Consider the following 114,345-nt stretch of genomic DNA (forward strand, 5'->3'; position numbering starts at 1 on the left):
TCGACCAACTCGCCCTCGAACACCTCTACGGCGTCCGCTAGGACCAGCGAATACAACGACGGTGGCCCCGGAGCAGAGCTCCGGGGCCACCGTCGTGTTGATATCTCGTTCGAATCGTTGGAGATGTCGAGAAAATTTGTTCAAGGATGCGACACGCCATCTAAATAGATTTGACCCGAGGGCTGGATCGGTATGTTCAGGGGGTGAAAAGGATGACCAGAACGGTGATCAATCTCGATGACGACCTCTTGGACCAGGCCAGTGAAATCTTCGGGACGAAGACCAAGGTGGCGACCGTCAATGCCGCGCTCAAAGCCGCGGTCGACCGCCGGAAGCGGATGCAATTCATAGAGTGGCTTGCGGAAGGTGGACTGCCCGACCTCGACATCGAGGAGCTGCGGCGACGGGCGTGGGGCCCGTGACCCGCTACCTGGTTGACAGCAGTGTCGTGGCCCGTCATGCCAGACCGGCCATCGCAGAACGTCTGGCACCGCTCGCCGCGGTGGGGCGAATGCTGATCTGCGACATTACGATGATGGACCAGCAGGTTAGCGCTAGGACCGCGAATGACAGCCAGAAGTTGGAGTACTTCTTCTCCGGCTTCGAGCAGCCGCCCATCACGCCCGAGGTGTTCGGTCGGGCGAAGGAGGTGCAGCGGCGGCTCGTTCAGCGTTCGCTGCACCGAAGCGTCAAGATCCCCGACCTGATCCTGGCGTCCGCCGCCGAGTTGAACGGACTCACCGTCCTCCACTACGACAAGGACTTCGACCGGATCGCCGAGGTCACCGGCCAGCCCGTCGAGTGGGTCGTTCCCCCTGGCGAAGCGGACTTATTCCGTGCACGGAACCGGGCCCGGAGCTGTTGCTCCGGGCCCGGTTCACTACCCCACACCCATCAGTAGGATTCGCGCCTTGCGGCGCTGTCACCCTCAGGAGGATTCGCTTTCCCCTTGCACTTGACATTAGGGGCGGGGGCGTGGCGTTGGCCGCGAGAAGCATCAGAGTTCCATTGGAACCGGGATCAGCGCGCGGGGCGGGTGGGGGCCGGGGGGTCGGCGAGTTTCGCGAGGGGGCGCTGCCAGACGCCGACGTCGTGCCATTCGCCGAACTTGTGGCCCGCGGCGTCGATGGTGCCGACGAGCGTGAAGCCGAAGGCCGCGTGGAGGGCCTCCGAGCCCGGGTTCGGGCTCGTCACCAGGGCCATGACGCTGCGGAAGCCCTGCGACTCCAGGCGTTCGAGCAGCTCGCGGTACAGGGTCGAGCCGACCTTGCGGCCCCGCTGCCCCTCGGCGACGTACACGGTGGCCTCGGCGGTCCAGTCGTAGGCCTGGCGCGGGTTCCACGGCTTCGCGTAGGCCAGGCCGACCACCTCGCCGCCGGGGGTGCCGTCGGGCACGGTGGCGACGATCCACGGGTAGCGCACGCCGTACGCGGCCAGCTCGCGCTCCCATTCAGCGGCCGGCTGCGGCTCGGTGCGGAAGTTCGCGGTGCTGCCCGCGATGTAGTGGTTCACGATCGCGGCGATCGCGGTCGCGTCCGGGGCCTCCGCGAGGCGCACCGTGACGGTCACGGCGTCGGCGGCCGTGTCACTGCTGCTCATGGCCGAAGCCTATCCAGCGGGGGCGCCGGGGCGGCCCGGTCGTCCCGCCAGACGGGCGAACGCCACTCAGGTCACCACACGGTGCTGGGGCGCCAGGCGCACATGGTCGGGCGCAGCCCGCCGGTGGCCCGGAAGTCCTCGACCGCGCGGGCGAGCGTGCTCAAGGCGATGTGCGCGTCCACGGGGAACACGCTCGCGGTGTCCATGTCCCGGTACAGGCGGATGCCCGGCGCCTTCGGCAGCTCGGAGTAGGTGACCCACGCGCCGGGGCCGTAGTCTTCGCCGCCGGGGCCGTAGTACGCGAGGGCGCCGACCTCGGTCTCCCTGTCTGCGACGATCTTGAGCCCGTGGTCGGGGCGGCCGCCGGGCGCGTAGCCGGGCCGGTCGCGCACGAGCGCGGTCGCGACCTGGACGAGGTCGGAGGCGACGATCGTCGCCACCGCCGCCGCGACCCCGTCGGGGTCGTAGGCGAGGAGGATGCGGGTCCCGTTGTCCCTGGTGCTCAAGCTGAACTCGGCGCAGTAGCCGGAGACGTGCGCGCCCGCGGGGCCAGCGCTCATCGGCGGTGCTCCTTCCGCGTCAGGGGAGAAGGACGTGCGGGCTTCGGAATCGTGCTGGAAATCAATGGGGATCGCCATGGCGGACACCGCACTTCGTGTACTGGAATCGAACGCCGACGCCGTTGTCGGAGGCCGCTTCCGGGGTAGGGGCCACGACTCCGCTACCGTGCCGCGGCGGGTTTGTGAACGACAGTACGTGTGCGATCGTGCAGTTTGGCCGATCAGTCGGGAAGTTGACAGAAATGTACTGATGTGTTGTGACATCCTGTCCATGCAACTCGTAGATTCCACTCAGGAGGCGCCGCACACCCGGACCGGACCGCCTCCCGCGGACCCGCCGCCGCGCGGCAAGATAGAACCCATGCGAGTGGAGCTGCTGGGGCCGTTGCGAGTGCGCGACGAGGACGGGAACGACCCCGCCGTCCCCGCCGGCCGCCAGAGGGCGCTGCTGGCCCGCCTCGCCCTCGACGCCGGACGCACGGTCTCCGCCGCCGCCCTCATCGACGCGCTCTGGCCGCACGAGCCCCCCGCCAACGCCGCCGGCGCCCTCCACACCCAACTCTCCCGCCTGCGCCGCGCCCTCGGCGGCGACGCCATCGCCAGCGGCCCCGGCGGCTACCGGCTCACCGCCGACACCGACGCCGACGAGTTCGAACGCCTCGCCGCCCGCGCCGAAGCCGCCTCCCGCGACGGCTCGACCGCCGCCGCCCGCGAGCACGCCGAAGCCGCCCTCGCCCTGTGGCGCGGCACCGACCTCGCCGGACTCGACGGCTACGACTTCGCCGACGCCGCCCTGGTGCGCCTCGCCGCCCGCCGCGACGCCGTCGCCGCCCTCCTCCTCGACGCGCGCCTGCGCCTCGACGGCGCCGACGCCGTGCTGGCCGACCTCGCCGCCCGCCACGCCGCCGACCCCCTCAACGAGTCCGACGCCGCCCGCTACGTCCGCGCCCTCGCCGCCGCCGGACGCCGCGCCCAAGCGCTCGCCGTCTACACCGCCGTACGGGACGCCCTCGCCGACGAACTCGGCGTCGACCCCGCACCCGTCCTCGCCGAAGCCCACCTCGACGTCCTCCGCGGCGTCGCCTCCGACGCACCGGCCGCGTCCGACGGAGGCAGGGCCGAACCGGTTACCCCCGAACCCGCCCCCACCGACCGGCTCCCGCAGCCCCTCGCCGCCTGCATCGGCCGCGAGACCGAACTCGCCGACCTCGAACGCCTCCTCGCGTCCAACCGCCTCGTCACCCTCACCGGCCCCGGCGGCACCGGCAAGACCCGCCTCGCCGTCGAGACCGCCCACCGCCTCGCCGCCGCAGGCACCGCCGTCCACATGGTCGAACTCGCCCCCGTCGCCGACCCCGACCGCCTCCCCGAGATCGTCATCGACGCGCTCGGCCTCGGCGAATCCGTCCTCTCCCGCCGCCGCCGCGACGAACCCGCCGACCGCCTCGTCGAAGCCCTCCGCAACCGCGAACTCGTCCTCGCCGTCGACAACTGCGAACACCTCATCGAAGCCGCCGCCGCGCTCCTGGCCCGCCTCCTCTCCGGCGTCCCCGGCCTGCGCGTCCTCGCCACCAGCCGCGAACCCCTCGGCATCACCGGCGAGACCGTCTTCGACCTCCGGCCCCTTCCGCTGCCCGACCCGGACGACACCCCCGAGGCCCAGCGCTCGCACGCGGCAGTCCGCCTCTTCGAAGAACGCGCCCGCCAGAGCGACCCCGGCTTCACCGTCGACGCCGACAACGCCGGCCTCGTCGTCCAGGTCTGCACCGCCCTCGACGGCCTCCCCCTCGCGATCGAACTCGCCGCCGCCCGCCTGCGCGGCATGAGCCTCGACGACCTCGCCACCCGCCTCGACGACCGCTTCGCCCTCCTCGGACGCGGCCCCCGCACCGCCGCCCCCCGCCAGCGCACCCTCCGCGCCGTCGTGGACTGGAGCTGGGACCTCCTCGACCCCGAGAGCCGCCTCGTCCTCGCCCGCATGTCGGTCTTCAACGGCACCGCCGACCTCGACGCCGCCTGCGAGGTCTGCTCCACCGACGCCGACCGCATCACCGACCTCGTCGACAAGTCCCTCGTCCAGCGCCTCCCCGGCGGCCGCTACCGGCTCCTGGAGACCGTCCGCGAATACGCCGCCGCCCGCCTCGCCGAAGCCGGCGAGACCGCCGGACGCTACGAGCGACACGCCCTCCACTACGCCGCGCTCGCCGAGGCCGCCGAACCCCACCTCATGCGCGCCGAGCAGATCGCCTGGCTCGACCGGCTCAGCGCCGACCACGGCAACCTCACCGCCGCCGTCTACCGCATGATCGCCGCCGGGAACGCCGTGGTCGCCCACCGCGCCGTCTCGCCCCTCGCCTGGTACTTCTGGATGCGCGGCCACCGCCGCGAAGGCCAGGAGCTCGTGCAGCGCGTCCGCGCGATGCCCGGCGAGGTCTCGCCGCTCATGCGCGCCAAGTCCGCCCTCGCGGGCACCTGGGGGATGTGGTCGGGCTGGCTCGACCCCGCCGAGGTCGACGCGGACTTCGCCGAGGCCCAGGCCCTGGCCGAGCGCCACGGCCTCTTCGAGGCCGAACCGCTCCTGCGGATGCTCCCGCTCATCAGGGCCCTCCTCGCTGAGGACGAGGCCACGCTGCGGTCCATCGCGGCGGTCGCCGAGACCGAGCGAGAGATCTGGGTCCGCGGCATCGGGCTGCTGTTCATCTCCGACTTCTCCCACCGCGCCGGGCGCACCGAGCAGTCCCGCGCCGAGAACGCCGAGGCGCTGGCGATCTTCGAGCGGCTGGGGGAGCGGTTCGGGCTCGTGGTCACGCTCCAGGGCATCGCGGCCGAGCGCATGGCCGACGGCGACTACCCGGGCGCGCGCGGGCTGCTGGAGCGGGCGATGGCGGCCGAGGCCGAGTTCGGCGCCGACGTGGCCGACTCGGTGATCGCCGAGCACCTGTGGCGCCTGGACGCCGAGCACGGCGACGACCCGGCCGCGGTCCTCGACCGGATGCGGGCCGTGCGGGGCCGGGCGGAGCGGATCGGCAACGCGGAGAACGTCATCGCTGCCCGCACCTCGGCGGCGATCTGCCTGCGCCGCCTCGGGCGCCTCGCCGAGGCCCGCGAGGAGCTGCTGGCCGCCGAGACGGGCCTGCCGGAGTTCCTCGACTTCTCCGAGGTCTCGGTGCAGCTGTACCGCCAGCTCGCGGCCGTGGCGCACGAGATCGGCGACCCGGACCTGGAGGTCCGGGCCGCCGGCATGGTCAACGGCAGCAACTGGCCGTTCAGTTCGTGAGCTTGCGCCGGTAGGCCCGCAGGGACAGCGGCACGAACACCGCCAGGATCGCGGCGCACCAGCCGAGCAGGGCCCAGACCTCGCCGCCGGGGGTGCCGCCGTCGAGGAACACGCGCATCGAGTCGGCCAGGGCCGTCAGCGGGTTGAGCTCGGCCCACCACTGGACCGCCCCGGGCAGGGTGTCGATCTCCACGAAGATCGTGGAGGTGTACGCCAGGGGCATGAGCAGGCTGATCATCCACGTCTGGATCTGCTCCTCGCTCTTGGCGGTGAGCCCGACGAGGACCATGCTCCAGGAGGCCGCGAAGAGGAACAGCAGCAGCACGCCCGCGGCCGCGGCGGTGCCGAGGACGCCGCCCTCGGCGCGGTAGCCGATCGCGAAGGCCACGCCGCCGACGACCAGCAGCGCCCACGCGTACTTGACGAGGTCGGCGGCGACCCGCCCGGCCAGCAGCGAGAACCGCGAGACGGGCATGGCGGTGAGGCGGTCGAACACGCCCTCCTTGATGTCCCCGTACAGGCCCAGGCCCGTGGAGGTCACCGCGAAGAACAGGCCCATCGCGATGATGGTCGGCCCGGCGTACTGGAGGAAGTCCTGCCAGGAGCCCATCATCTGCCCGCCCATGAAGAACGTGATGGACAGCAGGATCATGAGCGGGATCATGAAGAAGTCGACCAGTTGGGCCGGGTAGTGCTTGATCGAGGCGAGCGAGCGGGCCGCCATCGAGGCGGACTGCGCGAGCGTCCCCCGCTTGGTGGTCCAGGTCGTCTCGGTCGCGGCGGTGTTCATGGCGCTCATGCCGCCATCTCCTTCTCGGGTTCGGCTTCGGTGTGGGCGCGGTGCCCGGTGAGCTGGAGGAAGACCTCGTCGAGGGTCGGCTCGTGGAGCCCGAACCCGGCGAGGTCGACCCCGGCCTGGTTGACGCGGACCATGACGGCCTGCGCCTCGCCCGCGTGGGCGACCGGCACGATCACCGCGCCGTCCTCGGTGCGGGCCTTGGCCCCGATCGCCCATTCGGCGAGCTGGGCGAGCTGCCCGGCGGCGTCGGGGCGGGCGGGGGACAGGCGCAGGACCTGGCCGCCGACGGTCTGCTTGAGCTGCGCGGGCGTCCCGGAGGCGATGACCCGGCCGGTGTCGATGACCGCGATGGAGTCGGCGAGCTGGTCGGCCTCCTCCAGGTACTGGGTGGTGAGCAGGACGGTGGTGCCCGCGGCGACGAGCTCGCGCACGACCTGCCAGAGCCCGTTGCGGCTCTGCGGGTCGAGTCCCGTCGTCGGCTCGTCGAGGAACAGGACGTCGGGGCGGCGCACGACGGAGGCCGCCAGGTCGAGGCGCCGGCGCATCCCGCCTGAGTACTTCCCGGCGGCCCGGGTCGCGGCGTGCGCCAGGTCGAACCGCTCGATGAGCTCGTTCGCGCGGGCCCTCGCCTGGCGGCGCGAGGCGCCGAGGAGCCGGGCGATGAGGACGAGGTTCTGCTCGCCCGAGAGGTTCGGGTCGAGCCCGGCGTACTGGCCGGTGAGCCCGATGCGCTCGCGCACCTTGCCCGCCTGGGTCGCCACGTCGAGCCCGAGGACGCGGGCGGTGCCCGCGTCGGGCCGCGTGAGGGTGGACAGGACGCGGACGGCCGTGGTCTTGCCCGCGCCGTTGGGGCCCAGGACGCCGAGGACGGTGCCGGGCGCGGCGCCGAGGTCGACGCCGTCGAGGGCGTTGACGTCGCCGAAGGACTTCCTCAGCCCTCGGACTTCGATCGCGTACTTCATGGGGGTGCCTCTCCGTTTCGCTTGCTGTGCCACCAGCGTGCGCGCGGTGCCTTTCACCCGCCTTGCACCGCGCTTTCACCGCCGAGAAACCGGATGAAAGGGCATGACAGGCACGAGAAAGGGCCGCCCCCGCGAAGCGGAGGCGGCCCTGGAGACCTGCGGTCAGCCCTTGATGGCGCCGGTGATGATCGCCTTCGTGAAGTGCTTCTGGATGAACGGGTACATGATCACGATCGGGACGATCGTGCAGACCACGACCGCCATCTTGAGCGCGGCCGTCGGCGCGGCCTCGGCGGCCTGGTACTGGCCGACGTCGGCGCCCGGGATGCCCTGCGTGGACAGGAGCATCCGCTGGAGCACCACCTGGATCGGCTGGGTCTCCAGGCCCGGCGTGTACAGCACCGCCTGGAAGTACATGTTCCAGTAGCCGACCGCGTAGAACAGCGCGATGACGGCGAGGATCGCTTTCGACATCGGCAGGACGACCTTGAAGAGCGTGCGGAACTCGCCTGCGCCGTCCATCTTCGCGGCGTCGATGAGCTCGTTCGGGACGCTGTTCATGAAGAACGACCTGAGCACGATGAGGTTGAACGCGTTGAGCGCCATCGGCAGGATCAGCGACCAGTACGAGTCGAGCAGGCCGAGCTTCTGGACCACCAGGTAGCTCGGGTACATGCCCGGCGCGAACAGGAACGTGAAGAGCACCAGCATGAGCAGCGGCCGGTGGAAGAGCGAGCCGGTGCGCGAGAGCCCGTAGGCCGCCCCGATGGTGAGCACCATCGAGATCGCGGTGCCCAGGGCGGTGAGGCCGATGGTGAGCAGCAGCGAGCGGGTGAGCGCGCCGCCGTCGAAGATCGACTGGTAGGCCTTGACGCTCACTTCGCTCGGGATGAGCAGCAGGTTCCCGCCGGCCTTGGCGAGGGCGTCCTCGCTGGCGAAGCTGGTGGCGACGACCGCCCAGATCGGGATGACGATGGCCGCGGCGTAGCAGACCAGGAAGAGCGCCTTGGCGATCTTGCCGAACCAGGTCGGCTCCTCGTCCCAGGCGGGACGGGTGTTCTTGCGGCGCTTCTTGAGTGGGATGTCGGTGGCGGTCATGACTTCTGGTAGATCCCTTGCTCTCCGAGGCGGTGCGCGACGTTGTTCGCCACCAGCACCAGCACCAGGCCGATGACGCCCTTGAACAGGCCGGCGGCCGTGCCGAAGGACGGGCCCTCGGTGCCGATGACGCTGCGGTAGTACACGAACGTGTCGAGCACTTCGGTCGTCTGGTAGCCGATGGCGTCGCGCTGGAGCTGGTACTGCTCGAAGCCGACGTTGAGGATGCCGCCGATGTGGAGGATGAGCAGCAGCACGATGACGGGGCGGATGCCCGGGAGGGTGATGTGCCACATCCGCCGCCACCGGTTCGCGCCGTCGACGGCCGCGGCCTCGTAGAGGCTCGGGTTGATCGAGGCGAGCGCGGCCAGGAAGATGATCATGCCCCAGCCCGCGTCCTTCCACGCCCACTGGAGCCAGGCCAGGAACGTGAAGGTGCTCGGGTCGGACATGATGTCGAGCCGCTCCCCGCCGAAGCCCAGGAGCCAGTTGCTCACCAGGCCGTCGGAGCCGAGGACCTGCACGAACACCGTGACGACGAGGACCCACGAGAAGAAGTAGGGCAGGTACACGATCGACTGGAAGACGCTGCGCAGCTTCGTGGACACCACGCTGTGCATGAGCAGCGCGAGCACGATCGACAGCGGGAAGAGGAAGAGCAGGTTCGCGAAGGAGTACTTCAGCGTGTTCAGCAGCGCCGGTAGGAAGTACGGGTTGTCGAACAGGCGCAGAAACCAGTCGACGCCGACGAACTGGTTCTCCCAGAACGGCCGGTACGTCTTGTAGTCCATGAACGCGATGATGTTCCACGACGAGGGCCAGTAGAAGAACACCGCGAGCTGCGCGAGGGCCGGGAGGGTCATGAGCAGGAGCGGCCAGTCGTGCCGCAGCCGCTGCCCGATCGAGCGCCTTCGCCGGAGCGAGGTCCGCTTGGCGGGCTTCTCCGCGGCGGGTGGTGCTGAAGTTTGCAGTGCTGCCATCGCTAATGAGATCCAGTCAGTCAATGCCGGTGCAGGGGGACGGGAGAAGGCCGGGCGGTCCTATGGGAGGCGGGACCGCCCGGCCTGGGCCTTACTTGTCGCCGTGCAGCTTGTCGTAGGCGGCGGTGTAGTGCTCGCGGGCGGCCTCGCCGCCGTTCTCCAGGAAGGTCGCGACCATGTCCGGGATCGTGGACAGCTCGGCGCGGCCGAAGGCGATGTCGGCCTGCTGGTCCAGGAGCGTCTGGGCGGCGGACTTGTAGTCGGCCGGGCCCTCGACGCGCATGCCCTCCCAGATGTTCACCTCGGCGAAGTCCTTGACCGAGGCGTTGTACTCGAACTTGCGCTGGACGAAGTCCGGGTCGCCGGTGAGGAAGACCTCGACCTGGCCCGAGAAGGTCTTGAGGTTGACCGGGGCCTGGACGGTGCCGGTGCCGGCCTCGGTGAAGACCGGGATGCCGTCGTCGCCGTACTCGAAGTGCGTGCCCTCGACGCCGTAGTTGAGCAGCTCGTACTCGGTGGTGCCGTAAGGCGCCGAGCAGAAGTTCGCGACGTCGAGGATCTCCTTGACCTGGTCCTCGGTGAGGTCCTTGGACAGGAAGGTCCAGCCGTCGACGCTGAAGTTGACGAACCGGATGGGCTTGCGGCCGTTGAAGCCGATCGCGCCGATGGGCTCGATGGCGCCCTCGGCGGTGCCGGTCTTGACCTGGTTGGAGTAGTCCGACCACCAGGACATGCCGTCCTGGGACATGAGGATGGTGCCGTCCACGTGCAGGACGTGCCCGTCCAGGGTCCCGGTGGGGGTGTCGGGGTGGACCAGCTTCTCGTCCCAGCAGGTGCGGCGGAATTCGAGCCACTCGGTGTACTCGGGACGCTCGCAGTTGTGGACGAGCTTGCCGTCGATGTACGCCCAGCCGTCGCCGGAGGCGAGGCCGAACCACTCGGGGGAGACGTAGTCGAGGTTGAGGAAGGCCCACTTGCCGTTGGCGTCGTCGGACCAGGCGCGGGCGACTTCGAGGACCTCTTCGACGGTGGTCGGCATCGCCAGACCGGCGTCTTCGAGGAGGTCGGTGCGCACGAACACGCCGTTGCCGGGGCCGCCGGAGAAGTTCGACGGGATGCCGAAGACGCGGGCGGTCTCGGGGTCCTCGGGGTCGGTGGACCACACCGACTGGCCCCAGGAGTTCGTGGGCTCGCCGGCGAGGAGCGGCCAGCGCTCGGAGATGTCGCCCTTGATGATGTCGGTGAGGTCGTAGAAGGTGTTGACCACCGTCTCCTGGAAGTTCGGGTGCGCGTAGAGCATCCAGGCGAAGATGTTGATGCCGTCGCCGAACTCGTTGGCGGCCAGCCACTGCACCGAGGTGTCGGCGAAGGTGTTGCCGTCGGCCTGGCGCAGGTTGATCTTGGTGCCGCCCCACGCCTCCTGGAGGGTCGCGAAGTACGGGTCGTCGCCGGCCGGGGGCGAGCCCCACATCGCGACGGTGATCTCGTACTCGCCCTTGCCCTCGGCGGCCGTGGTGATGGCCGGCGCCGGCTCGGGGTAGGTGGTGAAGCCCGAAGGGTGGTTCGGCGGCTCGCCCACGAGGTCGGGCTGGACCGGGAGCTCGTACTCCTTGTAGGTCGGCAGGAAGTCGAAGCCCTCGGTCGCCTGGGCGGCGCCGTCGCCCGACTCGATGTCGCCGCAGGCGGCGAGGATGGGCAGGCCCGCGGCCCCGGCGGCGCCGAGACCGGCCACCTTGAACAGGGAGCGGCGCCGGATGGGCGACCTGTCGGAGGGAGTAGCCACGTTGCTGTCCTTTCGGTCGTACTGGTGAGGGTTGGTACTAGGGGGGTGTAGCCGCAATTAGTTCGGCTATTCGATAAACTAAAGTAGCGCACGGTGACAGCCCGCACAAGCCGGGGGTCAGGCGAAACGGGCGCGGATTGATCACGATTGGGGAACGGCCCTTGCCGGTGAACGCGCGCATGCGACACCGTCGGGGACTGCTCACCTAGCGCTTGTCGCCATCCCCGAGAATGGGTCACGAGTTACATCTGGAGGAGAACATGGCGATGCGCATAGCGGCGAAGTCGGCCGGACCGGACGGCGACGAAGCGCTGCGACGCGCCAAGCGCGCCGACTTCACCGACGTGCGGGCCAACAACCTGGGCTTCGTCCTCCGGCAGGTCCGCGTCGAGGGCCGGTGCTCGCGCGCCGACCTGGCGGCCAAGACCGGCCTGAACAAGGCCACGGTCTCCTCGCTCGTCGCCGAGCTCATCGAGCGCCGCGTCCTGCGCGAGTCCGGCTCGGTCATCGGCAACATCGGGCGCCCCGCGGTGCTCCTGAGCGTCGACAGCGGCTACTACGCCTCGATCGGCGTCGAGGTCAACGTGGACTACATGGCCCTGGTCGCGGTCGACCTGGCGGGCAACCGGCTCCTGAGCTGGCGGCGCGCCCACGACGGCGCGGGCTCCTCGGCGGGCCGGTCGGTCTCGGCCATCGCCGGGCTCGCCAAGCGGGCGGTGGACAAGATGGACGCCGAGGGCCGCCAGATCCTCGGCCTCGCCGTCGCCGTCCCGAGCATGATCGACCACAAGGGCGTCGTGCGCAACGCGCCCCGGCTGGGCTGGACGGACTTCGACCTCGCCTCCCGCCTGCGCAGCGCCATGCGCGACCCGCAGTACGCCGTCTCGGTCGACAACGACGCCAACCTGGGCGCGGTCGCCGAGCAGCGCTTCGGCGCCTGGGCCGACATGTCGAACATGATCTACCTGACCGGCGAGATCGGCCTCGGCGCCGGCCTCATCATCGACGGCGAGCTGCGCCGCGGCGCCGCGGGCTTCGCGGGCGAGTTCGGGAACCTCTTCGTCGAGATCGACGGGAGCATCGGTCGCGTCGAGGACCTCGCGAGCATCCGCACCGCCCTGATCGAGCTCTCCGAGGCCGAGGACATCAACTCCACCGAGGTGGAGGCCGAGGTCGAGGACATCGTCACCCGGGCCCGCGCGGGGGAGGACCGCGTCATCGCGGTCCTGGAGCGCATGGGCCGCGCGCTCGGCGCGGGCATCGCCCTCGCCGTGGACCTGCTCAACCCCGAGGTCGTGGTCCTCGGCGGCCACTACCAGGCCCTGAGCCCGTGGCTCCTGCCCGCGGCCGAGGCCGAGCTGGGCTCGCGCGCGTTCGCGCCCGAGTCCGGGGGCGTCGAGGTCGTCGTCTCCTCCCTCGGCCACGAGGCGCCCGCGCTCGGCGCGGCGACCGGCATCCTCAACGACATCGACGCGGGAAGGATGCCCACCCCGCTCGGGCGTTGACACGCTCCCACGGTTGTTTCGCGATTGTTACCCCGACCGTTTTCGCAGGCCCCCGCCTCGCGGAAGCGGTGAAAACCGTCATTAGCACACGTTGGCGCCCGTACGCGGCCTTGACGCCGGGCCGGGCCCGGGTGTAGAAATCTTGCAATCCCAATCGAAGCGCTTCGAAAGCCGTCACCAGCTGTAACGCCATCGTCATCGAAGCGCTTCGACGGCGGAGATCACACCCGGCACCGTCTCCACCCCAGGCGCCCCGCACAGCCAGCGACAGCGAAGTCCACAAGGAAGTCCCACATGAACGACCCGCGTCCCGCCTTCCGCGACACCAGTCTTTCCCGCGACGACCGCATCGCCGACCTCCTCTCCCGCCTCACGCTCGAAGAGAAGCTCGGACTCCTCCACCAGTACCACCGGCCCGTCGAACGGCTCGGCATGGGCCCGTTCAAGACCGGCACCGAAGCCCTCCACGGCCTCGCCTGGCTCGGCGAGGCCACCGTCTTCCCCCAGGTCGTCGCGCTCGGCGCCACCTGGAACCCCGAGCTCGTCGAACAGGTCGGCGCCGCCGTCGCCGACGAGGTCCTCGCCTTCAACCACGAGGACCCCGTCAAGGTCGGGCGCAACGTCTGGGCCCCCACCGTCAACCCGCTGCGCGACCCCCGCTGGGGCCGCAACGAGGAGGGCTACTCCGAGGACGCGTGGATGACCGGCCTCATGGGCGCCGCCTACGCGCGCGGGCTCAAGGGCGATGGCGAGGTCTGGAAGACCGCCCCCACCGTCAAGCACTTCCTCGCCTACGGCAACGAGGCCGACCGCTGCACCACCTCCTCGAACATGCCGCCGCGGGTGCTGCGCGAGTACGAGTTCGCCGCCCACCGCCCGGCACTGGCGGGCGGCGACGCGGTCGCGGTCATGCTCTCCTACAACCTCGTCAACGGCCGCCCCGCGCACGTGACGCCCCTGGTCAACGACGAGCTGCGCACCTGGACCGACGACGAGGTCTTCATCGTCTCGGACGCCTACGCCCCCAACAACCTCGCCCAGCTCCAGGGCTACTTCGAGGACCTCCCCACCGCGTACGCCGCCGCCGTCAAGGCCGGGCTCGACTCCTTCACCCAGGACGACGACCGCCCCGACGAGGTCCTCGGCCACCTCGCCGCCGCCCTCGAACGCGGCCTCCTCGACGAGGCCGACATCGACACCGCCGTGCGCCGCAACCTCTTCGTGCGCTTCGGCCTCGGCGAGTTCGACCCCGAGGACCCCTACGCGGGCATCGGCCGCGAAGCGGTGAACTCGCCCGAGCACCGCGCCCTCGCCCGCGAGGCCGCCGCCCAGTCGATCACCCTCCTCCAGAACAACGGCATCCTGCCGCTCCAGGGCCCGGGCAAGCAGGCGCCCAAGAAGATCGCCGTCATCGGCCCGCTCGCCGACGTCCAGATGCAGGACTGGTACTCCGGGACGCTCCCGTACGCCGTCACCGCGCGCCAGGCCCTCGCCGAGCGCGCCGAGGTGGTCCACACCGAAGGCGTCGACCGCATCCGCCTGCGCCACAAGACCGGCTACGTGACCGCCGTCGAGGACGGCAAGGCCCTGGAGATCACCGACACCGTCGGCGCCGCCGCCCAGTTCGACCTGTTCGACTGGGGCGGCTGGTCCTACACCGCGCGCAACGTCGCCACCGGCCTCTACCTCGACGGCCGCCGCGACGGGACCGTGGGCGCCGACTCGACCGGCCCCCACGAGTTCGACGTCCACGAGACCTTCACCATCGTCGAGCTCGAAGGCGGCAAGCTCGCCGTCCAGCAGCGCCACGGCCCCGAAGGCGCCCCGGGCCGGTGGCTCGCCCTCCAGGACGGCCGGGTCGGCCTCGCCGAGGACCGGGCCGACGCCGCCGAGTTCGACTTCGACTTCGTGGTCAAGGGCCGCGAGGCCGCCGCCGAACTCGCCCGCGACGCCGACGTCGCCGTCCTCGTCCTCGGCGACCACCCGCTCGTCAACGGCCGCGAGACCGAGGACCGCACCGACCTCGAACTGCCCTCGTCCCAGCGCTGGATCCTCGGGACCGTCCTCGCCGCGAACCCGAACACGATCCTCGTCACCACCTCCTCCTACCCCTACTCCGCGACCTGGGCCGCCAAGCACGTGCCCGCGGTCCTGTGGTCGGGCCACGGCGGACAGGAGTGGGGCAACGCCCTTGCCGACGTCCTCTACGGCGACCGCGACGTCGAGGGCCGCCTGCCGCAGACCTGGTACACCGGCGCCGCCGAGCTGCCCGCGATGCTCGACTACGACATCGTCGCCTCCGACGCGACCTACCTGTACTACCTCGGCCAGCCGCTCTACCCGTTCGGGCACGGCCACTCCTACGCCGAGTTCAAGTACGCGAACCTCACCGTCGACAAGGAGCACGCCGGACCCGGCGACGAGCTCCGCGTCACCGTCGAGGTCGCCAACACCGGCGACCGCGACGGCGTCGAGGTCGTCCAGCTCTACTCCCACCAGTGCGGCTCGCGCGTCAAGCAGCCGCTGCGCCAGCTCCGCGGCTTCGACAAGGTCCGCCTCGCCGCGGGCGAGACGCGCACCGTCGCCTTCACCGTCGCCGTGGACGACCTCGCCCACTGGGACAACGTCACCGGGCGCATGATCGTCGAGAAGAGCCGCCAGCGCCTCATGGTCGGCCGCTCGGCCGCGAACATCGTCCTGTCGGCCTCGGTCCGCGTCGACGGCGAGGTCGTCCCCGCCCGCGACCTCGCGGCCCCCGTCGCCGCCACCGCGAACGACGCCTACTCCGGCGTCCTGTGGCGCGACGAGTCGCGCACCTCGGGCGACGTCATCGCCGCCGAAGAGGCCGGCGGCTGGATCATGCTCGGCGACTGCGACTTCCGCGAGGGCGGCTACACCGCCGTCACCGCCCGCGTCGCCGGACCGGCCTCCCAGCTCACCCTCCGCGCCGACGATCCGCTCGACGGCGACCTCCTCGCCAAGATCGACACGCCCGCCACCGGCGGCGTCTACGACTACGCGGACGTCACCGTCGACCTCGCCCGCACCGAAGGCGTCAAGGACCTCTACGTCTCCTTCGAGGGCCCCGTCCGCCTGTCCACCCTCGCCTTCGCGGAGGCGTCCTAGTGGCCGCACCGGGCCGCGGCGTCACCATCGCCGACGTCGCGGCGCGCGCCGGGGTAGCGGCCAGCACGGTCTCCTACGTGCTCAGCGGCAAGCGGTCCATCTCCCCGGACACGGCGCGGCGCGTCATGGAGGCGGTCGCCGAACTCGGCTACCACCCGCACGCCGGGGCGCGCTCGCTCGCCTCCCGGCGCTCGGGCGTCCTCGCGATGATGCTGCCCCTGCGCGACGGCATGCACCTGCCGGTGCTCATGCAGTTCGCCTCGGGCGCCGTCACCGAGGCCCGCCGCCAGGACCAGGACGTGCTCCTCATGACCGCCGACGAAGGACCCGCCGGACTCGCGCGGGTCGCCGCCTCGGCCATGGTCGACGGGCTCATCCTCATGGACGTGGAGGTCCGCGACCCCCGCGTCGAGGCCCTGCGCCGCCTCGGCCTCCCCAGCGTCCTCATCGGCTTCCCCGCCGACGCCGAGGGCCTCACCTGCGTCGACCTCGACTTCACGGCCGCCGGGCAGGTCTGCGCCGACTACCTCGTCGAACGCGGCTGCCGCGACATCGCCCTCCTGGGCGCCTCCGAGGCGGTCTACGAGCGCCGCACCGGCTTCGCCGAGCGCGTGCGCGAGGGCTTCCTCGGCCGCTCCGGCCCCGGCGCCGCGGTCTGGCCCTGCCCGGACGACCCGATCTCGGTGCAGCGCACCGTCAAGGAACTCCCCGCGGCCAACCCGGACCTGACGGGCCTCGCGGTCCACAACGAACCGGCCGTCGGCCACGTCATGCACGCCCTCGCCGACGCCGGCAAGCGCGTGGGGGAGGACTTCCACGTGGTCGTCATCGGCCCCGACGAGGTCGCCGAACGCGTCCACCCGCAACTGCCGTCGGTCCTCGTGCCCGCCGAGACGCTCGCCGAGATCGCCGTGCGCCACCTCATGCGAAAACTCGACGGCCTCGACGTCCCCGCCGCGACCCTGGTCGAACCGCAGCTGACCGCCCGCTGACGAGACGAACGGCCCGCGCACTCCACGAGTGCGCGGGCCGTTCGCGTACGACGGCGGCCCCGGAACAGGTGGGGTCCCGGGGCCGCCGCCCTCCTTTCGGAGCGAATGCGGTCTGTGTCAGCCGACGTCGACGCCCTGCTCCTGGAGCCAGGCCAGGGAGTCGACCTTCTCGCCGTCGATGAGGACCTCGAAGTGCAGGTGCGGGCCGGTCGAGTTCCCCGTGGTGCCCGCGTAGATCACGGTGTCGCCCTTGGAGAGCTCGTCGCCGACGCTCACCGGGACGTCGGTCGCGTGCGCGTACCGGGTCTCCACGCCGTTCCCGTGGTCGACGTACACGACGTTGCCGTAGCCGCCGGCCTCGAAGCCGACATAGGTCACGGTGCCGTCGCCGACCACGCGGATCGCGTCGCCCTCGTTGTTCGCGAAGTCCGTGCCGCCGTGGAGGCGGCCGTCGCGCTGGCCGTAGAACGAGCTGATGCGCGCGTCTGAAGGGGAGATCCAGGGGGCGGCGGCCTCGGCCGCGGCGGCCTCTTCAGCGGCCTTCTCCTCGGCCGCCTTCTCCTTCGCCTCGGCCTCCTTGGCGGCGGCCTCCTCGGCGGCCTTCGTCTTCTCGGCCTCGGCCTTCTCGGCCGCGACGGTGGCGGCCTGCTCGCGCGAGGCCTGCACGGCGGCCATGTCCGCCAGCACGTCGTCGACCTTCCAGTCGGCCTGCACCAGCGTCACCTCCGCCCGGTCCTCGGCGTCGGCCGCCTGCGCCGCGGCCTGCCCCGACAGGGCCGAGACGACCCATCCGGCGAAGATCGCGGCCACGAGGCCGACGCTCACGAAACGCCAGCTGTGACGTTCGCGACGAATTCGGCGCCGCCGGATCACTGCCCGGAGTCGGCGGCTGGTCATTTCGCGTCCTGCTGATTCGCAGTTCTCGTCATGTGTGCCCATAGCGTCGGGAAACCTACCCGACCCGATCCCGACAATCGGCCCATGACCAGGCGATACAACGCCCCAACTGGTCCCTGCGCGGGCCATGTCGGCACCCGGGGGCGGCCGCGCCTCCTCCGAAAGGACGAGGCGCGTGACGCACAGTGAATGGTCGACTTCGGAAGGCCGCCGGTAATCGGTGGAGCCGTGACCCACGACGCCGCCTAAACTTGGAAGGTCTGCCTGCGGCCGCCTCGGCCCGCCATCGCCTGAAGGAGTGCCCCATGATCACCGCTGCCGGTCTCGAGCTGCGCGCCGGTTCGCGCATCCTCCTGTCCGGGGCCGATCTGCGGATCCAGCCCGGCGACAGGATCGGACTCGTCGGGCGCAACGGCGCCGGCAAGACCACCACCATGAACGTCCTCGCGGGCCTCACCCAGCCCTACAGCGGCCGCATCGAGAGCAACGGCCGCTTCGGCTACCTCCCGCAGGACCCGCGATTCGCCGACCTCACGCAGACCGCCTCCAACCGCGTCCTCTCCGCCCGCGGCCTCGACCAGCTCCTGTCCGACCTCGCCAAGACCGAGGCCGAACTCGCCGAGGTCGCCGACGACGCCAGGCGCGACAAGCTCGTCAACCGCTACTCCCGCCTCGAAGAGCAGTTCTCCGCCCGCGGCGGCTACCAGGCCGAGTCCGAGGCCGCCCGCATCTGCTCCAAGCTCGGCCTCGAAGACCGCATCCTCGCGCAGCCGCTCTCGACCCTCTCCGGCGGCCAGCGCCGCCGCGTCGAACTCGCCCGCATCCTCTTCTCCGACGACGGCGACGGCATCCTCCTCCTCGACGAGCCCACCAACCACCTCGACGCCGACTCCATCAACTGGCTCCGCGGCTTCCTCGCCGGGCACAAGGGCGGCCTCGTCCTCATCACCCACGACGTCGAACTCCTCGACGAGGTCGTCAACACCGTCTGGTTCCTCGACCCCACCCGCTCGGTCATCGACATCTACAACCTCGGCTGGAAGGCCTACCAGCGCCAGCGCGCCGAGGACGCCGAACGCCGCCGCCGCGAGCGCGCCAACGCCGAGAAGAAGGCCGCCACCCTCACCAAGCAGGCCGCTAAGCTCGGCGCCAAGGCCACCAAGGCCAAAGCCGCCAAGGGCATGATCCGCCGCGCCGAGGAGATGCTCGACAACCTCGAAGAGGACCTCATTCAGGAGAAGGTCGCCGACGTGCGCCTCCCCCAGCCCGCCCCCTGCGGCAAGGTCCCGCTCACCGCCTCCGGCCTGTCCAAGTCCTACGGCTCGCTGGAGATCTTCACCGGCGTCGACCTCGCCATCGACCGCGGCTCCCGCGTCGTCATCCTCGGCCTCAACGGCGCGGGCAAGACCACGCTGCTGCGGATGCTCGCCGGCACCCTCGAACCCGACACCGGTCAGGTCGAACCCGGCTACGGCCTGCGCATCGGCTACTTCGCGCAGGAGCACGACACGCTCGACCACACCGGCACCGTCCTGGAGCAGATGCAGTCGGCCGCCTCCGACTCCGGCGCCGACCTGCCCGACTCGGAACTGCGCAAGATCCTCGGCGCGTTCCTGTTCCCCGGCGACGACGTCCACAAGCCCGTGCACGTCCTCTCCGGCGGCGAGAAGACCCGGCTCGCGCTGGCGAGCCTGGTGTCCTCGGGCGCGAACGTGCTGCTGCTGGACGAGCCGACGAACAACCTCGACCCGGCCAGCCGCCAGCAGGTGCTCGACGCCGTGGACGGCTTCACCGGCGCGATCGTCATGGTCACCCACGACCCGGGCGCGGTCGAGGCCCTGCGCCCCGAGCGGGCGATCCTCCTGCCCGACGGCGACGAGGACCTGTGGTCGGACGAGCTGATGGAGCTCGTCGAACTCGCCTGACCGGCGGGGCCGCGCCGGCCCTCGGGCTCAGCCCGAGGCTCAGCCTGAATACATGAGCACGACGGCCGCGCACGCGCCCGCCGCCGCCGTCACCAGCGGCACCTGGACCGAGCGGCGCCGCCGCCTGCCCGGCTTCGGCGCCGACTGCGCTGCGAGGCGCTGCACCGGCGTCGTGGAGGCCACGATCAGCCACGGGCACAGGGCGATCCACCCGTATTCGGGGTGCTCGGGGTTCGAGCCGCTCAGCGGGGCGATCATGAGCGCCAGAAGCGGGCCGATCATGAGCGGCCACGCCGGGCCCGTCCCGAAGCGGCGCAGGCTCTCCACGATCGCCGGACCGCACGCGACGCACACGAGCGCGGGCATGAGCGCCAGCCACCACAGCTGGCCCGGGTGGGCCGCGATCTCGCCGACCGCCGCGTTGTAGGTGTCGATGAGGCCGTACGGCCACGAGGTGCCCAGGGCCGCCGCCAATGCGAGCACGGCCAGGGCCGCGCCCGCCGAGACGAGGATCTGCGCCGGGCGTCGGCGCGCGAAGTACAGGCACAGCAGCGAGACGGCGAACCAGGCCGCCCCGTAGGACAAGAGCGCCGCGATGCCGAGGAGCCCGCCCGCGGCGGCCGCGCCCCAGAACGCGTCCGCGCCGCGCACGCGCCGCTCGGAGACGACCGCGCCGCACGCCAGGACAGCCGCGCAGGCCGCCGCGGCGACGCCGTCCATGCCCAGGGTCGTCCAGGCCGCCCAAGGGCCCAGGATCAGCAGCGGTGCGAGGGCGCGGGCCGCGACGGGCCCGCACACCGACTTCGCCGCGATGAGCGTCAGCGGCACCGTCAGGCACGAGAGCGCGATGACCGTGATCGCAAGGCCCGCTTCGGAACCGCTGTAGGACACCAGGAACGCGATCGCCCGGTGGGCGCCGTCGGTGGCCGTGGAGGTCGTCGTCGGGTCCACATTGGTGTGCAGTGCCGCCGACCAGGTGATGGAGGCGAGATAGGACGCCACCAGCAGCGTGGTCCAGGACATGCGGGCCGCCGCGGGCCGCGAGGCCGCGACGAGCACGGCCGCGGCCGTCAGCGGCGCGACGACCATGCCGACCGTGACGTGCAGGGAGAGGTTCTGCGCGGGCCACCACGGCAGCGTCGCCGGTCCGACCACTTCGGAGGTCGACACCGCGACCGACGCCATCGTCAACGTCGCCACCAGCAGCGACAGCCAGATCGCGATGTCGCGCAGCCGACCGTGGCGGGGCCCGGCCGGAGCGAGGGCCTCGACCCGGTCGGTGAAGGAGGTCTGCGGTGCGGTCACGTTACGAAACTATCGGGTATCCGACACAACCGACCGCCGGGCGAGAAAAGTCCGGCAAACTTCACAACGTTCCCTCATCACCCTCCGTGCGTAGGAAAGAACTCATGACTCCCGAGGTTCCACTTCGAAGCGGCGCCGACCAGCCCGGCACCGTCTCCGACACCCCGAGAACAGATCCGAACCGGCAGGTCCGCGGGGACGAGCGCCGAGCGCTCACCGAGCGCGTGACCAGCGCCTACCGCCAAGGGCAGAGCATCAGGGTCATAGCCTCAACGATAGGCCGCTCCTACGGCTTCGTGCACCGCCTCCTCGCCGAGGCGGGCGTCGACTTCCGCACCAGGGGCGGGGCCCGGAGGGCGCTCAGGAAATAAACCGGGCGCCGCAGGGCGTTGAGGGGTCGGGAAAACAGCGGCGACGTACAGTTGCCGGGCTGCATTCCGGCTCGCGGGCGCCGCCCCGGCGCGCGAGCCCCGCCACGACCGCCCAAGCCCCACCCCGCCGACGAACGCACTTGGGCCAGCACCACAGGAGGCCCGGTGTCATCGATGGGATCTGCCGGCTGGGACGCCATGCGCTCCATGCGGCGCGCTGACGACCTCAAGGGCGTCACCCTCTCCAGCGGCGTCAAGCGCCGCATCTTCCGCTTCGCCCGGCCCTACCGGCGCGACATCGGACTGTTCCTCGCGCTGGTGACCGCCATCGCGGCCATCGGCGTGGCGACCCCGGTCCTCGCCGGCGACATCGTCAACGAGCTGACCGGCGCCGACGGCACCCAGCGGGGCGTCATCACGCTGGCCGCGATCATCGCGGGCCTGGCGGTCGTCGAGGGCGCCATGAACCTCGCCATGCGCTGGTACGGCGCGAAGCTCGGCGAGGGCATCATCTACGACCTGCGGCGCTCGGTCTTCGACCACGTCCAGTCGATGCCGGTCGCGTTCTTCACCCGCTCGCAGACCGGCGCGCTGGTCTCGCGGCTGAACACCGACGTCATGGGCGCGCAGCGGGCCTTCACGAGCACGCTCTCGGGCCTGGTCTCCAACGGCATCGCCGTCGCGCTCATCATCGCCGTCATGTTCTTCCAGTCCTGGCAGATCACGCTGCTGTCGCTGGTGCTCGTCCCGGTGTTCATCGTCCCGGCCAAGTGGGTCGGGCGCAAGCTCGCGGCGCTCACCAAGGAGGGCTTCGACCTCAACGCGGCCATGCACACCCAGATGGCCGAGCGGTTCAACGTGGGCGGCGCGATGCTCGTGAAGCTCTTCGGGCGCCCCGAGAACGAGTCGGCCGAGTTCTCCGGCAAGGCCGACCGCGTGCGCGGCATCGGCATCACCACGGCCATGTACGCGCGCACCTTCATCGTCGCGCTCACCCTCGTCGCGGGCCTGTCGCAGGCCCTCGCGTACGGCCTGGGCGGCGCCCTGGTCTTCTCGGGGCAGCTGAGCGCGGGCACGGTGGTCACGCTGGCGCTGCTGCTGACGCGCCTGTACGGGCCGCTGACGGCGCTGTCGAACGTGCGCGTCGACGTCATGAGCGCCCTCGTGAGCTTCCAGCGGGTCTTCGAGGTCCTCGACCTCAAGCCGCTCATCCGCGAGGCTGAGGACGCGAAGGACCTGCCCGCGGGCGCCGCCTCGATCGTCTTCCGCGACGTCGACTTCCGCTACCCGGGACCCGACGAGGTCTCGCTGGCGAGCCTGGAGGACCTGGCCCGGCCCGACCGCTCCGACAACGGCCGCCAGATCCTCACCGGCGTCTCCTTCTCGGTCGCCCCCGGCGAGCTGGTCGCCCTGGTCGGTCCCTCCGGCGCGGGCAAGACCACCACGGCGGGCCTGGTGCCGCGCCTGTACGACGTCTCGGCCGGCGCGGTCGAGGTCGGCGGCACCGACGTGCGGGAGTTGACCTCGGCCTCGCTGACCGAGCACATCGGCATGGTCACCCAGGACGCGCACCTGTTCCACGACACCGTGCGCGAGAACCTCCTGTACGCGCGGCCGGGCGCGACCGACGAGGAGGTCTGGGAGGCCCTCGACCGGGCCCAGATCGGCGCCACGGTGCGCCGCCTCGAATCCGGTCTCGACACCGTCGTGGGGGAGCGGGGCTACCGCTTCTCCGGCGGCGAGAAGCAGCGTCTGGCGATCGCCCGGGTCCTGCTCAAGGCCCCGCCGATCGTGATCCTGGACGAGGCCACCGCCCACCTCGACTCCGAGTCCGAGGCCGCGGTCCAGCGCGCCCTGGACTCGGCCCTGGAGGGCCGCACCTCCCTGGTCATCGCCCACCGCCTCTCCACTGTCCGCCGCGCCGACCGGATCGTCGTCCTGGAGGACGGCGCCGTGGTCGAGACCGGCACCCACGACGATCTCGTCGACCGCGGCGGCCTGTATTCCGAGCTGTATAAGACGCAGTTCGCGGAGCGCAGCGGAGCGAACAGTGAGTACGGCGCGGGGAGCAGCGGAGCGAACGATGAGTACGGCGCGGAGCGCAGCGGTGTTGATTCCGACGCCGAGTTGCCAACGGGCCGTGGGGAACCGGTCGGCGGCGCTCGCTAGGACGCCTTCTCGGCTTTTTAGGTGACCTGAATCACATATCGCTACGGGCGAACTGCGGTCCGCGCAGGTCAACCCCCCGACGCGAGGATTCGTTATTTTGAGGGATGCCGTGTGAGCAGGGATACTGTAAGGTCCAAAGACCGCTTCGGTTCAATCTTCGCCGAAGGGGTGAAGCGCCGGTGAACGGCGGCACATCTCGGACCGCGACGCCGGTTCCCCGCCCGGGAGGCGACCCCCGGGAGCGGACGGGCGGCGGGTCCGAACATCAACATCGCAAGGAAAAGCAGTAATGGCGCAAGGCACCGTTAAGTGGTTCAACTCAGACAAGGGCTTCGGCTTCATCGCTCCCGATGGCGACGGCCCGGACATCTTCGTCCACTTCACCGCGATCACCGGGAACGGCTACCGCTCCCTGGAGGAGAACCAGCGCGTGGAGTTCGACGTCGAGCAGGGCAAGAAGGGCCCGCAGGCCGCGAACCTGCGCGCGCTCTAAGCAACCTATAAGCCGAAGCCGCTGCCCTTCACCTGAAGGACAGCGGCTTCTGTGGTGCCGGGCCTCAGCCGGTGAGGTAGGAGAGCAGCTCCAGCTCGCCGTCCAGGAGCCCCGTGAGGGTCCGCTCGTCCGCGATCTCCCCGGCCGGGTCCACGAGGTACAGGGTCCGCACCCCGCCGTCGTCCACCAGCTCGATCATCGACCCGTCGGCGAGGAACACGACCTGTTGCGTGTCGCCCTCGACGGGCAGGTCCAGTTCGTCACCGGTCGCGGTGTCGACGTAGAAGTCGCAGGTCCAGGCGTCGATGTCGCCCTCCTCTTCGAAGTAGTCCTGGGCGCAGACCTCCCCGCCGTCGGCCGAGACTCCGGTGGGCCACCACAGGTCGTCACCGCCGATGACGTGGTCGGCGAGGCCCGGCAGCTCGGTCGCGTCGGAGCCGTCGGGCCGCATCACCGTGGACGAACCGTCCCAGAGGAACTCGCCGTCCGGCAGCCAGACCGCCCCGCAGGCCAGCGCCTCGGGCAGTTCGGTCAGCTCGCCGGTGCTCACGTCGAGCATGTAGCCCTTCGCGTTCTCGAAGCCGACCGGCTCGTGGAAGAGGACCTTGTCCGAGTCGGGCGACCAGCTGATCGGGCAGTGGATCGGCTCGACGGAGATCACCTGCTCGGTCGCGAACGCGAACTCGTCGGGGCCCTCGTACCGGTAGTCGTTCAGCTCCACGTACGCCGCACTGCACATGTCGCCCCGGTCGACCGTGAGGGCCCGGGTGCCGTCGGGGGACGGGTGGAACAGGTAGTCGCGCGGGACGTCCAGACCGGTCGTTTCCTCCTCGCCGTCCCCGGTGCGGACTTCGTGGGTATACCGTTCGCCTTGCGCCGCATCGGTCACGTGGAACAGCATCCTCCAGGGCAGGTCTCCCGCGAGCGCCGCCGGCTCCGACTCGCCGCGGCCGGGGAACGCGTACCCGTTGTCCCCCCAGTCGCCCGGGCGGACCCCGCAACCGGTCGTGACCGTCTCGTCCTCGGGACGCTCCGTCTCCACGGTGCTGTCGTCGACAGGGCCGGTCTCGAACGTGGTCGGGTCGTCGGCCGGCGGGACCGCGTCCGCGTTCCGGGTGCCGATGAAGGCCGCCGCACCGGCGCCCGCGAGCGCCAGCGCGCAGACCGCGGCGATCGACCCCGCCGCGAGGCGGCGGCGGCCGATGGTGCGGGCGCGCCCCAGCGCACCCGATGCCAGGTCGCGAGAAGGTCCGGGCTCGTCTCCCGCGATGCCTTGCAGCAGTTCGCGAATCGAGTCAGGCATTGGCCTCTCCCCTCATGGTCACGAATTCGGCCTCCCAGCGGTCCACCCGCTGGCCCGAGTCGCCGAGGACGACCAGTTCGGGGAAGGAGGTGCGCAGCCGGCGCAGGCCGCGCTGGACGCGGGACCGCAGCGCGGTGACCGGGCAGTCGAGGATCGCGGCCGCGCTCGCCTCGGTCTGGTCCTCGAAGTACCGGACCACGATCGCCGCCCGCTGCTTCGCGGGGAGCGACAGGAGCGCGGCGTGCACCGCCAGGCGCAGCGCCGTGTCGGCCTCGCCGTCGACGCCGTCTGGCTCGGGCACGGCGTCGGTCGCGATCTCGGCGACCTTCCTGCGCCGCCAGCGGCTCACATGCAGGTGGTACATGGTGCGCCTGGTGTAGGCCTCGGCGTTCGCCGTGCGGTGCAGGCGCTTCCAGGACCGCCAGGTCCGGGCGAGGGCGTCCTGCACGAGGTCCTCGGCGAGCCCGCGGTCGCCGGTGAGCAGGAAGGCCGCGGCGCACAGGGCGCCCGACCTCGCTCTGACGAAGTCCTCGAACTCGCCCTGCCGCGTCGGCGGTGCCCCTGAAGGGACGGTAGATCCGCTCACGATCGGTTCCATTCCACGAGAAAAGCTTGGGTACCCACCAAGACGAGCAGCGGGGCGGCCGGCCGTATCCTACGAACGGCCCGCCATCGCCGACCGAACGGACGATACGGAAACGCGATTGAAACCGCCCCGCCCACCGGTCACACTGAGGCCGTGCGGATCATCGAATTCGACAAGGCCAGGCCCGATCTGATCGACCGGACCTTCGCCCTCCTGACCGCCGCCCACGAGGCCGACACTCCCGAGAACCCCGAGCCCGTCGAGCGGTTCTACAAGACCATGTTCACCCACCTCTTCCCCGGCCGCCGGAAGCACTGGTTCGCCGCCGTCGAGACCGGCGACGACGGCGAGGAGCACGTGATCGGCCTCGGCCGCGTCAACTTCTTCCTCGACGAGAACCAGGACTTCGCCACCTTCGCCGTCACCGTCCATCCCGGACACCGGCGCCGCGGCCACGGCGCCGCCCTCCTCGCCCACGTCGAGCGCTTCTGCGCCGAACAGGGCCGCACCACCGTCGTCACCGCCGTCCCGATGTACTGGGAGAACGGCCCCGAACGCGACGAGACCGGCGCGCGGGCCCTCGAACGCCGCGGCTACACCCGCGCGCTGACCACCGTCAACCGCCGTAGTCCCGCCGCACCGTTCGGCGCCGACGAGGAGACCCGCCGCTACGACGAGGCCCGCGCTAAGGCCGGCGACGCCTACGAACTGCGCCAATGGGCCGGACCGGTCCCCGACGACCTCCTGATCACCATGTGCCGCATGGAGACCATGATCATGAGCGAGATCCCCCTCGGCGAACTCGACCTCCAGCCCGAACAGGTCGACGCCAAGAAGCTCCGCGGCAGGGAGGCCGTCAACGCCGCCGAAGGCCGCGTCAACGTCCACTCCGTGGCCGTCGACCGATCCACCGGCGAAGTCGTCGCCTGGACCGAGATCGGCGTCGACGAAGGCGACCACGCCGACGGGCACCAGGGCATCACCATCGTCGACCCCGCCCACCGCGGCCACCGCCTCGGCCTCCTCCTCAAACTCGCCAACCTCCGCCAACTGCGCGAGCGCTTCCCGCACGTGGCGTGGATCTGGACCGACAACGCCGACGTCAACGCCCCGATGATCGCCATCAACGAGCTCCTCGGCTACGCCACCGTCGACGCCAACGCCGAATACCAGCGCAAACTCGAAGCGCCGTCCGCATGAGCCCCGGCCGCCTGAGTCCCAGCCGGCTGAGGATCGACCGCGTCGAAGCCGCCGACACGGCCGCGCTGGCGCGCGTGGCCGACCTCTTCGAGCGCCAGCGCGCCGCCGAGACCCCCGAACTCGCCGAGGTCCCCGAACGCACCTACGCCGACGCACTCCGGCACCCGCCGCCCGACTCCGCGTACCGGTGCCACCTCGCGACCGACGGCGGCGACGCTCTCGGCGTCCTGTGGACCTACCTGCCGCAGAAGGAGAACCGCCACTACGTGGAGGCCGACCTCGTGGTCGACCCGGCCCACCGCCGCCGCGGCGTCGGCTCCGCGCTGCTCGACCTCCTCCTGGAGACCGCCCGCGCCGAAGGCCGCACCGAGATCGTCGTCCTCGCCCGCATCGCCTGGCAGGGCGGCCCTGCCCGCCCCGACGACGGCCCCCGGTTCCTCGAACGCCGCGGCTTCACCGCCGCCCTCACCGAGGTCGACCGCAGCCTCGACCTCGCCGCGATCGACCACGCCGAGGAAGCACGCCTGTGGGCTGAGGCCACCGAGGCCTCCGGCGGCTACGAAGTCGTCTCCTGGACCGGGCGCAGCCCCGACCGCTACGTCGACGGTCTCGCCCGGATCGACTCCAGGATCTTCGCCGAGATCCCACTCGGCGACGTCGACCTGCGCCCCCGCGAGGTCGACGCCGACTTCGTGCGCGCCAGGGAGCAGAGCGCCGAGGCCAAGGGCGACCGCCTCATCCGCACCATCGCCGTCCCCGCGGGCACCGACGAGGTCGCCGCCAACACCGTCATCTACGCCCGCGACGACGATCCCGAAGCGCACCAGGCGATCACGATCGTCGACCCGGACCACCGCGGCCACCGCCTCGGCCTGCTCGTCAAACTCGCCAACCTCCGGCTCCTGCGCGAGCGGTTCCCCGAGACCGCCCGCGTCTGGACCGGCAACGCCGACACCAACGCCAACATGGTCGACATCAACGACCGGCTCGGCTTCCGCCCCGTCGACGCCCGCGTCTCCTACCGCCGCGACCTCGCCGCCTGACCGCCGCGGCCCCGCCGACCGGCGGGGCCCGGCCGTCCGCATCGGATTCTAAATTCGGTTGCCGCAGGTCATTCCCGTTGCCCACACTGACGGCATGGAAATCATCGAACTCGACCCCGCTGACGGCGACCTCGTCTCCGGCGCCTTCGAGGTGCAGCGGGCCGCCCACGCGGCCGACGGCCCGGAGAACCCGGCGCCCCACGCGGGCAACTTCGCGAAGGGCCTGGTCAACCCGCCCCCCGACGAGGACGAGGCCTACTTCGTCGCCGTCGAGGACGGCACGGTCGTCGGCTACCTCTACATCGGCCTCCCCAACCGCAGCAACCTGCACTTCGGCTGGGCCTACCTCATCGTCCACCCCGAGCACCGCCGCCGCGGCGTCGGCACCGCGCTCCTGGACCACTTCCTCGCCTACGCCCGCGCCCGCGGCCGCACCGAGGTCACCCTCGACACCCATATGACCTGGGAAGACGGCGTCGAACGCGACAAGGCCGGGCAGCTGTTCCTCGAGAAGCACGGCTTCAAGCTGGCCCTGACCGTGATCAACCGCCGCTGCGCGGTCGACGCCCTCGACCCCGAGACCGAACGCGACCTCCTCGCCAAGGCCAGGGCCGCCGCGGGCGACGAGTACGAGATCATCTCCTGGATCGGGCGCACGCCCGAAGAGCTGGTCGAGACCATGGCCCGCATCGACTCCACGATCCTCGCCGAGGTACCCCTCGGCGACCTCGAACTCGAACCCGAGACCATCGACGCCGAGATCAAGAACGCCCGCGCCGACCGCAACGCGGCCATGGGCGTCACCCCGATCCAGACCGTCGCCCGCCACCGCGCGAGCGGCGAGGTCGTCGCCAACACCGCCGTCTTCACCTACGACGACGACGCCTACACCGACGCGTTCCAGGGCATCACCATCGTGGACCCGGCCCACCGCGGCCACCGCCTCGGCCTGCTGCTCAAACTCGTCAACCTCGCGCTCGTGCGCGAGAACCGCCCCGGGGTCGCCCACATCTGGACCGACAACGCCGACGTCAACGCGCCGATGATCGACATCAACGTCGTCCTCGGCTACGAGATCGTCGACGCCGGAGGGGAATTCCAGATCAAGCTCTGACCCGGACGGCACCCGAAAAGGTGTCTCCAGGCACAAGCCGACCGTGGAGGTGGCAACCCGCCCTCGCGGTCGGCTATTGTCTTTAGCTGGCCCTCAAAGTGGCCCGATCAGGCGCGTCCCGCCCCATCACCGTCGGCTTATGGTGAACCTCAATCTCCGCGGAACGTGCGTCATTTACGAAGTCGTTCTCGCGGAAGGCGAACCATGACTCTTGACCCGACTGTGCCGGATGCTGCCATCAGTGAATCCGACACCGCACTCGAAACCACTGAAACCCCCGAAACCACCGCAGCGCCGGCCCCCGAGGCCGCCCCGGTGACCGAGGCCCCCACCGCCGAAGCCGCCCCGGCCGAAGCCGCGACCGCCCCGGTCCAGACCGAGGCTCCCGAGGTTGCGACGGCTGAGGCCGAGACGGCTGAGGCCCCCGCGGCCGAGACCGCCGCCGAGGAGTTCACCGTCGCCACCGACGAGGTCGACCCCGCCGAGACCGGGCCGACCTTCGAAGAACTCGGCCTGCCCGAGAAGATCAGCGCCGCGCTGGCCGAGCAGGGCATCGTCACGCCCTTCCCGATCCAGGCCGCCACGATCCCCGACGCCCTGGCCGGGCGCGACATCCTCGGCCGCGGCCAGACCGGTTCGGGCAAGACCCTGGCGTTCGGCCTGCCGACGCTGTCGCGGCTCGCCGCCGGCGGCCGCACCAAGGCCAAGCGCCCGCGCGCCATCATCCTCACTCCCACGCGTGAACTCGCGATCCAGGTCGCCGAGTCGCTCCAGACCTTCGGCGACGCCGTGGGCATCGACATGAAGGTCGTCTGCGGCGGCACCGCGTTCTCGCGTCAGATCGACGCGCTGCGCGCGGGCGTCGACATGCTCGTCGCCACGCCGGGCCGCCTGCGCGACCTCATCCGCCGCGGGGAGTGCTCGCTGGAGGACGTCGAGCTGGCGATCCTCGACGAGGCCGACCAGATGGCCGACATGGGCTTCCTGCCCGAGGTCGAGGAGCTGTTCGACATGCTCCCCGTCGGCGGCCAGCGCATGCTCTTCTCCGCGACACTGGAGAAGGAGATCGACGTCCTGGTCAAGAAGTACCTTTCCGACCCGGTCACCCACTCGGTGGACCCGTCGGCCGGTTCGGTCACGACCATGAGCCACCACCTGCTGCTCATCGGCCCGCGCGACAAGGCCACCATGACCGCCGCCGTCGCGGCCCGCCCGGGCCTGACGATGGTGTTCGTGCGCACCCAGCTCGCGGTGGACCGCATCGCCGAGGAGCTGCGCGAGGCCGGCGTCAAGGCCGAGGGCCTGCACGGCGGCATGTCCCAGGTCGACCGCTCGAAGGTCCTGGACCGCTTCAAGAACGGCCGCCTGGACGCCCTGGTGTGCACCGACGTCGCCGCCCGCGGCATCCACGTGGACGGCGTCGACATGGTCCTCCACGTCGACCCGCCCAAGACCCACAAGGACTACCTGCACCGCGCCGGCCGCACCGCGCGCGCCGGGCAGTCCGGCCACGTCGCGACCCTCGTGCTCCCGCACCAGAACCGCGGCATGTTCAGCCTCATCGAGCGGGCCGGCGTCGACGCGCAGCGCCACTACGTGAACGACAACTTCGACGCCGAGCTGACCGCGCTCATGGGCGCCCGGAACTTCACCGACCTGCGCGCCGTGGCCGCCGACCACCAGGCCTCGCAGAACGACGCCGAGGCCGCCCGCCTGGAGTCGCAGATCCAGCGCCTCCGCGAGGACGCCGAAGGCCTGCGGACCGAGGCGACCCGTCTGCGCGAGCAGGCCGAGCGCGAGATCATCGAAGGCCCGACCAAGCGCCGCAACGACCGCGGCGCGCGCAGCGAGGACCGCGGCGGCTACCGGGGGAACCGTGAAGGCGGCGACCGCGGCGGCTATCGCGGGAACCGTGAAGGCGGCGGCTACCGCGGCAACCGCGAGGGCGGCGACCGCGGCGGTTACCGCGGCAACCGTGAAGGCGGCGACCGCGGCGGCTACCGGGGGAACCGTGAAGGCGGCTACCGCGGCGGCAGCGAAGGCGGCGGCTACCGGGGCAACCGTGAAGGCGGCGGCTACGGCAACCGCGACGGCGGCTACCGCGGCAACCGCGAGGGCGGCGGCTACGGCGACCGTCCCTCGCGCGGCGGCTACGGCGACCGGGACAACCGGGGCGGCGGCTACCGCGGCGGCAGCAGCAGCGGCGGGTACGGCGACCGTCCCTCCCGCGGCGGTTACGACAACCGCGGCGGCGACGACCGTGGCGGTCGCGGCGGCTTCCGCGGCGACGACCGCGGCGGCTTCCGAGGCGACCGCGAGCGTCGCGACCGCTGGTAGGCATTGACAGAGCGAGCGGCCCCGGGGTTTCCCCGGGGCCGCTTCGCGTTCCGTTGCGGGCCGGGCCGTCTCGCTGCTCGGTGCGGTGTTCCCGCAGCAGTGCTCTCGATCCGGACCGCCGCGAGAGACTCGCATAGCCTGCGGCGCAAGGCGTCCGACCTGCGGCGAGGCGCCTGAGCCGGTCTGGTGTTGCCGTTCACCGAACCTTCCAGCCGCCGAACGTGAAGGCTCCCCGAGTGTCCGGGCCCGAGTACGCTGTGTCGGTCACCCTCCACGACCACCCGCAGAAGGCCCGGCATGGACCCTGTCTCCCGAACGGCGGCGGCGCTCGGCGTCGACTTCGGCACCCACAACACGGTCGCGACGGTCGTGCGCGGCGACGGCCGCCGCCACCAGCTCCTCTTCGAGGGCAACCCCCTGCTGCCCTCTGGGATATACCTCGGCATCGATGCAAACGTCCTGGTGGGGCGGGACGCCGCCCGCGAAGGCCGCCTGCGTCCCGAGCGCTACGAGCGCAACCCCAAGCTCCGCCTCGGCGAGGGCTCGCTCCTCCTGGCCGACAAGGAGATTCCGGTCCGCGAGGCGGTCGCCGCCGTGCTGCGCCGCGTCATCGCCGAATGCGGGACCACCGCAGGCCTTCCGCGCGCCGTCACCGTGACCGTGCCCGCCGGGTGGGGTCCGGCGAGGCGACACATCGTCGCCGACGCCGCCGCGTCCGCCGGCGCGGGCGCGCCGATCCTCATGCCCGAGCCGGTGGCCGCCGCCCGCTACTTCGCCGAGGTCCTCGGCCACGCGCTCGAACCCGGCCGCGCGGTCGTCGTCTTCGACCTCGGCGCGGGCACCTTCGACGCGAGCGCGGTGGCCCGCACCGGCACCGGCTACGAAGTCCTCGCCGTCGACGGCTCGGACCGCATCGGCGGCCACTACCTGGACCAGGCCCTCGTCGAGTACCTCGGCGGGCGCTACGACGGCTCCGAGGAGCGCGCCGGGCAGTGGCGCGCCCTGCTCGCCCCCGGCGCCCCGAGCGCGACCCTCCGGCGCCGGTTCGCGCTCTACGACGAGGTCCGCGAGGCCAAGGAGCGCCTGTCGCGCAGCACCGCGACCGAGATCGCCGTGCCCGGCTTCGCCAACGACGAGCTGATGACCCGCGCCGAACTCGAACTCCTCGCCCGCCCGCTCCTGACCGAGGCCGTCGCGATCACCAAGGCCGTCATGCGCGAGGCCGGGCTCGGCCCCGACCGGGTGGCTGGCGTCTTCATGGTCGGCGGTGCAAGCCGGATGCCCTTGGCCGCCACCATGATCCACCAGGAACTCGGCATCGCGCCGACGCTCATCGAGCAGCCCGAGCTCGTCGTGAGCGAAGGCGCGGTCGCCGGATCGGCCACCGCGCCGCCGCTCCCGGTCACCCCGGCCGCCGCGCTGCCGCCGGTCACCCCGGCCGCCTCACCGTCCCCGCAGACGCCCGGCACCCTCCCGCCCGCGGGCTACGCGGCCCCCGCGCTCCTGTCCCCGGTGCTTCCCGTCCGTCCGAACCGGACGGTGCCGTGGCTGCTGGCACTCGTCGTCGTGCTCGCCTTGGCGCTCGTGGCGGGCGTGACCTGGTTCCTCACCGACGCCGCCGGCCGCGACGGCGAGCCGTCGGGCGAGAGCGACACCACCGAGGAGACCTCGGCGAGCGCTGTTGAAGAGACCGCCGACGAGACCGCCGACTGGAGCGAGGTGTCGATCGTCGCGATCGACACGACGCCGACCACGATCACGGTCCGCACCAGCGCCGAAGAGGGCATGGAGGGCTGCACCGCCGTCATCGACGCCGGAGCGGGCGCCGAGACCTACCCGGAGCAGCCTTGCGACGAGTTCACGCTTGAGGAGCTGTGGGCGAACACCGGCTACGCGGTCGCCGTCTACGGCCCGGGGGAGGACCCGGCGGACGCCGAGGCGACGCCGCTCGAAGGCGAGGCGACCACGCCGATGCAGCTCGGGACGGTCTACTGGGACTGCCCTTCGACCCGGGAGTACTGCCGCGAGCAGGGCGGCGACCCGGGCGTCCGGGGGACTGCCGACGTCGCCGACACCGTCGCCTATGCCGAAGTGGGGGAGGAGTTCGACCTCGTCTGTTACGAGACCGCCGAGACGATCACGCCGCGCGGCGAGGAGGCCGACGGCTACTGGGACTACCACCCGGGCAAGGACGCCTCCGACGTCATGGTGCGGGTGCGGTTGAGCGAGGGGGAGTTCGGCTACGTGCCGTTCGTGTGGCTCGTCATCGACCCCGAGGACGTGAACTCGCTCGGGGGCGTGCGGCCGTGCTGAAGGTCCGGGCGGCGCCGATCGCTCGGCGCCGCCCGGATGCGGTTCAGACTGCGCTTTCGGCCGGGGCGGGCTCGGCCGCCTCGTCCTTCTTGTTGAGCCAGAGTTTGTCGAGCGCCCAGGCGCCGCCTCCGGAGAATCCGATCGCGACCGAGAGCGCCGCGAGGGTCAGGACGTATTCGAAACCGCCGTTTCTCGAGTAGAAGCCGCCGTCGAGGTGGACGAAGTACATCGCGCCGAGCATGATGCCCGCGAGTACGAGTCCGGTGAGCGGCATGAGCGCGCCGACGATGAGCAGCACGCCGCCCACGAGTTCGGCGGTGGCGGTGAAGTAGGCCGAGAGCGCGGGTGCCGGGATACCCAAGCTCTCGAAGCTCTGCACCGAGTGGTCGATGCCGTCGGCGAACTTCTGCCAGCCGTGTGCGATGAAGACGACGCCGAGCATGACGCGTCCGATGAGCAGTCCGTACGGTTGGAGTCTGGCGAACATATATGCCCTCCCAGGTTGGTGCTGCACTGGTTCGAGCCGACAGGGAGCGCCGGACAGGGGTCGCCGTTGACCGCTGTCTCCGGGTGGGGAGCCCGAGGCAGCATTCGTTGATAGTTCAACTAACCCGGGATCATACCAAGAAATATAGGTACATGTAAATATGCACCGTGTTCACAGTATGTTGCCTGATTTGCTCGATATCTCCAAAGGGACGAAAGAGGCGGCGGGCAACGCCCGCCGCCTCCGCTCCGACCGCGCCCCCTAGCGCTCGGCGAGCTGCTTCATCAGTTGCTCGACCACCTCGAACGGCTTCCCAACGTCGTCACTGGAGAGTTTCTCCACCAACATGTGCGTCGCGCCCGCCTGCGTTGTGATCGTCGCCTTGAAGCTCAAGCCCTTCAGGCGCTCGACGTGCTTGACCTCTTCGAACGGCAGCCACAGCGCCGAGGCCTTGACCAGGCCCTCCATGCCGCCGGACTCCTCCATGACGGCACGCAGCCGCTTCTCGCCCTCGCCGGAGCGCGGCCGGATCGGCACGAACGCCAACCCCGTCGTCGCGGCGAACATGTGGTGCTTGACCCCGTCGAGCTCGACCACGTCGGTGGCCGCGATGATCCGGGCCTTCTCGGCCGCATGGGAGGCCGCGTCGCCGCTGCCGCTCGGAGCGCCCAGTGCCACGTCGACGCCCCGCTCCGCCAGCAGCGCCCGCGCCTTCGCGGCGTCGGCGCCCGGCCCGACCAGCGCCTCCGCGACCCCGGCGAGGTCGAACGGCTCGCCGTCCGAGCCCAGGACCTTCATCGGCCCGTCCCAGCTCAGCTCCACCCGCAGCGCGCCCGAGGCCTCGGCCGCGCTCGCGACCATCGCGTTCACGCCCGAGCGCGGGAAGTTCGCGCCCGCGAGGCTCTTGAGGAACGCCTCGCCGCGACCGGCCTCGATCTCGCCGATGAACGCGTCCAGGTTCGCCTTCTCGGCGCCGAGCACCCGACCGATCGCCCGGTAGGCCGCGTCGGCCTGCTTGCGCTGGGAGACGGCCACGACGCGGTGGCACAGCTCCGACCACGGCACCCGCTCGACCTCCGCGGAGATCCACTCCGCGTCCACGCGCTCGGCGACCGCGTTGAAGTCGGCGAGGAGCCCGGTGGCGGGCGCCTCGTCCCCGGCCTGCGGGCCCCCGGGCACGCCCTCGAGCGCGGCGACGCGGTCGGCGATCGCCGGGTGGGTGTCGCGCCGGTGCGTCTCACTCGGCAGCGGCGCGCTCCGCAGCTCCGCGATCTCCTCGGCGCGGCCCTCACGGAAGGACTTGAACCCGCCGAACACGTCCCGCGGCACCAGGCGCTCGCCCGCGCCAAGAAGCATGTACTGCTCCGTGAAACGCTCCCAGGCGGCGGCCATGACCGGCAGCTCCCGGAACGCCGAGCGGGTGTTCTCCCCGCCGGTCATCCTCGCCGCGACCTGGTCGGCCTCGAACTCCTGGGTCCGGCTCACACTCGCCTGCACGGTGAAGAACAGCTCCGCATACGCCCGGAACAGCCAGTTCACCGGGTTGAACCGGCGCGAGGCGAACGCGTTCAGCATGAGCTGAACCGAGACGTGGCCCCGGTAGGCCAGCGCGCCGAGGCGCGTGTGCGACTCCGAGTAGTGGCCGAACTCGTGGCCGATGACCGAGCGGAACTGCCCGGTGCTGAAGGAGGACAGGAGCGGCAGCCCGACGATGAGGTACCGGCGCCCGCCGATGAGGCCGAGCGCCTTCGTCTGCTCGGTGACGGCGGCGTTGAACTCCGGGTCCACGATGATCTCGTCGGGACCGCGGGTCCCCGCGGCCTCCGCCGAGCGCTCGGCCAACTCCCACAGGCCGGGAGCGTCCTCGCGGGAGAGCCGAACGCCTTGCGGCGCTTCGGACTTGTGCCGCAGTGCCCGGTACAGCGCCACGATCACGGCGAGCGTGATGCCGCCGCCGAAGACGATCACCTCGACGCTGGCGCGACTGCTGCCGAACTTCGAGACCGCATACACGGTCCCGGCCGCGACCGCGGCGGCGATGACCAGGGCGTAAATGTAGAAGCCGCCGAGCAGCACCACGGAGATCGCGGCGCGCAGCGCGGTGGACTTGCGAGGGGAAGGGGCACTATTCGACATGTCTGAGGGACTCATGTGGAGGAATATTAGTGATGTTCGCGCAGCCCTCCTGCAGGGGCTGCGTATCCGGCCCGGCTATTTCTGCGGCAGGCGCGTTCCCCTCAGCTTCCCTCCGGACCCGAGTCGAGTGCGGCCAGCGCGATGTCGACGCCGACTTCCTTGAGCTGCAACCGGAATCGGGCCGGGTCAGGAGGGATCGAGAAGAGAGGTTTCTGCAATACCCGGGTATCGAACGGTCGACCGTCGACGCACTTCGGCGCCATCGTTCCGGCCCAGGGGATCTCGGTTCGCAGCGCCTTTGAGGCGAACGCGGCGCAGACGAGCATCGACTCGAATCCGTTCGCGGGGAACCGCGCTCGATCCAGCGAACGGAACAGGCGGTCACGGCGGCCCGCCTCGATCTCGGCGACGACGGCATCGAGCCCCGCGGGCCTGCTCGGAAGCGCTTTGGCGATCGCTTGGTACGCCGCCGCTGCCACGGGGCGGTGGAAGCCGAGCGAGGCTCGCTCGCCGAGGTCGCCCCAGTCGACGCGTTCGCTTCCAGGTGCCGTGTAACGGTCTTCGAACCGCGCCCGCAGTCGATCGGCATCGGCGAGGAGGTCCAGCGCGGTCGCGCCGTCGTTCTCGTGCGCCGTTCCCTCGATTCCGTCGGTTGCGGCGAACCGTCGGCGGAACGAGGGGTAGCGCGAGCGCGGGTTCCCGTTGTCGAGCGTGAGACTGAGGAGCGCGGCGATCTCGTCTGGATGGTGCTCTCTGTACAGGGCGTATCCACCGAGGACATCACTCGGCACCAGGCGCGCCCGGTCCCAGCGGCGCAGGAACCGATGGTCGAACGAGTGCCAGGCCCATTCGGTCGCCAAGGTCTCGCGCAGCGCGGATTGCAGGTGCGCACCGCCTGCGACCTGCGCCGCCCTCATGTCGGCATCGAAGGTCATCGCCCGGTCGGTCGCGCCGTGCAGTTCGAAGTACAGGTCGGCGTAGCCCCTGAGCGGCCAAGCGAGCGGATTCCTGCGGTGCAGGAGCGGGTGGCGCAGGGCCAGTCGCAGCAGGTCGCGCCCGGTCGTGGTGCGGGCATGGCGCCAGGCCCAACCGGTCGTGGCGGCGAGGAGCCGGGCGATGAGCGCGCGGGCCTGTCCGGTGGTCAGCGACGTCAGCAGCGGCAGTCCGACGGTGACGGTGAACGACGTCCTTGTGCGCTCGGTGAAGGCCCACAGGCGGAATTCGGGATGCGCATCGACGACGATCGAATCGGGCATCGGCGATCCGAGTGCGCTCGCGGTGCGCTCCGCCAGGTCCCATAGTCCGGGGGCGTCCTCCCGGCTGAGCGGTGTGCCCTCCGGACGTCGCCGCAAGACGGCGCGGTGCGCCTTGGCGAGTGGCCAGGTCTGCGCGAGTACTCCCAAGGCTCCCAACGCCGCCAGTACGTAGAGGCCCAGGTCCAGAGGCGCCTCGAAGCTCAGTCGGCGGCCGAACGCCCATGGCAGGAGAGCGACGAAACAGGCCGCGAAGACCGTGTACGCGTAGACGCCCCGCATCAGGACCGATGCAAGGACCACACGCCGTCTGTGGAATCTGCGAGCGCCTGGGGCGGCGGTGGTCGCGAGTGGTCTCGAGGGGTTCATCTGCCGAATGCTAGATGAGAGGTCCTCAGTGGCGGCGGACTGCGTCTTCGACCAGTTGGAGGACTCGGGGGATGTCGAGGTCGTCGCGGCCTGTCGCCAGGTAGCGGACGAGGCCGTCGTACATGAGCTGGAGGAAACCGGCCAGCACCTCGATGTCGAGGTCGGTGCGCAGCACGCCGATCTCGCGCTGGTGCTCCAGACGCTCGCGGCTGGCCTCGGCGATTGCCTCGCGGCGGCGGCCCCAGGCCTCGGCGAACACCGGGTCGGTGCGCAGACGCCGAGCGACCTCCAGTTGCGTGCCGAGCCAACCGGCGATCTCGGGCTTGTCGGCCCCGGCCGTGAGGTCCTGCATCACCCCGACCAGGCCGCGCTCGGCGACCGTGGCCGCCATCTCGGCCGCGTCGACCGACGCCACCGCCAGGAACAGCGCGTCCTTGTCGCGGAAGTGGTGGAAGATCGCCCCTCGTGAGAGCCCCGTGGCCTCTTCGAGCCGCCGTACGGTCGCCCCCTCGTAGCCGAACCGGGCGAAACACGAACGGGCGCCGTCGAGGATCTGCTGACGGCGGGAGTCGAGGTGTTCTTGGCTGACGCGAGGCACCTGGCAATCTTGCCACCTGGGCTTGGCCCCAGGCCATGCAGTCGCCTACCGTAGTGCCCGAGGAGCCGCCACCGCAGCGGCGCGCCGCACGGCGCGGACCGGCGGGGCGGCGCGACGACGAGGGGCGGCGGGCGCGTGAAACTGAGCGACTTCTGGGATCGGATGCACGAGACCTTCGGGCGGACCTACGCCCGCTCCGTGGCGAGCGACCACACTCTCTCCCAGCTCGGCGGACGCACCATCGACCAGGCGCTGGCCGAGGGCGAGAACGCCAAGGCCGTGTGGATGGCGGTGTGCCGCGCCTGGCCGGAGCGCATCCCGTCCCGCCTGGTCCGGTAGGGCGGGTCTGACCGGGGAGGCGTCCGGCGCGCCGCCGGGGGTTGTGCTCGCCGGTGCTCTGATGCGTGCCTCCCTCGTCTCCCTGAACCGTGCTTCCTTCATCTCCGTGAGCTGTGCGTTCCTCATCTCTGCGAGCTGTGCTTCTTTCATCTCTGCGAGATGTGCCCTGTTCGAACAAGCCGTTGTTCTAGGTTGTCGGAGGGGCCGACTACCGTATTCGGTATGGCTAAGCAGACAGGATCCAGGGGAGGCGGAATGAATTCCGCTCAGGACAAGGCCAAGGCGCTCGATCTCGCGCTGGCCCAGATCGACAAGCAGTTCGGCAAGGGCTCGGTCATGCGACTGGGCGAGAAGCCGAAGCAGAACGTCAAGACCATCTCGACCGGTTCGATCGCGCTCGACGTGGCGCTCGGCGTCGGGGGTCTGCCGCAGGGCCGGATCATCGAGATCTACGGTCCCGAGTCCAGCGGTAAGACCACGATCGCCCTGCACGCCATGGCGAATGTGCAGGCCGAGGGCGGTGTGGCGGCGATGATCGACGCCGAGCACGCGCTCGACCCGATCTACGCCGAGAAGCTCGGCGTGAACGTCGACGACCTCCTGGTCAGCCAGCCGGACACCGGTGAGCAGGCGCTGGAGATCGCCGACATGCTGGTCCGATCCGGCGCGGTCGACCTCATCGTCATCGACTCGGTGGCCGCGCTCGTGCCGCGCGCCGAGATCGAGGGCGAGATGGGCGACTCGCACGTGGGCCTCCAGGCCCGGCTCATGAGCCAGGCCCTGCGGAAGATCACCGGCGGCCTGAACACCACGGGCACCACGATGATCTTCATCAACCAGCTGCGCGAGAAGATCGGCGTCATGTTCGGCTCGCCGGAGACCACGGCCGGTGGTAAAGCGCTCAAGTTCTACGCTTCGGTGCGCCTGGACATCCGCCGGATCGAGACGCTCAAGGACGCCGGCGAGGCCGTCGGCAACCGCACCCGCGTCAAGGTCGTCAAGAACAAGGTCGGCTCGCCGTTCCGCCAGGCCGAGTTCGACATCCTCTACGGGCACGGCGTGTCCAAGGAGGGCTCGCTCATCGACATGGGCGTCGACCAGGGCATCGTGAAGAAGTCCGGCGCCTGGTACACCTACGAGGGCGACCAGCTCGGCCAAGGCAAGGAGAAGGCCCGGCTCACCCTCAAGGAGAACCCGGACCTGGCCCTGGAGATCGAGAAGAAGATCAAGGAGAAGCTCGGCGTCGACGCCGCCGTGGACGTGCCGAGCGAGGACGAGATTGAAGAACCCCCGGTCGACTTCTAAGCCCGGAGATCCCGAGGCGGCCCGGCAGTACTGTCTCCAACTGCTGTCGGGCCGGCCGCGGACCCGCTCCGAACTCGGTGACTCGATGCGCCGCAAGGGCTTCGAGGAGACCGTGGTCGCCGACATCCTGGAGCGGTACGCCGAGGTCGGGCTCATTGACGACGCGGTCTTCGCTCGAGCCTGGGTCGAGTCCCGCCACCGCTCGCGCGGCCTGTCCAAGCGCTCCCTGCAAGGGGAGCTGCGCCGCAAGGGCGTCGACCCCGACTTCATCGACGCCGCCGTCGAGCAGGTCAGCGACGAGGACGAACGCGCCGCCGCCCTCGAACTCGCCCGCCGCCGCTACCGCTCGCTCGCGGGCCAGAGCGACGACGCGGTCCTGCGGAAACTCGTCGGCATGCTCGCCCGCAAGGGCTACGGCTCGGGCATCGCCATCCCCGTCGTCAAACAAGTCCTCGCCGAGGCCGAAAGCGACGCCGCCGAACTCCTCGACGAGGACGCCCACTTCGAATGAGTCCCGCGGGCGACCGTCGCGCCCGAGAGCACGAACTCCTCGACGAGGACGCTCGCTTCGAATGAGCCTCGCAGGCGACCGTCGCGGCCGAGGGCCGGGCACGGTTTGCTCGCGCGAACGGCGATGGCGCTGGCCGCCTGGTTCGGCCGGTGTGTTCCGGCCCGCCCGTGTGGCGCTGCCCGCCGGGCGATCCCATTCATCGGGATTTTCGGCGAATGCAGGTGTCGGAGGCGGCGGGCACCATCGAAGCCGGGGGCGGTTGCGAATTGAGTGGGGCTCATGTCCGCATTCGCCCCCGAATCAAAAGTGACGCAAGGGTACGACAGCGACTCCCCGGCGGTATGGCAACGGCTCTGTGAGGACCCTTCGGGGTCCTCTCGTTCCATCATCCGGAATGCGGCAGGTCGGTAAGGAGCCGTTAACGCGATCGACATACCATTGCCCCGACGACGCAGCGCCGCGCCCGGTCCTCCGTCTCTCCTTACCTTTGCGAGGTATCCCATGACCGAACCGAAACCCGTCGTGGTCATCGCCGACCAGCTCGCGCCCGCCGCGATCGAGGTCCTCTCCGGGGACTTCGACGTCCGGGAGATCGACGGTACGAACGTGGCATCCCTCCACGCCGCGCTGACCGACGCCGACGCCGTGATCGTCCGCTCCGCCACCACCATCGACGCCCCCGCGATGGAGGCCGCGCCGAAGCTCAAGGTCATCGCCCGCGCGGGCGTCGGCCTCGACAACGTCGACCTCCCCACCGCCACCGAGCGCGGCGTCATGGTCGTCAACGCGCCGACCTCCAACATCGTGTCCGCCGCCGAGCAGGCCATCACGCTGCTGCTCGCCAGCGCGCGCCACATCGCCCGCGCCGACGCCTCGCTGCGCGCCGGGCGCTGGGACCGCAAGAAGTTCACCGGCGTCGAGATCCAGGGCAAGACCCTCGGCGTGGTCGGCTTCGGCAAGATCGGACAGCTCGTCACCACCCGCATGCAGTCCTTCGACATGGACGTGGTCGCCTACGACCCGTACGCGCAGCCCGCGCTGGCCGCGAAGCTCGGCGTCAAGCTCGTCGACCTCGACACGCTGCTGTCGGTCGCCGACTTCATCACGATCCACCTGCCGAAGACCCCCGAGACCGTCGGGATCATCGGCGAGGACGCCCTGAACAAGGTCAAGCCCGGCGTGCGGATCGTCAACGCCGCCCGCGGCGGCCTCATCGACGAGGACGCGCTCGCCGCGGCCCTCCAGGACGGGCGCGTCGCCGCCGCCGGCCTCGACGTCTTCGTCAAGGAGCCGTGCACCGACTCGCCGCTGTTCGCCCTCGACAACGTGGTCGCCGCCCCGCACCTGGGCGCCTCCACCCGCGAGGCCCAGGACAACGCGGGCCTGGCGGTCGCCAAGAGCGTCAAACTTGCCTTGTCTGGCGAGTTCGTGCCCGATGCGGCCAACGTCCAGGCCGGCGGCATCGTCGCCGAGGCCGTGCGCCCGCTCCTGCCGCTGGCCGAGCGCCTGGGCCGCACCTTCAACGCGCTGGCCGGCTCGGCCGTCCAGTCGGTGACGGTGGAGGTCCGCGGCGAGGTCATCGAGCACGACGTGACGGTGCTCCAGCTCGCGGCGTCCAAGGGCCTGTTCGTGGACGTGGCCGACTCGGTCACCTACGTGAACGCGCCGCTCGTGGCCGAGCAGCGCGGCGTCGAGGTCGGTCTGCTGACGGCGAAGGAGTCGCCGGAGTACCAGACCGAGCTGACCCTGCGCGGGGCGATGGTCGACGGCCGGGGCCTCCAGGTCTCGGGCACGATCAGCCCCGGCCCGCACGGCGGCCCGCGCCTGACCGAGATCGACGGCTTCGAGCTCGACATCGACCTGGACGGCTCGCTGCTGTTCCTGCGCTACGGCGACCGCCCCGGCGTGGTCGGCCTCATCGGCGGGACCCTGGGCGACCTGGGCATCAACATCGCCGCGATGCAGGTGGCCCGCAAGGCCGCCGGCGGGGAGGCCGTCATGGCGATGGCCCTGGACGCGCCGGTGCCCGCCGAGGTGCTCGGCCGCATCAAGGAAGCGGTCGGCGCGACGGGCGTCAAAGCGGTGACGCTCAAGGACTAGCGGCGCGTCGGAACGTCCCCGAAGTGGACGTTCTTCGATGCGTTCCAACTGCTGAGAGTCGTTCGTCGGAATGCGGGACGGGTGCGTTAAGGTGAACGCACCCGCCCGCATTCCGCATTATCGGGAATGAATCGACCGGCAGTGGAGCGACAGGCCTTCCGACGGCCGCGCGACGAGGCGGGGGCATCGAGCATCGGCATCAGAGAGGCAGCATGAGCAGGATCGCGGTCATCCCGGGCGACGGGATCGGGCAAGAGGTCATCGCCGAGGCGCAGAAGGTGCTCGCCGTGGCCCTTCCCGGATACGAGTCGACCGAGTACGACCTGGGTGCGCGCCGCTACAACCGCACCGGCGAGGTCCTGCCCGACTCGGTGCTGTCCGAACTGGACGAGCACGACGCGATCCTCCTGGGCGCCATCGGCGACCCGTCCGTGCCCCCCGGGGTCCTCGAACGCGGCCTGCTGCTCAAGTTGCGCTTCGAGTTCGACCAGTACGTGAACCTGCGCCCGAGCCGCCTGTTCCCGGGCGCGTCCTCGCCGCTCGCCGACGTCAAGCCCGGCGACATCGACTTCGTGGTCGTCCGCGAGGGCACCGAGGGCCTGTACACCGGCGCCGGCGGCAACCTCCACACCGGTTCGGCCGCGGAGATCGCCACCGAGGAGTCCCTGAACACGCGCTACGGCACCGAGCGGGTCGTCCGCGACGCGTTCGAGCGCGCCCGCCGCCGCCGCGGCCACCTGACGCTGGTGCACAAGACGAACGTCCTCGTGCACGCCGGCGGCCTGTGGAAGCGCGCGTTCGACGAGGTCGCCGTCGAGTACCCGGACGTGACCACCGAGTACCAGCACGTCGACGCCGCGGCCATGTTCCTGGTGAACCGCCCGCACACCTTCGACGTGATCGTCACCGACAACCTGTTCGGCGACATCCTCACCGACATCGCCGCGGCGGTGACCGGCGGCATCGGGCTGGCCGCGACCGGCTCGATCAACCCCGACCACACGCACCCCTCGACGTTCGAGCCCGTCCACGGCTCGGCGCCCGACATCGCCGGCCAGGGCGTCGCCGACCCGGTGGCCGCGATCGGCTCCACCGCGCTCCTGCTGGAGCACCTCGGCCGCGCCGACGCCGCCGTCGCGGTGAACGCCGCCGTGGAGCGCGAACTCGCCGGACGCGAGTCCGGCGCCACGATCCGGACCGGCGAGGTGGGCGACCGAGTAGCCGCCGACGTCGCCGGCCAGCTCAGCTGAAAGCAGCTTCGACGCCCGGCGGGCCAGCGTTCGACCAGAACGCCTCGCCGGGCGTTTTCTCGTGCCGGCGACCACCGGGCCACACGCCGCCCGCCCACCTGAACGAGCGGTAAGTTAGGCGTCAGGACCACTGAGCACCGCCAAAACGATCCTTACCGAGCCTTTTTTGAACTGAAGGACGATTCCATGACAAGCGAGGGTCTTCCCGACCTGCGGCGCGAGCCGCACCCGAACCCGCTTCCGGACGAGGAGCGCGAGCGCATCCTCGCCGACCCCGTGTTCGGCACCGTGTTCACCGACCACATGTTCTCCATGACCTGGACCGAGGGCCGCGGCTGGCACAGCGCCACCGTCAAGCCCTACGGGCCGCTCACGCTCTCGCCCGCGGCGGCGGTGCTCCACTACGCCCAGGAGATCTTCGAGGGCCTCAAGGCCTACCGGTACGAGGACGGCGGCATCGGCCTGTTCCGCGCCGAGGCCAACGCGCGCCGCCTCAACATCTCCGCCACCCGCATGGCCATGCCGCACCTCCCAGAGGAGTGGTTCCTGGCCTCGGTCCGCGAGCTCCTCGCGGTGGACGGCGCCTGGGTTCCCGGCCAGGACGAGTCGACGCTCTACCTGCGCCCGTACATGATCGCCTCCGAGGCGTTCCTCGGCGTGCGTCCGGCGAAGGAGTACCAGTACCTCCTCATCGCCTCCCCGGCGGCGGCCTACTTCAAGGGCGGCCCCAAGCCGCTGACGCTGTGGGTCTCCGAGGAGTACAACCGGGCCGGGCCCGGCGGCACCGGCGCGGCCAAGGCCGGCGGGAACTACGCCGCGAGCCTCCTGCCGCAGTCCGAGGCCATCGAGCAGGGCTGTGACCAGGTGATCTTCCTCGACGCCGTCGAGTTCAAGTACGTCGACGAGCTCGGCGGCATGAACCTCTTCTTCGCCTACGAGGACGAGCGGGTGCTCTACACCCCTGAACTGGGCACCATCCTTCCCGGCATCACCCGCGACGCCATCCTCACCCTCGCCGCCGAGGCCGGCTGGGAGGTCCGCGAGACGAAGTACTCGATCGACCGCTGGCGCCGCGACGCCGAGTCCGGCCTCCTCACCGAGGCCTTCGCCTGCGGCACCGCCGCGGTCATCACGCCGGTCGGCACCGTCAAGAGCCGCTCCGGCGAGTTCCAGGTGGGCGGGGGCGAGGCCGGGAAGTTCACCATGCACCTGCGCCAGACCCTCCTCGACCTCCAGTACGGCAGGGCCGAGGACACCCACGGCTGGACCACCCGGGTCGCCTGAGGCCCACGGCGACCGGTCCGCGCCGCCACCGCGGCGCGGATCGGCCGAAACCGGGCGCGAGGCGCCCCGCGCCCCGTACCCTGGACGCACGGTCACGGCGCCCGCTCGCGGGGCCGTAGGTACACAAGGCGCGGAGTGCCGAACGCACTCCGCGTCTTGCGCGCTACAGGGAGCGGGATTTGGGCGAGGTCACCATTCGGCTGAACCGGCTGGGGCTGGAGCGGGGACGCATGTGGCAGGCGGTCCTCGCCGCCCTCGCCATCGCACTCCCCATGGGCGTGTGGCTCGGACTCGAACGGGCCCTTGGCGACTCGGTCCAGAGCATCACCGACGGCGAGACCCTCTACCTCCAGTCCTACCCCGTCGCCGGGGCCGGGCTGAAGTTCGAACTGCCCGGGGACGGCTGGACCAGCCCCGGCGTCCACTTCGCCGACCAGCGCCAGAACTTCACCCGCGACCACCTCACCGCCTCCGTCGAGGTCGACTCCGGCGTCGACAGCCTCGAACGCCTCCTCCAGCGCCGCGCCGAACCCATCGTCGCCCAGAACGGCTACACGTACACCGACCTGCGCGAGTACACCGACACCGGCTCCGGCCTCACCGGGTACCGCGCCGACATCATCGGCATCGACACCGCCGGGTCGATCACCGTGGTCGGCAACGACAAGGGCGCCGCCGCGATCCTCGTCCTCCTCGCCCCCGGCGCCGACCCGCGCGCCGAACAGGTCGACCCCGCCCCCTACCTCGCCTCGTTCCGGCTGGAGGGCGAATGACCGTCCGCACCGAACGCGTCGTCGTGGAGAGCCAGGGCGCCTTCATCCGGCTGCGCCGCCCCGCCTACTGGCTCTTCGTCGCCTGCCTCGTCTACGGCCTGCTCGAACTCGGCCGCGTCCTCTCGCCCTCCTACGGCGACATCGCCACCGCCCTGTGGGCCTCCATCGCCATCAACGCCGTCCTCGCCGTCGTCTTCCTGACGATCCTCTCGCGCCTCGACCTGTTCGAACGCGAACCGCCGACCGTCCGCGCCGCCGCCGTCTGCTGGGGCGGCCTCGCCGCCGTCGCGTTCGCCATGATCGCCAACAACGCCGCGCTCGTCGTCCTCGCCGAACTCACCGACTCCCGGTGGGCGCGCAAATGGGGCCCGGCCATCGCCGGGCCGCTCAACGAGGAATGGCTCAAGGCCCTCGGCGTCGTCCTGCTGGTCCTCATCGTCCGCGAGCACTTCGACCGCTCCATCGACGGCCTCATCTACGGCGCGCTCGTCGGCCTCGGCTTCCAAGTGGTCGAGAACCTCACGTACGCGATCAACTTCGCCGTCCTCAACCCCAACTCGGACCTCTCGGGCGCCCTCAGCGTCACCTTCACCCGCGTCCTCGTCGCCGGCCCCTGGTCGCACCCGCTGTACACCGGTGCCGCCGGGCTCGGCATCGCCTTCTTCGTGACTCAGACGCGCCGGCGCCTCGGTACCCGCGTCGGCGTCGGCGTCGGCCTGTTCGCGCTGGCCCTGGGCATGCACGGCCTGTGGAACCTGCCGGTCCCCGGCGGGCTCACGCCCGCCCTGGCCATACCGCTCACCTACGGGAAGGGCCTGATCATCCTGGGCCTGTTCTTCGTGCTCTACCACTTCGCGGCCCGCGCCGAATGGCACTGGTTCGTCACCACGATGTCCGACGAGGACGAAGCGGTGATCACCACCGAGGACCTGACCGAGATGCGCTCGCTGCGCAGCCGCCGCAAGGCCCGCAAGCGCGCCGCGAAGCGCTGGGGCAAACCCGCCGCCCACCTGCTGCGCAAACTCCAGCGCGAACTGGTGAACCTCGCGACGCTCGTCGCCCGCGACCAGCGCCGCGGCGAACAGGCCCCCGACGGGCCCGACGTCGCCGCCGTCAAACGCAACATCACCGCGATCCGGACCGAACTCGCCGAGGCGAAGCGGACCGGCTCGCCGAAGTGACCGCCCTCAGCCCCCGATCGGGGCCTTCCGCGGCTCGGGCGCGGCCGAGTTCCGCGCCGCCTGCTCCTGCTCGGGGGAGACGGTCACCGTCTCGCTCGGCGCCGGAGCGTCCGTCGTCGGAGGCTCCGAGGTCGGCTCCTGCGTCGGCCCGCCGGTGGGGCCGTCCGTGGTCGGCTCCTCCGTGGGCTCCTCGGTCGGCACCTGCGTCGGCGCCGACGAGCCGCCCTCCTCGCCGCCGGGCGTCGCCGTGTCCTCGCCGCCCACCTGCACCAGCCCCGGGTCGGCGGCGGGCGCGGTGCGCGAGTTCCTGGTGCGGCCCTGCGGCTCCGACTCGGTGGCCGAATCCGACGCGGTCGGCGCCGCGGGCTCGCCCGACGGCGACTGCGACGGCGCCTCGGACGTCTCGGCGTCCTGTCCGGCCGTGTCCGCGCCGAGCCCGAACCAGCCCTCGATGATGTCGGCGCCCTCGCCGCCCTCGCCGAGACCGATCATCTCCGGCACCGGTTCGCGCACCAGCGCGCCCGTCGCGATGACCCCGCCCGCGACCGTGGCCACCGCGATCACCCCGATCCGCCGGAACCGCCGCGACCGTTGCAGGTCGTAGCCGATCGAGCGGAACGCGCCCCTCGTCTCACGCCCGATGACGCCGAAGATTCCCACCTGACTCACACCGTCCAATCCTGATGCTCCACCAGGTTCAACGAGCGAGGGCACGGGTGGTGACCGTCAGGTCACCCGTGCGTGGCGCATCGATCGGGGCGCAACGCTCCGAACAGCAGTATCGTCCCCGGCACCGGCGTCCGAGCGTCGGCGCCTCAGAAGTCGCGCTTGACGGCCTTCACCAGCAGGCCCGCGAAGACCTCCAGCGCCGCCGGGTCCACATCCGGGCGCGAGGCCTCCAGTGCCGCCTCCGCCTCGGCCGCGAGCGTCTCGATGCGCCGCTCCGTGTCCGCCAGCGCGCCCGTGTCCAACAGGACCGCCCGCAGCCGCTCGACGCCGGCCGCGTCCAGCCCGGGGTCGCCCAGGTTCGCGTCCAGGGCCGCACGCTGCGCCCCGTCGGCGCCCGCCCAGGCGCGCGCGATGAGGAACGTGTGCTTGCCCTCGCGCAGGTCGTCACCGGCCGGCTTGCCCGTCTGCGCCGGGTCACCGAACACCCCCAGCACGTCGTCGCGCAGCTGGAACGCCTCGCCCAGCGGCAGGCCGATCGCCGAGTAGTGCGACCGCACCCGCTCGCCGGCGCCCGCCAGCGACGCGCCCACCAGCAGCGGCCGCTCGATCGTGTACTTCGCCGACTTGTAGCGCGCCACCTTCGCGGCCGTCGCCTCCGAGACGTCCCGGCGCACCTCCGAGAGCACGTCCAGGTACTGCCCGGCGCTCACCTCGGTGCGCATGAGGTCGAAGTCGCGACGCGCCGCCGCCACCGCCTCCACCGGCATCCCCGCCGAGCACAGCAGCTCGTCCGACCATGCCAGGCACAGGTCGCCCAGCAGGATCGCCGCCGCCGCACCGAACCCGTCCGCGCGCCCCGACCAGCCCTGCGCCGTGTGCAGCGAGGCGAAGCGCCGGTGGATCGAGGGCGCGCCGCGCCGCGTGTCCGAGCCGTCGATGAGGTCGTCGTGCATGAGCGCCGAGGCCTGGAGCAGCTCCAGCGACGAGACGCACGCGACCAGCTCCGCGGAGTCCGCCAGGCCCGCGCCCCGCGCGCCCCAGTACGCGAACGCCGGACGCAGCCGCTTGCCACCGCCCAGCACGAAGTCGCGGACCGCGTCGGCGTAGTCGCCCAGGCGGTCGTCGATGCCGCAGACGACCGCGGCCTGCCGGTCGAGGAAGGCGGTCAGGGCGGCGTCGATGCGCTCGTTGAGCTCCACGGTTCGAACCCTAGGCGATCGCGGGCGATCCCAAGTATTGGGTGGTGTCCAGTGCAGGTCAGGACACGTGTGTCAGAACCGTTACCGTTGTCTGCATGACTCTCGGAGTGCCCAGCGTGATGCCTACGAAGGCCGCCAAGGTCGGCGACCTCCTCCGCGAGGGCACGCCCAAGTTCTCCTTCGAGCTGTTCCCGCCGCGCGACGAGAAGGCCGAAGGCGTCCTGTGGCGCACCATCCGCAACCTCGAACAGCTCGGCCCCGACTTCGTCTCCGTCACCTACGGCGCGGGCGGGCGCACCCGCGAGAAGACCGTCGAGACCACCGACCTCATCAACTCCGAGACGACCCTGCTCACCATGGCCCACTGCACCGCCGTGGACCACTCGGTCGCCGAGCTGCGCAACCTCATCGGCCACTTCGCGAACGTCGGCGTGCGCAACATCCTCGCCGTGCGCGGCGACCCGCCCGGGGACCCGCAGGCCGACTGGGTCAAGCACCCCCAGGGCATCCTCCACGCCAGCGAACTCGTCGAACTCATCAAGGAGTCCGGCGACTTCAGCGTCGGCGTCGCGGCCTTCCCCGAAGGCCACCCGCGCGACCTCGACTGGGACACCGGCGTCCGCCACTTCGTAGAGAAGTGCCGCTCGGGCGCCGACTTCGCCATCACGCAGATCTTCTTCGACGTCGAGGACTACCTGCGCCTGCGCGACGCCGTCGCCGCCACCGGCTGCGACATCCCGATCCTGCCGGGCATCATGCCCGTCACCAACATCAAGCAGATCGAGCGGTTCGCCGTGCTCACCGGCATGGTCTTCCCCGAAGCGCTGGCCGAACGCCTGCGCGCCGCCGGGGACGACCGCGACGCGATCCGCGACATCGGCGTCGAGGTTGCCACCGACATGGGCACGCGCCTCCTCGCCGAAGGAGCCCCCGGGCTGCACTTCACCACGCTGAACCACTCGCGTTCGACCCGGCGGGTCTGGCAGAACCTGCGCCCCTGAGCGCGCTGTCGGCTACCCGATCGAGGGATTGCGGTCACGTCCCGGACACGTAGAGTCCTCTTCTATGTCCGATGCTGCCAATGCTCGTTTGATGCCATCTGCTACAACAAGACCCATGAGCTCCCGTGTGCCCGCCGACTCCCTCGTCGGCCGGGTCATCCTCTCCACCCGCTTCCAGCCCGGCACCGTCGTCGGCGTCGGACTCGCCGCCGGACTCCTGACGCCCGTCTGCGTCCTCGTCGGCGGGCCCGTCATCCTCGTCGCGCTGCCGCTCATCGCGATCACGGCGCTGGCCGACTCCTCCTACGCGCTCCTGGCGACCCGCTCCACGAGCCTGTCTCGGCGCGTCCTGGTCCTGGAGCCGCTGGCAGCCCGCCTCTCGGAGTCGGCCTGGCTCCTCGCCCTGTGGCTGCTTGGCGCGCCCGGCTGGGCGGTGGCCGTGACCGGCGCGTTGTGCTGGATGTACGTCCTCACCCGCTCGCGCGCCCGCCAGGTCGGCCTGCGCGACCTGGGCATGACGACGCTGGGGGAGCGCTCGGTGCGTGAAGTCGTGGTCGCCCTCGGCTTCGGCGCGGCCGGGGTCATCGCGGTGGCCGGCGGCGGCCAGTACCACGAGTGGATCGGCGGCGCCGTGACCATCACCGTCACCGGCTGGATGCTCTTGGCGGCGCTGGGCCTGCTCCAGCTCGTGATCGTCGTTTCCACGGCGCTTCGCAACGACTGAACCGGCCGGGAATGATCCCCGGCAGGTCCGTGTTGAACGGGCAATGCGCCACGACGACATCACCGACGACCAGCTCGCCGCCTTCATCGACGCCGCCTCCCGGGAACGCCAGGTGCCCGAGGAGACCCAGCGGCTGCGCGACGCCGAGGAGATGCTCGCGCTCAAGGACCCGCACGCGGCCCTGAAGTTCCTGGAGCCGCTCCTGCGCGACCACCCGGACCACCCGGACGTCGTGCTGCTGGCGGCCCGCGCCTACTTCAAGTCGGCGCAGCTGAACAAGGCCCTGGCCCTGTCGGAGCGGATGGTCGAGACCAATCCGGCCGACTTCTACGCCCGCCGCCTCCTCGGCCGCACGCTCCAGCGGCTCGGCCGCGCCGACGAGGCCCGAGGACACCTGCGACTGATCGACGAGATCGCCGAGTAGCGGACGCACTCGGGAGGCGGCGCGCCCACCCGAGTGGACCGCCGACCGCGATTGAAGCCGCCCCGCACCGATGGTGCGGGGCGGCTTTTTTCGAACAGCGGATGTATTTCCGATGGCGGTACGACGCCGGGAAACGAATAGTGCTCGATTCTTTCCGTTGCGGGACAACGACTCTCCTGTCGGATGCACGACAGTGGGTAGTCAATCGCTGCTTTTCGGCGATGTTGGGGGTTGGAAATGTCGGACCCCTGTGGTTCGATATTTCTCGAACGCAAGTTCGAACAGGTTTAGGAGGCCCTGATGGCAGCTTCTCGACTGAACCCGTCACGACCGGGCGCCACCCGATCGACCTCGCCCGTGACGACCCGCGGCGCGAGCTCGCCCCGACTCGTGCAGGCGGGCACCGTATCAAACTCCCGTCTGCGCATCCCCGCCGACCAGCTCCCCAACCGCTCTCCGCTGCAACTGCTCGCCACCGCCCGCGCCGACCTCGACGACGCCGCCGAGCGCACCAGGCCGGGCGAACGCTACGCCGAGGCCCACATGGCGGCCCTGCGCGTGGCCGTGGCGGTGCTCGCCGTCAGAGCCGGAGACGCCACCGGCAGGCGCCGTCCCGGCCGCCCGTCGAGCACCTGGGAGCTGCTCCGCGGCGTCGCCCCCGAACTGGAGGAATGGGCCTCGCACTTCGCCCGCACCGCCAGAAAACGGGTCCTCGCCCAAGCGGGCATCCCCGACATCGTCACGCCCGAGGAGGCCGACGCGATCGTCACCGACGCCCGCCGATTCCTCGACGTGGTGATCAGACTGCTCGGCTTCAGCGCGCTTGCGCGCTGAACAAAGGGCAGAGCAGCGCGCTCGCGCGCTGAAGTGGAGGCGCAGTAGCGCGCTTGCCCGCCGAACAAAAGGGCAGAGCAGTGCGCCCACGCACCGCACATGAAGCGGAGCAGCGCACTCGCGCGATGAGGCCGAGTCGCACCCGCTCCTCCCGCCGCCCGCATTCCGGGTGATGCCGGACGTGCCCGCAGGCACGCCTGCGTTCCAAGATCGATAACGGTTATACGATTGCTGCTGGCCGAGGCGTTCGCGAGAATGGTCCGAAGCCCGCATCGACCGCAAGCCGTATCCTTCGAGGAGTTTTGAGCCCGTGTATCGGACACACCTCGCCGGCACGTTGAGTGCCGCTGACGTCGACCAGCAAGTCACCCTCGCCGGATGGGTGGCGCGTCGCCGCGATCACGGCGGGGTGGAGTTCGTCGACCTGCGCGACGCCTCTGGCGTCGTCCAGGTCGTCTTCCGCGACTCGGAGGCCGCCAAGGTCGCCCACGAGCTGCGCAACGAGTTCTGCGTCACGGTCACCGGCACCGTCCTGCGCCGCCCCGAGGGCAACGAGAACCCCGAACTGCCGACCGGCGAGATCGAGATCAACGCGACCTCCCTCGACGTGCTCTCCGAGTCCGCGCCGCTGCCGTTCCAGATCGACGACCACGTGGACGTCTCCGAGGACATCCGGCTGCGCCACCGCTACCTCGACCTGCGCCGCACCGGCCCCAACCACGCGATCCGGCTGCGCTCCAAGGCCAACCACATCGCGCGCAACCTCCTCGTCGAGGACGGCTACCTCGAGATCGAGACGCCGACCCTGACCCGCTCGACCCCCGAGGGCGCCCGCGACTTCCTCGTGCCCGTGCGCCTCCAGCCCGGCACCTGGTACGCACTCCCGCAGTCCCCGCAGCTGTTCAAGCAGCTGCTCATGGTCGGCGGCTTCGAGAAGTACTTCCAGATCGCCCGGTGCTACCGCGACGAGGACTTCCGCGCCGACCGCCAGCCCGAGTTCACCCAGCTCGACATCGAGGCGTCCTTCATCGACCAGGACGACGTCATCGACCTGGGCGAGCGCATCGTCGCCGCCCTCTGGTCCGAGCTCGCCGGCCACGAGGTCCAGCTGCCGATCCCGCGCCTGAAGTGGCACGACGCCATGAACCGCTACGGCTCCGACAAGCCCGACCTGCGCTTCGGCCAGGAACTGGTCGAACTCACCGACTACCTGCGCGGCACCGAGTTCCGCGTCTTCGCCGGCGCGATCGACGCGGGCGGCTACGTCGGCGCGGTCGTCATGCCCGGCGGCGCCGCCCAGACCCGCAAGGAGCTCGACGGCTGGCAGGACTGGGCCAAGGCGCGCGGCGCCAAGGGCCTCGCCTACATCACCTTCAACGCCGAGACCGGCGAGCCGAAGGGCCCCGTCGCCAAGAACCTCTCCGAGGAACACCTGGCCGGGCTCGCCGACGCCGTCGGCGCCAAGGCCGGCGACGCGGTCTTCTTCGCCGCCTCGACCGACCGCCGCGAGGCCCAGGAGCTGCTCGGCGCCGCCCGCCTCGAAGTCGGCAAGCGCACCGGCCTCATCGACCCCGACGCCTGGGCGTTCTGCTGGGTGATCGACGCCCCGATGTTCGAGCCGACCGACGACGGCGGCTGGACCGCGATCCACCACCCGTTCACCTCGCCGAACCCCGAGTGGATCGACAAGTTCGAGACCGACCCGGGCAACGCGCTCACCTACGCCTACGACATCGTCCTCAACGGCAACGAGCTGGGCGGCGGCTCGATCCGTATCCACGACGCCAAGGTCCAGAGCCGCGTCTTCGACGTGCTCGGCCTGACCCACGAGGACGCCCGGGAGAAGTTCGGCTTCCTCCTCGACGGCCTCAAGTACGGCGCCCCGCCGCACGGCGGCATCGCCCTCGGCTGGGACCGCGTCTGCATGCTGCTGGCCAAGTCCGACTCGATCCGCGACGTCATCGCGTTCCCGAAGGCCGGCGGCGGCGTCGACCCGCTGACCTCGGCCCCGACGCCGATCACGCCCGAGCAGCGCGCCGAGGCGGGCATCGACTTCACACCCGAACCGGAAGCGGGTACCGACGACGTTGATCAATAGCCCTACGATGACGTAGTGGGCGGCCCGAGCCTGCGGCTCGGGCCGTCTGCCGTTCCATCTGCCCGGTTGCCCCTCAACGCAATCCGGACTGGCAGGAGTCCGTGGGCGATGGGCGCGGCCTTTGAGCGGCTGATATACCTTGCATTCGGCAGGAATCAAGAGGAGCGGGTTCGACGTGCAGAGCGGGACCTCGGTGGCGGGTCGCTATCGATTGGACGAACGGCTGGCCGCTGGCGGCATGGGGGAGGTCTGGAAGGGCACCGACACCAGACTCGGCCGCACGGTCGCGATCAAGATCCTCCACGCGGGACTGTCCAACAGCGACAAGTTCCGCACCCGCTTCCAGCTCGAGGCCCGCGCCGTCGCGGCCCTCCAGTCCCCGGGCATCGTCGCGCTCTACGACTACGGCGAGGAGACCACCGACGACGACGGCCTCGTCTCCTACCTCATCATGGAGCTCGTGCGCGGCCGCTCGCTCGCCGAGATCCTCCGCGACCGCGGGACGCTGCCGCCCGCCGAGGTCATGCAGATCGTCTCGACGGCCGCCGACGCGCTGGAGACCGCGCACCGCCACGACATCATCCACCGCGACATCAAGCCCGCCAACCTCCTCGTGGACGAGGAGACCGGCGCGACCAAGATCGTCGACTTCGGCATCTCCGCCGCCCGCGGCGCCTCCGGGCTCACCGAGACCGGCACGGTCATGGGCACCCTCGCCTACGCCTCGCCCGAGCAGCTCAACGGCGCCGAGCTGACCGGCGCCAGCGACCTCTACTCACTCGGCATCGTCGCGTACGAGGCTTTGATGGGTCGGCCCCCGTTCGTCTCCGAGACCCCCGTGGCCGTCATGAACGGTCACATGACGCAGGCACCGCCGCCGCTCTCCCGCGACATCCCGCCCGGCGTCGCCCAAGTCGTCCTCCAAGCGCTCCAGAAGGACCCGGCCGCCCGCTACTCCTCGGCCGCCGACATGGCCCGCTCCGCGCGCGAGGGCCGCGTGGTCACCGGCAGCATCCCGGTCGCGGGCTCGACCCCGCCGGACGGCCAGCGCACCCAGTACTTCGGCTCCGACGCCACGGCCCTCATCGGCGCCGGCGTCGCGGGCAGCACCGCCGAGCAGCCCACCGGCCAGATGCTCCAAGAGGAGGAGCGGAACGGCGCCATGCCGTGGATCATCGTCGCCGCCGTGACCGCCGCAGTGGTCATCATCGGCCTGCTGATCTGGTGGAACTTCCTGAGGGACACCAACGACCCGGGCAAGATCGAGGACAACACGACCACCACGGGCGCGGCCACGACCTCCGAGGAGGCCCCCACCTCCGACGAGGAGGTCACCACCGACGACGACGATGACGACGACTGGCACTCGCCCACCGAGGACGAGACCTCCGAGACACCGAGCGAGACCCCTTCGGAGACGCCGTCAGAAACGCCGTCCGACGACCCGACCTCTGATGAGCCGACTTCTGACGAACCCACTTCCGACGAGCCGACCTCTGACGAGCCCACCTCGGAGGCCGCCACCGACGGGGTCTGACGAACCGACGACGAGGCCCCCGAGCATCCGCTCAGGGGCCTCGCCTCGTACTCGCTCTACTCAGTACCGCCGATGGGCCGGTACCGGATCACCTTGTCCGTCCCGTCGCCGTTCGAGGTCGTCACCCAGAGCCAGCCGTCAGGCCCGAGCTCAACGGTCCGGACGCGGCCGATCGTGCCGTCGAGTACCGCGATCGGATCGCCGGTGACCTCGCCGCCCGCCACGGGCACCGTCCACAGGCGCTGGCCGCGCAGGGCCGCGATGTAGATGGTGTCGCCCACGACCTCGGCCCCCGAAGGGGAGGCCTCGGCGGTCGACCAGGTGAGGAGCGGGTCGGTGAACTCGGGGTCGCCGCCGGTGCCCTCGACCTCGGGCCAGCCGTAGTTCGCGCCGGGCTCGGCGAGGTTCAGTTCGTCCCAGGTGTTCTGGCCGAGCTCGGAGAAGTACATCTCGCCCTCGGGCCCCCAGGTCATGCCCTGCACGTTCCGGTTGCCCCAGGTGTAGACCGGGGAGTCCTCGAACGGGTTGTCCTCGGGGATCGAGCCGTCCGGTTCGAGCCGGAGGATCTTGCCGCCGAGGCTGTCGAGGTCCTGGGAGTTGGCGCTGTCGTTCGCGTCGCCGGTCGAGACGTAGAGCTTGTCGTCGGGGCCGAACGCGAGGCGCCCGCCGTTGTGGTTGAGCGCCGAGGGGATGCCGGTGAGCACCGTCTCGGGTTCGAACCGGTCGAGCGTGAAGCGCACGACCCGGTTGTCCTCCTCCGTCGAGAGGTACGCGTAGATCCAGCCGTCGGTCGAGAAGGTCGGGGACACGGCGAGGCCGAGCAGGCCGCGTTCGTCGAGCGGGCCGGTGCCGCCGACGACGTCGAGGTTGCCGAGCACGACCGGCTCGGCGCCGTAGCCGACGCGCAGGACGTCGCCCGAGTTGCGTTCGGCGACGATGCCGGAGGTCCCGTCCGGCAGGAACGTGAGCCCCCAGGGGATCGTGAGGCCGGTGGCGACGGTGTCGCCGGTCCTGAAGTCGAATTCGGGGGCGGCGGCCGGGTCGGCCGTGTCGTCCTCCTGCGCGGACGCGGTGGCGGTGCCCGCCGCCAGGACTAGTCCGGCGATCGCCGCGCCTATGGCAGGCAGTCTGCGTCGCATGGCTGCTCCTTGTCTCTCATGGTGCCGGGTAATGAAAGCGGAGGAATCATGATATAGATGGATATGAATAAATTGCAACCCTTGCCACCCGCGACCGCGGCCCGGGCCCTCGCCGGACCCGGTCCCTTCCTTTAGACTCGAAGCGAAATCCGGCACCCAGTACCCAGGAGCGATCCACATGTCTTCCCGCACCGCGCGACTCCTCATCGGCGCGCTGGCAGTCCCCGCGCTCGGTCTCGGCCTGACCGCGTGCACCTCCGACGAACCGGCCGAGAAGACCGGCGAGGACGAGGCCGCAGCGCAGCTCAGCCCGCAGGACATGGTCCGGGCCTCCTTCGACGGCCTGCACGGCGACTCCTACCAGATGGACTCGCTGATGACCGTCAACGGCCTCGACTTCATGGTCATGACCAGCGCCGTGGAGGGCGATTCCACGAAGGCCAGTGTGGACATGTTCATGAGCGCCATCCTGGAGGCATCCGGCGAAGACCTCAGCGGCGACCCCGAGACCGCCGAGATGATGGAGGCGCTCTTCGCCGACATGCACACCGAGACGATCGTCGCCGAGGGCACGGCCTACGTCCAGATCACCGGCGGCATGTACGACACGATCGCCGACACCTACGGCGAGGACGTCTGGTTCACGATGGACCTCGCGGGCGACAGCGACCTGGCCGGCGTCTACCAGCAGTTCGGCGGCATGGACCTCGCGGCCCAGACCGAGCTCATGCTCTCCGAGCTCTCCGACGTCGAGGAGACCGGCGACGGCGTCTACACCGGCAAGCTCACCGGCGACTCGGCCGCGCTCCAGACCTTCGCGAACTCCGCCTCCGGCGGCGACGCCGCGGCGCTCGGCGACATCGAGGTGACCGTGGCCCTCGACGGCGACGGCCTGCTCAAGACGCTCTCGATGTCGCTCCCCGAGACCGACGGCATGACCATGGAACTGACCAGCGAGGTCGTCGAGATCGGCGGCTCGTACGACATCGCCGCACCGGACTCGACCAACCTGCACCCCTTCGAGGACATGGCCGCGGCCCCCCAGTAACCCCGGACGACCACGGCGAGGGCCGCCGCACCGAAGGGTGCGGCGGCCCTCGCGCCGCGTCAGGCCGCGGTCAATCGGCGGCTCCTCCGGCCGCAGGCACCTCCTCGGCGTCCTCGGAGGGCGCGGTGCGCGGCGCTCCGCCGCGGTCGCTCCAGGCGGCGGCGAGGGCTCGGGCGGCCTCGACGATCATCCACAGCGCCAGCAGGAAGATCACCGCGTCGAGCGGCGCCAAGACCCATTCGCCCTGGTCGACGAAGTTGAGAAGGTTCTCGATCAGCGCCCAGGTCGTCATGCCCACCAGGAACACCAGCGGCACGAGGATCGCGATCGGGTTCGCCCTCCGCTTGGTCACCCAGACGGCGATCACCGCGAAGGCGAGACCGGCGAGGAGCTGGTTCGTCGTGCCGAACAGCTGCCACAGCACGCCGAACGCGTAGCCCGCGTCCTCGCCGCCCGGCAGCAGCGCCAGACACAGGGGGATGACGACGGCGACGGCGGTGACGAGCGTCAAGTGCCCGGACACCCGCCGCCACCCGGCGATCTCCGCGATCTCCTGGACCACGTAGCGCTGCAAGCGGACTCCGGTGTCCATCGTGGTTGCGGCGAACGAGATCACCACGACCGCGCCGAAGACGGCCGCGACCTCGAGCGGGATGCCGAGGTTGTTCGCGAACACGGCGATGCCGTTGACGAAGTTCCCGACGGCGCCGCCCGAGGCGGTGGCGAAGTCCGGGTACAGGGCGTCCCAGTCGGCCCGCGTCGCCGCGACACCGGCGCTGACGGCCAGGATCGAGCACAGCGCCAGCGTGCCCTCGCCGAGCGCGCCGCCGTAGCCGACGTACTTCGCGTCCGTCTCCTTGTCGAGCTGCTTCGAGGTCGTCCCCGAGGACACCAGGCAGTGGAAGCCCGAGATCGCGCCGCACGCGATGGTGATGAACAGGAACGGCCACATGCTCGGACTGTCCTCGGGAACGGTGTTCAGCGCCGGGGCGACCATCGTGTTCCAGCCGACCCCGACCCCCAGCAGCACCAGCGCCAGCGCCACGAACAGCTGGTGGGAGTTGATGTAGTCGCGCGGCTGGAGCAGCATCCACACCGGGATGCGCGCAGCGATGAAGCAGTAGACGAACAGGATCACGATCCACAGGTTGCGCGGATTGTCGATCCCGAGCCCGTCGGCGAGCGGGGTGATGTCGACCGGGACGGCGTTGCCGACCCAGATGAGGACGTACAGGGCCGCCACGCCGAGGAGGCTCGGCACCAGGGCCGCGCCGCGCCGCTTGTAGACGTAGTAGCCGATGGCGATCGCGATGGGGATCTCGGCGAAGATCGGGATCACGGCGCCGGGGAAGGCCACCAGCAGGTTCCCGATGACGACCGCGAACACGGCGTTCACGAGCGTCAGCAGGAAGAAGATGATGATGAGGAACAGCGTCCCGGCGCGCGGTCCGATCACGTCCTTGGTGATCGTGCCGATGCCTCTGGCCTTGTGCCGCACGGAGAGCACCAGGGCTCCCATGTCGTGGACCCCGGCGGCGACGATGGTGCCGAGGACGATCCAGATCAGGGCCGGCAGCCAGCCCCAGTAGACGGCGATGGCGGGGCCGACGATGGGCGCGGCACCTGCCACCGAGGTGAAGTGATGGCCGAAGAGGACGTGCTTGTTGGTGGGGACGAAGTCCACGCCGTCGTTGAAGCGGTGCGCGGGGGTGACGTAGCCGGGGTCGAGCCGGTAGACGCGGCTCGCCATGTAGCGGGCGTAGAAGAGGAATCCGCAGGCGAACAGTGCGAGCACCGTGACCGCCAGGACCATTGCGGGCATCATTGCCTCCCAATGTGATTGTGATGTGGGCAACACTGCGGGGATTTCACCGTAAAGCTCGGGAAACGCGCGTGTCAATCCCGTTCGCCTTGAAAACGCGCATCCGTACCGTTCGCCCCCGGCGGCACGGAACGGCGGGCGGTCCTCGTGCGTGGCATACCCTGGTCCTGTTATGGACGCACCAGGACTGTTCGAGATCAACAGCCCGCAGGAGCCGCCGAACACCGGCATCCTCGGCACGGGCTCGGCCACCGGCGACGAGCCGCTGGCGGTGCGGATGCGCCCGCGCGCGCTGGACGAACTCGTCGGCCAGGACCACCTGCTCGGGCCCGGTTCGCCGCTGCGCCAGGTGGTCGAGGGCCGCCAGCCGCTCTCGGTGATCCTGTGGGGCCCGCCCGGTTCGGGCAAGACCACCATCGCCCACCTGGTCGCCCAGTCCGGCGACCGGCGCTTCCGGGCGATGTCGGCGCTCAACTCCGGCGTCAAGGACGTGCGGGCCGCGATCGACGAGGCCCGCCGGGTCCGCCGCACCGGCGGACCGCAGACGATCCTGTTCATCGACGAGGTCCACCGCTTCACCAAGACCCAGCAGGACTCGCTGCTCGGCGCCGTCGAGGACCGCACCATCACGCTCCTGGCCGCCACCACCGAGAATCCCTACTTCTCCGTCGTCGCGCCCCTGGTGAGCCGGTGCGTGCTCCTGACGCTGCGCGAACTCGACGTCACCGACGTCGGCGAGCTCGTCGACCGGGCCGTGGCCGACGAGCGCGGCCTCGGCGGCGCGGTCACGCTCGAACCGGAGGCCCGCGACCACCTCGTGCGCACCGCCTCCGGCGACGCCCGCAAGGCCCTCACCGCGCTGGAGGCCGCCGCGCTCTCGGTCGAGGAGGGCGACGCGATCACCGTCGCCGTGGTCGAGGCCGCCATCGACACCGCCGCGGTGCGCTACGACCGCGACGGCGACGGCCACTACGACGTCGCCAGCGCCTTCATCAAGAGCCTGCGCGGCTCGGACGTCGACGCGGCGATGCACTACCTCGCGCGCATGGTCGTCGCCGGCGAGGACCCGCGCTTCATCGCCCGCCGCCTGGTGATCTTCGCGTCCGAGGACGTCGGCATGGCCGACCCGACCGCCCTTCAGACCGCGACCGCGGCCGCGACGGCCGTGGAGCGCATCGGCATGCCCGAGGCCCGCATCAACCTCGCCCAGGCGGTCGCCCACCTCGCGACCGCCCCGAAGTCCAACGCCGTCATCACCGCGATCGACGAGGCGATCGGCGACGTGCGCAAGGGCAGGATCGGGCCCGTGCCGCCGGACCTGCGCGACGCGCACTACAAGGGCGCGGGGGACCTGGGCCACGGCAAGGCCTACGTCTACCCGCACAACGACCCGCGCGGCGTGGTGCCCCAGCGGTACGCGCCCGACGTGGTCGCCGGGACCGACTACTACCGGCCCACGCGGCACGGCCGCGAGGCCGAGATCGCCGACCGGCTGGAGAAGCTGCGCCGGATCGTGCGCGAGGAGAAGCGGGCGGATGGCGACTGAGGGCCCGGGCGGCGAGGCCGCGAGCCTCTTCGCGTCGAAGCTCGAGCAGACCGGGGCGCGGATCGCGCGCCTGCGGATGACCGTCGCCGCCGTCGCCGCCTCGGCGGTGCTGCTGGTCGCGGCGGTGCTGTGGCTCGGCCGCGCGGTCACCGTCGACCCGACGCGCCGGGCCGCCGACGAGCTGTCGGTGCCGGGCTGGGCCGCGGTGACCGCCACCGACGAGACCTACGGCAGCCGCTGGTGCCTGGGGGAGTGCCGGGTGCGGATGCGCACGTGGACCTCGGAGGGCACGGTCGAGGACACCGCGCACGAGTACTGGCAGGCCGTGCTCGACGCCGGCTGGACGCCGGCCGACCCCGAGCTGTGCGTGGGCGGCCTCGGCGAGGAGGGCTGCTACGTGCGCGACGAGCTCTACCTGGAGCTGTGGGTCGTGCCGGTGGACTGCAGCGACCGCTACGAGCTGTGCGTCGGCTCGGAGGTCACCGCCGTGGTGGCCGCCCAGGCGGCGCTGCCGCGCCTGGCCGAGGACCGCCGCGCCTATGAGGAGTCGGTGTAGCCGACCACCGCCCCGTTGCGCCGGATGTCCGGTCCCGCAAGGTAAGGTCGGGGCTGCGCTGATCATGCGCGATTACCGGGAACCATTCGCAGCCGCACCGGTCGGTCACCGCACATCGAGGGGGAACAGCTGTGCCAGGCGAGACGTTGGCAGTGGAGTTCACGAACGTTGGACTCTGGGAAGTCGCACTCCTGATCGTCGCGGTCGTGATCTTCATCGTCTCGCTGTGGCTCGCGGCGGGCCTCATCCGCAAGGCGACGGGCACGCTCGCGCGCGTCAACAGCGTGCTCGACAAGGTCGACCACGAGATCGGCCCGATCCTGCGCAACGCGAACGCCACGCTCGACAACGTCAACGCCTCGCTGACCCAGGTCGAGGGCGAGCTGGAGAAGGTCTCGACCATCACCGGGAACGCCGCGCACATCTCCTCCAACGTCGCCAACGTCACGAGCCTGGTCGTCTCCGCGGTCGGCTCGCCGCTGGTCAAGGCCGCCGCGTTCGGCTTCGGCCTGCGCGCCGCCGTGAAGAAGCGCGGCCAGGAGGTCGACGAGGACCAGGTGCGCCGCATGGTCGAGGCGTCCCGCCAGACCAAGCGCGAGGCCAAGCGCGCCGCGAAGGCCCGCCGGAAGTCCGCACAGTAAAACCGTTTGGCCTCGGCGCCAGGATCGGTGAGGATCGAAGCACGTGTTGAAACGAATGATTTGGATCGGTGTCGGCGTGGTCGTCGGCGTCGTGGTCGTCCGCAAGCTCACGAAGGTCGCGGAGTCGGTCACTCCCGGCGGGGTCGCCGAGCGTGTGGGCGGTGCCGGTGCTGAAATGAAAGCGTCGTTCAAGGCGTTCTGGGCGGACGTCTCCGAGGCCAAGCAGGCCAAGGAGGCCGAGCTGTTCGACGCGATCGAGCGCGGCGAGGACATCACGCCCCTGCTCGCCGATGACGACGCCGACCACGACCAGGCCCTGAACGGCCGCCCGTACTAGCCCCGAAGGAGGTGCCCCATGGAGACCGCTGAAATCCAACGCCGGTTTCTGAAGTTCTTCGAGTCCAACGGCCACACGGTGGTCCCCAGCGCACCGCTGCCGGCCTTCGAGGACCCGAACCTGCTGTTCGTGCCCGCGGGCATGGTCCCCTTCGTGCCCTACTTCCTGGGCCAGGCGACCCCGGAGTGGAACCGCGCCACGTCGGTGCAGAAGTGCATCCGCACGCCCGACATCGACGAGGTCGGCAAGACCTCCCGCCACGGCACGTTCTTCCAGATGAACGGCAACTTCTCCTTCGGCGACTACTTCAAGGAGCAGGCGATCCGCTTCGCCTGGGACCTGACGACCGGCTCGCTCGAGTCCGGCGGCCTGGGCCTGGACGGCGACCGCATCTGGGCCACGGTCTACCTCGACGACGACGAGGCGATCGACATCTGGCACAAGCAGATCGGGCTCCCGCTCGACCGCATCGTGCGCCGCGGCCAGGCCGACAACATGTGGTCGATGGGCATCCCGGGGCCGTGCGGCCCCTGCTCGGAGCTGTACTACGACCGCGGCCCCGACTACGGGCCCGAGGGCGGACCCGAGGTCGACGAGGACCGCTACCTCGAGTTCTGGAACCTCGTGTTCATGCAGAACATCCGCGGCGGCGGCCCCGCCAAGGAGGGCTACGAGGTCACCGGCGACCTGCCGAAGAAGAACATCGACACCGGCATGGGCATGGAGCGCATGGCCGCGCTCCTCCAGGGCGTCGACAACATGTACGAGACCGACCAGGTCCGGCCGATCATCGACAAGGCCTCGGAGCTCACGGGCAAGCGCTACGGCGTCTCGACCTCGCACACCGCCTCCGAGTCCCACCCGGACGACATCCGCTTCCGGGTCATCGGCGACCACGTGCGCTCCTCGCTCATGCTCATCGGCGACGGCGTCGTGCCCTCCAACGAGGGCCGCGGCTACGTGCTGCGCCGCCTCATGCGCCGCGCGATCCGCGCCGTGCGCCTCCTCGGCTACGACAAGCCCGCCATGCCCGAGCTGCTGCCGGTCGCGATGGAGCGCATGTCCGCGGCCTACCCGGAGCTGCGCACCGACTTCGAGCGGATCTCCTCCTACGCCTACGGCGAAGAGGAGGCCTTCCTCAAGACCCTCAAGCACGGCACGACCATCCTCGACACCGCGGTCACCGAGACCAAGGCCGAGGGCGGGGCGACCCTCTCGGGGTCCAAGGCGTTCGAGCTGCACGACACGTACGGCTTCCCGATCGACCTGACCCTGGAGATGGCCGAGGAGCAGGGCCTGTCGGTCGACCAGGACGGCTTCCGCGAGCTCATGGCCGAGCAGCGCCGCCGCGCGAAGGCCGACGCGGCCGCGCGCAAGACCGGCCACGCCGACCTGTCCGCGTACTGGAAGCTCCTCCAGGAGCAGGGCCCCACCGACTGGAAGGCCTACGAGTCCCTCGCGACCGAGTCCCGCGTCATCGGGATCCTCTCTGAGGGCGAGTCGGTCGCCGTCGCGAAGGCCGGCCAGATCGTGGAGGTCGTGCTCGACCGGACCCCGTTCTACGCCGAGTCCGGCGGCCAGCACGCCGACGCGGGCAAGATCGTCGGCCCGAACTTCTTCGGCGAGGTCGTCGACGTCCAGCGCCCCGTCAAGAAGCTCGTGGTCCACCAGGTCCGCGTCCTCGAAGGCGAACTGGTCCTCGACGACCGCGTCGAGGCGACGGTGGACGCGGAGTGGCGCCTCGGCGCCCGCCAGGCCCACTCGGGCACGCACGTGGTCCACGCGGCCCTGCGCGAGGTGCTCGGCCCGACCGCGCTCCAGTCCGGCTCGTTCAACCGGCCCGGCTACCTGCGCCTGGACTTCTCGTGGCGCGCGAAGCTCTCCGACGAGACCCGCAGCGAGATCGAGGAGGTCTCCAACAAGGCCGTCCGCGACGACCTGCCCGTCGCCGTCAAGTACATGACGCTGCCGGAGGCCAAGGACTTCGGCGCGGTCGCGCTGTTCGGCGAGACCTACGACGAGACCGTCCGCGTCGTGGAGATCGGCGGCCCCTGGTCGCGCGAGCTGTGCGGCGGCACGCACGTGTCCCACTCGGCCCAGATCGGCCCGCTCGTGCTCACCGGGGAGTCCTCGGTCGGCTCGGGCCAGCGCCGCGTCGAGGCCGCCACGGGCATGGAGGCCTACCGCTACCTCGCCCGCGAACGGGACCTCGTCTCGCAGATCGCCGAGGAGATCGGGGCGCAGCGCGGCGACGTGCTCGAACGCGTCCGCGCGATCCTCCAGCGCTCCAAGGACGCCGAACGCGAGCTCGCGACGCTCCAGGCCAAGGCCGTCTCCGGCCGCGCCGCCGAGTTCGCGGCCGCGGCGCAGCAGGTCGAGGGCGTCAAGGTCGCCGCGATCCGCGCGCCCGAGGGCACCAAGGGCGGCGACGTGCGCAACCTCGCCACCCAGATCCGCGGGCACCTGCCCGAGGGCGAGCCGGGCGTGGCGGCGGTCGTCGCCACCGCCGGCGGCAAGGCCAGCATCGTCGTCGCCGTCAACGGCGCCGCGAAGGCCCGGAACGTCTCGGCGCAGGCCCTCGTCAAGGCCGCGCTGTCGGGCAAGGGCGGCGGCAACGACGAGATCGCCCAGGGCGGCGGCGTCCCCGCCGACCAGGCCCAGCACCTGCTCGACGCGGTAGTCCGCGCGATCACCGCGTAATGGAAGAAGAAGCGAACGGCCCCGCGACCACCGAGTGGACGCGGGGCCGCCGTCTCGGCGTCGACCTCGGCAAGGCCCGCGTGGGCGTCGCCGTGTGCGACCCCGACGGCCTCCTGGCGACCCCCGTGGCGACCGTGCGTCGCGATCTGAAGACCTCCAGTGGGGACATTCCTTCCGATATACGAGAAATCGCCGATACGGCCCGGGAATACGATGTGGTCGAAATCGTGGTCGGCCTACCGGTTACTCTTTCGGGTGAGGAGGGGCCGGCCGCGGCTCACACCCGAGCCTGGGTGGAGCGGCTCGCGGGCCACGTCTCGCCAGTTCCGGTGACCCTGACCGACGAGCGCATGACCACGGCCGTCGCCACCCGCAGACTCAATGAAGGCGGCGTGCGCGGCAGCCGCAAGCGCTCGATCGTCGACCAGGCCGCCGCGGTGGAGATCCTCCAGACTTGGTTGGACCGGCGGCGGAGGTAGAGAACGGAATGCTCGGCGATTTCAGGTCCGAGGACGAGCACGCGCGGGCTCCCCGTAGCCACCGTCGCAAGGACTCCGGCAAAGCCCTGATCGCCATGACCCTGGTCGTGGCCCTCTTCGGCATTCTGGGCGTCGGCGGCTGGTGGGCCTACAACAACGTCCTCAAGGACTACTTCGTCGCCGAGGACTACACCGGCGAAGGCAACGGCACCGAGGTCACCGTCATCGTGGAAGAGGGCTGGTTCGTCGCCGACATCGCCAACCACCTCGAATCGGTGGGCGTGGTCGCCTCCGCGAAGGCCTTCCTCAACGCCTCCGAGGACGACGGGAACGCCGGCGAGGGCATCCAGCCGGGCACCTACCTCATGCAGGAGGAGATGTCCGCGGCCACGGCGCTCGGGCTCCTGACCGACCCTGAGAACCGCATCGTCAACGGCTTCACCGTCGTGGAGGGCAAGACCTCCTTCGAGATCTACGCCGAGCTCTCCGAGAAGTACGGCATCCCCGTCGAGGACTTCGAAGCGGTCGCAGAGGACCCGGTCGCCCTCGGCGTCCCCGAGTTCTGGTACGAGAACTTCGAGACCGACCAGATCGTCTCCATCGAGGGCTTCCTCTTCCCCTCCACCTACGAGTTCGACGAGGGCGCCACCGCCGAGGACATGCTCGGCGCCATGGTCGCGAAGTTCAACTCGGTCATCGAGGAGATCGGCTTCGTGGACGCCGCAGCCGCGCTCGACGTCGAGCCGTGGATGGCCCTCCAGGTCGCCTCCATCATCCAGGCCGAGTCCGGCATCGCCGAGGACGACGCCAAGATCGCCACCGTCATGTACAACCGCCTCTACGCCGACGGCGCGGTGGACGAGCTCGGCTGCAACTGCCTCGGCAGCGAGGCGATCTGGAACTACGGCCGCGAGTTCGAGGGCCTCGACCCGATCCCCTCCGGCGAGATGACCGGCGACGAGATGTCGGACGAGTCCAACCGCTGGGCCGCCACCGTGCAGGCGGGCTACTACCCGACCGCGATCGGCAACCCCGGTCAGGCCGCCCTCGAAGGGGCCGTGAACCCCGAGGACGACACCTGGCTCTACTTCGTGACCGCGTACCAGGACGGCCGGGCGATCTTCTCGGACACCTACGCGGAGCACCAGGACGCCACCGACGTCGCCCGCGAGAACGGGATCCAGTAGTGCGCGCGGCCGTCCTCGGCAAGCCCATCGAGCACTCGCTCTCGCCGGTCATCCACTCGGCCGGCTACGCCGCGGCCGGGCTCGCCGACTGGACCTACGAGCGCCACGAGTGCGACGAGCCCGCGCTCGCCCGCTTCGTGGACTCCCTGGACGACACCTGGGCCGGGCTCTCGCTCACCATGCCGCTCAAGGAGATCGCACTCGCCGTCGCCGACGAGGCCACCCCGGTGGCCGAGGCGATCGGCGCGGCCAACACGCTCGTCCTGCGCGGCGGCCGGCGCCTCGCCGACAACACCGACGCGCCCGGCATCGTGGACGCGCTGGCCGGGATCGGCCTGACCGCGGCCGACGAGGTCGCCGTCCTCGGCGCGGGCGGTTCGGCGCGCGGCTCGCTCGCGGCCGCCGTCCAGCTCGGCGCGAGCGCCGTGACCGTGTACGCGCGGCGCCGCGAGGCCGTCGCCGAACTCGAACCGGTGGCCGAGCGTCTCGGCCTGCGCCTCAAGGCCGCCTCCTGGGAGGAGGCCGTGCTCGCGGGCCGCGCCGACCTCGTCATCGCGACCGTTCCCAAGGGCGTGACCGACGACCTCGTCCTGGACTGGAAGGGCGACGCGGTCCTGTTCGACATCCTCTACGACCCGTGGCCGACCCCGCTGGCCGCGGCGGCCCAGCGCGAGGGCGTGAAGGTCCTCGACGGCCTCGCGCTCCTGCTGGCGCAGGCGGTCCGGCAGTGGACCCAGTTCACGGGCCTCGCGGAGGCGCCGGTCGAAGCCATGCGTGACGCGTTGTACACCGCCGCGGGAGCGAACTCCGGGCGCTAGCGGGTCCATGATTGGTGCATGAGCGTTCTCCTGTTCGACGGCGACTGCGCGTTCTGCACCGACTGCGCGCACTTCGTCGAACGCCGCATCCGCACCGAAGCCCGGGTCGTCCCCTGGCAGCGGGCCGACCTCGCCGCGCTCGGCGTCGAGCGGGTCGAGGCCGAGTCGGCCGTGCAGTGGATCGAGGACGGGCGCCGGTGGGCCGGGCCCGACGCCGTCGCGGTGCTCCTGCGCCGCGCCCAGTGGTACTGGCGGCCACTCGGCTGGGCCCTCTCCCTCGCGCCCGTCTCGTGGGTCGCCTGGCCGCTGTACCGCCTCCTCGCCCGCAACCGCCACCGGATGCCCGGCGGCACGGCCGCCTGCTCGCTGCCGCAGGCCGAACGCGACCTCCTCGGTCCGCGTTGAGGCGACCGCACCGCCCTTGGCCTGATTTGCGCTGATTCGTTCCAGCGCTTCGCGACCCGCGACGTGACCGGTCTCGCATTCTCATCCCACGCGCCTCACGAGACCACTGGAACCCCAGGCTCGCAAGCGCATTCCTGCCGATGCGGTCCCGCGAAGGCCCCTCACGAGGGTCCTACGTCACGGAAAACGAGTGGCCCGCTCCCATCGAATTTTCCTACCGTTGACGTATGCCGATTCTCGAAGCCCGCTCCCTCACCAAGACCTTCCGGAGGCCCGACAAGGCCTCGGGGTTCAAGGGCGCCCTCAAGCACCTCGCGCAGCGCAAATACAAGAACTACACCGCGGTCGACGGCATCGACCTCACGGTCGAGGCGGGGGAGTCGGTCGCCTACGTCGGCCCCAACGGCGCGGGCAAGTCCACCACCGTCAAGCTCCTCACCGGCATCCTCAAGCCCACCGAGGGCACCGTCCGGGTGATGGGCCGCGACCCGCACACCGAGCGGATCGCCAACGCCCACGACATCGGCGTCCTCTTCGGCCAGCGCACCCAGCTGTGGTGGGACCTGCCCGTCGAGGAGTCCCTCAAGCTCCTCAAGCACATGTACGGCGTCTCCGACGCCGACTACAAGGCCCGCATCGCCAAGTTCGACGAGCTGCTCGACCTCGGCGAGTTCATGCCCGCCCTGGCCCGCACCCTCTCCCTCGGCCAGCGCATGAGGGCCGACCTCGCCTGCGCGCTCATCCACGACCCCAAGATGGTCTACCTCGACGAGCCGACCATCGGCCTCGACATCTCCGTCAAGGACCGCCTCCGCGCCTTCCTGCGCGAACTCGTCGACGACGGCACCACCCTGCTCCTCACCAGCCACGACCTCGCCGACATCGAGGAGGTCTGCGAGCGCATCGTGGTCATCGACAAGGGCAAGGTCGCCTACGACGGCCCGATCGCCCAGCTCAAGGCCCACTACATCACCACCAAGGCCGTGAACCTCCACCTCGAAGGCCCCGCCGACGTCCCCGCCCTGACCGAGAAGTTCCCCGACTTCGCCTGGGCCGCGGGCGCATCGCCCTCCGAGGTCACCGTGACCTACGAGTCCGCGCGCTTCTCCACCGCCGAGGTCCTCGGCTCCCTCACCGCGCGGCTCTCCCCGCGCGACCTGTCGCTGTCCGAACCGAGCATCGAGGACGTCATCCGACGCCTCTACGCAGGCGAGCTGACCCAGTGACCCACCCGCACCGAACCCGGAGCGCCCCGTGACCCACGGCTTCGCGGTCGACCGCGCCTTCGTGACGGTCTCGCTCAAGCGCCGCCTCGCCTACAAGACCCAGTGGATCGTCGCCCTCGTACTCGGCGGCGGCGCCATGCTCGTCTCGATGGCCTTGTGGCGCAACCTTCTCTCCGGCGGCGCCCTCTCGGGCTACGACTGGGACTCGATGCGCGCCTACATCATCATCGGGTTCGTCACCGGGACCCTCGTCTTCGGCGCCGCCGACTGGTACATCGCCGACCGCATCCTCGACGGCCACGTCGCGATCGACCTGACCAAGCCCGTCGACTTCCAGCGGGCCCGCGCCGCCGAGTACGTCGGCTCGATGATCTCGACCGTCCCCACGGTCGTCGTCGGCGTCATCGGCGCCTGGCTCCTGTTCGACCCGCCCGGCCCCGTCTCCGCGACCGCCGGCGTCCTCACCGTCCTCAGCCTCCTGCTGGTCTTCCCGCTCGCCTTCGGCATCACCTACCTGTCGATCCTGGTGTGCTTCTGGACCAAGCGCTACCTCGGCATCATGTGGCTGCGCGAAGCCCTCCTCGGCTTCTTCTCCGGGATGATGATCCCCTTGGCGTTCATGCCCTCCTGGCTCCAGGCCGTCGCCTGGGCCCTGCCCTTCCCGCACTTCACGGCCACGCCCGCCGCCATCTACCTCGGCCACGTCGACACGGCCGGCGCGCTCGGCCTCCTCGCGGCCGAGGCCGCCTGGGGCGTCGGCATGTGGATCGGCGCCCGGCTCGTGTTCCGCCACGCGGTCAAGAAAGTGACGGTGCACGGTGGCTGACCTCCTCGCCCCCCGCAGGCCCGCCGGGGCCCGCCACGTCGGCGCGGTCTACACCCGCGCGATCGTGGCCCAGATCCGCTCCATCACCGAGTACCCCGCCGACTTCTGGGTCATGGCCTCGGCCGGCGTCATGTGGAACGTCCTCCAGTTCGCGTTCCTGACCGTCCTGTTCGCCACCGTCCCCGACGTCGCCGGCTGGCGCTACCACGAGATGCTCATGCTCTCGGGGCTCTTCACCGTCGCCAGCGGCTCCACCGCGCTCCTGTGCGACGGCGTCTGGAGCACCGGCCAGATGGTCCTCAAAGGCGAGATCGACTACCGCATCACCAGGCCCGCGCCCGTCGTCGTCCAGGTCGCCACCACCCACATCGGCATGCAGGGCTTCGGCGAGGTCGCGTTCGGCCTCGTCATGCTCGCCTACGGCTGGATCGGCGCCGGGCTCGGACTCGCGCCCGTCCCGATCGGCCTCCTCGCGATTGCCTGCGCGGTCACCATCGAATGCGCGCTCGTCACCCTCTTCTGCGCCGTGAACTTCTGGATCAAGGGCCCGATGTCGAACTTCGCGTTCATGCTCATCGACCTCCAGAGCAACGCGATGGTCCTCCCGCTGGGCCTCTTCCCGATCGGCGTGCGGCTGCTGACCATGTTCGTCATCCCCGTGGCCTTCGTCAACTTCGTGCCCGTCGCCGTCCTCACCGGACACCTCTCCGCGGCGTGGCTCGTCGGCACGCCCCTGGCCGCCCTCGCCTGCGTCCTCGCCGCGCTCGGCGTCTACCGGCTCGGCCTGCGCTCCTACGACTCCTCCGGACACTGACATGGCACGCGTCGACCTCGCCTTCGCGACCGTCACCTTCAAACGCAAGATCGCCTACAAGACCACCTGGCTGTTCTCGATCCTCTTCGGCGGCTGGTCCCTCCTCGCGGGACTCGCGGTCTGGAGCCAGATCATCGGCGACGGCGAACTGGGCGGCTACGACTGGTCCGCCATGAAGGCCTACCTTGTCATCGGTTTCCTCACCGCCACCCTCGCCTGGGCCGGCTCGGACTGGGAGATGGCCAACCGCATCCTCGACGGCCACGTCGCGATCGACCTGACCAAACCCGTCGACTTCCAGCGCGCCCGCGCCGCCGAGTACATCGGCGGCATGACCGCCTCCGTGCCCGCCGCGATCCTCGGGACCGCGCTGGCCGCCCTCGCGTTCCGGCCCGCGCCGCCGGTCTCGGCGCTCGCGGCGCTCCTGACGGGTATCAGCGTCCTGTTCATCTTCCCGCTGGCCTTCTGCATCAGTTACCTGGCGACCATGACCTGCTTCATCACTCAGCGGTTCCTGGGCGTCCAGTGGGCGAAGGACTCGCTCGTGGCGTTCTTCTCCGGGATGATGGTCCCGATCGCGCTCATGCCCGTCTGGCTGCAAGGGGTCGCCTGGGCCCTGCCGTTCGTCCACTTCACCACCACGCCCGCCTCCATCTACCTCGGCCGCGTCGACACCGCCGGGGCCCTCGGCCTCATCGCCGCCCAGGCCGCCTGGGCGGCGGGGCTGTGGTTCATCGCCCGGCTCATCTGGGCCCGGCTCGTCAAGAAGGTGACCATTCATGGCGGCTAGCGCCTCCCAGGTCCGCCACGCCGGAGCCGTCTACCGCCGCTCCATCGGCGCCTACCTGCGGTCCATCGCCGAGTACCCGGCCGACTTCTGGGTCATGGCCCTGGCCGGGACGTTCTGGCAGGTCGTGCTCTTCGCGTTTTTGAGCATCCTGTTCGCCAACGTCAACGCCATCGTCGGCTGGGGCTACCACGAGATGCTCGTGCTCGCCGGGTTCCTCGGCCTCGCCTGGTCCTCGACCGCGCTGCTGTGGGACGGCATCTGGGACACCGGCAAGATGATCGTCGAAGGCGACATGGACTACCGCCTCACCCGGCCCGCGCCCGTCATCGTCCAGGTCGCCTCCAAGCACGTCGGCATGCAGGTCTTCGGCGAGGTGACCCTCGGGCTGGTCATGCTCGTCACCGGCTGGATCGGCGCCGGGATCAGCCCCGCCCTGATCCCGGCCGCGATCTTCCTCCTGGCCTGCGCCGCCGTCGTCGAGGCCGCCCTGCTGACGATCGCGAACGCCGCGAACTTCTGGATGAAGGGCCGCGTGCCCGTGCTCGCCTTCGCGCTCACCGAGCTCCAGAACGAGGCGATGCGCTTCCCGCTCACCGTCTTCCCCGCCGCGGTGCGCCTCGTCCTCACCTTCGGCCTCCCGCTCGCGTTCGCGAGCTTCGTGCCGGCCCAGATCCTCACCGGCCGCCTCGACCCGGTCTGGCTCCTCGCCCCGCCGCTCGTGGCCGCCGCCTGCGCCGCGGTCGCCTTCTGGACCTTCAGGCAGGGCGTCAAGGCCTACGACTCCGCAGGTCACTGACGTGGCACGGCACACGGTGCAAAAGGACTTGCGCTCGCGCCAGGAGGTCCGATAGAGTCACCGCTGTTGCCCGGAGCATCGCGCCCGGGACGCTTGCGAACGGAGGTGTGACTGATGGTTGTCGTCGACGTCTTCGCCATGCTTCCCAGTTCGCCTCCCGCCGACGCGCTCTGACACCGGTGCATCGAAACCCGGTCGCGCGCAGCGGATGACTCCACAGGAGCCCGCCACCTTGGCACGCAAGTCCGAATACTCTGATTCCTTCCAATCCACCAAGCGCCGCCGCCGCGACTTCGCCGATGACGAGGTGTTCTCCGCCGAAGACCAGGCCAGGTTCGAGGAGATGCGCACCGAGTTCGACGAAGGACCGACCGACGACGGCCCGCCGACCGGCGACCGCTGGTCGATCTGGTGGGACTCCGAGCCGCTCCAGCGCGGCCCCGAGCCCCGACCGGACTGGGTCATCACCGAGCACGGCGCCGTCGACTACGAACTCGGCGTCCTCAAGACCGGCAAGGAAGCCGACGTCTTCCTCATCGAACGGGCGCTCCCGGGCACCGACCGGGCCGTGATCCTCGCCGCGAAGCGCTACCGCAGCGCCGAGCACACCCAGTTCAACCGGGCGGGCGACTACACCGCCGGGCGCGGCGCCAAGCGCTCGCGCGACGCCCGCGCGATGGCGAAGCGCACCGCCTTCGGCCTGGAGCAGGCCGCCGGCCGCTGGGCCGCCAGCGAGTTCGACGCGCTCAAACGCCTCTACGAGGTCGGCGCGCCCGTTCCCTACCCCGTGCAGATCCTCGGCACCGAGGTCATCATGGAGTTCATCGGACACGGCCGCACCGCAGCGCCCCGCCTGGCCGAGACCCGCCCCGACCCGGACGAACTCGACCACCTGTGGGACCAGGCGGCCGAAGCCCTCCGACTCATGACCGAACAGGGCTTCGCCCACGGCGACCTCTCGCCCTACAACACCGTCGTCCACGACGGCCGCCTCGTCGTCCTCGACCTCCCGCAGATCGTCGACATCTACGCCAACCCCCTCGGCCGGGAATTCCTGCTGCGCGACGTCGAGAACATCGGCACCTGGTTCACCGCCCGAGGCATGCCGCGCCAAGAAGTGGACGACCTCCTGACAGAACTCGCCGCCATAACCCGCATGCCGTAACGAATGTGAGGACCCTGACACCCCCGTGTCAGGGTCCTCGAACGATCGTTCTCCAGTCGAACGGAACCGACTGCGAGAACGGAGTCCCCGGTGCCCGGAGACTGGCATGAGACCCTGGCGGCGCTGATCGCCGACAACCCCGAACTCTCCTGGGAACTCCTGGAGATCGGCGAGGCGAAATCGGTGCCGATCTGCACCGACCAATGGCATCGCGCCAACGATTCTCCGAAGTCGGACGGCGAGGACGCCGCGCCGCCCTCCGGCGCCTGGACCAGAGCCGAGTCCCTCGGCGCGCCGATCCACAACGAGCGCCGCACCGATCGCACGGTCGAGATCGGATTCGCCGGAGCCGACGGACTCATCGTGGTCGGCGAAGTCCAGAGCGGCTGGTCGGACAAGAAGATGTTCCGGCTCCCCGGATACGTCGCGAAGGCATTCCAAGACCATGAGAAGCAGGTCGAACTCGTGATCGTCTGCAAGACCGACGCGCTGGCCCGCCGCTACCGCAAGGGCATCTGGATGGGGGTCCGCAGCGTGGTCACCCCGATCGCCGTCGGCTCGCAGGACCTCCCGCCGATCACCGATCCGAGCGCGGCGAACCAGAGCGTGCAGATGTCGGTCGCGACGCTGCTCGTCCGCGGCGACCAGGACATGGCCCGCGACCCGCAGGGAACGATCGCCGCGATCCTCGCGAAGCTCGATACGATCGATGAAGAGCGCGCCGGCGACTACGCCCACTACCTGACCCGTCTCGTCAGCGACGAGTTCGCCGAGATCATGGAGGAGAGCATGGACACCGAACGGAAGCCCTGGCACAGCGCGTACTACACCCGCGTCCACCAGGACGGCGTCGACGAAGGACTCGAAGCCGGCCGGGAGGAGGGGCGTGAAGAGGGCCGCCTCGTGCAGGCCCGGCTGATGCTCCTGAGGGTTCTCGAAGGGCTGGGCGTCCCCGTCTCGGCGAAGGACCGCTCGCGCGTCGAGTTCTGCCGCGACCTCGACCGGCTCGAAGCGTGGACCGCGAAGGCCGTCCGCGTCCGCAGCTGCAAGGAGCTGTTCGAGGAGGAGTGACCGGTCGCCGGAACCGGTTCGAGAGCACCGTCTTCGAGAGTGGTGTCGGGGGCGGGCGATAGCCTTGGGTCTGTGACCGTTGACTACCGTCCCGCTCCCGGCACCATTCCGACCGCGCCGGGCGTCTACCGCTTCAGGGACCGCGACCGGCGCGTGATCTACGTCGGGAAGGCGAAGAACCTCCGGAACCGGCTGAACTCGTACTTCGCGGACGAGTCGCGGCTGCACGAGCGCACGCGGCGGATGGTCAACACCGCGCGGAGCGTGGAGTGGACGGTCGTGGCGACCGAGGTCGAGGCGCTCCAGTTGGAGTGGACCTGGATCAAGGAGTACGACCCGCGCTTCAACGTCATGTTCAAGGACGACAAGTCCTATCCGTGGCTGGCGGTCACCGTGGGAGAGGAGTTCCCGCGCGCGCAGGTCATGCGCGGCAACCGCCGCAAAGGGGTGCGCTACTTCGGGCCCTTCGGGTCCGCGTGGGCCATCCGCCAGACCCTCGACCTGCTCACCAGGGTCTTCCCGATCCGCACGTGCTCCGACACGGAGTTCAAGCGCTGCAACAGGATCAACCGCCCGAACCTCCTCGCCGACATCGGCAAGTGCTCGGCGCCCTGCGTCGGGCGCATCTCCGCGGAGGACTACCGCGAACTCGTCAACGGCTTCTGCGCCTTCATGTCCGGCGACACCGCCCCCGTCCGCCGCCGCCTCATCGGGGAGATGCAGGAGGCCTCCGAGTCCCTCGAATTCGAACGCGCCGCCCGGTTGCGCGACGACCTCGCCGCCCTCGACAAGGTCCTCGAACAGCAGGTCGTGGTCCTCGCCGAGGACGTCGACTGCGACGTCATGGCCGTGGCCGACGACGAGCTCCAAGCCGCCGTCCAGGTGTTCCACGTCCGCGGCGGCCGCATCAGGGGCCAACGCGGCTGGGTGGTCGACAAGCCCGAGCCGGTCGACCTCGCCGGACTCGTGGAGCAGTTCTGCCTCCAGTTCTACGGCGAGCAGAACGAAGTGGTGCCCCGCGAGGTCCTCGTCCCGGCCCTGCCCGGCGACCACGATGCGCTCGCCGCACTCCTGTCGGAGCGACGCGGCGCGAAGGTCGACCTGCGCGTGCCGCGGCGCGGCGACAAGCGGGCGCTGGCCGAGACCGTGGAGAAGAACGCGCTGGAGAACCTCCAGCGGCACAAGCTCAAGCGCGCCGGGGACCTGACGGCGCGCTCGAAGGCGCTCGAAGAGCTGGCCGACGCGCTCGACCTGCCCGAGGCGCCGCTGCGGATCGAATGCTACGACGTCTCGCAGTCGCAGGGGGAGGACGTGGTGGCGTCGATGGTCGTCTTCGAGGACGGCCTGCCCCGCAAGAGCGAGTACCGCCGCTTCGTCATCCGCGGCGAGCGCAAGGACGACCTCTCCTCGCTCCAGGAGACCTTGCGCCGCAGGCTCGCCAAGATCGCCGACCAGCCCGCCGGCTCTCCGGCGGAGGAGGGCGAGGAGCCCCGGCGCGGCTTCCACTACCCGCCGCAGCTGCTGGTCGTGGACGGCGGGCAGCCGCAGGTGGCCGCCGCCGAGGCGGTGTTCGCGGAGCTCGGGATCGACACGATCAACCTCGCCGGGCTCGCCAAGCGCCTGGAGGAGATCTGGCTGCCGGGGGAGGCGTACCCGGTGATCCTCTCGCGCACCTCCGAGGCGCTCTACCTCATGCAGCGCGTGCGCGACGAGGCCCACCGCTTCGCGATCTCCTTGCACCGCACCAGGCGCCGCAAGAAGATGTCGGCATCGGCCCTCGACGGCGTGCCGGGCCTGGGCGAGTCCAAGCGCAAGGCGCTGCTGCGGGAGTTCGGCTCGGTCAAGCGCATCCGCGAGGCCGAACCGTCCGATCTGGAAGCGGTGGCGGGCATCGGCCCGAAGCTCGCGGAGGCCGTACGGTCACATCTGCGTAATCCCGACGACAACGGTGCTTGAGACGCGGCTGGTACCTATACGCTTGTGAGTTCGGCGGGGCGCTCGATCGTGTCACCCCGGCGGCAGGATCGATCTTGGGGATACTTGACTTATGGGTGTGGCAGCTGTGCACGCGGCCTCTGGCGACCGCGGCGAATTGGATCTCGTGATCGTCACCGGCATCTCCGGCGGCGGGCGTTCGACCGTGGCGCGCGCGTTGGAGAACGTGGGATATTACGTCATCGACAACCTTCCCGAGTCCCTGGTGGGCCAGGCCGCGGAGCTGGCCGCCGCTGGCGGCGAGGAGGTCCGGCGCACCGCGATGGTGCTCGACGTGCGCTCGCGCGCGTTCATGACCGACCTCGTGGGGGTCCTGGAGGACCTGCGCAAGGGCGGCTTCAAGCCGCACCTGGTGTTCGTGGACGCCGACGACGACGTGATCATCCGGCGCTTCGAGAAGGTCCGCCGCGCGCACCCGCTCCAGGGCGCGGGGCTCCTCGCCGACGGCATCGCCGCCGAGCGGCGCCTGCTGGAGCCCGCGCGGGCCTCGGCCGACACGCTCTTCGACTCCACGCACCTCAACGAGAACCAGTTGCGGGCGCGCGTCGAGGAGGCGTTCCTCGCGCCGTCCTCGCCCGGACTTCAGTTCACCTGCATGTCATTCGGGTTCAAATACGGCATCCCGCGCGATGCGGACTACGTGGCCGACGTACGATTCCTTCCCAACCCGTACTGGGTTCCCACCCTGCGCGAGCACACCGGGACCGACAAGGACGTGTCCGACTACGTCCTGGGTCAGGACGGCGCCGAGGACTTCGTCGACGCGTACGCCACGCTGCTGCTCGGCACCACGCAGGGCTTCGAGCGGGAGGGCAAGCGCTACATGACCATCGCCATCGGCTGCACGGGCGGCAAGCACCGCTCGGTCGCCATCGCCGAAGAGCTCGCCAAGCGTTTCAACGCGGCCGGGTTCCCCGCGAACACGCACCACCGGGACCGGGGAAACGAGTGACGGCGGCCGGGTCGCACCGGTTCGGCGGACCGCCCCCTTCCGAAGGGCCGCAAGGCGCCGACGGATCGGGCAGCTCCGAACGGCCGAACCGCCCCGAGGGCCCGACCGGGCCTGAGGACCGGGCGCCCCGGCGCCGCCGCGCCGGACCGGGCCCCGCCGGGCCCTCCGGGACCGGCCCGGCCTGGCCCGAACCTCCCGGGCACCTCCCCGACGTCCCGCCCCCCTGGCCCGAACGCCGCACCCCCGCCCTGCGCCCCGAACCTCCCGCACCCCGACCCCGAGGGAGTCGCGAATGCTGAAAGTCGTCGCGTTCGGCGGCGGACGCGGCCTCTCGGCCTCGCTCCGCGCCCTCACCCGGCTCGACATCGACCTGACCGCCGTGGTCACCGTCGCCGACGACGGCGGCTCCTCCGGGACCATCCGTGCCACCCGCCCGCTCCTGCCGCCCGGCGACCTCCGCAAGGCGCTCGTCGCCACCGCCGACCCCGCCAAGAGCGAGGTCGCGGCCCTGTTCGCGCACCGCTTCGGCGGCGACGACTTCCTCACCGGCCACCCCGTCGGCAACCTGGTCCTCACCTCGCTGCTCGAACGCCACTCCAACCCGGTCGCGGCCCTCGACGCCGCCGCCCGCCTCCTCGGCTCGCGCGCCCGCATCCTCCCGATGTCGGTCACCCCGCTCGACATCGAAGCGGACATCGCCTTCCAGGAGACCGCCTTCCAGGACACCGCGTTGCCAGACACCGCCGAGTCCACTACCACCTGCACGATCGTCGGACAGCACGACGTGGCGGTGGCCGACGGGCGCGTTCTCGACGTCCGCCTGCTGCCCGCGGGCGCCACCGCCTGCCCCGAGGCCCTCGCGGCGGTCGCCGAGGCCGACTGGCACGTCTTCGGGCCCGGCTCCTGGTATACGAGCGTCATCCCGCACCTGCTCCTGCCGGACCTGCGCGAGGCCGTGGCCGCGGCCGACGCCCGCCGCATCCTGGTCCTCAACCTCTCCGAGGAGAAGGAGACCGACGGCCTCACCCCGGCCGGACACGTCGACACGCTGCGTCGCTACGCCGAAGGTGTCCGATTTCACTACGTCGTCTCGGGCGACGCCCGAACCCTCGCCGATCCCGGATCGTTGAACAGTGCGGCACAATCGTTGGAGGCGCGGTTGGTCGCGGCGGACCTCGCCGCCGACGGCGTCACGCACGACGTCGGCGCCCTCGCCGCCGCATTGGGAAGTCTGCTGGTCGAAGATGGTGGTTAACGAATGGCGATGACCTCGGAGGTCAAGGACGAGCTCAGTCGTATTGAGGTCAACAAGTCCTGCTGTCAGCGCGCCGAGCTCGGCGCGCTGTTCCGCTTCGCCGGCGGCCTGCACCTGGTGGGCCAGGGCAACGTCGTCGTCGAGGCCGAGGTCGACGCGGGGAACGTCGCCCGCCGCGCCAAGCGCATGATCTCCGCCCTCTACAACTACGAGTCCGAGGTCCACGTCCTCGTGGCCGCCGGGCTGCGCCGCAACAACCACTACCTGCTGCGCGTCATGGCCGACGGCCAGGCCTTCTCCAAGCAGATCGGCCTCACCGACCAGCGCGGCTACCCCGTCCGGGGCCTTCCCAACCACGTCGTCGGCGCCTACCCGTGCTGCGCCGAGGCCGCCTGGCGCGGGGCCTTCCTCGCCCGCGGCTCGCTCACCGAGCCCGGCCGCTCCTCGGCCCTCGAAGTCACCTGCCCCGGCCCCGAGTCCGCGCTCGCGCTCGTCGGCGCGGCCCGCCGCCTCGGCATCGCCGCGAAGTCCCGCGACGTGCGCGGCGTCGACCGCGTCGTCATCCGCGACGGCGACGCCATCGGCGAGCTGCTCACCCGCCTCGGCGCCCACTCCTCGGTCCTGACCTGGGAGGAGCGGCGCGTGCGCCGCGAGGTCCGCGCCACCGCCAACCGCCTCGCCAACTTCGACGACGCGAACCTGCGCCGCTCGGCCCGCGCCGCGGTCGCCGCCGCCGCCAAGGTCACCCGCGCCCTCGAAGTCCTCGGCGAGGACGTCCCCGAGCACCTCGCCTCCGCGGGCCGCCTGCGCCTCGACCACCGCCAGGCCTCCCTCGAAGAGCTCGGCACCCTCGCCGACCCGCCGCTCACCAAGGACGCCATCGCCGGGCGCATCCGCCGCCTCATCAACATGGCGACCAAGCGCGCCCACGAGAGCGGCGTCCCCGGCCCCGACGACGTCGTCGCCGAGGAAGAGGCCCTGGTCGCCTGAACCGCGGCCTCCTGGGCGCGGTACGCCGCGCGAACGGGAGGGCAACGGCTACGCTTAACCGCGATGTCACACCGCTGTCCCGGGTGTGACATGATCGGGGGGAACCGGCCGCGACAGGTTTTCAGAACCTGAGCGGTAGGGTCAAGGAGTGCTCGGCGACGAGGCCGAACAGCGATCTGTTCCACCGTCGCTATTCGGCTGAACGGATCGCGTACGAGACCGCCTCCGGTCTCAGTCAGATATCCGATCCTGTTCTAGCGAGGAGATGGCCACGTGACCATCCGCGTTGGCGTCAACGGCTTCGGCCGCATTGGGCGCAACTTCTTCCGGGCGGTTCTCGCCTCCGGTGCCGATGTCGAAATCGTCGCCTTCAACGACTTGGGCGACCTCAACACCATCGCCAACCTGCTGAAGTACGACTCGATCCTGGGCCGCCTGCCCTACGAGGTCAAGGTCGGCGACGGCGAGATCACCGTCAACGGCAAGACCATCAAGGCGTTCAGCGAGCGCGACCCCAAGAACCTCCCGTGGGGCGAGGTCGGCGCCGACGTCGTCATCGAGTCCACCGGCTTCTTCACCGACGGCACCAAGGCCTCCGCCCACCTCGAAGGCGGCGCCAAGAAGGTCATCATCTCCGCTCCGGCGAAGAACGAGGACATCACCGTCGTCATGGGCGTGAACCACGACAAGTACGACGCCGAGAACCACAACATCATCTCGAACGCGTCCTGCACCACCAACTGCCTGGCCCCGATGGCCAAGGTCCTCAACGACGCCATCGGCATCGAAAAGGGCCTGATGACGACCATCCACGCCTACACGCAGGACCAGAACCTCCAGGACGGCCCGCACAGCGACCCGCGTCGCGCCCGCGCCGCCGCCCTGAACGTCGTGCCCACCACGACCGGCGCCGCCAAGGCCGTCGGCCTGGTGCTGCCCGAGCTCAACGGCAAGCTCGACGGCTACTCGCTGCGCGTCCCGATCGCGACCGGCTCCATCACCGACCTCACCTTCGAGGCCTCCCGCGAGGTCACCGCCGAAGAGGTCAACGCCGCGCTCAAGGCCGCCGCGGACGGCCCCCTCAAGGGCATCCTCTACTACACCGAGGACCCGATCGTCTCCAAGGACATCGAGGGCGACCCGCACTCCTGCATCATCGACGGCCTCCTGACCAAGGTCATCGGCAACCAGGTCAAGGTCTTCGGCTGGTACGACAACGAGTGGGGCTTCTCCAACCGCCTCGTCAGCCTCGTCGAACTGGTCGGCTAACTCGCCGATGAAGACGCTGGACGAACTCCTCCAGGAGGGCGTCAACGGTCGGCGCGTACTCGTACGCGCCGACCTCAACGTGCCTCTGGACGGAAAGAACATCACCGACGACGGCCGCATCCGCGCGGTCGCCCCGACGGTGAAGGCGCTCGCCGAAGCCGGCGCGCGCGTCGTGGTGTGCTCGCACCTGGGCCGCCCCAAGGGCGCCCCGGACCCCGCCTTCTCGCTGGCGCCCGTCGCCAAGCGCCTCGGCGAGGTCCTCGGCCGCGAGGTCGCCTTCGCGACCGACACCGTGGGCACGGACGCCGAGACGAAGGCCGTCGCCCAGGGCGACGGCGACGTGCTCCTGCTGGAGAACCTGCGCTTCAACAAGGGCGAGACCAGCAAGGACGACACCGAGCGGGCCGAGTTCGCGGGCCAGCTCGCGGCGTTCGGCGACCTGTACGTGGACGACGCCTTCGGCGCGGTCCACCGCAAGCACGCCTCGGTCTACGACGTCGCGAAGCTCCTGCCGCACTACGCCGGCTGGCTCATCGCGAAAGAGGTCGAGGTCCTCTCGAAGCTCACCGGCAAGCCCGAGCAGCCGTACGTGGTCATCCTCGGCGGCGCGAAGGTCTCCGACAAGCTCGCGGTCATCGACAACCTCCTCGACAAGGTCGACACGCTCATCGTCGGCGGCGGCATGATGTTCACGTTCCTCGCGGCCCAGGGCCACGAGGTCGGCTCGTCGCTGCTGGAGAAGGACCAGGTCGAGGTCTGCAAGTCCTACCTCGCCCGCGCCGCCGAACTCGGCGTCGAACTGCTGCTGCCGGTCGACACCGTCACCGCGGCCGAGTTCGCCGCCGACGCCGAGCCGCTGACGGTGTCCGTGGACGCCATCCCGGCCGAGCGCATGGGCCTGGACATCGGACCGGCCTCCGCCAAGCTCTTCGCCGAGCGGATCGCCGGAGCCGAGACCGTCTTCTGGAACGGCCCGATGGGCGTGTTCGAGTTCCCCGACTACGCCGCGGGGACCAAGACCGTCGCGCAGGCGCTGGTGGACTCCGACGCGTTCAGCGTGGTCGGCGGCGGGGACTCCGCCGCCGCGGTCCGCACCCTCGGCCTGCCCGAGGACGGATTCGGCCACATCTCGACCGGCGGCGGCGCCTCCCTCGAATACCTCGAGGGCAAGACGCTCCCCGGCCTTGACGCACTGGAGAAGTAGAAGATGACCGAAACCCGCAAGCCGCTCATCGCCGGCAACTGGAAGATGAACCTCAACCACCTCGAAGCCATCGCGCTGGTGCAGAAGCTGGCCTTCAGCCTCACCCGCGAGCAGCTCGAAGCGGTCGAGGCCGTCGTCCTCCCGCCGTTCGTCGACATCCGCAGCGTGCAGACGCTGGTCGACGGCGACAAGCTGACCATCGGCTTCGGCGCCCAGGACCTGTCGGCGCACCCGTCCGGCGCGTACACCGGCGAGATCGCCGGCTCGATGCTCGCCAAGCTCGGCTGCTCCTACGTGGCCGTGGGCCACTCCGAGCGCCGGCAGTACCACGACGAGGGCGACGAACTGGTGGCCGCCAAGGTCCGCCAGGCCCTCAACAACGGCATCAGCCCGATCCTGTGCGTCGGCGAGGCGCTCGACGTCCGAGAGGCGGGCAACCACATCGCCCACTCGGTCTCGCAGCTCATCGCCGCCGTGGACGGGCTCACCGAAGAGGAGCTCGCCAAGGTCGTCGTGGCCTACGAGCCCGTCTGGGCCATCGGCACCGGCCGCACGGCCAGCGCCGAGGACGCCCAGGAGGTCATCGGGGCCCTGCGCGCCGCCATCGCCGAGAAGTTCGGCGCGGTGGCCGAGCGGGTCCGCATCCTCTACGGCGGTTCCGTGAAGTCCTCGAACGTCGCCCAGATCATGGGCAAGCCGGACATCGACGGCGCCCTCGTGGGCGGCGCGAGCCTGGACGCCGAGGAGTTTGCCAAGATCGTTCGCTTCCCCGAGCACGCGGGAGCGTAGCGAGAGACCGTTCGCAGCGCCCGAGCTGAGCGCTGCGAGCCATTGACAGGGCCGTCGCACAACGTCGTGCGGCGGCTCCCTTCTTTTCCGGGTGCCGCATGGTGTGACACCGCATTCGGTCGTTATCAGGCGTTCGGCTAGACTCGGGCGTGGCCCGCGCCCCATAACGGGCCAGAATTGCTGAGAGGACACCCGATCACCGATGATGACGGTTCTGAGTTACGCCCTGCTGATCATCCTGCTGCTTTCCAGCGCGATCCTGATCCTCATGGTGCTGCTGCACAAGGGCAAGGGCGGCGGTCTTTCGAGCATGTTCGGCGGCGGCATGTCCTCCGTGGCCTCCGGTTCGTCGGTGGCCGAGAAGAACCTCACCCGCATCACGATCGGCGTCGGGGTCATCTGGTTCGCCTGCATCCTGGCCTTCGGGCTTCTGATGCGGACCATCGTCTAGCGACAGACTTCGATAGGGGCCCGCGAGCGACGCTCGCGGGCCCCTATCGCTTTACCCAAGCGCCGCAACCGATCCGGTTCGAAATCCGCCGTCGGGACCGCCGCGGCTTTCGGTGCAAAGCGAACTCCCGGCAGTCTTTACAGTGTGTGCTTCACGTCATAGAATTACCGAGGGCGGTCCCCCAACCGCTCAGGCCGGTGACTCCACGGCGTCGACCGGGGAGCCCCGCGGCCATCCTCCCGCAGACCCCTGGCGGCGCCGTCGCGCCCGGTCGACCTCTACAAGAGATCCCCCGTCTGTGAGGAGCGATCACACATATGTCCAACGGACAAGCCATCCGCGGCACGCGGATCGGCGCCGCCCCGGGACTCCACTCGGAACGCGGCGAACCCGTGCCACGGCAGAACGTCGTCTACTGGTGCGCCAACGGACACGAGACCGTTCGCCAATTCGCGCTCTACGTCGAGGTGCCGCAGGAATGGGACTGCACCTGCTGCGGCTGGCCCGCCAGCCCCGACCAGGAGAACCCGCCCGAGCGCCGATCCGCCAAGCCGTACAAGACCCACCTCAACTACGTGCGTGAGCGCCGCAGCGAGGAGGAGGCCGAAGACCTCCTCGCCGAAGCGCTCGCCGCCCGCGCCGCCGCCCGCGGCGAACGCTCCCTCTACTAGAAGACACCGAGCGGCACTCACCACCGCTCCGATCGCAGCGGCACTCACCACCGCTCCGAGCGGCCCCAGATCGCAAGGTTGGGCGACGGGCCGCACCCGACACACGCTAAAGGCCCGGAGCGAACAGCGGTTCGCTCCGGGCCCTTCTTCGCGTCTCAGAACTCCAAGTGCTTCAAGCGCTCGGCGGCGTCCTTGTCGATCAGCCACCTGGTGTGGCCCTGCGCCTCGACCAGGCCCGCCGGAAGCTCGCGCTTCGACAGGGCCTCGTCGACCGCCTCGGCCTTGCCCGGGCCCGAGGCGATGATCCACGCCGCGGCGGCCGTGTTGAGGGCCTCCAGGGTCAGCGACACGCGCTCCGGCGGCGGCTTGGGGGAGTGGTGCACCCCCACCGCCGAACCCGCCGCGTCGAGCGCGGCGTTGCCCGGGAACAGCGACGCCACGTGCCCGTCCTCGCCGATGCCCAGCAGCACCAGGTCGAACGCGGGAACGCCCGTCCCGCCGGCGGCGGTCTCCAGCTCGGCCGAGTACAGCGAGGCCGCCTCCTCGGGCGTGTCCACCACGTCGGAGGCCGCCATCGGGTGCACCCGCTCCGGGTCGACCGGCAGGTGGTCCAGGAACGCCTCGCGCGCCTGGGTCTCGTTCCGCTCCGGGTCGCCCGAGGGCAGGAACCGCTCGTCGCCCCACCAGAAGTCGACCCGCGACCAGTCCACGACACCGCGGATGCCCGAGGCCAGGACGTTCGCGTACACCTTCGCGGCGATGCGGCCGCCGGTGAGCACGACCGACGCCGAACCCCGCTGCGCCTGCGCGTCCGCGAGCCGGTTGATCAACCGGGCCGCGACCGCGTCGGCCAGCACGTCGGCGTCCTCGTGCACGATCACGGCGCTCGAACGGCTCATGCGGCCGCCCGATCCGACGCGTAGTGGTCCTTGAACGCGTCGAGCACGTGCCGGTAGGCAGTGTCGGGTTCGATGTGCCGCAGCTCCTCGGCGAGCAGCTGCCCCAGGGTGCGGCCCTGGAGCGTCTGGCGGCGCTTCGGCAGGCCCGCCTGGCGCAGCACCGTGGTGCCGTCGGTCTTGCGCTCGACCTCCATCGTCTCGCCCCCGACCATCGTGAACGCCACCGAGGCGATCGCGGGCAGGTGCTCGGAGTTGCGCTCGACCTCGGTGTCCACGACCTCCGGCGACACGCCCAGGCGCGTGTCGAGCCACGCGGCCATGAGCTGCGCCGACGGGTCGTCGTCGTCCGCCTTGATGACGATCTTCTCGACCGACTGGGTCACCCCGTCGAAGGCGCTGGCGATGAGCGAGCGCCACAGGCTGATCCGGGTCCAGCAGATGTCGGTGTCGCCGGGCACGTACGACTCGGCGCGCCGCGCCAGCGACGCGACCGGGTCGGCCGCGCGGGCCGAGTACGTGATGCGCCGGTCGGCGAACGAGCGCAGCTCGTGCTCCAGCCCGTACCGGACCGGGTCGAGCAGCCACCAGGTGACCACCGGGACGTCCGAGGCCAGCATGGGCAGCACGATCGAGGTCAGGTGCTTCGCGGCCGGACCGTCCAGGCGCAGGATGATCGCCTCGGCCGAACCGAGCCGGTCGCCCACGGTGACCTCGGCGTCGATGCGCGGCTCGGTCGCCTCCAGGTCCCGCGGGATCGCCAGGATCAGCCGGTACGGGTGCTCCTGCGCGGCGAACGAGGCGGCCTTCTCGACCTCCTCGCGCTCGTCCTCGGTGGTCAGCGCGACCAGGTTGAGCGCCAGGCCGGAGGTGCCGCCGCCGACCTCGTGAAGGAGCCCGTCGAGGGCCTTCATGATGTCGCCGGTGGTGGTGTCCTTCAGATGCACGTCCAGACTCCCCTTCTAGGCCCGGCGCCAGCGGCGGCCGGAGGATTGCAGCATGAGGTCGGCCCCGGCGGGGCCCCACGTCCCGGACTCGTACGGCTCGGGCTTCGTGCTCTCCCAGTACTCTTCGAGCGGGTCGATGACCGCCCACGAGGCGTCGACCTCCTGCGCGTCGGGGAACAGCGTCTTGTCGCCCAGCAGCACGTCCAGGATGAGCCGCTCGTACGCCTCGGGGCTCGACTCGGTGAACGTCTCGCCGTAGCCGAAGCCCATCGAGATGTCCCGCAGCTCCATGCCGGTGCCCGGGACCTTCGAGCCGAACTTCACCGTGATGCCCTCGTCCGGCTGGACCCGGATGACCAGCTGGTTGTTCCCCAGGGTCGTCGTGTCGTAGTCGGCGAACGGCATGTGCGGGGCCTCCTTGAAGACCACCGCGATCTCGGTGACGCGCTTGGGCAGCCGCTTCCCGGTGCGCAGGTAGAACGGCACGCCGTTCCAGCGCCGGTTCTGGATGCCGATCTGGACCGCCGCGTACGTCTCGGTGGTCGAGGTCTGCGGGATGTTGTCCTCGGCCAGGTAGCCCTTGACGGGGCGGCCCTGCACCCAGCCGTCGGTGTACTGGCCGCGGATCGCGGTCGCCTCGAGATCGTCGTGGAGCTTGATGGCCCGCAGGACCTTCAGCTTCTCGGTGCGGATCTCCTCGGCCTCGAACCCGTTGGGCTGCTCCATCGCCGCGATGGCGAGGAGCTGGAGCACGTGGTTCTGGAGGACGTCGCGGGCCGCGCCGTTGTCGTCGTAGAACCCCGCCCGGGTGCCGATGCCGACGTCCTCGGCCATCGTGATCTGCACGTGGTCGACGTAGTTGGAGTTCCAGATCGGCTCGAACATCGCGTTCGCGAAGCGCAGCGCGAAGATGTTCTGCACCGTCTCCTTGCCGAGGTAGTGGTCGATGCGGAACACGTCGGGCGCGGTGAACACCTGGTCGACGAGCTCGTTGAGCTCCGACGCGGACGCGCGGTCCTCGCCGAAGGGCTTCTCGACCACGACGCGGCGCCAGCCGCCGCCGTCCTGGCGGTTGTCCGACATGCCGGTCCGCTTGAGCTGCTTGAGCACGGTCGGGAACGCCAGCGGCGGGATCGAGAAGTACATCGCCGCGTTGCCGACGATGCCGTGCGTGATCCGCAGGTCGTCCACGGTCGCGTCGAGCCGGTCGAAGGCCGCGTCGTCGTCGAACGCGCCCTGCACGAACTTGAAGTTGCCGGCCAGGCGCGCCCAGACCTCCTCGCGCCACGGCGTGCGCGCGTGGGCCTTGGCGGCCTCGCGGGACATCTCCTCGAAGGTCTCGTCGCCCCAGTCGCGGCGGGCGAAACCGACGATGACGAACGACGCCGGGAGCAGGCCCCGGTTGGCGAGGTCGTAGATCGCCGGGATGAGCTTCTTCTTCGCGAGGTCGCCGGTCACGCCGAAGATCACCAGGGCGCATGGCTCGGGGATGCGCGGCAGCCGCCGGTCGGCCGGGTCGCGGAGCGGGTTGACGTGGGTCGCAGGGGCGTCGCTCATCTAGCTCAGCTCCCGCACCGCGTGGAGCACCTGGTTGACGCCGCGCTCGCGGTCGGTCAGGTGCAGGCGCACGATCGGGCGCTCGCGGGACTGGAGGGCCTGGCGGTCCCCGGCGGCCTGCGCGGCCTGGAGGCCCGCGAAGGTGTAGTCGCGGCCGGGGATGTCGAGGTCCTCGGCGCTGGCGCCGGTGATCTGGAGGAACACGCCGGTCTGGCGCCCGCCCTTGTGGAACTGCCCGGTGGAGTGCAGGAACCGCGGTCCCCAGCCCCAGGTGACGGGCGCGCCGGTCCGGTCGGCCAGTTCGGCGCGGAGCTTCGCCAGGTCAGCGTCGTCGATCCGGTCGAGGTAGGCCAGGACGGCGATGTACGCGCCCTCGCTGTCGGCGTCGGTGAGGATCTCCCCGAGCGCCCCGGCGACGGTCTCGGCGTGCGAGCCGTAGATCTCGACCGCGCCGTCCACGGCGTGCGGGCGCTCCTCGGGCAGGCCGTCGGCGAGGATGCGGTTGGTGTTGTTCTTCGACTCGGTGACGTTCGGCTGGTTGAACGGGTCGATGCCGATGAGGTACCCGGCGTACGCGGTCGCGAGCTCCCACGCGAGGAACTGCGCGCCGAGCGGGCCGTTGACGACCACGTCGGGCATCGCCAGCGCCGAGCCGGACGAGGGCAGGCCCGTGGAGGAACCGCCGACGGTGGCGTAGACGCGGTCGGCGCCGCGAGCGCCGGGGGCGGCGGGTCCTTCGAGGACGACCGGGAGGGTCCCCTTGCCGTCCTTGCCGAGGGACTCGGCGATGAGCTGCTCGGCCCAGTCGCCGAGGCCGACGATGCCGGTGCCGTCGTCGGCGATGGTGATCGTCTGCTTGGCGGCGATGACCGCGCCGAGCACCACGGCCGGGTCGTCCCCGTCGGAGCCGATGGTGGCCGCGAAGGTCTCGGCCTGGTCGATGAGCTCGGCGATGTCGGCGCCCGCGAGCGCGGTCGGCACGAGGCCGAACGCGGTCAGCGCCGAGTAGCGCCCGCCCACGGTGGCGTCGGCGAGGAACAGGTGCGAGCCCTGCGCGGTCGCCAGCTCCTCCAGCGCCGAGCCGGGGTCGGTGACGAACACGAACCGCTTGGCGTGGTCGGTGACGCCGACGGCCTCGAACGCGGCCTCGAAGGCGCGGCGCTGCGAGTCGGTCTCCACGGTCGAGCCGGACTTGGAGGAGACGACCACGGCGGTGCGCCGCAGCGAGGCCTCGCCGAGTTCGGCCAGGATCTGGCCGGGGTCGGTGGTGTCGAGGATGCTGATGCCCAGGTCCAGGGTCCGGGAGATGACCTCGGGCGCGAGCGAGGAGCCGCCCATGCCCGCGAGGGCGATGTGGTCGACGCCCTGCTCGCCGAGTTCGGCGCGCAGCTTCGCGAGCGGCGCGACGAGCTCTTTGGACTGCACGAACGTGTCGACCCAGCCGAGCCGGATCGCGGCCTCCTCCTCCGCTTCGGGGCCCCACAGGGTGGCGTCCTTGGCGGCGACCTTGGCGGGCACGCCTTCGGCCCTGAGCCGGTCGACGCCAGCGTTCACGTCGACGCCGGTGGTGACCGCGAGGCCTCCGGCGGCTTCCATCTTGCCCATCGGCTCGCTCACTTCTGTGCTCCGCTCGTGTTGAGCTTGGACTCGATCTGCTCCAGCAGCTGCTTCCAGCTGACGATGAACTTGTCCACGCCTTCGTCTTCGAGGACCTTCACGACGTCGGCGTAGTCGACGCCGACCCGCTCCAGGCGGAGCATGACGGTCGCGGCGTCGGCGTAGTGCGGCCGGATCGTGTCGGCCTCGACCTCACCGTGGTCGGCGAAGTCGTGGAGGGTGCCCTCGGGCATGGTGTTGACGGTGCCGGGGGCGATGAGGTCCTCGACGTAGAGGACGTCGCGGTAGTCGGGGTTCTTGACCGACGTGGACGCCCACAGCGGGCGCTGCGGGACGGCCCCGGCCGCGGCCAGCGCCTCCCAGCGCCCGGTCGCGAACGCGTTCTCGAACTCCTGGTAGGCCAGTCGCGCGTTGGCGACGGCGGCCTTCCCCTTGAGCGCCAGGGCCTCGTCGGTGCCGATGCCGTCGAGCCGCTTGTCGATCTCGGAGTCCACGCGGGACACGAAGAACGAGGCGACCGAGCGGATCGTTGAGAGGTCGAGGCCTTTGCCCTTCGCGATCTCCAGGCCGGCCATGTAGGCGTCCATGACGCCCCGGTAGCGCTCCAGGGAGAAGATCAGCGTCACGTTGACGCTGATGCCCTCGCCGATCGCGGCGGTGATGGCGGGGAGCCCGGCCTCGGTGGCCGGGATCTTGATCATGGTGTTGGGGCGGTCCACGGCCCACCACAGGGCCTTGGCCTCGGCGATGGTCGCCTCGGTCTCGTGGGCGAGGCGGGGGTCGACCTCGATGGACACGCGGCCGTCCTGGCCACCGGTGGTCTCGAAGACCGTGGCCAGGACGTCCGCCGCCCAGCGGATGTCGAAGGTGGTGATGGCGCGAGCGGCCTCGTCGACGCTCACCTTCCGGACCGCGAGGTCCGCGATCTGCTCGTCGTAACCGCTGCCCTTGCTCAGGGCGGCGGCGAAAATGGACGGGTTCGACGTGACGCCCGCGACGGACGACCCGGCGATGAGTTCCTTCAGGTTGCCCGTCTCCAGTCGCTCGCGCGAGATGTCGTCGAGCCAGACCGACACCCCCGCCGCCGACAGACCGGCGAGATTCTCGTTCGCGCTCATCGGTTCCTCCAGCCTTCCAGCTAGTTCCGCTTGCCTGCTACTGCTGTGCCTTCTTGATGGAGGAGCGGGCCGCGTCCGCGACGGCGGAGGCGGTGATGCCGAACTCCTCGTACAACTTCTCGAACGGCGCGGAGGCACCGAAGTGTTCCAGGGAGACGCTGACTCCCGCGTCACCCACGAGGTCCCTCCAGGACAGCGCGATGCCGGCCTCGACGGACACGCGGGCCTTGACCGCCTTGGGCAGCACCGACTCGCGGTAGGCCTCGTCCTGCTCCTGGAACCACTCGATCGACGGGACCGACACGACGCGGGCCTTGACGCCCTCGGCGGCGAGGGTCTCGGCGGCCTCGACGGCCAGCTGGACCTCCGAGCCGGAGCCCAGCAGGATCACGTCGGGGGTGCCCTCGGTGTCGAGGAGCGTGTACGCGCCCTTCGCGGCGCCCTCGGCCGAGGCGAACTTCGTGCGGTCGTAGACCGGGATGTTCTGGCGCGTCAGCGCGAGCGCCGCGGGGCGGTCGGTCTTGCCCAGCAGGGTCTTCCAGACCACGGCGGTCTCGTTGGCGTCGCCGGGGCGGACGACGTCCAGGCCCGGGATCGCGCGCAGCGCCGCGAGGTGCTCGACCGGCTGGTGGGTCGGGCCGTCCTCGCCGAGGCCGATCGAGTCGTGCGTCCACACGTAGACCACGGGGGTCTTCATGAGCGCGGCCAGGCGCACCGCGGGGCGCATGTAGTCGGAGAAGACCAGGAACGTCCCGCCGTAGGGGCGGGTCGGGCCGTGGAGCTTGATGCCGTTGAGGATCGCGCCCATGCCGAACTCGCGGATGCCGAAGTGGAGGGTGCGGCCGTACGGGTTGCCCGGGTAGGTCTTGGTCTGGCGCGACAGCGGCAGGAACGACTCCTCGCCGTCCATCGTGGTGTTGTTGGAGCCGGCCAGGTCGGCCGAGCCGCCCCACAGCTCGGGCAGCACCGGCGCGAGCGCCGAGAGCACCTTGCCGGAGGCCGAACGGGTCGCGACGCCCTTCGCGGAGGCCTCGAACTCGGGGAACGCGTCCTCGAAGCCCTCGGGGAACTCGCCCGCCCACAGGCGGTCGTGCAGGGCCTTCTTCTCGGGGTGCTCGGCGGCCCAGTTGTTGAACTCGGTCTGCCACGCGGCGCGCTTGGCCTGCCCGCGGGTGACCGCGGAACGGGTGTGCGCGAGGACCTCGTCCGACACGTGGAAGGACTTTGCGGGGTCGAAGCCGAGGATCTCCTTGGTCGCGGCGATCTCGTCGGCGCCCAGGGCCGAGCCGTGCGCGGCGTAGGAGTTCTGCTTCTTGGGGGCCGGCCAGCCGATGATGGTCTTCAGGCGGATCAGCGAGGGCTTGTCGGTGACGGCCTTGGCCTTCTCGATCGCCTCGTAGAGGGCCTTCGGGTCCTCGTTGTACTCGGACCCGGCCTTCCAGTCCACGGTCTGCACGTGCCAGCCGTAGGCCTCGTAGCGCTTCGCCACGTCCTCGATCAGGGCGATGTTCGTGTCGTCCTCGATCGAGATCTCGTTGTCGTCGTAGATGAGGACCAGGTTGCCCAGCTCCTGCACACCGGCGAGCGCCGACGCCTCGTGCGTCACGCCCTCCTCGATGTCGCCGTCGGAGGCCAGGACGTACACGTAGTGGTCGAACAGGCTCTCGCCCACCGCCGGCTCGGGGTCGAACAGGCCGCGCTCGCGGCGCGCGCCCATCGCCATGCCCACGGCGGTCGCCAGGCCCTGGCCCAGCGGGCCGGTGGTCGTCTCGACGCCCGCGGTGTGGCCCACCTCGGGGTGGCCGGGGGTCAGCGAGTTCCACTGGCGCAGGCTCTCCAGGTCGGAGAGCTCCAGGCCGTACCCGGCCAGGTACAGCTGCACGTACAGCGTCAAGCTGGAGTGCCCGCACGAGAGCACGAAGCGGTCGCGGCCCTCCCACTCGGGCTCGCTCGGGTCGTGGCGCATGACCTTCTGGAACAGGGTGTGTGCGACCGGAGCCAGGCTCATCGCGGTGCCCGGGTGGCCGTTGCCGGCCTTCTGGACCGCGTCGGCGGCCAGCAGGCGCGCCGTGTCAACCGCTTGCTGATCGAGTTCGGTCCACTCGAACTGTGCCACTGCGATACTCCTTGATACTCGTATTGATGCTCGTCGTATTTGGGCCCTTGACGTGTGCCTTCTGACCCTACCTACACAGGCTGAACTTTATGCGCGGTCTCTCGCAGGGCGAAATTCGGCGCGTTGTGAACCCGCCCACGAGCAATCCTCGCACCCGAAAGGCCCTGGTAGGGGCCATCGACCCAGGCCCCGGTCACAACCGCACAGACCGTATGGTGGGCGGTGATGAACGAGGACCCGACCCGCACCGACTTGCAGGCCCCCGGCGCCAACGGCGCCCTCGCCGACCGCCCCCGGCCCGCCCGCAAGCGCATCGAACTCCCCGAACCCGGTGCCGCCCAGGACACCCGGCCGGGCTGGCGCGCACTCGTCGGCGCCTACGTCTCGCTCACGAAGCCCCGCATCGTCGAGCTGCTCCTCATCACCACCGTCCCGGCGATGCTCGTCGCCGCCCGCATCGAGTACGACGCGCTCCCGTCCTTGACGGCCGTCCTCGCCACCCTCCTCGGCGGCGCCCTCGCCGCCGGCTCGGCCAACGCGATCAACTGCTACATCGACCGCGACATCGACCAGCTCATGCGCCGCACCTCGCGCCGCCCCCTCGCCAAGCACCAGATCCCGCCGCGCAACGCCCTCATTTTCGGGCTCGTCATCGGCGCGATCGCGGTCCTCGGCATGGGCCTGCTCGTCAACTGGCTCGCCGCCGCCCTCACCTTCGGCGCCATCGTCTACTACGACGTCGTCTACACGATCTGGCTCAAGCGCACCACCCCGTACAACACCGTCTGGGGCGGCGCCTGCGGCGCGGCCCCCGTGCTCATCGGCTGGGCGGCCGTCACCGGGCACATGTCGTGGATGGCCTGGGTCCTGTTCGCCGTGGTCTTCCTCTGGCAGCCCCCGCACTTCTACGTGCTCGCCATGAAGTTCAAGGACGACTACGCCGCCGCCGGCATCCCGATGCTCCCCGTCGTCGCCCCCGCCAAGCGCGTCGCCGTCGAGTCCGTGGTCTACGGCTGGGCGATGCTCGCCGTCTCCGTCGTGCCGATGCTCCTCCAGCCCGGCACGACCTGGCTCTACGGCATCGTCGCGGTCGTCACGGGCGGCCTGTTCGTGTGGGAGTGCCACAAGCTCCTCGGCCGCGTCAACCGCGGCGAGGACCCCAAGCCGATGCGTCTCTTCCACTGGTCCACCAGTTACCTGACGCTGCTGTTCCTCGCGCTGGCGGTCGACTCCTTCCTCATGTAGGCCACCACGCACGGTCGACCCGCGGGCATCGCCGGGTCTAGGCTGCGGGAGTGAAATCCCTTCTGGTCCTGCTGGTCGCGCTCATCCTCTTCGCGGTCGGGGCGGTGCTGGTGTTCCGGATCATCGATGGGGCCGTCGATGAGGCGACGCGTGAGAACGGCGTCCTCGACGTGTGCCCCGAGGGCACCAAGGACGACATCTGGTGTTAGCGGCGATCCGCCTTCGCGCACGACGAAGCATCGACAGAGCAGAGAAAGTCAGCGAGAAAGCAACACGGAGCAGCATGGAGCAGCACGGAACAGTGCTGAGCGCGACTGAGGGCCGACCGATCCCCACCGGACCGGTCGGCCCTCGCATTCGATTCCGGCCCTGCTCGGGTCGGCTCCCGTGTTCGCTTCCGGCCGTTGTCAGGTCGAACCGGATCGGGACCCGGACTTGGAACCTGCCGCGAGTTTGCGGGCCTTGGCCAGGATCCAGGGGCACCAAGGGTCGTCGTTCCAGGCCCCGCGCCAGACGGGCGGGTCCTCCAGGTCACCCGTGAACCGGCAGATCTCGTACGGCCGGGCGCCGTCCTCGCAGTCGATCAGGTAGCGGTTCGGCCCGGCCGGGTACACGCCGGTCTCGGGCCCGAGGTCGTAGACGGTGAAGACGGCCGGGCCCCTGGTGAAGTCCCCGAGGTAACCGACCAGTCCCGATGCGCCGTCCGAGCGGCGGTTCCGCTGCGGTTCCGGGTCGGCCAACGTGGTCGCATCAGCCATTGCAGTACCTCGTCGCCTCGGGCCGCGGGCGGCTGGTGCGGGCCACGGTCGGAGCCCCCGGCGTGCCGATCCGGTGGCCCGAGTAGAAGACGCGGAAGGCGGACTCCTCGGCCCAGGACTTCCACTCGGCGCCCATCGAGCGCCACTCGGGTCCCCAGGTGGCTTTGAGCTCGCCGGAGTTCAGGCCGGAGATGATCAGGACGATGTCGCGGCTGTCGCCGGTATAGACCTGGAACGAATCGGGGGAGTTCGCGGAGGATGCCCGGACCCCGAAGTTGTGGCGGCCATCGGTAAAGGTCCCCCGTTCGAGCGACGGGACGCGCGCCGGATCAGGGTTGGCCCCGCCCGGCAAGTAGGTGACAATGGGTCTGGACACGGATCTACCTCCGATGTCGAAAGACCGGGGCGGGCCTCGGGTACCAAGCTTCGGTCCCGCCCCGGTCGGCTTATTTGAGGGCGCGAAATGCCCGAACTCACGAACCCCGTCCCCGGAATCCCCTAGTGCGTTCCTCGTGCCTGGTTGGTATCATGGCACACATCATCGACTGAGGCAATATTGCCTCGCTCGATCGGGCGCGTCTTTTTCTGTCGGTTCTCCGACAGAGGATTGGAGTATCGATGGCGATCATCACCGGCCCCGGCCCCTCGCTCCGCTCTCAATGGCTCGGCGAGAAACTCCGTGAACTCCGCATGGCCAAGAAGATGTCGCTGCGGGTGGCGGGCGAGTATCTCCAACGAGACGCCAGCACCGTGAGCCGCTACGAGAACGGCGAGTATCCGCTCCGCAAGGCTGATTTGAGCGCGTTGATGACGCTCTACGATGTCTCCGATTCGCAGCAGCGCGCCGACCTGGAACAGATCTGTGAAGACGCCTGGCAGCGAGACTGGTGGGACAGCCACAGAGACGACTTTGGCAAGGACTTCGTTAATGTTCCCTGGTTGGAGAGCCGGGCGACTCGCATCTTGGCCTACCAGCACTTCCTTGTGTATGGACTGTTCCAAACTCGCGAGTACGCGACCTCCGTGATCACTGAACTTCGCTTCGGGACCGAATCTGCGAACCAGATCGCTCGATGGACCGACCTCCGAATCGACCGGCAGCAGATCCTGACAGCCAAGAAAGCTCCGCTCATCGAGGCAATCTTTGAGGCTTCGATTCTGCGGCGCATCACAGGTTCGCTCGAAGTCTCGCGGGCCCAGCTCAAGCACCTGCTGGAGCTTTCCGAACGCGAGAACCTCACGATTCGCTTCATCCCTGAGGAATCAGGGCCGCACAAGGGATCTGAGGGAACCTTCACACTGTATGAGCTTCCAGAGCCCTATCCGGCAGTCGCGCATGTCGAAACCCGTGCTGGTGGCCTGTATGTCGAGGAACCCAGGGCGAGTATTTTCGAAGCTGTGTGGCAGGATCTTGACCGAGCGGCACTACCAGCGGAGCGGTCCCGAGACTTGATCGCGGATCGATTGAAGGAGATGGAATGAGCACCCAACAGCAGCTCTCGGCAGGCGAGCTTGCTGGAATCCGTTGGCGTAAGAGCTCTCGCAGCACCAGCGGCAACGGTCAATGTGTCGAGGCTGGTCCTTTGGTTGACGGCTCTGGGCGAGTCGCGGTTCGCCACTCCCGTCACCCCGAGGGCTCGCTGATCGTGTACACCCGGGCCGAGTGGACCGCGTTCCTCGCGGGTGCCAAGGTCGGCGAGTTCGACTTCAACAGCTAGGTCCGGAGGATCGTGTGACCACCGATCAAGACCTGTCAGCCGAGGAGCTGGCAGGAATCCGCTGGCAGAAGAGCACTCGCAGCCCAGACAACAGCGGCCAGTGCGTCGAAGCGGGCTTCTTCAGCGACGACTCTGGGCGCGTTGCGCTCCGACACTCGCAGCACCGCGAGGCGCCTCCGATCGTCTACACCCGGGCGGAGTGGGTGGCGTTCCTGGCAGGCGCTAAAGACGGCGAGTTCGACTTCGCCGACTGAAAGGCCATCGGGCCCAATTCAGGTGCGCTCGTCGCTGGATCATGCTGGGATCGGTCCTCATGAGCGATGGTGACCTGAGCGAAGCCGACTTGGCAGTCCGGATGGACCGGAATCTGGCGGAACACGCTTGTCACCTGCATCGGAAGATGACCGGTGCGGGCGTCTCGGAGACGGGTGACCTCCTGATCGCCGACAGCGGGCTGGATGACGACACGTTCAACATCGTCGCTGGGGCCCGCTTCAGCGCCGCGACCGCTTCGGCTCGGATCGCTGAGACCGTACAGGCGGTGTCCCGGGCGGGTCGTCACTTCTCGTGGTGGGTCGGGCCCGGCTCGACACCGTCCGACCTCGCCACCCGACTCGCCGCCGCGGGCTTCCCCGCCTCCGAAACGGAGACGGCGATGTGGGCCGACCTGAACGAAATCCCGCCCCGGATTGCCGTCGAGGGCCTCGACATCCATCCCGTCTCCGCCGTTGAGCAGCTCGCCGACTATGCGAACGTCCTTGCCGCGAACTGGGATCTGCCCGCCGACACGGTGCGCCGCTTCTTCGCCGAGGCCGCCCCGCAGGCGCTGGCCGCGCAGAGTCCAGCCCGGTACCTGGTCGGCTACGTCGACGGCCTTCCTGTCTGCTCCGCCGAGGTCTTCCTCCACGCGGACGTCGCGGGCGTTTACAACATCTCCACCCTCGCCGACCACCGCCGCCTCGGCTAGGGGGGCGCCATCCCCCTCGCGGCCCTCCACACGGCCCGCGAGCGCGGCCACCGCGTGGCGGTCCTCCAGGCGTCCGCCGCAGGAGAACCCGTCTACCGCCGCCTCGGCTTCCACCCTTCCGGCCACTTCACCGAACACGCGATCAACCCTTGAACACGTTGGGCCGCAACAATGCACCGAGTAATCTGCCGCCGATGCGGCGGCTGGGGACCGTCCGCCACGACCGAGGAATCCGCCGCGATGATGGCCAAGCTCGACGGCTGGCACCACAACCGCCGCGGCTGGACCTGTCCCCTCTGCCAAGCCGACAAGGAACTCCCGTGGGCCCTCGCCTCACTCGTCTTCCTCGCCATCGGACTACTACTCGGCGCCCTCTGCATCGGCCTAGCCCTCTTCGACGCACTCCCCGCCTGGCTAACCGAACCCCGTTGACCCGCAGCCGCTCCAGCGCCTCACCGGCTGCATCGTCCAGGCGGTGCGCACCTGGGTGAAAAGCACCGGAAGCGGCAATGCGAATCACCCAGGTTCGACGCCCGACCAGCGAGAACGAGGGCCTCGTAGGCTACGACGCCGTGATCGCCGAAGAGAACCGGAAGCTCCGCGCCGAGAACGAGCGGCTGCGCCAGGATCGCGCCACGAACCTCTCCGCCGCTGGTCACTCACCGAACATGGCTGGGGTCAGCACGCCTGACCTTCGTCGATGGACTTGAAGCCGGTTCTGAGCGCTGCGCGCTGCAGGGCTCAGTGGAAGGTGACGTAGCCGTTGCCGTCGGCGTCATCGCGCCCCGGTTTGTAGGAGTGGGAGTCCGCGCCCGTGCCCGACGGCTTGTAGAGATAGATGGAGTCGCCGGTGTTGTTCCAGATGAAGTTGCAGTTGTCCCGGTAGACGACGTTGTTCGCGTCCGAATCGTTGCCGTTGCCGCCGCGAAGCCGGACGTAGTCGCCGGGCTGGAGGTAGTGGTCGGCGGTGAACGTGAAGCTGTTGCCGACAGCGTCCTTCACCCGGTAGCCCCGGAGGTTGACCGTCGCAGTCTTGGAGTAGTTCCTGATGGTCAGGTACTCCTTGGAGGTGTTCCCTCCCGAGCAGCGGTTGTCGTCGGGGCCGGGCGCGTTGTACTGGACTCCTTGGATCTTGAGGGCCGACGAGTATTCCGTGGCGGAGGCCGGGACCGCGGTGGCAACGAGGGTGGCGACGGCTAGGCCGATGACCATAAGCGTCTTCTTAATCATCAGAATGTCCTCATTGTTCTGAAATGAAGGGTGGGCTCGAATCGCATCTCGTGTGCATGTTCGAGCGACTGAGGATAAATGTTAGCGCTTCTCGGATTTGCTGTGGGGGCGCGTGCCGGTACCTGTCGCCACCTGTAGCGCCTCCATTCCCGCAGGCCGCAGACGGTGGTTCTTAGGTGAGATCCTCGGCCGGAAAGTGTCGGCAAGTGCGAAACCAGCAGTTGAGACTGCAAGTGCACTCGGCGTCATAGTTCAGCTCGGTGCAGCGCGGGCAGGGCCAACCCTCGAACTCGCACACCAGGTGGTCGAACTTTCCCTTGTACCGCTGGTGCGCGTAGCCGAGGGGCTCGCATTCGCCTGGCCGCGCTTCACGGAGGAGCACCGTTCTGCCTCTTCCTGGGGAGCGCCGTCACCGCCGACGGCGAGCGAGAAATCCGAGATCGCCTCGAACGCGGTCGATCGCGAGTAGGTCGGCTTTCCTTTCCGATGGTCCCGCCGCCGTTTCGAAGCGAGGCCACTGCTGCCGGGCCAGGATCAAGGCTCGATTCGTCCCGCGGATCTGGCGGCCTGCTCGATCTTCGCGCAATATGTGGCGCGGGCTTCCTCGTCGATCGGCTGCTCCTGTTCGGGGCGCAGCCCGGTTCGGCCGTCGAGGCCCTCGCGCAGGATGTCGGCCTGCCCGGTGTGCCGGATGGTCTCCCCGAGCACATGGACCAGGACCGCGAACAGGGTGGTGTCGGTGTACGGCTCAGGCCACCAAGGCACACGACCGGCGGCGTCGAGAGGCAGCTCGCTGATCGTCGCGTCCGAATGCGCCCACGTGCGCCGGTACGACTCGATGATCTCATCGCGACTCTCGTGCTCGGCCGCCCACAGGTCACTGCCGTCCGCGTCCTGCCAGCGCGGCAACGGCTCTGGCGAGGGCCGATCAAAAACCTCACCGAAATACCTGGCCTCGACACTGGCGACATGTTTGACCAGGCCGAGCAGGTTGGTCCCGGTCGCCGTCAACGGTCGGCGGGCATCGTACTCAGACAAACCGTCGAGCTTCCACACCAACGCCTGGCGATCCCGCCGCAGCCGCCCGAGCAGATGGTCCTTCGCGAAATCATCGATCATGCCGCAAGAGCCTGCCACACACCGTCCTCGAACCCGCGATCCCATACTTGACTCGCGACCGCCAGCGGACCTGTCCGTCCATGGAGCTCGCTTACTCGTAGCCGCTGGCACCGACAAGGGCGCCGGCGATGACCTGCCAAGCGGGCCCGGTGAGGTCCTGGTCGCGGTTGCTCAGACCGGGGTTGCGGGGGAGGGACTCCAAGACGGCGGCCAGGGCATCCAGGAATCGCTCCAAGTTCGAGTTCTCCCACTCCCCGGGGTGGGCGATCAGGTCCTCGCGCATCGACTCGACGATTCGCGCGGCATCGGCATACGAACCGACGGCGGCGAGGTCGGCATCGGAAATGGAGGCGAAGCGGCCGGTTCCAGCGGTGTTGCTCATGTAGTCATGTTCGCTGGTGACGCTTGCGATCCTGAAGTCAGGGCGGGGTGCGCCTCGTCAGGGCGTTTCGCTGTGACCGATGCTCGGACCGGAGACGGTTCCTGGGGTCTCGACGGCCTTTCTGGCCTCGGGCTCCTTCAACACCTCTGGGGTGGAGGAGGCGAGCCCGTGAGCCGTGTGGAGACGTTCGAAGCGGGAGCGCATGAGACCGGGGAGGATCAGCATTCCGAGGAGGCCGATGGCGAGCAACGGAATCGAGACCGTGAAGAGGGCGTTCGCGGGCGTCCCTTCGAGATCGAGCATCGGGAAGACGAGCGATGCGAGGACCAACCCGAGCAGCCCGGCGCCGCCCGCGATCAGCGGCACGGTGCTGACGCGGTCGAAGCGGGCGTTGGAGCCGGCGAGGTCGGCTTCGAGGGCGTACAGGTCCGACAACTCCAGTGGCCGCGTGGTGCGGTAGCGGAGGTACTTCAGGCCCTCCGGCGGTTTCTGCTGCGGATTGGAGTGGTCCTTCGCCTTCGGGTAGGCCTTGATCGCGGAGCCGTCAGGGGTGATGTGCCACTGGACCGGCCAGTCCTGCTTCGGCCTGCTCATGCTTCCTTTGCCTCCATTTGTCGCCGGTCCTCATGGGAGGCAGGCGAACTTGTCTTCGCCAGGCTGCCGCAGACGCTCGGCGCCCTCCCCGCCTTCGGTCCAGGGTATTAGGCTGCGGCAATGCCCGAACGCCCACCCGAAAACCTGGCCTCGGCGCTGGCCGAGCGGTTCAGCCTGCCGATTGCCGACGCCGAGCCGGTCCGGGGGCTGGGCGACGAGTGCGAAATCTGGAGAACCGGCGGGCACGCCGTCCGGGTGAGCCCCACTTTCCGGTCTACGGACGACCTGGAATGGGTCTATCGGACGGTCGCCCGGCTCGCCGAATTCGTACCGGAGGTCGTGGTCCCGCTGCGAGACGCCGACGGCCGCGCCGTCATCGAAGTGGCGGGCAATCCCGTCTCAGTCTGGCCCTGGATCGACGGGCAACAGCTCGACCGCGAGGACCCGACGGCCCGGAGACAGGCCGCCGACCTCCTCGCACGGCTGCACACCGCCGCAAGCGCACTCAGCGACCCTGGCCCGCGCCCGCAGCCCGTCGCGCGCTGCGAGTCCTGCGGGCATTGGGACGACCTCCAGGACCCCACCCTCGACGCGGCGCTCGCGGCGGTCCGGCGCCGGCCTACCCGCATGCCCCTGCACGGCGACTTCTACCGCCGAAACCTCATCCGCCGTGACGGCGCCATCGCCGGTCTGATCGACTGGGACGAACTCCGGATCCACCTGCCCGAATCGGAGCTCGCCTGGGCCACTTGGGAACACTCCAAGAACACCACCGGCGACACACTCCTGCCCGACCGCGCCCGCGACTTCCTCACCGCCTACGAGCACCGCACCGGCCGCCCCGTCGACCGCGACCTCATCGTCCCCCTGATCCGCGACGGCCTCCGACTCGAAATCTGCCGCGCACGAGCCACCCATACCGCCGACGACACCTACACCGCCGGCCAACTCCACGCCTTCCGCGAACTCCGCGACACCGCGCTTTGAGGCCGCCGGCAGCAGAACGGCACACCCGTAACTGAAAAGGAGCTCGCATGATCCTCACCGTTCACAGCATGGGGAAGACGAAGCATGCGCAGACGCCTTTTGAGAAGGCCGAGCTCATCCGTGTCGCGGTCGAGCAGCAGCGCTTTTCGATCGCAGGAATCGGCGCAGGGGACAATCAGGTGTTCATGCTCGATGAGAGGCCTTGGAAGCAAGGCATCGGATGTCGCTCGAAGAGTTCTGCGAGACAGGTACAGGTGATCGCCCCACGACCGTCGATTGGGTGCGGGGTGAGATCAACGCTGAGCGCATCGGGTGACCCGCATGGGCAAGCTGACGGCGAGGCGCTCGCTCCGGCGACATCGAACGAACGCGGTTGCGGCGCTTGCCCCTGTACTGGCAGGCTCGCATCGTGAAGGAACAGCGGGAAGGGCCAGCAGGGAATCCGATGGCGCGTGCCGAGGTCACGCTTGCCTTGGCCATTCGCAATCTGACAGTGGACGACCTTCCCGGCTGCGGGTGGTCCGGCGGTGGCCTGCATCTCGATTCGGTTGCTGCCGAACTCGATCGGGCGGCATTGGGCGAGGTCGACTACGTCGCGGTCTGCGGGCCCGCAGGGGTGCCGGTGGCCATCGGTGGCGTCGACTTCGCGCCGTTCTCCGACGCCGGCTACCTCTGGCAGCTCGCCGTCCACCCGCTCCTGCAACGCTGCGGCATCGGCACCGTCCTCGTCGGCGGTCTTGAGGACCGCATCCGCGCTCGCGGCCTGAGCCGCGCTGAGCTTCGATACGAGCAGCATCTCGAAGGGAACCGGGCCTTCTACGAGCGCCTCGGCTACACCCCCTACGGCACCGCCCCCGACGGCTGGGACGAGCAACTCCCGGGCGGCGAGACCAGGCGCTACGAGACCGTCTGCGTCAAGATGCGCCGGGCTCTTCCCCGCTGAAGCTTTCCGCTTGCGATCCGAACGGTAGATGGCGAATGGGTTTTGATCGTATTGCTGCTTCGTCCTGCGCCCGGAGCGCATGTTCAGATTATGATCTGAGGTTGAAATGGAACAAGAACAAGTCGTAGGTGGTCCCCGTGATGGCGAACGGGAGACTCGCGATATCCGGATTCAAATATGGCCCTATCGCTCCGATATGGGAGTCGTGAGCTGGTGGGAATCGGATACGCGCCTTACTGTTTCAGTTGTCGATTACAGCTTCGGGCGTGAGATTGAAATACAAGGAAATCGAGCGGGACTGATTTCACTTGCTCGGGATCTGTTGACGCTTGCTCAAGAAGGTGCGCCGAACAAAAGCGATATCCTCTTGGACTCCGATGGTCTCGACGGCGAATCGGAGACTTTGAGGATGATGGTCTGTGAGCCCTGGGGTCAATGATGCCCGGTCCGGTCTGGGGGGAGGGTTGACAAGGGGTTGAGATATAGAGGAGTATCGATGGATGGTTTGGGGTGGTTCCCTGTGGGAGCTGGCCTGGACTGGTTCGCATGATACGACTCGACGGACCCCCTTCACCGTTGCGAGCGCGACGAGGCCGCGATTAACAAAGGACCTCGAAACATGCATGGGATTCGAAGACGGAAGCGGCTGGGGATTGCCAGTGCGGCCGTTGTTGCGCTGGGCGCCAGTGCTGTCAGTGTTGTCAGCGCCGGGCAGGCCTTCGCTGAGGAGGGCTGCGAGGTGGACTACACCGTCGTGAGTGAGTGGGGCGGCGGGTTTCAGGCCAATGTGACCATCACCGCTGGTGAGGCCATCAATGGTTGGGAGATCGCTTGGACGTTCCCGGCGGGGACGTCGGTCAGTTCCGCGTGGAACGTGGACTGGAATGTGAGTGGGGGCCGATTCACCGGTTCCGACGTGGGCTGGAATGCCGCGATCGGTTCGGGGCAGAGCCGGGAGGTGTTCGGGTTCATCGGGAGCGGCAGCAGTGCCGCGCCGGGGCAGATCTCCATCAACGGGGACGTGTGCGACGGGCAGGTCGATCCCGAGCCCACGACGAGCGGTCCGGATCCCGATCCGGGCAATCCTGAATGGGGGCAAGGGCTTCCGCCCGCGGATGCGGAGCTGAGCCGGGCCTACCAGTTGATTCAGGAATCCGACCCGAAGGGGTACGAGCCGCGCTCCGGAGAGTGCTCCAATGAGGTCCATGCCCGGTACTGGACCTACGGACCCGACGGGAAGGTCTATCCGACCTGGCATCCGACGCGGGATGCGAGCGGGTGCTCCTTCGGGCACGAGCACGGGGACGACCCCAGGGAGTCGCCGCTGTTCGGGGAGAGCGGGTTCCCGCCCTTCGGGTACGTGAGCGAGGTGCAGGTGGACAGCCTGCCCGAGCACAGCCACCGGCACGAGGACCATGTGGGGCACAAGATCCTCGTGGAGAACGTGGACGTGATCCAGGGCGACAACGGCACGTCCTTCTTCCCGCCGCAGGGAGCCGTGCTCGCCGGGTGCGACATCCTGTTGAAGATCCACCAGGGCACGCACTCGCCGGACGCGTTCAAGAACAACGTGCACGAGCTCATCGCGAACATCAAGTGCAACGCGAACGGCCAGACCGTGCAGGCCGACTTCGCGATGCTCATGCCGTTCGGCGAGGCGGGCGGGTTCAGCCCCTCGGAGTGCCCGGGCTTCGGCGGGCAGCGCGTGGAGGTCGGGACGCCGGTGCCGGCGGACTCGCCCTCGGAGTTCGTGACGCCCGGCAGGCTCATCGCCGAGACCGGGTGCATCGACGCGATCCGCAGGGGCGACACGCACAACGACCCGCTGTTCCCGACGCCGCAGCCGTTCAACGTCTCCGACATGGACGACTTCTGGTTCGGGAACTCGCAGGTCAGCGGCGCGGGCGTGAACTTCAGCATGTCGCCGCTGTTCTATGTGGTCGATTCGCAGCGCTACTACGACCCGTCGCTGCCGAACGGCCTCGGCCGCGTGCTCGACCTGTGCTACGAGCCGGACCTCCTGGGCGGTCCGAACTGCGACGAGGCGTTGCAGGCGGGCGGCGGCCAGCGGCTCCAGTGGGACGATCCGCGCTCGCCGTTCAAGGGCGCGTTGCGGGAGTACCGGCCCGGGGGCTTCTCGCTCCAGGCGTCGGGTTCGTCGACCGTGTACACGGACGCGTACGGCGACAACGCCTCGGCGACGCCGTTCGACGGTTCGATCGAGCAGCGCTTCTCGGGGAGCACCTCGGGTGCGAACTGGTACGTGCGCGGCGCGACCCGCGACTGGGACGACGGGACGGTGCACTCGCCGAACTGACGCGACCTGAACCGGAACATTGAGCGAGGGCCCGCCTCCACCCGAGGCGGGCCCTCAGTGCGGGCGGTCTCCTTGCGCGCGACCGGATTCGTGGGCCCAGATCGCGGCCTCGACGCGGTTGCGCAGGCCGAGCTTCGTCAAGATCCCGGCGATGTGGGTCTTGACGGTGCCGAGGGAGAGGAAGAGCCGCTCGCCGATCTCGGTGTTGGTGAGGCCGGTGGCGAGGAGGGCGAGGACGTCCTCTTCACGGTCGGTCAGCGGGCTCGTCGGCTGCCGGACTCGCTTGGCGGGGCGCGCGAACTCGCCGAGGAGGCGCACGGTGATCTGCGGCGAGATGAGCGCGTCGCCGTTCGCGGCCGCGCGCACGGCCTCGCCGATGAGATGCGGCCCGGCGTCCTTGAGCAGGAAGCCCTTCGCTCCCGCGCGGAGCGCGCCGTGCACGTATTCGTCCAGGTCGAACGTGGTGATGACGACGACCGCGATCGGGTCGGCGACGCGTTCGCCCGCGAGCATCGCGGTGGCCTCGATGCCGTCGAGGCCCGGCATGCGGATGTCGAGCAGGGCCACGTCGGGCCGCACGAGCCGCGCGAGGCGTACCGCGGCCAGGCCGTCGGCGGCCTCGCCGACGACCTCGACGTCCGGGAGCGTCTCCAGGAGCAGCCGCAGGCCGGTGCGCACCGGTTCCTGGTCGTCGGCGACGATCACGCGAATCATCTGGGGCCCTTCTCGGCCACGGCCTCGACCAGGGGAAGTGCCGCGCGAAGCGTCCAGCCGCCGCCCGGGTCCGGTCCGGCCGCCACCTCGCCGCCCAGCAGCGCCGCGCGTTCGGACATGCCTTGCAGGCCGTGGCCGTCGCCCGAGGGGGGCCGTGCGGGGGCGCCGTCGTCGTGGACGGTGAGGCGCACGGTGTCCTCGTCCGTCGCGACCGTCACGTCGATGCGGGTGGCGGCGCCGGCGTGCTTGCGCGCGTTGGTGACGCCCTCCTGGGCGATGCGGAACAGCGTGGAGGCCACGATGCCCGGCAGGTTGGGCGCGTCGATCCGCACGCGTACGGGCGGCGGCCCGGCCTCGGCGAGGCGGGCGAGCTCGGCCAGGCCGGGGCTGGGGGCGTAGTCGGCGGGCGCGCGCAGAGCCCGCACGAGCGAGCGCATGTCGGCGAGCACGGCCTGCGCCTCGCGTTCGATGACGTCGAGCGATTCGGTGACTCGCGCGGCGTCGTTCGGGTCCGAGGCGGCGACCTGGGCGCGGATCACGATGACCGAGACGTGATGGGCGACGGTGTCGTGCAGGTCGCGGGCGAGCGCCTCCCGTTCGCGGGCGCGGACGGCGTCGAGGTGGCGGGCGCGGGCCTCGACGCGTTCGCGGCGCAGCTCGCCGATGAGGCAGGCGCCGCCCATGAACACGATCCCGGCGATGAGGTCGGCGACGGGGTCGCGGCCGAGCCAGCTGGTGGCCGCCAGGCCCGCCGCGATCACGGCGGCGCCGACCGCCTGGTCGCGGCCCGAGCCCCATCGGAAGAGCGCGTACGGGACCGTGAGGAACGCGAACGTGGTGACCAGGGCGTCGGGGTCGATGCCCGAGAGCGCCTGGGCGAGCGCGAACGCGAAGGTGGCGGCGGTCATCGCGGCGACGACGGGGAGCGGGCGGGAGCGGCGCCACAGGAGCACCGGCAGGATCGCGACGGTCACGAGCGTGGTGACCCGCGGCCAGTCGAGGTCGGGGCGCAGCGCGCCCTCGGCGGTGGCGACGGCGGCGAGGGCGGCGACGACCGCGACGTCCCGGACCCGGGGCCCCCGGGCGCCCGCCGCGCGGGGACGCGCGAGGAGGGCGTGCACGGCGTTCATACCGCGATCGTCGCAGGTCGGCGGGTGCGCGCGCGACGGCGGGCGATCACCCATTCGGCCACGAGCGCGTTGATGAGCCACCCGGCGTCGAGCTGGAGGGCGTGTTCGAAGGCGGTGGGCTCGCCGAGGAAGGCCATCGACACGCCCGCGGTGAACGCCTGGGTCCCGGCGCCCATCGCGAGCGCGTAGGCGCGCATCATCCACGAGCCGTGGGCGAAGTAGTCGCGGCGGGCGATCGCGGCGACGCCGAGGAGGATGAAGGCGAGCATGAGGGTGCCGACGACGTAGCGGGAGACGGCTACCGGGCCGTCGGCGATGGCGGGCGTGTCGTAGAACGCGGTCATCCACAGGCCGCTCGCGGCGACGGTGAGCCCGGCCGGGACGAGCAGGTACCGGCCGGCGAAGCGGTGCCAGCGGACGTGGCGCCGCCGCAGGCCCGGCAGGAACTGGAAGGCGCCGACGAGGGCGTAGACCAGGGCGCCGACGATGTGGAGGACGACGGGCAGCGGCACCTCCATGAAGCGGGCGTTCTCGGCCGTCTGCGTTGCGCCGGAGGCGATCTCGCCGATCCGGAACGTGCCCGCGATGGAGGGGACGAGGGCGAGGAGGATGAGCCCGGCGGCGATGGGCCATTCGCGGCGGGGGCGTCGAGGAGTGTCCATAAGGCAATCGTCGCGGCGCGGCGGCCCGGTCGCTTCGGCCATGTGGCCGAACCCGCGGCCCGCGGCGGTGCTCCCGCGCATGATCGAATGGCCGGATGGCACAGCAGCAGCGCGAGATCCTCGACTTCGTCGTCGTCGCGCGCACGGCCCCCGGGCCGTACCCGCACCCCGTCGAGGTGGCCGTGCACTTCGACGGCGCGGATTCGGTCCTCTCGTTCTCGATCGGCCCGCACGCCGCGAACGCGGGTGGTCAGGTGTGGCTCAGCCGCGTGCTCGACGGGCCGCAGACCGGGTTGAACCCGAGGTTCGCGACGGAGTTCGACGCGGCGGAACTGGACTGGCTGGTGCCGCTCCTCGTCCGCCTCCGCGCCGGCGAGGAGGTCGCCCAGGAGGTCGAGGACGCCTACCGCGCGCGGCACGGCAAGTGGCCCAAGACGATGCAGGAGGGCCGCTACACCTCCTGACCGAGGCGGTAGACCGAGACGTGCGAGCGCGACTCGGCCGTGAACTCGGCGCCCTCCCAGTCCGCGTGGCGCGATTCGAGCGTGAACCCGGCGAGGCGGGCCATGAGGTCGAGTTCGGACGGCCAGATGTAGCGGTGGTTGCTGCGGCCGAGGCGGGCGTCGCGGGTCTCGTCGAACGTGAAGTGGTACGAGGTCAGGAGTTGCGTGAGCGGGTCGTACGTGTCGAGCAGGATGTAGCCAGGCTCCACGACCCCGACCGTCGCGTCCTTACCCGGCGGGAGCGAGCGCAGCTCGGGCACCCACAGCTCGATGACGAACCGGCCGCCGGGGGCGAGGTGCCTCGCGGCGTTGCGGAAGCACTCGACCTGCTCGTCCTGCGTGAGGAGATTCGAGACGGTGTTGAACACGAGGTAGACGAGGCTGAACTCGCCGGGGGCGGTCGCGGTCGCCATGTCGCCGTGGACGACCGGAATCGTCGCTTCGTCCACTTTGGTGCGGAGCTGTTCGATCATCGCGGGGGAGTACTCGATGCCCGCGACCGCCGTGCCGCTCGCTGCGAGCGGCACGGCCACGCGCCCTGTCCCGATCGCGAATTCGAGGGCCCGGCCGCCCTCGGCGAGGGCGGCCAGGCGCTTCACGGTCGGACCGAGCACCTCCGGCGCGAACATGCCTTCGCCGGGTGTGTCGTAGCGCCGAGCGGTCTCGGCGGTCCAGATGTCGCTGGTGGTCATCCGCCCAGCATGGCCGCACGGATTCGGTGTTGTCGACCGAATTGCGGCGGCTAGCGCTCCCGGGCGAGGCGGGGCCGGATCGCGGCCGCGGTCGCCTGCGGGTCGTCCACTTCGAGGAGGAGGCGGTCGTACTTCGCGTCCCGCAGCTCGACCACGACGGCGCGGGTCGGGTCGGCCACGTCCCAGAAGTCCCGGCTTCCGTTGCGGCGGAAGGAACCCAGGTTGATGACGCCGGGGATGTTCGAGGCGACGCCCCAGCGCGCGCCCGGGAAGCGGCGGGCCGCCTCGGGGTCGACGCGCACCCCGGTGACCTGCGTCCACGGGAACGACAGCGGCCGCCAGCGGCCGAAGGCGCGCCTCGCCCCGGTGAGCGTGACGACGAGGTGGGTTGCGGTGGACTGGACTTGTGCCATCGTTTTCTCCTTCGAACGAGGTTGCTCAGACGACGTCGCGTCGCATGGGGGCGAGCACCGCCGCAGCAGAGGCGAGCAGGGCGTAGGCGAGCAGCACGGCCGCGCCGAGCAGCGGCGGCAGGAGCGGTGCGGCGGCGCCGGTGACCTCCACGGCCGCTTCGCTCATGAGGCTCGCCTCGGTGAGCGCGGCGGTCGCGCCGCCGGGCAGGAGCGGGTAGGCGAGGTTGAAGCCCGGGACGATCGCCAGGGCGTGCTCGACCATGTAGAGGTAGGCGCCGAGGACCAGGAGCGTCGCCGTCTGGTTCTGGATCAGCGCACCGAGGCCGACGCCGATCACCGCGTAGACCGCCTGCGCCGCAGCCAGACCCGCGAGGACCTGCGCGACCGTCACCGGGTCGGCGCCGACGGCGACGCCCTTGGCCGCCGCGGCGCCGTAGAGCGCCCCCGCGCCCGCCGCCGCCGTGATCAGGCCGTACACGGCCCCGGCGATCGTGTACGCCGCGAGTTTGGCGCCGAGGACCCGGTGGCGCCGCGGCTCGAACAGGAACGTGTGCGCGATCGTGCGGTGCCGGTACTCCGAGGTCACCGCCAGCGCCCCGAACAGGGCCGGGACCAGGACCGTCATGCCGATGAGGCTGAGCACCAGGCGGGTTCCGGCCTCGGTGGCGACGCCGGGCATGGGCGGGTCGAAGCGCTCGGGGCCGACGAGCACGCACAGCGCGGTGAGGGCGCCGCCGGACAGGACCGCCGCGGCAGGGCCCCACCGCCACAGCGGGGTCGAGGTGAGGCGGCGCAGTTCGGCGCGGACGAGGCGGTTCACGCGAGGGCTCCGATGCGTTGCAGGAAGGCGTGTTCGAGGGTGTCGCCACCGGTGATCGCGGCGAGCGTGCCGGCGGCGACGAGCTTGCCGTGGTGCATCACCAGGACGTCGTCCACCAGGCGTTCGGCCTCGGACAGGACGTGGCTGGCGACGAGGACCGTGCGGCTCTCGGCGGCGAGGCCGCGCAGGAGGCGGCGCAGCCAGGCGATGCCCTCGGGGTCGAGGCCGTTGGTCGGCTCGTCCAGGACGAGGACCGGCGGGTCGCCGAGGAGCGCGGTGGCGAGGTTGAGGCGCCGGCGCATCCCGGTCGAGTAGCCGTCGGTGCGGCGGTGCGCGGCGTCGGCGATGCCGGTCAGTTCGAGGACGGCCTCGACGCGGTCGTCGGGGCAGCCGATCATCGCCGCGTAGACGCGCAGGTGGTCGCGGCCGGTGCGGGCGGGGTGGAAGCCGGTGTCCTCCAAGGCGGCACCGACGGTGCGGGCCGGTTCGGCGAGGTCGCGGTAGGCGCGGCCGCCGATGAGCGCGGTGCCCGCGTCGGGCCGGACGAGGCCGAGCAGCATCCGCAGGGTGGTGGTCTTGCCGGAGCCGTTGGGGCCCAGGAAACCGGTGACGCGGCCGGGCTCGACGTCGAAGGAGAGGTCGGTGACGGCGTCGACCGGGCCGAAGCGCTTGGCGAGGCCCCGGCATTCGAGGCGGTGGGGGAGGCTCACTGGTGTTCCCTTCCGTGAATCCAGCTCTTCTATCTGTTATAGCTCATGTATATCAGATAGGGTTCAGGGATGCGACTGACGCTCGACGTGGACAGCGAGACCCCGATCTACCAGCAGATCCGGGACCAGATCGTCACGGCCATCGCCACCGGCGACCTCCCCGCCGAGACCCCGCTGCCCTCCACCCGCCAGCTCGGCGCCGACCTCGCCGTCAACTTCCACACCGTCAACAAGGCCTACGACCTGCTGCGACGCGAGGGCTTCATCCGCGTCAACCGCAAGAGCGGCGCCGTCGTCCGCCGCGACCCCTCCTCCGGCCCGCCCGAACCCGGCATCGCCGACGCCTGGCAGGAACGCCTCCGCACCCTCCTCGCCGAAGCCGTCGCCCACGGCCTCACCGGCGACGAGGTCCTGCGCCGCTCGGGCGACGTCCTCGACTCCTTCACCCCCGAAGCCGCCGAACGGAAGGCACCGTGAACCTCACCGCCCTGACCCTGCTCCTGACCACCATCGCCGCGGTCACCGCCGTCTGGCGGGCCCTGCCCGCGCTGGCCCGTCCGACCCTGCCGTTCGGGACCGCCGTGCCCGCCGACCGCGCCGACGAGCCCGTCGTCGCCGAGGCCCGCCGCACCTACGCCCGCAGGGTCCTCGTCCTCGGCGTGGCCGCCGCTGTCCTGGCGATGCCGTTGGCGCTCTTCATGAATGCCGAAGCCGCCGTCGCCGCAGCGACGGTCGCGCTCATCGCCGCCGACACCGGCGCGTACCTCCTCGCGGGCGGCGCGATCCGCAAGGCCAAACGCGACGGCGGCTGGTACTCCGGGACGCGCCAGGCCGTCACCGCCGACCTGTCGTTCCGCACCGACCCCGTGCGCGTCCCCTGGCCGAGGCTGGTGCCCGCGGCGGCGGTCCTCGCCGCCACGGCCGTCGTCGGGCTCGACCGGGCCGGGTCGCTGCCCGACACGCTGCCGGGACTGGGCGGCCTCGACCTCGCCGGAGGCGAACGCGTCCCGACCGGGTTCTGGACCGCCGCGAACCCGGCCCTCGGCCAGGCCGCGGTCCTCCTCGTCACCGCGCTCGCCCTCGCCGCGATCGTGCGCGCCCGGCCCGACCTCGACGCGGCCCGGCCCGAAGCGACCGCGCGGCGCTACCGCGAGTACCTGCGGTCGCTCGCGAACCTCGGCTTCGCCGTCGCCGCCTGCGTCAACCTGACCCTCGCCGGGATCGCCCTGCGGTTGTGGGAGCTCGTGCCGCCCTCGATACCCGTGACCGCCGCGATCGTCGCCCCGCTCCTGCTCGCGGCCGCAGCCGCGATCCGCTTCGAGCTGCGCGTGGGCGCCGGCGGCCACCGCCTTCCGGCACTGCCCGGCGAGGCCGACGAGGACACCGGCATGGTCCAGCGCGACGACGACCGCCACTGGCACCTCGGCGGCTTCGTCTACATCAACCCCGACGACCCCGCGTTCCTCGTCCACCAGCGCGTCGGCGGATCACAGTGGACCGTCAACCTCGGCAGCCCGGCAGGCAGGATCACCGGCCTGATCCTCGCCGCGATCATCCTGTCCGCCTTGGCGATCACGGCCCTCGAAGCCCTCGGCATCAGCGGCGCCTAGACGCCGCCCCGACCGGGCGGGAGCGCCGCCGAACCGAAGACGGCCCGAAACAGGCTGCGACCGATGCCGAGCAGCCCGGTCCTAGTGTTGCCGGTGTGAAGGATCAGACTGAGCCGCTGCCCGAAGCCCCTGTCGAACTGCTGCCGCGGCTGCTGGTCGCTCCTCCATGGGTCGGGGAGCGGGTGCCGCGTGAGGTCGTGTGCCTCGACGTCGCGGTCGATGCGAAGACCCGCGTGGTGTGGGCGCCGGGGGAGCGGGAGCGGTTCGCAGCGGAGAGCGCGCGGTTCGATCCCGGCGGGACGCCGGCGGCATGGGCCGTTCAGGTCGCGGCGGTGCAGCGTTGGGACGGCAGGGCCGTAGCCGAGGCGGTCGCGTATGCGCCGGAGGAGTTGGCGGCGCCGCTGTTCGAGGAGTGGGACGGCGGGGCCGTCGACCGGGACGCGGCTCGGATGCGGGCCCGCCTTCAGGCGGTGCTGGTGCGGTTCGGCGACGCGGGCGGCGCGAAGATCACCGGGTCGCTGCGGCGGGACCTGCGGTTCGGCGACCTGCTCCTGCCGATCGTGTCGCAGGAGGCGGCGCGGCTGGCCGCGCATTGGTTCACGAACCTCAAGGCCGTTCGCGGGCACGGCGCGGCCTGGCTCGATCGGAACGGGGTCGACGCGGTGGCGTACCTGGTCCCGGATGCTTTGGGCCGGAACAAGTCGACGCGGATACCCGCCGAGCGCGCGATCCTTCGGATCACCGCGGCGCACGGGCGGGACGCCGTGCTCGCCGCCGTCGCAGAGTCTGCAGTCACGGAGTCCGGCGGCGAAGCGGCGCGGGCGATCGGGCTGCTGCTCGACGCGGACCCCGACATGATCGAGCCCGACAGGATCCCGCGTCCGGGACCCTGGCTCGACCTCGCCGCGCTGCCGCAGGTCCGCCTGCGCGGGAGCGAGGTCGCGCTCCCGGCCGGTGCGGTCGGGCACCTGGTGACGGTGCTGGCGATTCGCGGTCCCGAGGCGCCGGTGGCGATCGAGGCGGTCGCCGAGGCCTTCGACCGGTCGTCGTTGCGCGACTTCGGCTGGGCGCTGTTCGAGCAGTGGCTCAAAGGCGGGTCCCCGAAATCCGACGAGTGGACGCTGACGGGACTCGGGGAGTTCGGGGACGACGCGACCGTCGCCGCGCTCGCGCCGCTCATCCGCGTGTGGCCGGGTCAGAGCCGGCACCACCGGGCGGTCACCGGTCTGGGCGTGCTCGCGCGGATCGGCACCGAGAACGCGCTGCGGGCGCTCCAGGACATCGCCGAGAAGGTGAAGTTCCGCGCCCTGAAAGCCGAAGCGGGACATCACGTCAAGCGGATCGCCTACCGGCTCGGCCTCGACGCCGACCAGCTCGCCGACCGCCTCCTGCCGGACTTCGGACTCGCCGGGCCCCTCGTCCTCGACTACGGGCCGCGGCGCTTCCACGTCGTACTCGACGCGCAGCTCAAGCCCGAGGTGCGCGACGAGGACGGCAAGCCGCGCAAGAGCCTCCCCAGGCCCGGCGCCAAGGACGACCCCGATCTCGCGCCCGCCGCGTATCAGCGTTTCGCCGCGCTCAAGAAGGAGTTGCGTACCGTCGCCGCGGACGCGCTGCGGCGGTTCGAGGGCGCGATGGTCGGCGGCCGGGTCTGGACCCGTGAGGAGTTCGGGCGGTCGGTGCTCGGCCACCCGCTGCTCCGCGTCCTCGGCGCCCGCCTGGTCTGGATCGCCGAGACGCCCGAAGGCGCCGTGGCGTTCCGCATCGCCGAGGACGGCACCCTGAGCGACGTGGACGAGTCCGTCGTGGAACTCGGCGAGGGCGATGTG

The 114,345-nt window shown here is 70.4% G+C and carries 108 protein-coding genes and 2 pseudogenes (1 of these 110 only partly in view); 72 read left to right on the forward strand and 38 right to left on the reverse strand.

What is annotated here, in order from left to right:
* The first annotated feature begins 224 nt into the window (after nt 1-224).
* Entirely contained in the window at nt 225-422 is a 198-nt protein-coding gene (locus E9998_RS04205; protein WP_204745252.1) for a type II toxin-antitoxin system VapB family antitoxin, read from the forward strand.
* Nucleotides 419-901 carry a PIN domain nuclease gene (locus E9998_RS04210; RefSeq protein ID WP_158299686.1) on the forward strand — a complete coding sequence of 161 codons (483 nt, stop codon included), beginning with the start codon at nt 419-421 and terminating at the stop codon, nt 899-901. Before E9998_RS04205 ends, E9998_RS04210 begins: the two co-directional genes overlap by 4 nt.
* A 119-nt stretch (nt 902-1,020) precedes the next feature.
* On the opposite strand, the gene E9998_RS04215 is transcribed toward E9998_RS04210, so the two are convergent.
* Nucleotides 1,021-1,599 carry a GNAT family N-acetyltransferase gene (locus tag E9998_RS04215; RefSeq protein ID WP_136528466.1) on the reverse strand — a complete coding sequence of 193 codons (579 nt, stop codon included), beginning with the start codon at nt 1,597-1,599 and terminating at the stop codon, nt 1,021-1,023.
* 71 nt (nt 1,600-1,670) lie between these two features.
* Nucleotides 1,671-2,159 carry an Imm1 family immunity protein gene (locus E9998_RS25150; RefSeq protein ID WP_158299687.1) on the reverse strand — a complete coding sequence of 163 codons (489 nt, stop codon included), beginning with the start codon at nt 2,157-2,159 and terminating at the stop codon, nt 1,671-1,673.
* Nucleotides 2,160-2,520: 361 nt separating this feature from the next.
* Here E9998_RS25150 and E9998_RS04225 point away from each other — a divergent pair, with 361 nt between their 5' ends.
* Nucleotides 2,521-5,436, forward strand: coding sequence for an AfsR/SARP family transcriptional regulator (locus E9998_RS04225; RefSeq protein WP_158299688.1), 2,916 nt, complete (start codon nt 2,521-2,523; stop codon nt 5,434-5,436).
* Here the strand turns inward: E9998_RS04225 and E9998_RS04230 are convergent.
* The 5 genes from E9998_RS04230 to E9998_RS04250 all read right to left on the reverse strand — a co-directional run bounded on the left by E9998_RS04230 (nt 5,426) and on the right by E9998_RS04250 (nt 11,058).
* The gene (locus E9998_RS04230) at nt 5,426-6,235 is read right to left on the reverse strand and encodes an ABC transporter permease (RefSeq protein ID WP_136528469.1); all 810 of its coding nucleotides are present in this window, start codon (nt 6,233-6,235) and stop codon (nt 5,426-5,428) included. The two genes, E9998_RS04225 and E9998_RS04230, sit on opposite strands and share 11 nt — an antisense overlap.
* Entirely contained in the window at nt 6,232-7,197 is a 966-nt protein-coding gene (locus tag E9998_RS04235) for an ATP-binding cassette domain-containing protein (RefSeq protein WP_136528470.1), read from the reverse strand. Before E9998_RS04235 ends, E9998_RS04230 begins: the two co-directional genes overlap by 4 nt.
* A gap of 162 nt (nt 7,198-7,359) precedes the next feature.
* Nucleotides 7,360-8,295, reverse strand: a complete 936-nt coding sequence (locus E9998_RS04240) for a carbohydrate ABC transporter permease (protein ID WP_136528471.1) — start codon at nt 8,293-8,295, stop codon at nt 7,360-7,362.
* Nucleotides 8,292-9,275, reverse strand: coding sequence for an ABC transporter permease (locus E9998_RS04245; RefSeq protein ID WP_136528472.1), 984 nt, complete (start codon nt 9,273-9,275; stop codon nt 8,292-8,294). The genes E9998_RS04240 and E9998_RS04245 overlap by 4 nt, the downstream gene beginning before the upstream one ends.
* Before the next feature lie 91 nt (nt 9,276-9,366).
* A complete protein-coding gene (locus E9998_RS04250; RefSeq protein ID WP_136528473.1) occupies nt 9,367-11,058 on the reverse strand; it encodes a type 2 periplasmic-binding domain-containing protein in 1,692 nt (563 codons plus the stop codon).
* Nucleotides 11,059-11,318: 260 nt separating this feature from the next.
* Here E9998_RS04250 and E9998_RS04255 point away from each other — a divergent pair, with 260 nt between their 5' ends.
* From E9998_RS04255 to E9998_RS04265, 3 genes are all read left to right on the forward strand, one after another.
* Nucleotides 11,319-12,563, forward strand: coding sequence for an ROK family protein (locus E9998_RS04255; protein ID WP_204745253.1), 1,245 nt, complete (start codon nt 11,319-11,321; stop codon nt 12,561-12,563).
* Between the two features lie 294 nt (nt 12,564-12,857).
* Nucleotides 12,858-15,689 carry a glycoside hydrolase family 3 protein gene (locus E9998_RS04260; RefSeq protein WP_136528474.1) on the forward strand — a complete coding sequence of 944 codons (2,832 nt, stop codon included), beginning with the start codon at nt 12,858-12,860 and terminating at the stop codon, nt 15,687-15,689.
* The gene (locus tag E9998_RS04265; RefSeq protein WP_136528475.1) at nt 15,689-16,681 is read left to right on the forward strand and encodes a LacI family DNA-binding transcriptional regulator; all 993 of its coding nucleotides are present in this window, start codon (nt 15,689-15,691) and stop codon (nt 16,679-16,681) included. The genes E9998_RS04260 and E9998_RS04265 overlap by 1 nt, the downstream gene beginning before the upstream one ends.
* Before the next feature lie 117 nt (nt 16,682-16,798).
* Here the strand turns inward: E9998_RS04265 and E9998_RS04270 are convergent, their stop codons facing one another.
* Nucleotides 16,799-17,506 carry a M23 family metallopeptidase gene (locus E9998_RS04270; protein WP_158299689.1) on the reverse strand — a complete coding sequence of 236 codons (708 nt, stop codon included), beginning with the start codon at nt 17,504-17,506 and terminating at the stop codon, nt 16,799-16,801.
* Between the two features lie 377 nt (nt 17,507-17,883).
* On the opposite strand from E9998_RS04270, the gene E9998_RS04275 reads away from it, so the two are divergent.
* Nucleotides 17,884-19,503 (forward strand): ABC-F family ATP-binding cassette domain-containing protein, encoded by a 1,620-nt coding sequence (locus E9998_RS04275; protein ID WP_136528477.1) that lies wholly within the window; start codon nt 17,884-17,886, stop codon nt 19,501-19,503.
* Nucleotides 19,504-19,542: 39 nt separating this feature from the next.
* Here E9998_RS04275 and E9998_RS04280 read toward each other — a convergent pair whose 3' ends face one another.
* Nucleotides 19,543-20,808, reverse strand: coding sequence for a hypothetical protein (locus E9998_RS04280; RefSeq protein ID WP_136528478.1), 1,266 nt, complete (start codon nt 20,806-20,808; stop codon nt 19,543-19,545).
* Nucleotides 20,809-20,912: 104 nt separating this feature from the next.
* Between E9998_RS04280 and E9998_RS04285 the strand changes: the two genes are divergently transcribed.
* The 3 genes from E9998_RS04285 to E9998_RS04295 all read left to right on the forward strand — a co-directional run bounded on the left by E9998_RS04285 (nt 20,913) and on the right by E9998_RS04295 (nt 23,841).
* Nucleotides 20,913-21,179 (forward strand): helix-turn-helix domain-containing protein, encoded by a 267-nt coding sequence (locus tag E9998_RS04285; protein WP_204745254.1) that lies wholly within the window; start codon nt 20,913-20,915, stop codon nt 21,177-21,179.
* A 174-nt stretch (nt 21,180-21,353) separates the two neighbouring features.
* Nucleotides 21,354-23,348, forward strand: a complete 1,995-nt coding sequence (locus E9998_RS04290) for an ABC transporter ATP-binding protein (RefSeq protein ID WP_136528804.1) — start codon at nt 21,354-21,356, stop codon at nt 23,346-23,348.
* A 289-nt stretch (nt 23,349-23,637) separates the two neighbouring features.
* Nucleotides 23,638-23,841 carry a cold-shock protein gene (locus tag E9998_RS04295; RefSeq protein ID WP_030161360.1) on the forward strand — a complete coding sequence of 68 codons (204 nt, stop codon included), beginning with the start codon at nt 23,638-23,640 and terminating at the stop codon, nt 23,839-23,841.
* Between the two features lie 64 nt (nt 23,842-23,905).
* Here the strand turns inward: E9998_RS04295 and E9998_RS04300 are convergent, their stop codons facing one another.
* Both E9998_RS04300 and E9998_RS04305 read right to left on the reverse strand, forming a co-directional pair.
* Nucleotides 23,906-25,144 (reverse strand): TolB-like translocation protein, encoded by a 1,239-nt coding sequence (locus E9998_RS04300; RefSeq protein ID WP_136528479.1) that lies wholly within the window; start codon nt 25,142-25,144, stop codon nt 23,906-23,908.
* Nucleotides 25,137-25,730: a SigE family RNA polymerase sigma factor gene (locus tag E9998_RS04305; RefSeq protein ID WP_240037499.1), complete on the reverse strand. Its 594-nt coding sequence runs from the start codon at nt 25,728-25,730 to the stop codon at nt 25,137-25,139. Before E9998_RS04305 ends, E9998_RS04300 begins: the two co-directional genes overlap by 8 nt.
* Before the next feature lie 153 nt (nt 25,731-25,883).
* Between E9998_RS04305 and E9998_RS04310 the strand changes: the two genes are divergently transcribed.
* From E9998_RS04310 to E9998_RS04330, 5 genes are all read left to right on the forward strand, one after another.
* Nucleotides 25,884-26,930, forward strand: coding sequence for a GNAT family N-acetyltransferase (locus tag E9998_RS04310; protein ID WP_136528481.1), 1,047 nt, complete (start codon nt 25,884-25,886; stop codon nt 26,928-26,930).
* A complete protein-coding gene (locus E9998_RS04315) occupies nt 26,927-27,973 on the forward strand; it encodes a GNAT family N-acetyltransferase (RefSeq protein WP_136528482.1) in 1,047 nt (348 codons plus the stop codon). Before E9998_RS04310 ends, E9998_RS04315 begins: the two co-directional genes overlap by 4 nt.
* Nucleotides 27,974-28,067: 94 nt before the next feature.
* Entirely contained in the window at nt 28,068-29,087 is a 1,020-nt protein-coding gene (locus E9998_RS04320) for a GNAT family N-acetyltransferase (RefSeq protein WP_136528483.1), read from the forward strand.
* A 204-nt stretch (nt 29,088-29,291) separates the two neighbouring features.
* On the forward strand, nt 29,292-31,424 hold the full coding sequence (locus tag E9998_RS04325; RefSeq protein WP_136528484.1) for a DEAD/DEAH box helicase: 2,133 nt from the start codon (nt 29,292-29,294) through the stop codon (nt 31,422-31,424).
* Between the two features lie 297 nt (nt 31,425-31,721).
* On the forward strand, nt 31,722-33,737 hold the full coding sequence (locus E9998_RS04330) for an Hsp70 family protein (RefSeq protein ID WP_136528485.1): 2,016 nt from the start codon (nt 31,722-31,724) through the stop codon (nt 33,735-33,737).
* Between the two features lie 43 nt (nt 33,738-33,780).
* On the opposite strand, the gene E9998_RS04335 is transcribed toward E9998_RS04330, so the two are convergent.
* From E9998_RS04335 to E9998_RS04350, 4 genes are all read right to left on the reverse strand, one after another.
* The gene (locus E9998_RS04335; RefSeq protein WP_136528486.1) at nt 33,781-34,224 is read right to left on the reverse strand and encodes a DoxX family protein; all 444 of its coding nucleotides are present in this window, start codon (nt 34,222-34,224) and stop codon (nt 33,781-33,783) included.
* Nucleotides 34,225-34,485: 261 nt separating this feature from the next.
* Nucleotides 34,486-36,375, reverse strand: coding sequence for a M48 family metallopeptidase (locus E9998_RS04340; RefSeq protein WP_136528487.1), 1,890 nt, complete (start codon nt 36,373-36,375; stop codon nt 34,486-34,488).
* 86 nt (nt 36,376-36,461) lie between these two features.
* Nucleotides 36,462-37,895, reverse strand: coding sequence for a M48 family metallopeptidase (locus E9998_RS04345; protein WP_136528488.1), 1,434 nt, complete (start codon nt 37,893-37,895; stop codon nt 36,462-36,464).
* 112 nt (nt 37,896-38,007) lie between these two features.
* On the reverse strand, nt 38,008-38,580 hold the full coding sequence (locus tag E9998_RS04350) for a TetR/AcrR family transcriptional regulator (protein WP_136528489.1): 573 nt from the start codon (nt 38,578-38,580) through the stop codon (nt 38,008-38,010).
* Nucleotides 38,581-38,715: 135 nt separating this feature from the next.
* Between E9998_RS04350 and E9998_RS04355 the strand changes: the two genes are divergently transcribed.
* The 8 genes from E9998_RS04355 (at nt 38,716) to E9998_RS04390 (ending at nt 47,323) form a co-directional block, all read left to right on the forward strand.
* The gene (locus E9998_RS04355; protein WP_136528490.1) at nt 38,716-38,919 is read left to right on the forward strand and encodes a DUF3046 domain-containing protein; all 204 of its coding nucleotides are present in this window, start codon (nt 38,716-38,718) and stop codon (nt 38,917-38,919) included.
* Between the two features lie 255 nt (nt 38,920-39,174).
* On the forward strand, nt 39,175-40,224 hold the full coding sequence (recA, locus tag E9998_RS04360; protein WP_136528491.1) for a recombinase RecA: 1,050 nt from the start codon (nt 39,175-39,177) through the stop codon (nt 40,222-40,224).
* A complete protein-coding gene (locus E9998_RS04365; protein WP_420842411.1) occupies nt 40,199-40,735 on the forward strand; it encodes a regulatory protein RecX in 537 nt (178 codons plus the stop codon). The genes recA and E9998_RS04365 overlap by 26 nt, the downstream gene beginning before the upstream one ends.
* Nucleotides 40,736-41,236: 501 nt before the next feature.
* On the forward strand, nt 41,237-42,835 hold the full coding sequence (serA, locus tag E9998_RS04370) for a phosphoglycerate dehydrogenase (protein WP_136528493.1): 1,599 nt from the start codon (nt 41,237-41,239) through the stop codon (nt 42,833-42,835).
* A 212-nt stretch (nt 42,836-43,047) separates the two neighbouring features.
* Nucleotides 43,048-44,085: a 3-isopropylmalate dehydrogenase gene (locus E9998_RS04375; protein ID WP_136528494.1), complete on the forward strand. Its 1,038-nt coding sequence runs from the start codon at nt 43,048-43,050 to the stop codon at nt 44,083-44,085.
* A 186-nt stretch (nt 44,086-44,271) separates the two neighbouring features.
* A complete protein-coding gene (locus E9998_RS04380) occupies nt 44,272-45,369 on the forward strand; it encodes a branched-chain amino acid aminotransferase (RefSeq protein ID WP_136528495.1) in 1,098 nt (365 codons plus the stop codon).
* Nucleotides 45,370-45,548: 179 nt separating this feature from the next.
* Nucleotides 45,549-46,142, forward strand: coding sequence for a hypothetical protein (locus E9998_RS04385; RefSeq protein WP_136528496.1), 594 nt, complete (start codon nt 45,549-45,551; stop codon nt 46,140-46,142).
* Complete coding sequence (locus E9998_RS04390; protein WP_136528497.1) at nt 46,139-47,323, forward strand: PrsW family intramembrane metalloprotease; 1,185 nt, start codon at nt 46,139-46,141, stop codon at nt 47,321-47,323. The genes E9998_RS04385 and E9998_RS04390 overlap by 4 nt, the downstream gene beginning before the upstream one ends.
* Nucleotides 47,324-47,329: 6 nt before the next feature.
* Here the strand turns inward: E9998_RS04390 and E9998_RS04395 are convergent, their stop codons facing one another.
* Both E9998_RS04395 and E9998_RS04400 read right to left on the reverse strand, forming a co-directional pair.
* A complete protein-coding gene (locus E9998_RS04395; protein WP_136528498.1) occupies nt 47,330-47,992 on the reverse strand; it encodes a hypothetical protein in 663 nt (220 codons plus the stop codon).
* A 146-nt stretch (nt 47,993-48,138) separates the two neighbouring features.
* Nucleotides 48,139-49,191: a polyprenyl synthetase family protein gene (locus tag E9998_RS04400; RefSeq protein WP_204745255.1), complete on the reverse strand. Its 1,053-nt coding sequence runs from the start codon at nt 49,189-49,191 to the stop codon at nt 48,139-48,141.
* Nucleotides 49,192-49,286: 95 nt separating this feature from the next.
* Here E9998_RS04400 and metF point away from each other — a divergent pair, with 95 nt between their 5' ends.
* The 6 genes from metF (at nt 49,287) to E9998_RS04430 (ending at nt 55,809) form a co-directional block, all read left to right on the forward strand.
* Entirely contained in the window at nt 49,287-50,192 is a 906-nt protein-coding gene (gene metF, locus E9998_RS04405) for a methylenetetrahydrofolate reductase [NAD(P)H] (protein ID WP_136528499.1), read from the forward strand.
* A 115-nt stretch (nt 50,193-50,307) separates the two neighbouring features.
* Nucleotides 50,308-50,916: a hypothetical protein gene (locus E9998_RS04410; protein WP_136528500.1), complete on the forward strand. Its 609-nt coding sequence runs from the start codon at nt 50,308-50,310 to the stop codon at nt 50,914-50,916.
* A gap of 43 nt (nt 50,917-50,959) precedes the next feature.
* On the forward strand, nt 50,960-51,340 hold the full coding sequence (locus tag E9998_RS04415; protein ID WP_136528501.1) for a tetratricopeptide repeat protein: 381 nt from the start codon (nt 50,960-50,962) through the stop codon (nt 51,338-51,340).
* Between the two features lie 300 nt (nt 51,341-51,640).
* A complete protein-coding gene (locus tag E9998_RS04420) occupies nt 51,641-52,174 on the forward strand; it encodes an SAV_6107 family HEPN domain-containing protein (RefSeq protein ID WP_158299690.1) in 534 nt (177 codons plus the stop codon).
* Between the two features lie 310 nt (nt 52,175-52,484).
* The gene (gene aspS / locus E9998_RS04425) at nt 52,485-54,272 is read left to right on the forward strand and encodes an aspartate--tRNA ligase (protein ID WP_136528502.1); all 1,788 of its coding nucleotides are present in this window, start codon (nt 52,485-52,487) and stop codon (nt 54,270-54,272) included.
* A 175-nt stretch (nt 54,273-54,447) separates the two neighbouring features.
* Nucleotides 54,448-55,809 (forward strand): serine/threonine-protein kinase, encoded by a 1,362-nt coding sequence (locus E9998_RS04430; RefSeq protein WP_136528503.1) that lies wholly within the window; start codon nt 54,448-54,450, stop codon nt 55,807-55,809.
* 56 nt (nt 55,810-55,865) lie between these two features.
* Here E9998_RS04430 and E9998_RS04435 read toward each other — a convergent pair whose 3' ends face one another.
* Complete coding sequence (locus E9998_RS04435; RefSeq protein WP_136528504.1) at nt 55,866-56,948, reverse strand: PQQ-dependent sugar dehydrogenase; 1,083 nt, start codon at nt 56,946-56,948, stop codon at nt 55,866-55,868.
* 178 nt (nt 56,949-57,126) lie between these two features.
* Between E9998_RS04435 and E9998_RS04440 the strand changes: the two genes are divergently transcribed.
* Complete coding sequence (locus tag E9998_RS04440; RefSeq protein ID WP_136528505.1) at nt 57,127-57,996, forward strand: hypothetical protein; 870 nt, start codon at nt 57,127-57,129, stop codon at nt 57,994-57,996.
* Nucleotides 57,997-58,066: 70 nt separating this feature from the next.
* On the opposite strand, the gene E9998_RS04445 is transcribed toward E9998_RS04440, so the two are convergent.
* Nucleotides 58,067-59,818 (reverse strand): carbon starvation CstA family protein, encoded by a 1,752-nt coding sequence (locus E9998_RS04445; protein ID WP_136528506.1) that lies wholly within the window; start codon nt 59,816-59,818, stop codon nt 58,067-58,069.
* A 172-nt stretch (nt 59,819-59,990) separates the two neighbouring features.
* Here E9998_RS04445 and E9998_RS04450 point away from each other — a divergent pair, with 172 nt between their 5' ends.
* The 25 genes from E9998_RS04450 to E9998_RS04570 all read left to right on the forward strand — a co-directional run bounded on the left by E9998_RS04450 (nt 59,991) and on the right by E9998_RS04570 (nt 84,751).
* Complete coding sequence (locus E9998_RS04450) at nt 59,991-61,364, forward strand: replication-associated recombination protein A (protein ID WP_136528507.1); 1,374 nt, start codon at nt 59,991-59,993, stop codon at nt 61,362-61,364.
* Nucleotides 61,354-61,920 (forward strand): hypothetical protein, encoded by a 567-nt coding sequence (locus E9998_RS04455; RefSeq protein ID WP_136528508.1) that lies wholly within the window; start codon nt 61,354-61,356, stop codon nt 61,918-61,920. The genes E9998_RS04450 and E9998_RS04455 overlap by 11 nt, the downstream gene beginning before the upstream one ends.
* Before the next feature lie 152 nt (nt 61,921-62,072).
* Complete coding sequence (locus tag E9998_RS04460) at nt 62,073-62,561, forward strand: DUF948 domain-containing protein (RefSeq protein ID WP_158299691.1); 489 nt, start codon at nt 62,073-62,075, stop codon at nt 62,559-62,561.
* Between the two features lie 46 nt (nt 62,562-62,607).
* A complete protein-coding gene (locus E9998_RS04465) occupies nt 62,608-62,898 on the forward strand; it encodes a hypothetical protein (RefSeq protein ID WP_136528510.1) in 291 nt (96 codons plus the stop codon).
* Nucleotides 62,899-62,916: 18 nt separating this feature from the next.
* Nucleotides 62,917-65,598 carry an alanine--tRNA ligase gene (gene alaS, locus E9998_RS04470; protein ID WP_136528511.1) on the forward strand — a complete coding sequence of 894 codons (2,682 nt, stop codon included), beginning with the start codon at nt 62,917-62,919 and terminating at the stop codon, nt 65,596-65,598.
* Entirely contained in the window at nt 65,598-66,077 is a 480-nt protein-coding gene (gene ruvX, locus E9998_RS04475; protein WP_136528512.1) for a Holliday junction resolvase RuvX, read from the forward strand. Before alaS ends, ruvX begins: the two co-directional genes overlap by 1 nt.
* An 8-nt stretch (nt 66,078-66,085) precedes the next feature.
* Nucleotides 66,086-67,264, forward strand: a complete 1,179-nt coding sequence (locus E9998_RS04480; RefSeq protein ID WP_136528513.1) for an endolytic transglycosylase MltG — start codon at nt 66,086-66,088, stop codon at nt 67,262-67,264.
* On the forward strand, nt 67,264-68,082 hold the full coding sequence (locus E9998_RS04485) for a shikimate dehydrogenase (RefSeq protein WP_136528514.1): 819 nt from the start codon (nt 67,264-67,266) through the stop codon (nt 68,080-68,082). Before E9998_RS04480 ends, E9998_RS04485 begins: the two co-directional genes overlap by 1 nt.
* A gap of 18 nt (nt 68,083-68,100) precedes the next feature.
* Nucleotides 68,101-68,487, forward strand: a complete 387-nt coding sequence (locus E9998_RS04490) for a thiol-disulfide oxidoreductase DCC family protein (protein ID WP_136528515.1) — start codon at nt 68,101-68,103, stop codon at nt 68,485-68,487.
* A 227-nt stretch (nt 68,488-68,714) separates the two neighbouring features.
* Complete coding sequence (locus E9998_RS04495; protein ID WP_136528516.1) at nt 68,715-69,713, forward strand: ABC transporter ATP-binding protein; 999 nt, start codon at nt 68,715-68,717, stop codon at nt 69,711-69,713.
* Between the two features lie 28 nt (nt 69,714-69,741).
* Complete coding sequence (locus tag E9998_RS04500) at nt 69,742-70,539, forward strand: ABC transporter permease (RefSeq protein WP_136528517.1); 798 nt, start codon at nt 69,742-69,744, stop codon at nt 70,537-70,539.
* Nucleotides 70,532-71,353 (forward strand): ABC transporter permease, encoded by an 822-nt coding sequence (locus E9998_RS04505; RefSeq protein WP_136528518.1) that lies wholly within the window; start codon nt 70,532-70,534, stop codon nt 71,351-71,353. Before E9998_RS04500 ends, E9998_RS04505 begins: the two co-directional genes overlap by 8 nt.
* A 1-nt stretch (nt 71,354) precedes the next feature.
* Nucleotides 71,355-72,143 carry an ABC transporter permease gene (locus E9998_RS04510; RefSeq protein ID WP_136528519.1) on the forward strand — a complete coding sequence of 263 codons (789 nt, stop codon included), beginning with the start codon at nt 71,355-71,357 and terminating at the stop codon, nt 72,141-72,143.
* Nucleotides 72,133-72,939 (forward strand): ABC transporter permease, encoded by an 807-nt coding sequence (locus E9998_RS04515; RefSeq protein ID WP_136528520.1) that lies wholly within the window; start codon nt 72,133-72,135, stop codon nt 72,937-72,939. The genes E9998_RS04510 and E9998_RS04515 overlap by 11 nt, the downstream gene beginning before the upstream one ends.
* 232 nt (nt 72,940-73,171) lie before the next feature.
* A complete protein-coding gene (locus E9998_RS04520) occupies nt 73,172-74,104 on the forward strand; it encodes a serine protein kinase RIO (RefSeq protein ID WP_240037500.1) in 933 nt (310 codons plus the stop codon).
* Nucleotides 74,105-74,194: 90 nt separating this feature from the next.
* Nucleotides 74,195-75,175, forward strand: a complete 981-nt coding sequence (locus E9998_RS04525; RefSeq protein ID WP_136528522.1) for a hypothetical protein — start codon at nt 74,195-74,197, stop codon at nt 75,173-75,175.
* A 72-nt stretch (nt 75,176-75,247) separates the two neighbouring features.
* Nucleotides 75,248-77,131, forward strand: a complete 1,884-nt coding sequence (uvrC, locus tag E9998_RS04530; protein WP_136528523.1) for an excinuclease ABC subunit UvrC — start codon at nt 75,248-75,250, stop codon at nt 77,129-77,131.
* A gap of 91 nt (nt 77,132-77,222) precedes the next feature.
* Nucleotides 77,223-78,122 (forward strand): RNase adapter RapZ, encoded by a 900-nt coding sequence (gene rapZ / locus E9998_RS04535; protein WP_136528524.1) that lies wholly within the window; start codon nt 77,223-77,225, stop codon nt 78,120-78,122.
* 292 nt (nt 78,123-78,414) lie between these two features.
* Nucleotides 78,415-79,377: a gluconeogenesis factor YvcK family protein gene (locus E9998_RS04540; RefSeq protein ID WP_136528525.1), complete on the forward strand. Its 963-nt coding sequence runs from the start codon at nt 78,415-78,417 to the stop codon at nt 79,375-79,377.
* A 3-nt stretch (nt 79,378-79,380) separates the two neighbouring features.
* The gene (gene whiA / locus E9998_RS04545) at nt 79,381-80,367 is read left to right on the forward strand and encodes a DNA-binding protein WhiA (protein ID WP_136528526.1); all 987 of its coding nucleotides are present in this window, start codon (nt 79,381-79,383) and stop codon (nt 80,365-80,367) included.
* Nucleotides 80,368-80,640: 273 nt separating this feature from the next.
* Complete coding sequence (gene gap / locus E9998_RS04550; protein WP_136528527.1) at nt 80,641-81,636, forward strand: type I glyceraldehyde-3-phosphate dehydrogenase; 996 nt, start codon at nt 80,641-80,643, stop codon at nt 81,634-81,636.
* A gap of 7 nt (nt 81,637-81,643) precedes the next feature.
* The gene (locus tag E9998_RS04555) at nt 81,644-82,840 is read left to right on the forward strand and encodes a phosphoglycerate kinase (RefSeq protein WP_136528528.1); all 1,197 of its coding nucleotides are present in this window, start codon (nt 81,644-81,646) and stop codon (nt 82,838-82,840) included.
* Nucleotides 82,841-82,843: 3 nt separating this feature from the next.
* Nucleotides 82,844-83,629 (forward strand): triose-phosphate isomerase, encoded by a 786-nt coding sequence (gene tpiA, locus E9998_RS04560; RefSeq protein ID WP_136528529.1) that lies wholly within the window; start codon nt 82,844-82,846, stop codon nt 83,627-83,629.
* 202 nt (nt 83,630-83,831) lie between these two features.
* Nucleotides 83,832-84,080 carry a preprotein translocase subunit SecG gene (gene secG / locus E9998_RS04565; protein WP_240037502.1) on the forward strand — a complete coding sequence of 83 codons (249 nt, stop codon included), beginning with the start codon at nt 83,832-83,834 and terminating at the stop codon, nt 84,078-84,080.
* Between the two features lie 317 nt (nt 84,081-84,397).
* Nucleotides 84,398-84,751: an RNA polymerase-binding protein RbpA gene (locus E9998_RS04570; protein ID WP_136528530.1), complete on the forward strand. Its 354-nt coding sequence runs from the start codon at nt 84,398-84,400 to the stop codon at nt 84,749-84,751.
* A 155-nt stretch (nt 84,752-84,906) separates the two neighbouring features.
* On the opposite strand, the gene pgl is transcribed toward E9998_RS04570, so the two are convergent.
* The 6 genes from pgl to tkt are packed head-to-tail and all read right to left on the reverse strand — an operon-like array spanning nt 84,907 to nt 93,002.
* Nucleotides 84,907-85,650, reverse strand: a complete 744-nt coding sequence (gene pgl / locus E9998_RS04575; RefSeq protein ID WP_136528531.1) for a 6-phosphogluconolactonase — start codon at nt 85,648-85,650, stop codon at nt 84,907-84,909.
* Nucleotides 85,647-86,594 carry a glucose-6-phosphate dehydrogenase assembly protein OpcA gene (locus E9998_RS04580; protein ID WP_136528532.1) on the reverse strand — a complete coding sequence of 316 codons (948 nt, stop codon included), beginning with the start codon at nt 86,592-86,594 and terminating at the stop codon, nt 85,647-85,649. The genes pgl and E9998_RS04580 overlap by 4 nt, the downstream gene beginning before the upstream one ends.
* Nucleotides 86,595-86,609: 15 nt before the next feature.
* Nucleotides 86,610-88,151 carry a glucose-6-phosphate dehydrogenase gene (gene zwf / locus E9998_RS04585; protein ID WP_136528533.1) on the reverse strand — a complete coding sequence of 514 codons (1,542 nt, stop codon included), beginning with the start codon at nt 88,149-88,151 and terminating at the stop codon, nt 86,610-86,612.
* Nucleotides 88,152-89,768 carry a glucose-6-phosphate isomerase gene (locus E9998_RS04590; protein ID WP_136528534.1) on the reverse strand — a complete coding sequence of 539 codons (1,617 nt, stop codon included), beginning with the start codon at nt 89,766-89,768 and terminating at the stop codon, nt 88,152-88,154.
* On the reverse strand, nt 89,765-90,886 hold the full coding sequence (tal, locus tag E9998_RS04595) for a transaldolase (RefSeq protein ID WP_136528535.1): 1,122 nt from the start codon (nt 90,884-90,886) through the stop codon (nt 89,765-89,767). The genes E9998_RS04590 and tal overlap by 4 nt, the downstream gene beginning before the upstream one ends.
* Before the next feature lie 37 nt (nt 90,887-90,923).
* Nucleotides 90,924-93,002, reverse strand: coding sequence for a transketolase (tkt, locus tag E9998_RS04600; protein WP_240037503.1), 2,079 nt, complete (start codon nt 93,000-93,002; stop codon nt 90,924-90,926).
* A gap of 225 nt (nt 93,003-93,227) precedes the next feature.
* On the opposite strand from tkt, the gene E9998_RS04605 reads away from it, so the two are divergent.
* Both E9998_RS04605 and E9998_RS25155 read left to right on the forward strand, forming a co-directional pair.
* Nucleotides 93,228-94,247, forward strand: a complete 1,020-nt coding sequence (locus E9998_RS04605; RefSeq protein WP_136528537.1) for a heme o synthase — start codon at nt 93,228-93,230, stop codon at nt 94,245-94,247.
* 50 nt (nt 94,248-94,297) lie between these two features.
* Nucleotides 94,298-94,456, forward strand: coding sequence for a hypothetical protein (locus E9998_RS25155; RefSeq protein ID WP_158299692.1), 159 nt, complete (start codon nt 94,298-94,300; stop codon nt 94,454-94,456).
* A gap of 198 nt (nt 94,457-94,654) precedes the next feature.
* Here the strand turns inward: E9998_RS25155 and E9998_RS04610 are convergent, their stop codons facing one another.
* Nucleotides 94,655-95,005: a hypothetical protein gene (locus tag E9998_RS04610; RefSeq protein WP_136528538.1), complete on the reverse strand. Its 351-nt coding sequence runs from the start codon at nt 95,003-95,005 to the stop codon at nt 94,655-94,657.
* Entirely contained in the window at nt 94,998-95,381 is a 384-nt protein-coding gene (locus E9998_RS04615) for a hypothetical protein (protein WP_136528539.1), read from the reverse strand. The genes E9998_RS04610 and E9998_RS04615 overlap by 8 nt, the downstream gene beginning before the upstream one ends.
* Nucleotides 95,382-95,623: 242 nt before the next feature.
* On the opposite strand from E9998_RS04615, the gene E9998_RS04620 reads away from it, so the two are divergent.
* From E9998_RS04620 to E9998_RS04645, 6 genes and pseudogenes are all read left to right on the forward strand, one after another.
* On the forward strand, nt 95,624-96,487 hold the full coding sequence (locus E9998_RS04620; protein WP_136528540.1) for a helix-turn-helix domain-containing protein: 864 nt from the start codon (nt 95,624-95,626) through the stop codon (nt 96,485-96,487).
* On the forward strand, nt 96,484-96,723 hold the full coding sequence (locus E9998_RS04625; RefSeq protein WP_136528541.1) for a DUF397 domain-containing protein: 240 nt from the start codon (nt 96,484-96,486) through the stop codon (nt 96,721-96,723). Before E9998_RS04620 ends, E9998_RS04625 begins: the two co-directional genes overlap by 4 nt.
* A 14-nt stretch (nt 96,724-96,737) precedes the next feature.
* A complete protein-coding gene (locus tag E9998_RS04630; RefSeq protein ID WP_136528542.1) occupies nt 96,738-96,977 on the forward strand; it encodes a DUF397 domain-containing protein in 240 nt (79 codons plus the stop codon).
* A 101-nt stretch (nt 96,978-97,078) separates the two neighbouring features.
* A pseudogene (locus E9998_RS04635) lies at nt 97,079-97,843 on the forward strand (GNAT family N-acetyltransferase).
* A gap of 87 nt (nt 97,844-97,930) precedes the next feature.
* Nucleotides 97,931-98,122, forward strand: coding sequence for a hypothetical protein (locus tag E9998_RS04640; protein WP_136528543.1), 192 nt, complete (start codon nt 97,931-97,933; stop codon nt 98,120-98,122).
* Between the two features lie 77 nt (nt 98,123-98,199).
* Nucleotides 98,200-98,400, forward strand: coding sequence for a hypothetical protein (locus E9998_RS04645; RefSeq protein WP_136528544.1), 201 nt, complete (start codon nt 98,200-98,202; stop codon nt 98,398-98,400).
* Nucleotides 98,401-98,431: 31 nt separating this feature from the next.
* Here the strand turns inward: E9998_RS04645 and E9998_RS04650 are convergent, their stop codons facing one another.
* The 4 genes from E9998_RS04650 to E9998_RS04665 form a co-directional block, all read right to left on the reverse strand.
* A complete protein-coding gene (locus E9998_RS04650) occupies nt 98,432-98,920 on the reverse strand; it encodes a lamin tail domain-containing protein (RefSeq protein ID WP_204745257.1) in 489 nt (162 codons plus the stop codon).
* 534 nt (nt 98,921-99,454) lie between these two features.
* Complete coding sequence (locus E9998_RS04655; protein WP_136528545.1) at nt 99,455-100,039, reverse strand: DinB family protein; 585 nt, start codon at nt 100,037-100,039, stop codon at nt 99,455-99,457.
* A 91-nt stretch (nt 100,040-100,130) separates the two neighbouring features.
* Nucleotides 100,131-100,421, reverse strand: coding sequence for a DUF7660 family protein (locus tag E9998_RS04660; RefSeq protein WP_136528546.1), 291 nt, complete (start codon nt 100,419-100,421; stop codon nt 100,131-100,133).
* A gap of 57 nt (nt 100,422-100,478) precedes the next feature.
* The gene (locus tag E9998_RS04665; protein ID WP_136528547.1) at nt 100,479-101,015 is read right to left on the reverse strand and encodes a hypothetical protein; all 537 of its coding nucleotides are present in this window, start codon (nt 101,013-101,015) and stop codon (nt 100,479-100,481) included.
* Between the two features lie 120 nt (nt 101,016-101,135).
* Between E9998_RS04665 and E9998_RS04670 the strand changes: the two genes are divergently transcribed.
* The 5 genes from E9998_RS04670 (at nt 101,136) to E9998_RS04690 (ending at nt 105,262) form a co-directional block, all read left to right on the forward strand.
* Entirely contained in the window at nt 101,136-102,002 is an 867-nt protein-coding gene (locus E9998_RS04670) for a phosphotransferase enzyme family protein (RefSeq protein ID WP_136528548.1), read from the forward strand.
* Between the two features lie 47 nt (nt 102,003-102,049).
* Complete coding sequence (locus E9998_RS04675) at nt 102,050-102,415, forward strand: hypothetical protein (RefSeq protein ID WP_136528549.1); 366 nt, start codon at nt 102,050-102,052, stop codon at nt 102,413-102,415.
* A 161-nt stretch (nt 102,416-102,576) separates the two neighbouring features.
* Entirely contained in the window at nt 102,577-102,945 is a 369-nt protein-coding gene (locus E9998_RS04680) for a GNAT family N-acetyltransferase (RefSeq protein WP_204745258.1), read from the forward strand.
* Between the two features lie 106 nt (nt 102,946-103,051).
* Nucleotides 103,052-103,384 (forward strand): Imm32 family immunity protein, encoded by a 333-nt coding sequence (locus E9998_RS04685; protein WP_136528550.1) that lies wholly within the window; start codon nt 103,052-103,054, stop codon nt 103,382-103,384.
* Nucleotides 103,385-103,564: 180 nt separating this feature from the next.
* On the forward strand, nt 103,565-105,262 hold the full coding sequence (locus E9998_RS04690; protein ID WP_136528551.1) for a cellulose-binding domain-containing protein: 1,698 nt from the start codon (nt 103,565-103,567) through the stop codon (nt 105,260-105,262).
* 54 nt (nt 105,263-105,316) lie between these two features.
* Here the strand turns inward: E9998_RS04690 and E9998_RS04695 are convergent, their stop codons facing one another.
* The 3 genes from E9998_RS04695 to E9998_RS04705 are packed head-to-tail and all read right to left on the reverse strand — an operon-like array spanning nt 105,317 to nt 107,768.
* Nucleotides 105,317-105,976, reverse strand: a complete 660-nt coding sequence (locus tag E9998_RS04695; RefSeq protein WP_136528552.1) for a response regulator — start codon at nt 105,974-105,976, stop codon at nt 105,317-105,319.
* Nucleotides 105,973-107,106: a sensor histidine kinase gene (locus E9998_RS04700; protein ID WP_136528553.1), complete on the reverse strand. Its 1,134-nt coding sequence runs from the start codon at nt 107,104-107,106 to the stop codon at nt 105,973-105,975. Before E9998_RS04700 ends, E9998_RS04695 begins: the two co-directional genes overlap by 4 nt.
* Nucleotides 107,103-107,768 carry a DUF2306 domain-containing protein gene (locus tag E9998_RS04705; protein WP_136528554.1) on the reverse strand — a complete coding sequence of 222 codons (666 nt, stop codon included), beginning with the start codon at nt 107,766-107,768 and terminating at the stop codon, nt 107,103-107,105. Before E9998_RS04705 ends, E9998_RS04700 begins: the two co-directional genes overlap by 4 nt.
* A gap of 95 nt (nt 107,769-107,863) precedes the next feature.
* Here E9998_RS04705 and E9998_RS04710 point away from each other — a divergent pair, with 95 nt between their 5' ends.
* Nucleotides 107,864-108,232, forward strand: a complete 369-nt coding sequence (locus tag E9998_RS04710) for a hypothetical protein (protein ID WP_136528555.1) — start codon at nt 107,864-107,866, stop codon at nt 108,230-108,232.
* On the opposite strand, the gene E9998_RS04715 is transcribed toward E9998_RS04710, so the two are convergent.
* The 4 genes and pseudogenes from E9998_RS04715 to E9998_RS04730 all read right to left on the reverse strand — a co-directional run.
* Nucleotides 108,220-108,963, reverse strand: a complete 744-nt coding sequence (locus E9998_RS04715; RefSeq protein WP_136528556.1) for a class I SAM-dependent methyltransferase — start codon at nt 108,961-108,963, stop codon at nt 108,220-108,222. The genes E9998_RS04710 and E9998_RS04715 overlap by 13 nt on opposite strands.
* A gap of 50 nt (nt 108,964-109,013) precedes the next feature.
* Entirely contained in the window at nt 109,014-109,376 is a 363-nt protein-coding gene (locus tag E9998_RS04720; RefSeq protein WP_136528557.1) for a hypothetical protein, read from the reverse strand.
* A gap of 25 nt (nt 109,377-109,401) precedes the next feature.
* Nucleotides 109,402-110,196 (reverse strand): ABC transporter permease, encoded by a 795-nt coding sequence (locus tag E9998_RS04725; RefSeq protein WP_136528558.1) that lies wholly within the window; start codon nt 110,194-110,196, stop codon nt 109,402-109,404.
* Nucleotides 110,197-110,249: 53 nt separating this feature from the next.
* Nucleotides 110,250-110,906: pseudogene (locus tag E9998_RS04730) on the reverse strand (ABC transporter ATP-binding protein); the annotation flags it as partial.
* A 69-nt stretch (nt 110,907-110,975) separates the two neighbouring features.
* Between E9998_RS04730 and E9998_RS04735 the strand changes: the two are divergent.
* From E9998_RS04735 to E9998_RS04745, 3 genes are all read left to right on the forward strand, one after another.
* On the forward strand, nt 110,976-111,383 hold the full coding sequence (locus tag E9998_RS04735; protein WP_136528560.1) for a GntR family transcriptional regulator: 408 nt from the start codon (nt 110,976-110,978) through the stop codon (nt 111,381-111,383).
* Nucleotides 111,380-112,516 carry a DUF1648 domain-containing protein gene (locus E9998_RS04740; protein WP_136528561.1) on the forward strand — a complete coding sequence of 379 codons (1,137 nt, stop codon included), beginning with the start codon at nt 111,380-111,382 and terminating at the stop codon, nt 112,514-112,516. Before E9998_RS04735 ends, E9998_RS04740 begins: the two co-directional genes overlap by 4 nt.
* 95 nt (nt 112,517-112,611) lie before the next feature.
* Nucleotides 112,612-114,345, forward strand: the 5' portion of a protein-coding gene (locus E9998_RS04745) for a DUF4132 domain-containing protein (RefSeq protein WP_136528562.1). 465 nt of this gene lie beyond the right edge of the window; only the first 1,734 of its 2,199 coding nucleotides appear in the window; its start codon is at nt 112,612-112,614; its stop codon lies beyond the right edge, outside the window.

Origin of the sequence: Glycomyces paridis (assembly GCF_004912155.1) — a bacterium.
GTDB classification, from domain to species: Bacteria; Actinomycetota; Actinomycetes; order Mycobacteriales; family Micromonosporaceae; genus Glycomyces; species Glycomyces paridis.

Coding starts and splice junctions, on each gene's coding strand:
- E9998_RS04215 (WP_136528466.1), bottom strand. CDS start 1,599: ATGAGCAGCAGTGACACGGCCGCCGACGCCGTGACCGTCACGGTGCGC.
- E9998_RS25150 (WP_158299687.1), bottom strand. CDS start 2,159: ATGAGCGCTGGCCCCGCGGGCGCGCACGTCTCCGGCTACTGCGCCGAG.
- E9998_RS04225 (WP_158299688.1), top strand. CDS start 2,521: ATGCGAGTGGAGCTGCTGGGGCCGTTGCGAGTGCGCGACGAGGACGGG.
- E9998_RS04230 (WP_136528469.1), bottom strand. CDS start 6,235: ATGAGCGCCATGAACACCGCCGCGACCGAGACGACCTGGACCACCAAG.
- E9998_RS04235 (WP_136528470.1), bottom strand. CDS start 7,197: ATGAAGTACGCGATCGAAGTCCGAGGGCTGAGGAAGTCCTTCGGCGAC.
- E9998_RS04240 (WP_136528471.1), bottom strand. CDS start 8,295: ATGACCGCCACCGACATCCCACTCAAGAAGCGCCGCAAGAACACCCGT.
- E9998_RS04245 (WP_136528472.1), bottom strand. CDS start 9,275: ATGGCAGCACTGCAAACTTCAGCACCACCCGCCGCGGAGAAGCCCGCC.
- E9998_RS04255 (WP_204745253.1), top strand. CDS start 11,319: ATGGCGATGCGCATAGCGGCGAAGTCGGCCGGACCGGACGGCGACGAA.
- E9998_RS04260 (WP_136528474.1), top strand. CDS start 12,858: ATGAACGACCCGCGTCCCGCCTTCCGCGACACCAGTCTTTCCCGCGAC.
- E9998_RS04275 (WP_136528477.1), top strand. CDS start 17,884: ATGATCACCGCTGCCGGTCTCGAGCTGCGCGCCGGTTCGCGCATCCTC.
- E9998_RS04285 (WP_204745254.1), top strand. CDS start 20,913: ATGACTCCCGAGGTTCCACTTCGAAGCGGCGCCGACCAGCCCGGCACC.
- E9998_RS04290 (WP_136528804.1), top strand. CDS start 21,354: ATGGGATCTGCCGGCTGGGACGCCATGCGCTCCATGCGGCGCGCTGAC.
- E9998_RS04295 (WP_030161360.1), top strand. CDS start 23,638: ATGGCGCAAGGCACCGTTAAGTGGTTCAACTCAGACAAGGGCTTCGGC.
- E9998_RS04300 (WP_136528479.1), bottom strand. CDS start 25,144: ATGCCTGACTCGATTCGCGAACTGCTGCAAGGCATCGCGGGAGACGAG.
- E9998_RS04315 (WP_136528482.1), top strand. CDS start 26,927: ATGAGCCCCGGCCGCCTGAGTCCCAGCCGGCTGAGGATCGACCGCGTC.
- E9998_RS04320 (WP_136528483.1), top strand. CDS start 28,068: ATGGAAATCATCGAACTCGACCCCGCTGACGGCGACCTCGTCTCCGGC.
- E9998_RS04325 (WP_136528484.1), top strand. CDS start 29,292: ATGACTCTTGACCCGACTGTGCCGGATGCTGCCATCAGTGAATCCGAC.
- E9998_RS04330 (WP_136528485.1), top strand. CDS start 31,722: ATGGACCCTGTCTCCCGAACGGCGGCGGCGCTCGGCGTCGACTTCGGC.
- E9998_RS04335 (WP_136528486.1), bottom strand. CDS start 34,224: ATGTTCGCCAGACTCCAACCGTACGGACTGCTCATCGGACGCGTCATG.
- E9998_RS04340 (WP_136528487.1), bottom strand. CDS start 36,375: ATGAGTCCCTCAGACATGTCGAATAGTGCCCCTTCCCCTCGCAAGTCC.
- E9998_RS04345 (WP_136528488.1), bottom strand. CDS start 37,895: ATGCGGGGCGTCTACGCGTACACGGTCTTCGCGGCCTGTTTCGTCGCT.
- recA (WP_136528491.1), top strand. CDS start 39,175: ATGAATTCCGCTCAGGACAAGGCCAAGGCGCTCGATCTCGCGCTGGCC.
- serA (WP_136528493.1), top strand. CDS start 41,237: ATGACCGAACCGAAACCCGTCGTGGTCATCGCCGACCAGCTCGCGCCC.
- E9998_RS04375 (WP_136528494.1), top strand. CDS start 43,048: ATGAGCAGGATCGCGGTCATCCCGGGCGACGGGATCGGGCAAGAGGTC.
- E9998_RS04380 (WP_136528495.1), top strand. CDS start 44,272: ATGACAAGCGAGGGTCTTCCCGACCTGCGGCGCGAGCCGCACCCGAAC.
- E9998_RS04390 (WP_136528497.1), top strand. CDS start 46,139: ATGACCGTCCGCACCGAACGCGTCGTCGTGGAGAGCCAGGGCGCCTTC.
- metF (WP_136528499.1), top strand. CDS start 49,287: ATGACTCTCGGAGTGCCCAGCGTGATGCCTACGAAGGCCGCCAAGGTC.
- E9998_RS04410 (WP_136528500.1), top strand. CDS start 50,308: ATGAGCTCCCGTGTGCCCGCCGACTCCCTCGTCGGCCGGGTCATCCTC.
- E9998_RS04415 (WP_136528501.1), top strand. CDS start 50,960: ATGCGCCACGACGACATCACCGACGACCAGCTCGCCGCCTTCATCGAC.
- E9998_RS04420 (WP_158299690.1), top strand. CDS start 51,641: ATGGCAGCTTCTCGACTGAACCCGTCACGACCGGGCGCCACCCGATCG.
- E9998_RS04435 (WP_136528504.1), bottom strand. CDS start 56,948: ATGCGACGCAGACTGCCTGCCATAGGCGCGGCGATCGCCGGACTAGTC.
- E9998_RS04440 (WP_136528505.1), top strand. CDS start 57,127: ATGTCTTCCCGCACCGCGCGACTCCTCATCGGCGCGCTGGCAGTCCCC.
- E9998_RS04445 (WP_136528506.1), bottom strand. CDS start 59,818: ATGCCCGCAATGGTCCTGGCGGTCACGGTGCTCGCACTGTTCGCCTGC.
- E9998_RS04450 (WP_136528507.1), top strand. CDS start 59,991: ATGGACGCACCAGGACTGTTCGAGATCAACAGCCCGCAGGAGCCGCCG.
- E9998_RS04455 (WP_136528508.1), top strand. CDS start 61,354: ATGGCGACTGAGGGCCCGGGCGGCGAGGCCGCGAGCCTCTTCGCGTCG.
- alaS (WP_136528511.1), top strand. CDS start 62,917: ATGGAGACCGCTGAAATCCAACGCCGGTTTCTGAAGTTCTTCGAGTCC.
- ruvX (WP_136528512.1), top strand. CDS start 65,598: ATGGAAGAAGAAGCGAACGGCCCCGCGACCACCGAGTGGACGCGGGGC.
- E9998_RS04480 (WP_136528513.1), top strand. CDS start 66,086: ATGCTCGGCGATTTCAGGTCCGAGGACGAGCACGCGCGGGCTCCCCGT.
- E9998_RS04490 (WP_136528515.1), top strand. CDS start 68,101: ATGAGCGTTCTCCTGTTCGACGGCGACTGCGCGTTCTGCACCGACTGC.
- E9998_RS04495 (WP_136528516.1), top strand. CDS start 68,715: ATGCCGATTCTCGAAGCCCGCTCCCTCACCAAGACCTTCCGGAGGCCC.
- E9998_RS04510 (WP_136528519.1), top strand. CDS start 71,355: ATGGCACGCGTCGACCTCGCCTTCGCGACCGTCACCTTCAAACGCAAG.
- E9998_RS04515 (WP_136528520.1), top strand. CDS start 72,133: ATGGCGGCTAGCGCCTCCCAGGTCCGCCACGCCGGAGCCGTCTACCGC.
- rapZ (WP_136528524.1), top strand. CDS start 77,223: ATGGGTGTGGCAGCTGTGCACGCGGCCTCTGGCGACCGCGGCGAATTG.
- E9998_RS04540 (WP_136528525.1), top strand. CDS start 78,415: ATGCTGAAAGTCGTCGCGTTCGGCGGCGGACGCGGCCTCTCGGCCTCG.
- whiA (WP_136528526.1), top strand. CDS start 79,381: ATGGCGATGACCTCGGAGGTCAAGGACGAGCTCAGTCGTATTGAGGTC.
- E9998_RS04555 (WP_136528528.1), top strand. CDS start 81,644: ATGAAGACGCTGGACGAACTCCTCCAGGAGGGCGTCAACGGTCGGCGC.
- tpiA (WP_136528529.1), top strand. CDS start 82,844: ATGACCGAAACCCGCAAGCCGCTCATCGCCGGCAACTGGAAGATGAAC.
- secG (WP_240037502.1), top strand. CDS start 83,832: ATGATGACGGTTCTGAGTTACGCCCTGCTGATCATCCTGCTGCTTTCC.
- E9998_RS04570 (WP_136528530.1), top strand. CDS start 84,398: ATGTCCAACGGACAAGCCATCCGCGGCACGCGGATCGGCGCCGCCCCG.
- pgl (WP_136528531.1), bottom strand. CDS start 85,650: ATGAGCCGTTCGAGCGCCGTGATCGTGCACGAGGACGCCGACGTGCTG.
- zwf (WP_136528533.1), bottom strand. CDS start 88,151: ATGAGCGACGCCCCTGCGACCCACGTCAACCCGCTCCGCGACCCGGCC.
- tal (WP_136528535.1), bottom strand. CDS start 90,886: ATGAGCGCGAACGAGAATCTCGCCGGTCTGTCGGCGGCGGGGGTGTCG.
- E9998_RS04605 (WP_136528537.1), top strand. CDS start 93,228: ATGAACGAGGACCCGACCCGCACCGACTTGCAGGCCCCCGGCGCCAAC.
- E9998_RS04610 (WP_136528538.1), bottom strand. CDS start 95,005: ATGGCTGATGCGACCACGTTGGCCGACCCGGAACCGCAGCGGAACCGC.
- E9998_RS04620 (WP_136528540.1), top strand. CDS start 95,624: ATGGCGATCATCACCGGCCCCGGCCCCTCGCTCCGCTCTCAATGGCTC.
- E9998_RS04625 (WP_136528541.1), top strand. CDS start 96,484: ATGAGCACCCAACAGCAGCTCTCGGCAGGCGAGCTTGCTGGAATCCGT.
- E9998_RS04640 (WP_136528543.1), top strand. CDS start 97,931: ATGATGGCCAAGCTCGACGGCTGGCACCACAACCGCCGCGGCTGGACC.
- E9998_RS04645 (WP_136528544.1), top strand. CDS start 98,200: ATGCGAATCACCCAGGTTCGACGCCCGACCAGCGAGAACGAGGGCCTC.
- E9998_RS04650 (WP_204745257.1), bottom strand. CDS start 98,920: ATGATTAAGAAGACGCTTATGGTCATCGGCCTAGCCGTCGCCACCCTC.
- E9998_RS04655 (WP_136528545.1), bottom strand. CDS start 100,039: ATGATCGATGATTTCGCGAAGGACCATCTGCTCGGGCGGCTGCGGCGG.
- E9998_RS04660 (WP_136528546.1), bottom strand. CDS start 100,421: ATGAGCAACACCGCTGGAACCGGCCGCTTCGCCTCCATTTCCGATGCC.
- E9998_RS04665 (WP_136528547.1), bottom strand. CDS start 101,015: ATGAGCAGGCCGAAGCAGGACTGGCCGGTCCAGTGGCACATCACCCCT.
- E9998_RS04670 (WP_136528548.1), top strand. CDS start 101,136: ATGCCCGAACGCCCACCCGAAAACCTGGCCTCGGCGCTGGCCGAGCGG.
- E9998_RS04675 (WP_136528549.1), top strand. CDS start 102,050: ATGATCCTCACCGTTCACAGCATGGGGAAGACGAAGCATGCGCAGACG.
- E9998_RS04685 (WP_136528550.1), top strand. CDS start 103,052: ATGGAACAAGAACAAGTCGTAGGTGGTCCCCGTGATGGCGAACGGGAG.
- E9998_RS04690 (WP_136528551.1), top strand. CDS start 103,565: ATGCATGGGATTCGAAGACGGAAGCGGCTGGGGATTGCCAGTGCGGCC.
- E9998_RS04695 (WP_136528552.1), bottom strand. CDS start 105,976: ATGATTCGCGTGATCGTCGCCGACGACCAGGAACCGGTGCGCACCGGC.
- E9998_RS04700 (WP_136528553.1), bottom strand. CDS start 107,106: ATGAACGCCGTGCACGCCCTCCTCGCGCGTCCCCGCGCGGCGGGCGCC.
- E9998_RS04705 (WP_136528554.1), bottom strand. CDS start 107,768: ATGGACACTCCTCGACGCCCCCGCCGCGAATGGCCCATCGCCGCCGGG.
- E9998_RS04710 (WP_136528555.1), top strand. CDS start 107,864: ATGGCACAGCAGCAGCGCGAGATCCTCGACTTCGTCGTCGTCGCGCGC.
- E9998_RS04715 (WP_136528556.1), bottom strand. CDS start 108,963: ATGACCACCAGCGACATCTGGACCGCCGAGACCGCTCGGCGCTACGAC.
- E9998_RS04720 (WP_136528557.1), bottom strand. CDS start 109,376: ATGGCACAAGTCCAGTCCACCGCAACCCACCTCGTCGTCACGCTCACC.
- E9998_RS04735 (WP_136528560.1), top strand. CDS start 110,976: ATGCGACTGACGCTCGACGTGGACAGCGAGACCCCGATCTACCAGCAG.